General features: G+C 69.5%; 95 protein-coding genes. 39 read left to right on the top strand and 56 right to left on the bottom strand.

The genetic code is table 11. The annotated features are described in order from the left end of the window. Positions 1-351: 351 nt before the first annotated feature. The 5 genes from VGN45_RS12980 to VGN45_RS12960 are packed head-to-tail and all read left to right on the top strand — an operon-like array spanning position 352 to position 3,478. Entirely contained in the window at positions 352-1,056 is a 705-nt protein-coding gene (locus tag VGN45_RS12980) for a CoA transferase subunit A (RefSeq protein WP_327463150.1), read from the top strand. Positions 1,057-1,079: 23 nt separating this feature from the next. Next, positions 1,080-1,250, top strand: coding sequence for a hypothetical protein (locus VGN45_RS12975; RefSeq protein WP_327463148.1), 171 nt, complete (start codon positions 1,080-1,082; stop codon positions 1,248-1,250). A gap of 43 nt (positions 1,251-1,293) precedes the next feature. After that, entirely contained in the window at positions 1,294-1,923 is a 630-nt protein-coding gene (locus tag VGN45_RS12970; RefSeq protein WP_327463146.1) for an REP-associated tyrosine transposase, read from the top strand. Between the two features lie 2 nt (positions 1,924-1,925). After that, positions 1,926-2,585: a 3-oxoacid CoA-transferase subunit B gene (locus tag VGN45_RS12965; RefSeq protein WP_327463144.1), complete on the top strand. Its 660-nt coding sequence runs from the start codon at positions 1,926-1,928 to the stop codon at positions 2,583-2,585. A 44-nt stretch (positions 2,586-2,629) separates the two neighbouring features. After that, positions 2,630-3,478, top strand: coding sequence for a toxic anion resistance protein (locus VGN45_RS12960; RefSeq protein WP_327463142.1), 849 nt, complete (start codon positions 2,630-2,632; stop codon positions 3,476-3,478). On the opposite strand, the gene VGN45_RS12955 is transcribed toward VGN45_RS12960, so the two are convergent. Genes VGN45_RS12955 through flgK form a run of 6 tightly spaced genes read right to left on the bottom strand, consistent with a single transcriptional unit; the run spans position 3,475 to position 9,989 of the window. Beyond that, positions 3,475-4,077: an ABC-type transport auxiliary lipoprotein family protein gene (locus VGN45_RS12955; RefSeq protein ID WP_327463140.1), complete on the bottom strand. Its 603-nt coding sequence runs from the start codon at positions 4,075-4,077 to the stop codon at positions 3,475-3,477. The genes VGN45_RS12960 and VGN45_RS12955 overlap by 4 nt on opposite strands. Further along, positions 4,074-5,012, bottom strand: coding sequence for an MlaD family protein (locus VGN45_RS12950; RefSeq protein WP_327463138.1), 939 nt, complete (start codon positions 5,010-5,012; stop codon positions 4,074-4,076). The genes VGN45_RS12955 and VGN45_RS12950 overlap by 4 nt, the downstream gene beginning before the upstream one ends. A 9-nt stretch (positions 5,013-5,021) precedes the next feature. Beyond that, positions 5,022-5,792: an ABC transporter ATP-binding protein gene (locus VGN45_RS12945; protein WP_327463136.1), complete on the bottom strand. Its 771-nt coding sequence runs from the start codon at positions 5,790-5,792 to the stop codon at positions 5,022-5,024. Beyond that, positions 5,789-6,904 carry an ABC transporter permease gene (locus VGN45_RS12940; RefSeq protein ID WP_327463134.1) on the bottom strand — a complete coding sequence of 372 codons (1,116 nt, stop codon included), beginning with the start codon at positions 6,902-6,904 and terminating at the stop codon, positions 5,789-5,791. The genes VGN45_RS12945 and VGN45_RS12940 overlap by 4 nt, the downstream gene beginning before the upstream one ends. A 50-nt stretch (positions 6,905-6,954) precedes the next feature. Further along, positions 6,955-7,872, bottom strand: coding sequence for a flagellin (locus VGN45_RS12935; protein WP_327463132.1), 918 nt, complete (start codon positions 7,870-7,872; stop codon positions 6,955-6,957). After that, entirely contained in the window at positions 7,872-9,989 is a 2,118-nt protein-coding gene (gene flgK, locus VGN45_RS12930; protein WP_327463130.1) for a flagellar hook-associated protein FlgK, read from the bottom strand. Before flgK ends, VGN45_RS12935 begins: the two co-directional genes overlap by 1 nt. Before the next feature lie 361 nt (positions 9,990-10,350). On the opposite strand from flgK, the gene VGN45_RS12925 reads away from it, so the two are divergent. The 7 genes from VGN45_RS12925 to mnmA all read left to right on the top strand — a co-directional run bounded on the left by VGN45_RS12925 (position 10,351) and on the right by mnmA (position 16,202). Beyond that, complete coding sequence (locus VGN45_RS12925) at positions 10,351-11,625, top strand: flagellar hook-length control protein FliK (protein WP_327463128.1); 1,275 nt, start codon at positions 10,351-10,353, stop codon at positions 11,623-11,625. 4 nt (positions 11,626-11,629) lie between these two features. Next, positions 11,630-12,343, top strand: a complete 714-nt coding sequence (locus VGN45_RS12920; protein WP_327463126.1) for a flagellar hook assembly protein FlgD — start codon at positions 11,630-11,632, stop codon at positions 12,341-12,343. A gap of 12 nt (positions 12,344-12,355) precedes the next feature. After that, positions 12,356-13,810 carry a flagellar hook protein FlgE gene (flgE, locus tag VGN45_RS12915; RefSeq protein WP_327463124.1) on the top strand — a complete coding sequence of 485 codons (1,455 nt, stop codon included), beginning with the start codon at positions 12,356-12,358 and terminating at the stop codon, positions 13,808-13,810. 161 nt (positions 13,811-13,971) lie between these two features. Then, positions 13,972-14,256, top strand: coding sequence for a DUF1153 domain-containing protein (locus VGN45_RS12910; protein WP_327463122.1), 285 nt, complete (start codon positions 13,972-13,974; stop codon positions 14,254-14,256). A gap of 98 nt (positions 14,257-14,354) precedes the next feature. After that, positions 14,355-14,597, top strand: a complete 243-nt coding sequence (locus VGN45_RS12905; protein WP_327463120.1) for a type II toxin-antitoxin system ParD family antitoxin — start codon at positions 14,355-14,357, stop codon at positions 14,595-14,597. Positions 14,598-14,644: 47 nt separating this feature from the next. After that, positions 14,645-14,947, top strand: a complete 303-nt coding sequence (locus VGN45_RS12900; RefSeq protein WP_327463156.1) for a type II toxin-antitoxin system RelE/ParE family toxin — start codon at positions 14,645-14,647, stop codon at positions 14,945-14,947. A 40-nt stretch (positions 14,948-14,987) separates the two neighbouring features. Beyond that, positions 14,988-16,202, top strand: coding sequence for a tRNA 2-thiouridine(34) synthase MnmA (gene mnmA / locus VGN45_RS12895; RefSeq protein WP_327463118.1), 1,215 nt, complete (start codon positions 14,988-14,990; stop codon positions 16,200-16,202). A gap of 4 nt (positions 16,203-16,206) precedes the next feature. Here mnmA and VGN45_RS12890 read toward each other — a convergent pair whose 3' ends face one another. Continuing rightward, on the bottom strand, positions 16,207-17,037 hold the full coding sequence (locus tag VGN45_RS12890; RefSeq protein WP_327463116.1) for a thioesterase family protein: 831 nt from the start codon (positions 17,035-17,037) through the stop codon (positions 16,207-16,209). A 170-nt stretch (positions 17,038-17,207) separates the two neighbouring features. Here VGN45_RS12890 and VGN45_RS12885 point away from each other — a divergent pair, with 170 nt between their 5' ends. The 3 genes from VGN45_RS12885 to VGN45_RS12875 all read left to right on the top strand — a co-directional run bounded on the left by VGN45_RS12885 (position 17,208) and on the right by VGN45_RS12875 (position 20,403). Then, positions 17,208-17,699 carry a helix-turn-helix domain-containing protein gene (locus VGN45_RS12885; protein ID WP_327463114.1) on the top strand — a complete coding sequence of 164 codons (492 nt, stop codon included), beginning with the start codon at positions 17,208-17,210 and terminating at the stop codon, positions 17,697-17,699. Between the two features lie 54 nt (positions 17,700-17,753). Further along, positions 17,754-19,160 (top strand): tetratricopeptide repeat protein, encoded by a 1,407-nt coding sequence (locus VGN45_RS12880; RefSeq protein ID WP_327463112.1) that lies wholly within the window; start codon positions 17,754-17,756, stop codon positions 19,158-19,160. 61 nt (positions 19,161-19,221) lie between these two features. Continuing rightward, a complete protein-coding gene (locus VGN45_RS12875) occupies positions 19,222-20,403 on the top strand; it encodes an acetyl-CoA C-acyltransferase (RefSeq protein ID WP_327463110.1) in 1,182 nt (393 codons plus the stop codon). Positions 20,404-20,407: 4 nt separating this feature from the next. On the opposite strand, the gene VGN45_RS12870 is transcribed toward VGN45_RS12875, so the two are convergent. Together VGN45_RS12870 and VGN45_RS12865 are read right to left on the bottom strand one after the other, a co-directional pair. Then, on the bottom strand, positions 20,408-20,845 hold the full coding sequence (locus VGN45_RS12870) for a TIGR01244 family sulfur transferase (RefSeq protein WP_327463108.1): 438 nt from the start codon (positions 20,843-20,845) through the stop codon (positions 20,408-20,410). Beyond that, a complete protein-coding gene (locus tag VGN45_RS12865; RefSeq protein ID WP_327463107.1) occupies positions 20,835-22,154 on the bottom strand; it encodes an amidohydrolase family protein in 1,320 nt (439 codons plus the stop codon). The genes VGN45_RS12870 and VGN45_RS12865 overlap by 11 nt, the downstream gene beginning before the upstream one ends. A gap of 127 nt (positions 22,155-22,281) precedes the next feature. Here VGN45_RS12865 and VGN45_RS12860 point away from each other — a divergent pair, with 127 nt between their 5' ends. Then, positions 22,282-22,974 (top strand): murein L,D-transpeptidase catalytic domain family protein, encoded by a 693-nt coding sequence (locus VGN45_RS12860; RefSeq protein ID WP_327463105.1) that lies wholly within the window; start codon positions 22,282-22,284, stop codon positions 22,972-22,974. 10 nt (positions 22,975-22,984) lie between these two features. On the opposite strand, the gene VGN45_RS12855 is transcribed toward VGN45_RS12860, so the two are convergent. Both VGN45_RS12855 and aceA read right to left on the bottom strand, forming a co-directional pair. Continuing rightward, a complete protein-coding gene (locus VGN45_RS12855) occupies positions 22,985-23,194 on the bottom strand; it encodes a hypothetical protein (RefSeq protein ID WP_327463103.1) in 210 nt (69 codons plus the stop codon). 14 nt (positions 23,195-23,208) lie between these two features. After that, a complete protein-coding gene (aceA, locus tag VGN45_RS12850) occupies positions 23,209-24,483 on the bottom strand; it encodes an isocitrate lyase (protein ID WP_327463100.1) in 1,275 nt (424 codons plus the stop codon). A 202-nt stretch (positions 24,484-24,685) separates the two neighbouring features. On the opposite strand from aceA, the gene VGN45_RS12845 reads away from it, so the two are divergent. After that, positions 24,686-26,152, top strand: coding sequence for a helix-turn-helix domain-containing protein (locus tag VGN45_RS12845; RefSeq protein ID WP_327463154.1), 1,467 nt, complete (start codon positions 24,686-24,688; stop codon positions 26,150-26,152). Positions 26,153-26,186: 34 nt separating this feature from the next. Here VGN45_RS12845 and VGN45_RS12840 read toward each other — a convergent pair whose 3' ends face one another. From VGN45_RS12840 to VGN45_RS12830, 3 genes are all read right to left on the bottom strand, one after another. Continuing rightward, positions 26,187-26,666 (bottom strand): hypothetical protein, encoded by a 480-nt coding sequence (locus tag VGN45_RS12840; protein WP_327463098.1) that lies wholly within the window; start codon positions 26,664-26,666, stop codon positions 26,187-26,189. 64 nt (positions 26,667-26,730) lie between these two features. Continuing rightward, positions 26,731-27,147: a hypothetical protein gene (locus tag VGN45_RS12835; RefSeq protein WP_327463094.1), complete on the bottom strand. Its 417-nt coding sequence runs from the start codon at positions 27,145-27,147 to the stop codon at positions 26,731-26,733. 312 nt (positions 27,148-27,459) lie between these two features. Continuing rightward, positions 27,460-28,443, bottom strand: coding sequence for a WYL domain-containing protein (locus VGN45_RS12830; RefSeq protein ID WP_327463090.1), 984 nt, complete (start codon positions 28,441-28,443; stop codon positions 27,460-27,462). Positions 28,444-28,533: 90 nt separating this feature from the next. Between VGN45_RS12830 and VGN45_RS12825 the strand changes: the two genes are divergently transcribed. Both VGN45_RS12825 and VGN45_RS12820 read left to right on the top strand, forming a co-directional pair. Further along, complete coding sequence (locus VGN45_RS12825) at positions 28,534-28,755, top strand: hypothetical protein (RefSeq protein WP_327463088.1); 222 nt, start codon at positions 28,534-28,536, stop codon at positions 28,753-28,755. Positions 28,756-28,826: 71 nt separating this feature from the next. Next, entirely contained in the window at positions 28,827-30,317 is a 1,491-nt protein-coding gene (locus tag VGN45_RS12820; RefSeq protein WP_327463086.1) for a tetratricopeptide repeat-containing sulfotransferase family protein, read from the top strand. On the opposite strand, the gene VGN45_RS12815 is transcribed toward VGN45_RS12820, so the two are convergent. The 15 genes from VGN45_RS12815 to VGN45_RS12745 all read right to left on the bottom strand — a co-directional run bounded on the left by VGN45_RS12815 (position 30,314) and on the right by VGN45_RS12745 (position 39,351). Beyond that, positions 30,314-30,721 (bottom strand): DUF1801 domain-containing protein, encoded by a 408-nt coding sequence (locus VGN45_RS12815; RefSeq protein WP_327463084.1) that lies wholly within the window; start codon positions 30,719-30,721, stop codon positions 30,314-30,316. The two genes, VGN45_RS12820 and VGN45_RS12815, sit on opposite strands and share 4 nt — an antisense overlap. A gap of 20 nt (positions 30,722-30,741) precedes the next feature. Beyond that, positions 30,742-31,626 carry a hypothetical protein gene (locus tag VGN45_RS12810; RefSeq protein WP_327463082.1) on the bottom strand — a complete coding sequence of 295 codons (885 nt, stop codon included), beginning with the start codon at positions 31,624-31,626 and terminating at the stop codon, positions 30,742-30,744. Beyond that, the gene (locus VGN45_RS12805; RefSeq protein WP_327463080.1) at positions 31,623-32,450 is read right to left on the bottom strand and encodes an alpha/beta hydrolase; all 828 of its coding nucleotides are present in this window, start codon (positions 32,448-32,450) and stop codon (positions 31,623-31,625) included. The genes VGN45_RS12810 and VGN45_RS12805 overlap by 4 nt, the downstream gene beginning before the upstream one ends. A 58-nt stretch (positions 32,451-32,508) precedes the next feature. Beyond that, positions 32,509-33,924 (bottom strand): NAD(P)(+) transhydrogenase (Re/Si-specific) subunit beta, encoded by a 1,416-nt coding sequence (locus VGN45_RS12800; RefSeq protein ID WP_327463078.1) that lies wholly within the window; start codon positions 33,922-33,924, stop codon positions 32,509-32,511. An 18-nt stretch (positions 33,925-33,942) separates the two neighbouring features. After that, the gene (locus tag VGN45_RS12795) at positions 33,943-34,329 is read right to left on the bottom strand and encodes a hypothetical protein (protein ID WP_327463076.1); all 387 of its coding nucleotides are present in this window, start codon (positions 34,327-34,329) and stop codon (positions 33,943-33,945) included. Then, positions 34,326-34,673, bottom strand: a complete 348-nt coding sequence (locus VGN45_RS12790) for a DUF86 domain-containing protein (protein ID WP_327463074.1) — start codon at positions 34,671-34,673, stop codon at positions 34,326-34,328. Before VGN45_RS12790 ends, VGN45_RS12795 begins: the two co-directional genes overlap by 4 nt. Further along, positions 34,670-34,972 (bottom strand): nucleotidyltransferase family protein, encoded by a 303-nt coding sequence (locus tag VGN45_RS12785; protein WP_327463072.1) that lies wholly within the window; start codon positions 34,970-34,972, stop codon positions 34,670-34,672. Before VGN45_RS12785 ends, VGN45_RS12790 begins: the two co-directional genes overlap by 4 nt. Then, entirely contained in the window at positions 34,969-35,247 is a 279-nt protein-coding gene (locus VGN45_RS12780; RefSeq protein WP_327463070.1) for a hypothetical protein, read from the bottom strand. Before VGN45_RS12780 ends, VGN45_RS12785 begins: the two co-directional genes overlap by 4 nt. Beyond that, positions 35,244-35,567, bottom strand: a complete 324-nt coding sequence (locus tag VGN45_RS12775; protein ID WP_327463068.1) for an NAD(P) transhydrogenase subunit alpha — start codon at positions 35,565-35,567, stop codon at positions 35,244-35,246. Before VGN45_RS12775 ends, VGN45_RS12780 begins: the two co-directional genes overlap by 4 nt. 3 nt (positions 35,568-35,570) lie before the next feature. Next, on the bottom strand, positions 35,571-35,813 hold the full coding sequence (locus tag VGN45_RS12770; RefSeq protein WP_327463066.1) for a hypothetical protein: 243 nt from the start codon (positions 35,811-35,813) through the stop codon (positions 35,571-35,573). Then, positions 35,810-36,943 (bottom strand): Re/Si-specific NAD(P)(+) transhydrogenase subunit alpha, encoded by a 1,134-nt coding sequence (locus VGN45_RS12765; protein WP_327463064.1) that lies wholly within the window; start codon positions 36,941-36,943, stop codon positions 35,810-35,812. The genes VGN45_RS12770 and VGN45_RS12765 overlap by 4 nt, the downstream gene beginning before the upstream one ends. Before the next feature lie 194 nt (positions 36,944-37,137). Further along, entirely contained in the window at positions 37,138-37,527 is a 390-nt protein-coding gene (locus VGN45_RS12760; RefSeq protein WP_327463062.1) for an ankyrin repeat domain-containing protein, read from the bottom strand. Between the two features lie 17 nt (positions 37,528-37,544). Then, complete coding sequence (locus VGN45_RS12755; protein WP_327463060.1) at positions 37,545-37,790, bottom strand: aa3-type cytochrome c oxidase subunit IV; 246 nt, start codon at positions 37,788-37,790, stop codon at positions 37,545-37,547. 75 nt (positions 37,791-37,865) lie between these two features. Further along, positions 37,866-38,435, bottom strand: coding sequence for a TetR/AcrR family transcriptional regulator (locus tag VGN45_RS12750; protein ID WP_327463152.1), 570 nt, complete (start codon positions 38,433-38,435; stop codon positions 37,866-37,868). Positions 38,436-38,508: 73 nt separating this feature from the next. Then, positions 38,509-39,351: a metallophosphoesterase gene (locus VGN45_RS12745; RefSeq protein ID WP_327463058.1), complete on the bottom strand. Its 843-nt coding sequence runs from the start codon at positions 39,349-39,351 to the stop codon at positions 38,509-38,511. 53 nt (positions 39,352-39,404) lie between these two features. On the opposite strand from VGN45_RS12745, the gene VGN45_RS12740 reads away from it, so the two are divergent. Then, entirely contained in the window at positions 39,405-39,758 is a 354-nt protein-coding gene (locus tag VGN45_RS12740; RefSeq protein ID WP_327463056.1) for a hypothetical protein, read from the top strand. Here VGN45_RS12740 and VGN45_RS12735 read toward each other — a convergent pair. Beyond that, entirely contained in the window at positions 39,755-40,729 is a 975-nt protein-coding gene (locus tag VGN45_RS12735) for a mannose-1-phosphate guanylyltransferase (protein WP_327463054.1), read from the bottom strand. The two genes, VGN45_RS12740 and VGN45_RS12735, sit on opposite strands and share 4 nt — an antisense overlap. A 121-nt stretch (positions 40,730-40,850) precedes the next feature. On the opposite strand from VGN45_RS12735, the gene VGN45_RS12730 reads away from it, so the two are divergent. After that, positions 40,851-42,173 (top strand): UDP-glucose/GDP-mannose dehydrogenase family protein, encoded by a 1,323-nt coding sequence (locus VGN45_RS12730; protein ID WP_327463052.1) that lies wholly within the window; start codon positions 40,851-40,853, stop codon positions 42,171-42,173. 19 nt (positions 42,174-42,192) lie between these two features. On the opposite strand, the gene VGN45_RS12725 is transcribed toward VGN45_RS12730, so the two are convergent. The 15 genes from VGN45_RS12725 to VGN45_RS12655 form a co-directional block, all read right to left on the bottom strand. Beyond that, the gene (locus tag VGN45_RS12725) at positions 42,193-43,467 is read right to left on the bottom strand and encodes a cystathionine gamma-synthase family protein (protein WP_327463050.1); all 1,275 of its coding nucleotides are present in this window, start codon (positions 43,465-43,467) and stop codon (positions 42,193-42,195) included. Between the two features lie 51 nt (positions 43,468-43,518). Continuing rightward, complete coding sequence (locus VGN45_RS12720) at positions 43,519-44,751, bottom strand: glycosyltransferase family 4 protein (protein WP_327463048.1); 1,233 nt, start codon at positions 44,749-44,751, stop codon at positions 43,519-43,521. Beyond that, positions 44,751-45,884, bottom strand: a complete 1,134-nt coding sequence (gene wecB / locus VGN45_RS12715) for a non-hydrolyzing UDP-N-acetylglucosamine 2-epimerase (protein ID WP_327463046.1) — start codon at positions 45,882-45,884, stop codon at positions 44,751-44,753. The genes VGN45_RS12720 and wecB (VGN45_RS12715) overlap by 1 nt, the downstream gene beginning before the upstream one ends. Before the next feature lie 2 nt (positions 45,885-45,886). After that, positions 45,887-47,002 carry a UDP-2-acetamido-2,6-beta-L-arabino-hexul-4-ose reductase gene (wbjC, locus tag VGN45_RS12710; RefSeq protein WP_327463044.1) on the bottom strand — a complete coding sequence of 372 codons (1,116 nt, stop codon included), beginning with the start codon at positions 47,000-47,002 and terminating at the stop codon, positions 45,887-45,889. A 2-nt stretch (positions 47,003-47,004) separates the two neighbouring features. Then, positions 47,005-48,039, bottom strand: a complete 1,035-nt coding sequence (locus VGN45_RS12705) for a polysaccharide biosynthesis protein (protein ID WP_327463042.1) — start codon at positions 48,037-48,039, stop codon at positions 47,005-47,007. Between the two features lie 29 nt (positions 48,040-48,068). Continuing rightward, the gene (locus tag VGN45_RS12700; protein WP_327463039.1) at positions 48,069-48,842 is read right to left on the bottom strand and encodes an AglZ/HisF2 family acetamidino modification protein; all 774 of its coding nucleotides are present in this window, start codon (positions 48,840-48,842) and stop codon (positions 48,069-48,071) included. 1 nt (position 48,843) lies between these two features. Further along, positions 48,844-49,458 carry an imidazole glycerol phosphate synthase subunit HisH gene (gene hisH / locus VGN45_RS12695; protein ID WP_327463037.1) on the bottom strand — a complete coding sequence of 205 codons (615 nt, stop codon included), beginning with the start codon at positions 49,456-49,458 and terminating at the stop codon, positions 48,844-48,846. Beyond that, a complete protein-coding gene (locus VGN45_RS12690; protein ID WP_327463035.1) occupies positions 49,455-50,609 on the bottom strand; it encodes an N-acetyl sugar amidotransferase in 1,155 nt (384 codons plus the stop codon). Before VGN45_RS12690 ends, hisH begins: the two co-directional genes overlap by 4 nt. A gap of 69 nt (positions 50,610-50,678) precedes the next feature. Next, positions 50,679-52,019 carry a glycosyltransferase gene (locus tag VGN45_RS12685; protein WP_327463033.1) on the bottom strand — a complete coding sequence of 447 codons (1,341 nt, stop codon included), beginning with the start codon at positions 52,017-52,019 and terminating at the stop codon, positions 50,679-50,681. After that, positions 52,016-53,092 (bottom strand): non-hydrolyzing UDP-N-acetylglucosamine 2-epimerase, encoded by a 1,077-nt coding sequence (gene wecB / locus VGN45_RS12680; RefSeq protein WP_327463031.1) that lies wholly within the window; start codon positions 53,090-53,092, stop codon positions 52,016-52,018. The genes VGN45_RS12685 and wecB (VGN45_RS12680) overlap by 4 nt, the downstream gene beginning before the upstream one ends. Before the next feature lie 46 nt (positions 53,093-53,138). Continuing rightward, on the bottom strand, positions 53,139-54,446 hold the full coding sequence (locus VGN45_RS12675) for a hypothetical protein (RefSeq protein ID WP_327463029.1): 1,308 nt from the start codon (positions 54,444-54,446) through the stop codon (positions 53,139-53,141). Between the two features lie 11 nt (positions 54,447-54,457). Then, positions 54,458-55,864: a lipopolysaccharide biosynthesis protein gene (locus VGN45_RS12670; protein ID WP_327463027.1), complete on the bottom strand. Its 1,407-nt coding sequence runs from the start codon at positions 55,862-55,864 to the stop codon at positions 54,458-54,460. Continuing rightward, on the bottom strand, positions 55,861-56,553 hold the full coding sequence (locus VGN45_RS12665) for a formyltransferase family protein (protein ID WP_327463025.1): 693 nt from the start codon (positions 56,551-56,553) through the stop codon (positions 55,861-55,863). The genes VGN45_RS12670 and VGN45_RS12665 overlap by 4 nt, the downstream gene beginning before the upstream one ends. A 3-nt stretch (positions 56,554-56,556) precedes the next feature. Then, complete coding sequence (locus tag VGN45_RS12660; protein WP_327463023.1) at positions 56,557-57,615, bottom strand: Gfo/Idh/MocA family oxidoreductase; 1,059 nt, start codon at positions 57,613-57,615, stop codon at positions 56,557-56,559. A gap of 5 nt (positions 57,616-57,620) precedes the next feature. After that, positions 57,621-58,928: a nucleotide sugar dehydrogenase gene (locus VGN45_RS12655; protein WP_327463021.1), complete on the bottom strand. Its 1,308-nt coding sequence runs from the start codon at positions 58,926-58,928 to the stop codon at positions 57,621-57,623. 217 nt (positions 58,929-59,145) lie between these two features. On the opposite strand from VGN45_RS12655, the gene VGN45_RS12650 reads away from it, so the two are divergent. From VGN45_RS12650 to VGN45_RS12600, 11 genes are all read left to right on the top strand, one after another. After that, positions 59,146-59,721, top strand: a complete 576-nt coding sequence (locus VGN45_RS12650; RefSeq protein ID WP_327463019.1) for a sugar transferase — start codon at positions 59,146-59,148, stop codon at positions 59,719-59,721. Beyond that, positions 59,702-60,595: an NAD-dependent epimerase/dehydratase family protein gene (locus VGN45_RS12645; RefSeq protein WP_327463017.1), complete on the top strand. Its 894-nt coding sequence runs from the start codon at positions 59,702-59,704 to the stop codon at positions 60,593-60,595. Before VGN45_RS12650 ends, VGN45_RS12645 begins: the two co-directional genes overlap by 20 nt. Before the next feature lie 93 nt (positions 60,596-60,688). Further along, positions 60,689-62,596 carry a polysaccharide biosynthesis protein gene (locus VGN45_RS12640; protein ID WP_327463015.1) on the top strand — a complete coding sequence of 636 codons (1,908 nt, stop codon included), beginning with the start codon at positions 60,689-60,691 and terminating at the stop codon, positions 62,594-62,596. 122 nt (positions 62,597-62,718) lie between these two features. Continuing rightward, entirely contained in the window at positions 62,719-64,929 is a 2,211-nt protein-coding gene (locus VGN45_RS12635) for a GumC family protein (RefSeq protein WP_327463013.1), read from the top strand. Then, a complete protein-coding gene (locus tag VGN45_RS12630) occupies positions 64,929-66,167 on the top strand; it encodes a hypothetical protein (RefSeq protein ID WP_327463011.1) in 1,239 nt (412 codons plus the stop codon). The genes VGN45_RS12635 and VGN45_RS12630 overlap by 1 nt, the downstream gene beginning before the upstream one ends. A gap of 126 nt (positions 66,168-66,293) precedes the next feature. Next, the gene (locus VGN45_RS12625; protein WP_327463009.1) at positions 66,294-66,521 is read left to right on the top strand and encodes a hypothetical protein; all 228 of its coding nucleotides are present in this window, start codon (positions 66,294-66,296) and stop codon (positions 66,519-66,521) included. 43 nt (positions 66,522-66,564) lie between these two features. After that, positions 66,565-67,926 carry an O-antigen ligase family protein gene (locus tag VGN45_RS12620; RefSeq protein WP_327463007.1) on the top strand — a complete coding sequence of 454 codons (1,362 nt, stop codon included), beginning with the start codon at positions 66,565-66,567 and terminating at the stop codon, positions 67,924-67,926. After that, positions 67,923-68,945, top strand: coding sequence for an NAD-dependent epimerase/dehydratase family protein (locus VGN45_RS12615; RefSeq protein ID WP_327463006.1), 1,023 nt, complete (start codon positions 67,923-67,925; stop codon positions 68,943-68,945). The genes VGN45_RS12620 and VGN45_RS12615 overlap by 4 nt, the downstream gene beginning before the upstream one ends. 101 nt (positions 68,946-69,046) lie before the next feature. Continuing rightward, positions 69,047-69,742: a polysaccharide biosynthesis/export family protein gene (locus tag VGN45_RS12610; RefSeq protein ID WP_327463004.1), complete on the top strand. Its 696-nt coding sequence runs from the start codon at positions 69,047-69,049 to the stop codon at positions 69,740-69,742. Between the two features lie 4 nt (positions 69,743-69,746). Further along, positions 69,747-70,763, top strand: a complete 1,017-nt coding sequence (locus tag VGN45_RS12605) for a M48 family metallopeptidase (RefSeq protein WP_327463002.1) — start codon at positions 69,747-69,749, stop codon at positions 70,761-70,763. 168 nt (positions 70,764-70,931) lie between these two features. Continuing rightward, entirely contained in the window at positions 70,932-71,159 is a 228-nt protein-coding gene (locus tag VGN45_RS12600) for a hypothetical protein (RefSeq protein ID WP_327463000.1), read from the top strand. Positions 71,160-71,265: 106 nt separating this feature from the next. Here VGN45_RS12600 and VGN45_RS12595 read toward each other — a convergent pair whose 3' ends face one another. Genes VGN45_RS12595 through neuC form a run of 3 tightly spaced genes read right to left on the bottom strand, consistent with a single transcriptional unit; the run spans position 71,266 to position 74,547 of the window. After that, positions 71,266-72,321, bottom strand: a complete 1,056-nt coding sequence (locus VGN45_RS12595; RefSeq protein ID WP_327462998.1) for a nucleotidyltransferase family protein — start codon at positions 72,319-72,321, stop codon at positions 71,266-71,268. Then, a complete protein-coding gene (gene neuB / locus VGN45_RS12590; RefSeq protein ID WP_327462996.1) occupies positions 72,318-73,406 on the bottom strand; it encodes an N-acetylneuraminate synthase in 1,089 nt (362 codons plus the stop codon). Before neuB ends, VGN45_RS12595 begins: the two co-directional genes overlap by 4 nt. Beyond that, a complete protein-coding gene (neuC, locus tag VGN45_RS12585; RefSeq protein ID WP_327462994.1) occupies positions 73,399-74,547 on the bottom strand; it encodes a UDP-N-acetylglucosamine 2-epimerase in 1,149 nt (382 codons plus the stop codon). Before neuC ends, neuB begins: the two co-directional genes overlap by 8 nt. Positions 74,548-74,633: 86 nt before the next feature. Here neuC and VGN45_RS12580 point away from each other — a divergent pair, with 86 nt between their 5' ends. After that, positions 74,634-75,272, top strand: coding sequence for an acetyltransferase (locus VGN45_RS12580; protein WP_327462992.1), 639 nt, complete (start codon positions 74,634-74,636; stop codon positions 75,270-75,272). Positions 75,273-75,274: 2 nt separating this feature from the next. On the opposite strand, the gene VGN45_RS12575 is transcribed toward VGN45_RS12580, so the two are convergent. Next, positions 75,275-76,435, bottom strand: coding sequence for a LegC family aminotransferase (locus VGN45_RS12575; RefSeq protein WP_327462990.1), 1,161 nt, complete (start codon positions 76,433-76,435; stop codon positions 75,275-75,277). Continuing rightward, positions 76,432-77,442, bottom strand: a complete 1,011-nt coding sequence (locus VGN45_RS12570) for an NAD-dependent 4,6-dehydratase LegB (protein ID WP_327462988.1) — start codon at positions 77,440-77,442, stop codon at positions 76,432-76,434. The genes VGN45_RS12575 and VGN45_RS12570 overlap by 4 nt, the downstream gene beginning before the upstream one ends. A gap of 138 nt (positions 77,443-77,580) precedes the next feature. Here VGN45_RS12570 and VGN45_RS12565 point away from each other — a divergent pair, with 138 nt between their 5' ends. Beyond that, positions 77,581-78,735 carry an AGE family epimerase/isomerase gene (locus VGN45_RS12565; RefSeq protein WP_327462985.1) on the top strand — a complete coding sequence of 385 codons (1,155 nt, stop codon included), beginning with the start codon at positions 77,581-77,583 and terminating at the stop codon, positions 78,733-78,735. Here the strand turns inward: VGN45_RS12565 and VGN45_RS12560 are convergent. Both VGN45_RS12560 and VGN45_RS12555 read right to left on the bottom strand, forming a co-directional pair. Then, positions 78,732-79,313 carry a hypothetical protein gene (locus VGN45_RS12560; protein WP_327462983.1) on the bottom strand — a complete coding sequence of 194 codons (582 nt, stop codon included), beginning with the start codon at positions 79,311-79,313 and terminating at the stop codon, positions 78,732-78,734. The two genes, VGN45_RS12565 and VGN45_RS12560, sit on opposite strands and share 4 nt — an antisense overlap. 44 nt (positions 79,314-79,357) lie before the next feature. Then, on the bottom strand, positions 79,358-80,659 hold the full coding sequence (locus VGN45_RS12555; RefSeq protein WP_327462981.1) for a sugar MFS transporter: 1,302 nt from the start codon (positions 80,657-80,659) through the stop codon (positions 79,358-79,360). Positions 80,660-81,200: 541 nt separating this feature from the next. Here VGN45_RS12555 and VGN45_RS12550 point away from each other — a divergent pair. After that, positions 81,201-82,658 (top strand): hypothetical protein, encoded by a 1,458-nt coding sequence (locus VGN45_RS12550; RefSeq protein ID WP_327462980.1) that lies wholly within the window; start codon positions 81,201-81,203, stop codon positions 82,656-82,658. 82 nt (positions 82,659-82,740) lie between these two features. Further along, the gene (locus VGN45_RS12545; RefSeq protein WP_327462977.1) at positions 82,741-85,404 is read left to right on the top strand and encodes a TonB-dependent receptor domain-containing protein; all 2,664 of its coding nucleotides are present in this window, start codon (positions 82,741-82,743) and stop codon (positions 85,402-85,404) included. Positions 85,405-85,462: 58 nt separating this feature from the next. Here the strand turns inward: VGN45_RS12545 and VGN45_RS12540 are convergent, their stop codons facing one another. The 3 genes from VGN45_RS12540 to VGN45_RS12530 all read right to left on the bottom strand — a co-directional run bounded on the left by VGN45_RS12540 (position 85,463) and on the right by VGN45_RS12530 (position 90,127). Then, the gene (locus tag VGN45_RS12540; RefSeq protein WP_327462975.1) at positions 85,463-86,908 is read right to left on the bottom strand and encodes an aldehyde dehydrogenase family protein; all 1,446 of its coding nucleotides are present in this window, start codon (positions 86,906-86,908) and stop codon (positions 85,463-85,465) included. A 61-nt stretch (positions 86,909-86,969) separates the two neighbouring features. Next, on the bottom strand, positions 86,970-89,798 hold the full coding sequence (locus tag VGN45_RS12535) for a pitrilysin family protein (RefSeq protein ID WP_327462973.1): 2,829 nt from the start codon (positions 89,796-89,798) through the stop codon (positions 86,970-86,972). Between the two features lie 59 nt (positions 89,799-89,857). Then, positions 89,858-90,127: a hypothetical protein gene (locus VGN45_RS12530; RefSeq protein ID WP_327462971.1), complete on the bottom strand. Its 270-nt coding sequence runs from the start codon at positions 90,125-90,127 to the stop codon at positions 89,858-89,860. On the opposite strand from VGN45_RS12530, the gene VGN45_RS12525 reads away from it, so the two are divergent. From VGN45_RS12525 to VGN45_RS12515, 3 genes are all read left to right on the top strand, one after another. Further along, on the top strand, positions 90,126-91,361 hold the full coding sequence (locus VGN45_RS12525; RefSeq protein WP_327462969.1) for an ammonium transporter: 1,236 nt from the start codon (positions 90,126-90,128) through the stop codon (positions 91,359-91,361). The genes VGN45_RS12530 and VGN45_RS12525 overlap by 2 nt on opposite strands. Positions 91,362-91,440: 79 nt before the next feature. Continuing rightward, positions 91,441-93,171: a type I secretion system permease/ATPase gene (locus tag VGN45_RS12520; RefSeq protein ID WP_327462967.1), complete on the top strand. Its 1,731-nt coding sequence runs from the start codon at positions 91,441-91,443 to the stop codon at positions 93,169-93,171. After that, the gene (locus tag VGN45_RS12515) at positions 93,168-94,538 is read left to right on the top strand and encodes an HlyD family type I secretion periplasmic adaptor subunit (protein ID WP_327462965.1); all 1,371 of its coding nucleotides are present in this window, start codon (positions 93,168-93,170) and stop codon (positions 94,536-94,538) included. Before VGN45_RS12520 ends, VGN45_RS12515 begins: the two co-directional genes overlap by 4 nt. Before the next feature lie 73 nt (positions 94,539-94,611). Here VGN45_RS12515 and VGN45_RS12510 read toward each other — a convergent pair whose 3' ends face one another. Continuing rightward, a complete protein-coding gene (locus tag VGN45_RS12510) occupies positions 94,612-96,726 on the bottom strand; it encodes a malate synthase G (RefSeq protein ID WP_327462963.1) in 2,115 nt (704 codons plus the stop codon). Between the last annotated feature and the right edge of the window lie 330 nt (positions 96,727-97,056).

The following is a 97,056-nucleotide window of genomic DNA, read 5'->3' as shown; positions in this document are numbered from 1 at the left end:
AGCAGCGGCCCTATGCGGTGGTTCCGGCCACCTCGGACAGCTCCTGATCAGACGAACCGCGCGGAGCGTCGTCGCGAAGCCGAAACGGTAAACTCAATCCTCATCCGGGCTCCGCGCCCGGCGCTCCGCCCGCCCTTCCCACCTTGCGTCACCCGCCGCAGGGCGCCTCCGCTTGCGCTTCGGCGAGAAAGGAGCGCGGACCTCCAGGTCCGCGAAGCCCCCACCGCACGCCGCGGACGGCGACGTCCGCGCTCCCTGAAGGGCGCTTCCGCTTGCCCGAAACGCGCCCTCGCCCTAGAGACGAAGCAAGCGCGCCGATATTCACCAGGCGATGAAAACACGAGGAACCGCATGCGGAAGATCTTCCCCGACGCGAAGAGCGCGCTTGAGGGCCTGACCTTCGACGGCATGACCGTCATGTCGGGCGGCTTCGGCCTGTGCGGCATCCCCGAGAACCTGATCGCGGCGCTCCGCGACACCGGCGTCAAGGGCATCACCGTCATCTCCAACAACGCCGGCGTCGACGGCTTCGGCCTCGGCCAGCTTCTGGAGACCCGCCAGATCGCCAAGATGATCTCGTCCTATGTCGGCGAGAACAAGGAGTTCGAGCGCCAGTATCTGGCCGGCGAGCTGCAGCTGGAATTCAATCCCCAGGGCACCCTGGCCGAGCGCATCCGCGCCGGCGGGGCGGGCATCCCGGCCTTCTTCACCGCCACCGGCGTCGGCACCCTGGTCGCCGAGGGCAAGGAGGTCCGGAACTTCGACGGCCGCGACTACGTCATGGAGACCGGCCTGGTCGCCGACCTGTCGATCGTCAAGGCGTGGAAGGCCGACGAGCGCGGCAACCTGATCTTCCGCAAAACGGCCCGCAACTTCAACCCGATGATGGCCACCTCCGGCAAGGTCACCGTGGTCGAGGTCGAGGAGATCGTGCCCGTCGGCTCGCTGGACCCGGACCAGATCCACACGCCCGGCATCTACGTCGACCGCCTGATCCAGGGCACGTTCGAAAAACGCATCGAACAGCGTACGATCCGCACGCGCGAAAGCGCCTGACGACATCCACGGGGGACAAGGGCATGAGCGAATCTTCGGACAACCAGCACCTCAAGAGCATCAGCGACAAGCTGACCTGGGGCGTCATCTTCCTCTTCATCATCATGCTGAACACCTGCTCGCTCAGCGACGACATCGAGGACGCCATCCGCGACCGCCGCGGCGACGCGCCGGCTGCCCCGGCTGCCAACTAAATGGAGCGCGGACCCCCAGGTCCGCGATGTCGAACAGGAGCTCATGTCCAAACATCGAGGCTGGCACGATCGACACCATCTCCCGCATCTCGACGCTGCGGGCTTGCTGCAACACGTCGTGTTCAGGCTGCATGGCTCGTTGCCGGCTTCCGTTATGTCGGATTGTGCGAAGGGCCAGAGCCCCGATCTTCGTAGAACGGCGATAGAAGAGGCGTTGGACCAGGGAGCGGGTCCGACTTGGCTGTCCGACCCGACGTGTGCCCAAGCAGCGGCTGATGCGCTGAATTCCTTCGACGGGTCGCGCTACGAGCTTATCGCTTGGTGCGTCATGCCCAACCACGTGCACGTCCTAATGCGGCAGGCTGAGGGGTGGCCGCTGGCGGCTGTCGTCAAATCCTGGAAGTCGTTCTCTGCTCGAGTGATCAATCGCGCGCTTGATCGATCGGGGCCGCTCTGGGCTGCGGACTATTTCGATCGTTACGTCCGCAGCGACGAGCAGGCTGTGACCACGATCGCTTACATTGAAAACAACCCGGTCAAGGCCGGCCTTTGCGTGTCTCCCGCCGACTGGCCATGGAGCAGCGCATCTCTGGAGCGCGGACGTCCACGTCCGCGTACCTCCTATGCTGTAGACGCGGACCTGGAGGTCCGCGCTCCTTTTTCGGAGTACTGACGATGCCCCGCACCCGCGATCAACTCGCCGCCCGCGCCGCCCAGGAGCTGCAGGACGGCTTCTACGTGAACCTCGGCATCGGCATTCCGACGCTGGTGGCCAACCACATCCCGGCGGGCATGGAGGTCACCCTCCAGTCCGAGAACGGCATGCTCGGCATGGGGCCCTTCCCCTATGACGACGAGGTCGATCCCGACCTCATCAACGCCGGCAAGCAGACGATCACCGAGATCCCGGAGAGCGCCTATTTCAGCTCGGCCGACAGCTTCGCCATGATCCGCGGCGGCCACATCAACCTGTCGATCCTCGGCGCCATGGAAGTCGCCCAGAACGGCGACATCGCCAACTGGATGATCCCCGGCAAGCTGGTGAAGGGCATGGGCGGCGCCATGGATTTGGTCGCGGGCGTCAAGCGCGTGGTCGTGGTCATGGAACACGCCAACAAGCACGGCCAGTCCAAGGTGCTGAAGTCCTGCACCCTGCCCCTGACCGGCACGGGCGTGGTCAGCCGCGTCATCACCGACCTGGCTGTCTTCGACGTCAAGCCCGACGGATCGGGCCTGGTCCTGATCGAATTGGCCGACGGGGTGACGCTGGACGAGGTCGCCCAGAAGACCGAAGCCGCCTATGAAATTGCCCCTCAGTTGAAATCCGTCGCATAGTCTCACTGGACCGCCCATCGTCGGCGGGAACGGAGAGGCTGGGCATGGCGGACGGGGCGAACCTGCGGGCGGGCGGACTTCCGGCGCCTGATGCCGCGCGCGTCGAGGCCCTGCGCGCCGCGCTGGACCCCGCCTCGCCCGAGAACCTCGCGGAGGCCGAGCGCAAGGCCGTGGTCGACTTGCTGGACCGCGTCGTCTCCGACGTCCGCACCGGCGACCTGACCGAGGCGCGGGCCCGCCTGACCCATCTCGACGCGGCCCTGGCCCGGCTCGACGTCGGCGCGCTGGAGCCGCGCCGGGGCCTGACCGGCCTGTTCGACGGCCGCGGCAAGCGCCTGCGCGCCTTCCGCGAGACCTTCGCCGAAGTCGGGCGCGGCCTGGCCGACACGGCGTCGGACCTGTCCGAACGCGCCGGCGCCGTCTCGCGCCGCGACGCCGCGCTGGAAACCCTTTGGGCCGAACTCCGCCAGGCGCTGGAGGCGCTGAACGCCCATCTCGCCGCCGCCCTGGCCGCACTCGCGCCGGCCCCGACGGGCGACGAGGCCGATCCGCACGCCGCGCTGCGGGCCCGGACCCGCGACCTGACCGCCTGCCGCGACGCCGCCCTCGCCGCCCTGCCCCGCCTCCGCGCCGCCCAGAACGCCGACGCCCCCGCCCTGTCGGCGCTGGAGCGCTGCACCGTGGCGGTCGAGGCGTGGAAGACCGAATGGACCGACGCCCTGGGCCTCGCCGGCCGTCGCCCGAAGAAGGTGCGCCCCGACCCGGTGCGTCTCGACAAGGCGCGTCAGGCCCTGACCGACGCCTCGACCCACGCCGCCGCCCGCATCGACGCCTCGCTGAAGCGCCGCACGGCCGTCACGACCGAGCTTCAGGACCTGCGGCGCGCGCTCTAGGGTCGCGCCGTGCTCTCGATCCAGCCGGCGATCTGCCCGGCCAGGTCGCGCGATCCGGCGTCATAGGCCTCGACGATGGCCGACACGCGGTTGTCGGTCGCGGGCGTCTGCACCGTGAAGGTCCGCTCCGCCTCGATCTCCCGATCCGGCAGGCCGACCAGACGGGCCCGTACCGTCATCACCACCACCGGCGCCGCGCCCGGCGCGGCATAGCGCGTCTCGAAGGTCGAGGCGTCGACGTCCAGCGCCACGTCGCCCTGGGCCAGGTCCCGCGCGCCGATCAGACGGATGCGCCCGCCCCGGCTCGCCACCGCGCCCTGCAGCGCCGAGGCGAACAGGGCGTCCGCCGGCTCGACCCAGCGCGCGCCCTTCAGATAGGCCGCTTCCGTGCCGGTGATGGTCAGGATGCGGTCGCCTTCGGCCGACTCCGGAAAGGTCACGCGGCGCACGGCCACGTCGACCGCGCCGGCGGCCTCACCGCCGCGCGGCGGCTCCATCGCGGCGCCGAAGCGGTACATCTGCACCGGATCGGGCGACGACAGCAAAGCGCACGCGGACAGGCTGGCGGCCACGGCCGCGATCGACAGCGAACGGATCACGGCTGCACCTCCAGCTCCTTGGTGGGCGGTCGCCCGATGAAGTCGCGCGGGCTGGACCGGACCTCGTCGATCAGGTCCTCCAGCGACTCCGTCGCCGCCTCCAGACCCGCGATCGCCCGCTCCAGCTGCGGCAGGCCGTTGTCGGCGAAGTCGCCCAGCGGCTGCTCCAGGTTCGACACCGTCCGGTTCACGGACGCCGCCGCCTCCTGCGCCTCCTTGGTGGCGGCGTTCAGGTTCTCGATGGCCTGACGTCCGTCGGTCTCCACCAGACGGCGCGCCTCGGCGCCCAGCGCCGTGTACTCCGCCAACGCCTCATTGGCCTTGACCAGGGCCTGCTCCAGCTGCTCCAGCATGCCCTTGCGCGCCTCCAGCTCGGCGGTCAGCGCTTCGACGTTGCGCAGCGAGGTCGAGAAGCTTCGGATGTTGTCGTCGCTCAGCACGCGGTTGATGCGGTTCAGCGCGTCCACCGTCTGCGCCAGCACCGTGCCCGACCCGCTCAGCAGCTCCGCGATCGGGCTGGGCTGGCTCTGGATCACCGGCACGACGTTGTCCGGATACTGGGTCTTCAGCAGTGGCCGTCCGTCGGTGCCGGCGGTGATCTGGATGTAGTTCAGCCCGGTGATGCCCTGCGGCTCCAGCTGCGCGCGGCTGTCGACACGGATCGGCGTGGTCGCGTCCACGCGGATGCGGGCCACGACCTGGTTGCCCTTGCGCGGATCCAGCCTCAGGTCCGTCACTTCGCCCACGCGGATGCCGTTGAAGTGCACCTCGCCGCCCTCGGACAGGCCGCGGACAGGGCCGTAGAAAACGATGTCGTACTGGTCGAACTCGTTGTTGAACGACAGGCGGGCCAGCCAGATCGAGAACACCGCCAGCGCCGCCAGCAGGGCGACGGTGGCGATGCCGACGGCGGCGTAGTGGGCGTCACGTTCCATCGTCTAACCTCAGGCGGCCTTCGCGGCGCGACCGCGCGGACCCAGGAAGTATTCCTTGATCCACGGATGGTCGGAACGCTCAAGCTCGGAAACGGTCGCCTTGGCGACCACGCGTTTGTCGGCCAGCACCGCCACCTTGTCGGTGATCGCGTACAGGCTGTCGAGATCGTGGGTGATCATGAAGACCGTCAGACCCAGGTCGTCGGACAGCTGGCGGATCAGGTCGTCGAAGGCCGCGGCCCCGATCGGGTCCAGACCGGCGGTGGGCTCGTCCAGGAACAGCAGCTCCGGATCCAGCGCCAGCGCCCGCGCCAGCCCGACCCGCTTCTTCATCCCGCCCGACAGTTCCGCCGGCTTCAGATGGTGCGCCTCGGGCTTCAGGCCGACCATGGCGATCTTCATCTCGGCGATCTCGTCGATCATCGCCATCGGCAGGCGGGTGTGCTCGACCAGCGGCGCGGCCACGTTCTGCAGAACCGTCAGCGACGAGAACAGCGCCCCGCTCTGGAACAGCACGCCCGTGCGGCGCTCCACGTCGGCGGCCTCCTGCTTCGACAGAGTCGCCATGTCGTGGCCGAAGATGGAGACGGAGCCGCCCTCAGGCTCCTTCAGGCCGATGATCGTGTTCAGCAGCACGGTCTTGCCGGTGCCCGACCCGCCGACGACGCCGATCACCTCGCCCCGCTCGACCGTCAGGTCCAGATCGTCGTGGATGACGTTGTCGCCGAACTGGCTGCACAGCCCGCGCACCTCGATCAGGGTCTCTTTCGACGCCGTCACAGGTTCAGCTCCAGATAGATCAGGGCGAACACGGCATCCAGGAAGATGATGGCGAAGATCGCCTGCACCACCGCCGCGGTCACCCGCCGACCCAGGCTTTCGACGTCGCCCGCCACGGCCATGCCCTGCCGACACCCGATGGCCGCGACCACCAGAGCGAACACCGGCGCCTTGGACAGGCCGATCATGGCGTGCTGGAACATCATCGGGTCGTCTTGCATCCGTTGCAGGAAGAAGGCCGGGCCCAGGTTCAGCGAGCTCCAGGTCACCAGCAGACCCCCGAACAGTCCGGCGATCATCGCTGCGAAGGTCAGCAGGGGCAGCATGATCAGCAACGCCGCCAGCCTGGGGATGACCAGGGCCTGAAACGCGTTGACGCCCATGACCTGCATGGCGTCGATCTCCTGGTTCATCCGCATCGACCCCACCTCGGCGGCGAAGGCCGAGGCGGAGCGGCCGGCCAGCAGAACGGCGGTGATGACGGCGGCGAACTCGCGCAGCACCGACACGCCGATCAGTTGCACGGCAAAGACGCCGGCGCCGAACTGGGTCAGCAGGTCGACGCCCAGAAAGGCCACGACCGCGCCGATGAAGAAATTGGTGACCATCACGATCGGCAGGGCGTCCAGACCCGCCCGTTCCGCCTGACTGACCCAGGCGGCCCAGCGGATGCGGCCGGGATGCTTCAGCGCGGTCCCCGTCGCGGCGATCAGTCGGCCCAGGAACGCCAGCGACAGCGTCGCCTCCGCGGCCACGTCGTGCACGCCGTGGCCGATCCTGGAGAGAGTGCGGGTCAGGGCGGGCTGCCTGCGGGGCGGCGGCGCGCTCTGGCGCTCCAGCCGTTCGACCAGGGCGTAGATCCGGCCCGCTTCGGGCCGCGTCGTCCAATCCGACTTGCCCAGCCGGCTCGCCCCGCCCTGGACCAGGGCCAGGGCGCCGGCCGTGTCGAACCGTCCCAGTTCGGCCAGATCGACCTTCGACACCGGCCGTCCGTCCAGCGCCTGAGCCAGGCGCGTGCCGGTCCGGCCCAGGGTGGTGGTCGTCCAGTCGCCGGACAGCGTGAGCACCGCGCCCCCGTCCGCCTCCTCGACCTGGAAGTCCGCTCTCGCCATGACCCCTGCTTAACCGGAGCCGTGGCGGCTGACCACGCCCTAAACTCGCCTCATCGCAACAGGTTCAACAGCGAGACCTGGCGCAGCTGGTTGATCACCTGGGCGGAAGCCTGCATGGCCACCTGGGACAACTCCAGGTCGGTCAGCGCCTTCGCCAGATCGGCGTCGGTCCGCTCGGAAACCAGCGCCTCCAGCGCGTCCCTCTGATCCTGCTGCGCCTTCAGCACGTCGTCGACCCGGTTCTGGATCGAACCGTTGCGGGCGCCCCGGTCCGTGATCGCCTCGCGGGCGTCGTCCAGGCGCGACAGCCTCGCCGTCAGGAAATCGCGCGTCGCGTCGTCCAGGGCGCCGGTGACCGGGGTCGTCTCATGCCGACGCTGGATCTCGTGGAAGATGCGGAACAGATCCGCGCCCAGATCGTCGGCCAGGAAGCCGGTTTCCAGCGTCGTGCCCTCGTCGAGCCGCGACACCTGGACCAGTCCGTCGTTGACGAAGGCTTCGTCCGGATCGACCAGCGCCGACAGTTCCGCCAGGGTGCGGGGCGTCACCGGCGCCTCGGAGGAAGCGCCGCCCGCGAACAGATATCGTCCCTGATGCTTCGTGTTCAGGCCGTCCAGCGACACCTGAAACTGGCCCTGCAGTTCCAGCATCAGGCCGTCCAGCCGTCCGGAGGCCAAGGCGCCCGCGATGGCCTCCCGCGCGCCCGCCGCGCCGTCGGCGACGCGGCCCAGGGCCAGGTTCTGACTGGTCAGCCGCCCAGCGGCCGCCTTGCCGGCGTCGATGAATCCACCGATCCGACTCTGCGCCGACTTGAGTGCGGTCAGGGATTCCGAAGACCGGCCGAAGCCGACCAGATCGGTGGCGTTCTTCTGGGTCGAGACCCTCTGCTGGGCCTCTTGAGAGCGCAGCTGGGATCCCATCAGGTCCAGCAGCGCCGACTGGTAGTTGCCGAAGGTCGAGACCCGCATCACACGATCCCCAGAAGGACGTCGTAAAGATCCTTGGCCGCCTGGATCAGGCGCGCCGAGGCGTTGAAGGCCTGCTGATAAGTGGTCATCAGAACCAGCTCCTCGTCCAGGTTCACGCCCTCATGGGCCCGCTGGCGGCCGTGCGCTTCGGCGCGGAGAGCCTCGGCGCTTTCGGCCCGGCTCTTGGCCACGGCCGCGCGTCCGCCCACGTCGCCGGCCAGTTCGGAGGCATAGCGCGAAACCGACGAGGCCCCGCCGACGGATTCTCCCGCCGCGTCGAACACGGTCGAGGCCTGACCCGCATCGGCCAAGGTCAGTCCGCCCCGTCCGTCGCCGGAAGCGAAGGCCCGAGAGCCGGCGGCGGCGGCGAAATCCGCTTGGGCCAGGCCCAGCAGAGCCGGGTTCCGACGGACGTCGGCCCGAAGGCTGAAGCCGTCGGCGCGCGACGCCCGCACGCCGGCTCCGATCCCGAACAGCTCGGTCATCGACAGGCCGGACGCGGAATGGCTGGTCCGGTCTTCCAGAACCGAAAGGCGCGGGGCCGGGCTGACGGAACTGACGAAGTTCAGCGAGCCGTCGGCGCGCAGCTGGAACGTGCCGTGCCCGCCCAGGCCCGTCCCCGTGCTGTTGAGCGCGGCCAGCAGGTCGGTCATCGTGCCGCCGGCGGGCACGGCGACGGTGACGTCGCGCAGGCGGGCCCCCGTTTCGCCGGTCAGCCTCAGCGTCAGCGTCTGACCCGCGGTGAAGCCGTGCGGCGACGTCGCTCCGAGGCCGGTCGCGTAAAGCGCCGGACGGTCCGTGGTCACCAGATCGTTCAGGCCGAAGAAGTGAGACAGGCCCATGCCCATCTTGCGTGCCGGCAGGGCCGGATCGTCCACGACGGCGGCGCCGCGCCCGGTCGCGGCCGTGACGCTGAGACGCCCGTCGACGAAGGCGGCCGTCCCCGACGCGCCCAGGCGGGCGTTCAACTCTGTGAGAAAGCCCGAAAGAGGGACGGTCGTGCCGCCGACGTTCACCGAGCCCGCCCCGTCGAAATCCAGATCGACCCGCGTCTGGACGACTCCCGCCGCATCGGTGATCAGGACGGCGGTGCGCCCGCTGAAACCGGCCAGGGCGACGTCGAGCGCGGAGCCCACGTTTCGACCGGTCAGGCTCTGCGGCGCCGGCACGGAGGTGTTGGCGTTGTGCGCGCGGTTCAGTTCGTCCGCGGCGCGCGTCAGCAGTTCGGCCAGACGTTCGGCCGCCTGCGGCGCATCGAGGTCACGCAGCTCGACCAGGCCCTTGATCTCACCGGACGTCACGCCGTCCAGCAGCGGGCGCTTCTGGCCTCGGGGCTCCGTGACCCAGATCTCGTTGAAGCTGCTCTCGGCGTTGATCACCCCGGCCCGCGCGTAGTCGAGCGTCGCATAGCCGTCGCCGGCCAGCAGGGCGCCGCCGTTGGTCCGGATGGAGACGCCGCCCACGTTCCTTTGCGACACGCGGACGTCCAGGATGCCGGCCAGTTCGTCGATCAGCTTCGACTGCGCCGCCTCGGCCCCCGACGCGTCCTCGTCGACCACGGTGGCCTTGGCGATCTGGACGTTCAGGGACTCGATCTGCTGCAACAGGCCGTTGGCGCGATCGACCGCGCTCTTGATCCGCCCGTCGGCGTCCTCCCGCACCGACTGGATCTGGCGCGATATCCGCGAGCCTTCGTCGAACAGCGACTGAATGCCGAAGATGGCGGCCTGACGCGCCGGCGACGACGCGGGATCCTCCGCCGTGGTGGCGAAGGCGGCGAACATTTCGTCGACCTGGGCGAAGAAGCCGCCCGTGCCCCCGGGATCGCCGAACAGCCCCTGGATGCGGTCGAACAGCTCGTGGCGCACGCCTTGACGCTGGGCGTCCGCCGACGCCGACATGCTGGCGGCCTGAAGGAAGCGGTCGGTGGCCAGGCGCACCCGCGTGACCTCCACGCCCACGCCGACGCCCTGACTGACCAGCGAGCTCTGCTCGGCGACCTTGCGGACGTAGCCGGGCGTGTTGACGTTGGCGACGTTGTCCGAAACCACGCGCAGCTGCATCTGCGCGGCGGTCAGGCCGGACTGGCCGGCACTGAAAATCTGGTTCAGCGACATGGGCGCACGCTCCCGGCGCTCGGCAAACCCTGCACGCGGGGGCGCGCAATTTGCCGCCCCCGGCAAGATGCCAAGCACCTGACTTCATTGAACTCTTGATCGAACAGGTCGGTCATGGGTGATCAGGCGCGCAAGGACCGGACCAAAGCCCTGGAGGCGACCGAGCCGGGCAAAAACCGGTCTGGGCACGGCAAATCTGGCCCGCCGCCGGATCGTCGCAGTCGGCAGACCGATCATCATTTTTCTTCGCTTGGCCCGTATCTTATGCCGCCACCATCGCTCTGGCCCGGAGCTTGCGCCGGGCTTCCGGAACCCTTGGGCGCAGCAGGCGCCGTCCGCCTTCCCTCCATTCCGGTGCCCGATGCTCGCCCAGAGCCTGTTCGCCCTCGCCGTTCCCGCCGCGCCTCAGGCCGGCGACGCGCCCGCCGCCCCGGCGGACGGCGAATTCGGCCGTCTGGTGGACGTCGCCACGCGCCCGGCCGAGGCGCAGGTGGAGGCTCAGACCGCCGCGCGCCTCGACAAGCCGTCGGCGGCCCCGGTCGATTGGACGGGCCCGCAGATTCTGCCGGGCGCCGAGACGACGCCCAAGGCCAGGGGCGACGCTCCCCCGCGCCCCGAAGTCCTGCCCGGCGAGCCCCGCCCCAAACTGGACGCCGACGCGCCGCCCGTGCCCGAAGTCCTGCCCGGCCCGCCGACCGTCCCGGTGGAGCCCCGGATCAAGGGGTCGTCGCTCGAGGAAGACCCCTCCCCTGAGATCCTGCCGACGTCGGTCGGTCCCGACGACGCGCCGCGCCCGGAAATCCTGCCCGTCACGGTGGGGCCGGACTTCAAGGCGTTCGAGAAGGGCGGCGGAGCCCAAACCTCTTCCCCCGACGCCGCGCCCGCCCAGTCGCCGGCGCCCCTGCCGGCTCTGCCGCAGCCCGACACGGCCGGCCGCCCGGCCGCTGCGGGCGCGGACGTGGACGTGACTCCCTCCGCCTCTTCCGAGGCGACCGCGACAGGGACGAAGCCCACGTCCGAGTCCCCGCCCGCACCGACGCCGGCGGACGCGGCGTCGTCCGCGCCGAAGGCCCCGACGCTTCAGCCGCAGGAACCGGCCCGCTTCGAGCCTCCGGTCCAGACCGCGTCGTCGCTCGAGCCCGCCCCGACGCCGTCTTCGGAGCCCGCCGCCACGACGGTCCAGACCTCCATGGTCGGCCTGTCGCGCGTGGCGCATGAGACCCTCGCCGACCTCACCGCCCAGATCGTCAGGCGGCTGGAGGGCAAGGTCACCCGCTTCGAGATGGCCCTGACGCCCGAGGATCTGGGGCGCGTCGACGTAAGCCTGGAGATGGGCGAGGACGGATCCCTGACCGCCCGCCTGGCCTTCGACACCCCCGCCGCCGCCGCCGAGATGCGCGCCCAGGTCGACCAGCTGCGCCGCCAGCTGGAACAGGCCGGCTTCCAGCTGGCGCGCGACGCCCTGGACTTCTCGCACCGCGACGGCTCCTCGCCCCAGCAGGACCGGTTCGAGCGCCGCCAGAACCGGGCCTTCGCGGCCGCCCGCGACCTGGCCGACCGCGTCGAGGCCGCCCCGCTGATGAACCTGTCCCTCTCGCTCGGTTCGGCGCGCGATCGCGTCGACGTGAAGGTCTGAACCCATGGTCGACGCCGTCACCACAGCCTCGGACGCCACCAGCCGGATCGGCTCCAGCTCGGCCCTGCTCAGCCAGAATTTCGAGACCTTCCTGGCCCTGTTGACCGCCCAGTTGAAGAACCAGGATCCCCTCTCCCCCGTCGATTCCAACGAGTTCACCGGCCAGCTGACCCAGATGGCCGGGGTCGAGCAGCAGCTTCTGACCAACGACCTGCTGACCGCCATCCTGCAGGGTCAGGGCGGTTCCGATCTGACCGGGGCGACGACCTACATCGGCCGCGACGCGACGGCGGTCTGGTCCGCGGTCCGGGCCGAGAACGGTTCGGCGACCTGGAGCTATGAGCTGGCAGGGACCGCCTCGACCGCCAAGGTCCAGGTGCTGGACGCCTCCGGCCGCGTGGTGCACGAGGCCGACGCGCCCGAGCGTGCAGAAGGCGTCCACGACTTCACGTGGGACGGCGCCCAGGACGGCCAGGTCTACACCCTGAAGGTCATGGCCCAGGACGCCGCCGGCGGCGTCGTGCAGTCCCAGGTTCTGGTCACCGGCCGCGTGACGGGCGTCGAGATGTACGACGGCCAGCCCTACCTGACGATCGGCACGTCGATCCTGCCGCTGTCGGCCGTGATCGCCGTCGAAGAAGCCCGGGCGGCGCCCGCGGAACCCGAAGCCGAGGCTTCGATCCTGTCCGCCCTCAATCCCATGAAACTGTTTTCGTAACGGAGCCGCGCCATGTCCATCAACAGCGCCCTTCTCGCCGGCGTGTCCGGCCTGACCGCCAACTCGGCGGCCTTGGCCGCCATCTCCCAGAACATCGCGAACGTGAACACCGTCGGCTACAAGCGCACGGCCGGTGAGTTCCAGACCGTGATCAACAGCCAGTCGCAGGGCGCGGGATACTCCGCCGGCGGCGTCTTGGCCTCGGCGCGGCACTACACCAGCCAGAACGGCCAGCTTCAGCGGACGACCTCGTCCACCGACCTGGGCATCTCCGGCCAGGGCTTCTTCGTCGTGACGGAGAAGGCCGAGAATCTGGAGGTCACCGACAGCCGTCTGTTCACCCGCGCCGGCGCCTTCCGCGTCGACAACATGGGATATTTGAAGAACACGGCGGGCCTCTATCTGCAGGGCTGGCCGGTGGACGCCGAAGGCGCCATCACCACCGATCCGTCGGACCTGAGCCGGCTGCGCACCATCAACGTGGGATCCGTCGGCGGCACGGCGGAGGCGACGACCCGAATCCAGCTGAACGCCAACATCAAGTCCAGCCAGACCGTCTCCGCCGAAGCCGCCGCAGCCGCCGCGACGCCCCCCGGAGCGGACGCCTACGATCCGGCGACCAATTCCATGGCCATGTGGAATCCGGAGACCGGCGACGGGGTCAAACCGGACTTCGAGCTGACCATTCCGGTGTCGGACTCCAAGGGCGGCCAGCGCACCGTCGCCATCGCCTTCCTGAAGAGCACCACGCCCAACCAGTGGCATTCCGAAATCCGCGCGGTGCCGGCCGGCGACGTCGTGACCGGGGCGGGTCTGGCCAACGGCCAGATCAAGACCGGGCTCGTGGCCTTCACCCAGGACGGCCGCCTGGACGTCGACGCCATGGCCGCCCTGGGCGCCCAGGCGCTGTTCGCCGACCCGTCCGTGGCGACCCTGACTTTCGGCGCATCGGACTCCGCCGCGCCCGCCGCCGGAGCCGTCAACTGGGCCGCCGGACTGGGCATCGACGACCAGACCCTCAGCTTCGATCTGACCGCCGCCGCCGGCGGTCTGACCCAGTACGACAGCGCCTCCGTCGTCCAGGCCGTGCTGACCAACGGCACCGCCTTCGGCAACCTGTCCGAGGTCAAGATCGACGAGACGGGCTTCGTCACCGCCATCTTCGACAACGGCGTGACGCGCAAGATCGCCCAAATCGCGATCGCCACCTTCCCCAGCCCGGACAACCTTCTGCAGACCGCCGGCAACGCCTATCGCGTCAGCCAGGGCTCCGGCACCTACAATCTGAAAACCGCCGGCTCCGGGGGCGCAGGCAAGGTCGGCTCCTCCCAACTCGAAGCCTCCACAGTCGATCTGTCGGCCGAGTTCACCGGCCTGATCACCACCCAGCGGGCCTATTCCGCCTCGTCCAAGATCATCACCACGGCCGACGAAATGCTGGCCGAGCTGATCAGCATCAAGCGCTGAGGCCGACGCGGGAGGGGCTGAATGACCAGGGTTCGCTTTCTGAATCGAAGATGGCCGGCCGCCTCGGCGGGTAAGGCCTCCTTCACCACGCCGCTTAAACGGCCCTTAGCGGCAGGCGGGCATAGTCCGTCCCGTGATGGTTGGTGAAGAGGCATAAGCCCATGCTGCAAGAGCGTAGACTGAACGGCAAAGGAGAGCAGTACGTGGTCGGCCCGACGGGCACGCCGCTGACGCTGCGCGACCTGCCGCCGCCGAACACGGACCGATGGGTCATCCGGCGCAAGGCCGAGGTCGTGGCCGCCGTGCGCGGCGGGCTGCTGTCGATCGACGACGCCCTGAACCGCTACGGCATCACCGCCGAAGAGTTCTCCGCCTGGCAGGTCGCCATCGACAAATGGGGCATGCAGGGCCTCCGCACGACCCGGATTCAGCACTACCGCTCGTAACCCCTCCCCCCCTCCTTCGAGCGTGTCGAGGGCCGCTTCCGGCGACGGAGGCGGCCCTCGGTGTTTCTGCGCCTTGCCGGATGCGTTATCGTCCCTCTATGGACAGTCAGCCGTTTCCCCTGTCACCCGCCCTCGACGAATACGTCGATCAGAAGGTTCGATCCGGAGAGTTCCGCGACCGCGCCGAGGTCGTCGCCGAGGCGCTCGACAGGATGCGTGAGGAAGATGTGCGGATGGATCGACTCCGCCAGGCCATCAACTCCGGACTGGACCAGCTGGACGCTGGAGAGGGCATCCGCGTGGACGACGTCGAAGCTTGGCTGGACGGTTTGGGCCACTGAGCCCGTCGATGCGCGAGCTTGTCGTCGCGCCTTTGGCGCAGGCGTAGATCGACGACCTGCTGCGGGAAAGCGAGCGCCGTTTCGGCCCTGAGGCGGCTCGGCGATACCGCGCGCTGCTGGCGGCCGCCATCGCCTGGCTGCTCAGGGAACCGGAAACGCCGACGGCACGCCCGGCGCCGGTGATGCGACCCTCGCGCATGGTGCATCTTCGTTCCGCACGACGGCTCATGCCCGTTGGAGAGCGCGTCGCGGCGCCCCGGCATGTCGTCGTTTATCGGTTCGACGACGCGAAGCTCGAGATCGTGCAGATTCTCGACGATCGCATGGACATTCCCCGCCGCTTGCGGTGACGCCTCGAAATCGCGCCCGTTTGCGCCTATGTGCCGCGCCATGAGCCTGTCCGAGGACATTTGCCCGATCCCGGCCATCGCCCCCATGAGCGCCGACGGCGACATGGACGCGGCGATCGCGTCCGCGCGCGCGGCGGTGGGCCTGCCGGTCGGAACCCGTGTCGTGGCCGCCATGTCGGGCGGCGTGGACTCCACCGTCGTCGCCGCCCTGCTGCACAAGGCGGGCTACGACGTCGTCGGCGTGACGCTGCAGCTCTACGACCATGGCGCGGCGCTGAAGAAGAAGGGCGCCTGCTGCGCGGGCCAGGACATCCACGACGCCCGCCTGGCCGCCGAGACGCTCGGCATCCCGCACTACGTCCTGGATTACGAGTCGAGGTTCCGCGACGCCGTCATCGACCAGTTCGCCGACAGCTATCTGCGCGGCCAGACGCCGGTGCCCTGCATCCGCTGCAATCAGACGGTCAAGTTCCGCGACCTGCTGGACGTCGCCCGCGACCTGGGCGCCGAGGCCATGGCCACCGGCCACTACGTCCGACGTTCGGTCGGCGCCGACGGCCGCCCGCAGATGCGCAAGGCGGTCGACCATTCACGCGACCAATCCTACTTCCTGTTCGCCACCACGCCGGAGCAGCTGGACTATCTGCGCTTCCCTTTGGCCGATCTGGAGAAGCCCCAGGTGCGCGGCGTCGCCGCCGAGCTGGGCCTGCGCATCGCCGCCAAGCCGGACAGCCAGGACATCTGCTTCGTCCCCTCGGGCGACTATCGCTCGCTGATCGACAAGCTGCGTCCCGAAGGCCGTCAGGCCGGCGAGATCGTGCACATGGACGGCCGCGTTTTGGGCGAGCACGCCGGCATCACCGACTACACCATTGGCCAGCGCCGCGGCCTGAACGTCGCCGTGGGCGAGCCTCTGTTCGTCACCAAGCTGGATCCCGCGAAACGGCACGTCATCGTCGGCCCGCGCGAGGCCCTGCTGACCGCCGGCCTGACGCTGGAAGAAACCAACTGGCTGGGCGACGCCCCGACGATGCTGGACGCCGCCCGCGACGGCGCGCCCGTGCTGGCCCGCGTCCGCTCCACCCGCCCGCCCGCGCCCGCCTGGCTGACCCTGACGGACGGCGCGATCGGCGTGGCCTTCGAGCGGGGCGAGGAAGGCGTGGCGCCCGGTCAGGCCTGCGCCCTGTACGACCCTGCCGATTCCGACCGGCTGATCGGCGGCGGCTTCATCCGCGCGACGACGGCGGCGATCTGACGGCTCATGCCCGCGTCGGCAGGATCCGGCGCCGCTGCCGCACCAAGGCCAGCGGGGCCCCGTCCGGCGCCTGGGCCGTGCCGTCCTCCACCGCCCAGCCGCCGCCCACGTCGCGGCTGACGAAGTGGAACCAGGCCCAGCCCTCCGGCGACGTCTCGGGCGTCAGCTCCGCCAGCAGGTCGGCGCGCAGATCGACGCTGGCCGAGATCGCGGGCGGCGCCGGGAACGCCGTGAAATAGGTCGGGTACAGCCCGTCCAGCAGGAACAGAAGCCGCGCCTCGTCCAGCGGCAGGCCGTCGACGCACCGCATCCAGCAGCCCAGCTCGACCGTGCCGCCCGCGTTCAGGCCGAACAGTCCCGGGCCGGTCGGAAAGCGATGCTCGATGTGCCGCGTGAAGCCCGGCGCGAAGTCGGGCGCAAGCGGCGCCCGCTCGGCGTCCCGCGGCCGGCCCGGCACGGGCGGCATCGGACGCAGCTCCGGCCCCGCCACGTCGCGGCCGAAGGTGACCAACGCCTGGACTGCCTGCCGGTCGCCCTGCCCGGCCGCCACCGACGCATAGGCCAGGTTGCGCCCGCCCCTCAGCAGGGTCGGGGTGAAGTCGATCTCCTCGAACCGCGCGGCCGCCAGATACTGGATCGTCAGGCTGCGGATCGGCGTCGCGATGCCCAGCCCCTTGCGCGCCGTCTCCCCCGCCAGCGCCGCCATCAGACCGCCGAACGGCGCGCCCTTCAGCGGGTCCACCGTCTGCGGCGCATTGGAGAAGGAGGTGTCCAGCCGCGCGCGCCAGGCGTCGCCGGCCGGCGTCAGGGTCAGGGCTTCGGAGAGGGTCGTCATCGCCCACCTTGTCGCACGAAACGAAGCGGCGGAGGCGTCTCCGCCTCCGCCCAGTTTGGGGATCGGGACCGTCGCCGGGACGACATGTCCGTCTCTAAAAGAGACTTACTTTGTCCGTTCCGAAACGCAACCCTCTTGTCAAACCGCTGACGCAGGGTCACTTTCCACCCATGGGACGCACCGCCGACTATTCGCGCCAGAGCTGCTCGATCGCCGCCACCCTGGAGGTGATCGGCGACCCGTGGACCCTGTTGGTCGTGCGCGACGCCTTCAACGGCGTGACCCGCTTCGAGCAGTGGCAGGACCGGCTGGGCGTGGCCCGCAACGTCCTGGCCGCCCGGCTCAAGAGCCTGGTCCAGCACGGCGTGCTGGAGCCGCGCCTCTATTCCGAACGCCCGCCGCGCAACGAATACGTCCTGACCGCCAAGGGCAAGGATCTGTACGGCGTGCTGGTCACCCTGCACGGCTGGGGCGCCCGCCACGTCTATGGAGACGCCGATTCAGGCATCTCCATGATCCACAAGAGCTGCGGCGGCGACCTTCAGCCCCGCATCGCCTGCGGCTGCTGCGGCGAGATCGTGAAGCCGCGCGACATTCAGCTGACCCTGACCGCCGACCGCCCCACCGTCGGCGACGTCATGCCGGACGACAAAGCGGCCTGACCGTCAGGTCCGGAAGGCTGGCGCGATCCCGGCGGTCGGCGTAGCGCTGGCGTCATGCGGTTCGGCCTCATCCTCGCCCTCCTCCTGCTGACGGCGGTGCCCGCCGTGGCCCAGGATCCCGCGCGCATCCAGTCCGACGTCCGCGAGGGCCAGCGGCTGATGGCCGAGGGACGCCCGGCGGAGGCCGAGCCCCTGTTCGCCCGCGCCGCCGCCGACGCCCTGACCCTGTGGGGCGACACGTCGCCCGACGCCGGCAGCCTGTCGCTGCTTCACGCCAATGCGGTCGAGGACCAGGGGCGGCTGGTGGAGGCCGAGGGGCTGTATCGCGACGCGCTGGCGTCGCTCGAGCGCGCGACCGAAGCCGGTCACCCCTGGCGGGGATGGGCGCTGAACGACCTTGGCCTGAACCTGCACAAACAGGGACGCCATGCCGAGGCGTTGGAGCTGACCACCCGCGCCGTGGACCTTCGCTCCGTGACCGAGGGCCCCGACGCGCCGCCTACCCTGACCTCGCTGAACAACCTCGCCTCCATCCTGCGGGCTCTGGGCCGGTTTCAGGAGTCGGCCGACGTCCAACGCCGCATCCTGGCGGTGCGGGAGGCGACCTTGCCGCCGGACCACCCGGACCTGGGGCTGACGCTGAACAACCTCGGCGCCGTGCTTCTGGACCTGGACCGGCCGGTCGAGGCCGAGGCGACCCTGCGCCGCGCCGCCGCCGTGCGTGACGTGGCCTTGGGGCCCGACCATGCCCTGACCGCCCAGACCCGCGTCCTGCTGGCCGAGGCCCTGGCGCGGAACGGACGCCTCGACGCCGCGTGGGAGATGCAGGGCCAGGCGATCGCGGCACTGGAGCGCGCCGGCGACGCGACCGACCTGGCCGCGGCCCTGTCCGCGCACGCGGACCTGGCACTGACGCTGGGCCGCCCGGACGAGGCGCTGGTCGTCGCCGAACGCGCCTTGGCTCTGAGGAAGGCCGCCTTGCCGCCGGATCATCCCGACGTCGCGGGCTCCCTGACCGTCCTGGCCGACGTCCACCTCGCCGCCGGACGTCCGGATCGGGCCCTGCCGCTGCTGGAGGAGGCGCTGGCCCTGACCCGTCGCGCGCTCGGCCCCGACCACGTCAACGCCCTGCGCATACTGTCCCTGCTCGGCCTGACCCAGGGCGAACTCGGCCGCGGCGATCGGGCTCTGGCGCATCTGGCGGACGCGGCGGCGCTGGCGGATCGGACCCTGCCGCCGGGCCACCTGGGGCGACTTGCGACGACGGCCGACCACGGCGCGGCCCTCGCCGCCGCCCGACGCCCGCTGGACGCCCTGCCCCTGTTGCGTCGCGCGGGCGCGGGGCTGATCGACCGACGTCAGAGTTCGTCCGCCGCGGCGACCGAAGCCGAGACCGACGCCCTGCGTCACCTCTGGCGCCTGACCGTCACCGCCTCCTGGGACGCCGCTCATTCCGACTGAGCACTTGCAACACGGCGCCGGAGCCGCGATCTAGTCGGCCTGAGTTTCGAAAGGCCACGTCATGTCCGATCCCGTCGTCATCTGCTCCTTCGCCCGCACGCCCATGGGCGGCTTCCAGGGCGCCCTGTCCGGCGTGAAGGCCACCGACCTGGGCGCCGCGGCGGTCAAGGCGGCCGTGGAGCGGGCCGGGGTCCCCGCCGAGAAGGTGGACCAGATCTACATGGGCTGCGTCCTGCCCGCCGGCCTGGGTCAGGCCCCGGCGCGCCAGGCGGCCATCGGCGCCGGTCTGGGCCTGCATGTCGAGGCCACCACCGTCAACAAGATGTGCGGCTCTGGCCTGCAGGCCGCCATGATGGCCCACGACGCGCTTAAGGCCGGGACCGCCGACGTCATCGTCGCGGGCGGCATGGAGTCGATGACCGGCGCCCCCTACGTCATGACCAAGCACCGCGGCGGCGCCCGCATCGGCCACGACGTCATCGTCGATTCCATGATGATGGACGGGCTGGAAGACGCCTACACACCCGGCAAGCCGATGGGCGCCTTCGCCGAAGACGCCGTGCGCCTGTATCAGTTCACCCGCGAACAGCAGGACGAGTTCGCCGTCGAAAGCCTGCGTCGCGCCACCGCCGCCATCGCCGACGGCGCCTTCAAGGCCGAGATCACGCCGGTCGAGGTCAAGACCCGCGCCGGCGTCGAGACCATCGACACCGACGAGCAGCCCGGCAAGGCCCGCCCCGACAAGATCCCGACGCTGAAGCCCGCCTTCGCCAAGGACGGCACGATCACCGCCGCCAACGCGTCGTCCATCTCGGACGGCGCCGCCGCCCTGGTCATGACGCGCGAGAGCGTGGCCAAGGCGCTGAACCTGCCCGTCGTGGCCCGCGTGGTCAGCCACGCCGCGCACGCCCATGAGCCGGGCCTGTTCACCACCGCCCCGGTCCCGGCCATGAAGAAGGCGCTGGAGCGCGCCGGCTGGACCGCCGCCGACGTCGATCTGTGGGAGGTCAACGAGGCCTTCGCCGTCGTCGCCATGATCGCCCAGAAGGAACTGGGCATCGACCGCGACAAGCTGAACGTCAACGGCGGCGCCACCGCTCTGGGGCACCCCATCGGCGCCTCGGGCGCGCGCATCCTGTCCACCCTGCTGGCGGCGCTTCAGGCGCGCGGCGGCAAGAAGGGCATGGCGTCGCTGTGCATCGGCGGCGGCGAGGGCGTGGCCATGGCGGTCGAGCTGGTCTGACGGATCAGGCCGGATCCAGCCGCGGGCGCAGCATCGACAGGTCGTAACCCGCCCCGGCGGCGATCGCCAGGATCTCGTCCGCCGGCCGCCTGCCCGCCTGCGAAAGAGCCCAGAGCGCCGTCGAGCGCGTGCCGGAGCGGCAATAGGCCAGAACGGGTCCCGGCAGGTCGTCCAGGGCGGCGGCGAAGGCGGCGGCGTCCTGCGCCGACAGGCTGGGCATGGTCACGGGCAGGCGGCGGAACGCCAGACCCGCGTCGCGCGCCGCCGCCTCTATGACGTCGGTGGACGGTTGCCCCGGTTCTTCCCCGTCCGGTCGGTTGACGATCACGGCGCGGAAGCCGGCCGCCGCGACCTGGGGCATGGCCTCGGGCGGGATCTGGGGCGCGACGGACAGCCCCTCGGTCAGCTTGCGGCCGATCATGGCGGCTCCCTCAGCGATCATTGCGATAGGTGACGCCGCCCCGCATGACGAAGACGACCCGCTCCAGCACGGTGACGTCCTCCAGCGGGTCGCCGCGCACGGCGATCAGGTCGGCCGGCATGCCCGGCAGCAGGCGGCCCGCCTGGTCCTGGATGCCCAGATGCTCGGCGGCGTTGACGGTGGCGGTCTGGACCGCCTCCAGCGGGGTCAGACCGGCGCGGACCAGAAGGGCGAACTCCCCGGCGTTGTCGCCGTGCGCCGAGACGCCGCTGTCGGTGCCGAAGGCGATGCGGACGCGGCCCCGGTGGGCGCGACCGGCCATGTCCAGCATGCGCGGCCCGGCCTCCAGCGCCTTGGCGGTCTGGGCCGGGGTGAAGAAGTTGTCGGGCCCCGACGCGACGCGGGCCACGTAGTCCCCCGCCATCAGGGTGGGCACCAGCCAGGCCCCCCGCTCGCGCATCAGGCGGATGCCCTCGTCGTCCAGATAGGTGCCGTGCTCGATCGAGTCGCCGCCGGCGCGCAGGAAGGCGTTGATGCCGTCGGCGCCGTGGGCGTGGGCGGTCACCTTGCGGCCCATGCGATGCCCGGCCTCGACGATGGCGGCCAGTTCGGCGTCGGTGAACTGCTGGCCCAGGCCGGCGGCGGTGTTCGACAACACGCCGCCGGTCGAGGTGATCTTGATGACGTCGGCGCCGGCCCGGACCTGCGTCCGCACCGCGCGCATGCAGTCCTCCGGCCCCGAGCAGATCGACTCCGAAGACAGCACGTGCAGCACATCCTCACGATAGCCGTTGGCGTCGCCGTGGCCGCCATGGATCGACACCGACGAGCCTGAGGCGAGGATGCGCGGGCCGATCACGTCGCCGCGGGCGACGCCGTCGCGCAGGGCGAAGATGGCGTCGTTCGGCGCGCCCAGATCGGCCACGGTGGTGAAGCCGGCCATCAGCGTCTTGCGCGCGTTGCCGGCGCCCACGATGGCGCGGTCGGCGGAGTCCAGCGTCACGGCCTGAAGCCGGGCGTTGGGGTTCTGCTCGCTGGTCAGATGGACGTGGGAATCGATGAGGCCGGGGAGGACGAAGGCGTCCCGCAGGTCGATCACCGTGCCCTCTCCGACGAAGCCGTCGCGGACTTCGACGATTCGGTTCCCGCTGATCACCAAAGTTTTATCGCGCTGCACAACGCCGTTCGACGGGTCGGCGAGCAGGCGCCCCGCGTGGACGAACACGGTTCCCCCGTCCGGCGAAACCGGCGGCGCGGCGGGGGTTTGCTGGGCGAGGGCGGCGCCCGCCAGACAGAGCCAGGCCGCCGCGGCCGCGATGATCGATCTCATGAAACCCCTCCCGGTACGTGACTTGCACCCTAGAGCAAGTTCGCCTGCGGCCAAGGCTCAGGTTGAAACGGGCCGACGGGTTTGAAACACTGCGTCACAATCGGTGTAACCGCTACGAGGGCGTCGCATGCGGGTTTCGAGACGGGGATTGATCCTGGGCGGTTCGGCCCTGCTGGCGGGCTGTTCGTCGGCGGCGCAGGGCGCGCGGCCCGTGACGCCGGTGGCGACCCTGATCGAAACCCCGCCGCCGGCCCCCGTCATTCAGGTCGCCGCCGACCCGGTGGTCGCGCCGCCGCTGGACCCGCGCGGGCTGATCCGCAAGGAGCTGATGGGCCGGGCGATGGCCGCGCTGGACATCCACCACGCCAAGATCCCGAACCGCGACCGCATGTACGTGGTCGACTTCAAGCGCCACTCCGGCGAGGAGCGGCTGTACGAGGTCGACCTGCACGGCGGGTCGGTCAAGGTGCTGCGGACCAGCCACGGCCGGGGTTCTGACCCGGACCACAGCGGCTTCGCGCGCAGCTTCTCCAACGTGCCGGAGAGCTATTGCTCCTCGGTCGGGTCCTACGTCACGGCCGGGCCGTCGTGGGGGCCGTTGCAGGGGCCGAACGTCCTGCTGGACGGGCTGGAGTACTCCAACGACAAGGCCCGCGAGCGCGCGATCATCGTGCACGGCGCGGACTATGCCGACCCCGACTTCCTGGCCCGCGAGGGCAAGCTGGGCCGCAGCTACGGCTGCTTCTCGGTGGCCCACGCCGACCTGCCGGACCTGCGCGAGCGGATGGGTCAGGGGCGGCTGCTGTTCGCCTTCGCCTGACCCCCAGGCTTCACTCGTACCCGTGAGCCGCCTCGTTGATGACCTGGCTGGGCATCCTGGAGAAGTCGACCGAGACCGGCTGGGCCGCCTTGGCGCGGAAGGTGCGGATGACGTGGTTCAGGCGCTTTCGCACCTCGGCCTCGGCCTCCGTCCCGGGCTGAAGGGCCAGAGGGGCGAGGCAGAAGTCGATGATGGCGTCGGGGTTGCTGATCGGCTGCATGGTCGTCTCCGGGGTCAGTGGGCGAACTGGGCGGCTTCGGTGGAGTCCTTGAGCGCGGTCGTGGAGGACCGGCCGGACGAGATGACGGTGGCCACCTGGTCGAAGTAGCCGGTGCCGACCTCGCGTTGGTGGCGGGTGGCGGTGTAGCCCAGGGCCTCGTTGGCGAACTCGCGCTGCTGCAGCTCGGAATAGGCGGCCATGCCGCGCTCGCGGTAGCCGTCGGCCAGCTCGAACATGCCGTTGTTCAGGCTGTGGAAGCCGGCCAGGGTCACGAACTGGAACTTGTAGCCCATGGCCCCCAGCTCGCGCTGGAACCTGGCGATGGTCGCGTCGTCCAGCTTGGCCTTCCAGTTGAAGGAGGGCGAGCAGTTGTAGGCCATCAGCTTGCCGGGATGCTCCTTCTGGACCGCCTCGGCGAAGCGGCGGGCGTCGTCCAGGTCGGGATGGCTTGTCTCCCACCACAGGACGTCGGCGACCTTCGCATAGGCCAGGCCGCGGGCGATGCAGTGGTCCAGGCCCGTGCCGGCCTTGAGCCGGTAGAAGCCCTCCACCGTGCGGTCGTCGCGGTCGATGAAGGGCCAGTCGCGCTCGTCGACGTCGGAGGTGATCAGCTGGGCGCTCTCCGCGTCGGTGCGGGCCACGGTCAGGGTCGCGGTGCCCATGACGTCGGCGGCCAGACGGGCGGCGATCAGGTTGCGCTCGTGCTGGGCGGTCGGGATCAGCACCTTGCCGCCCAGGTGGCCGCACTTCTTCTCCGAGGCCAGCTGATCCTCGAAGTGGACGCCCGCGGCGCCGGCCTCGATGAAGGCCTTCATGATCTCGAAGCTGTTCAGCGGGCCGCCGAAGCCGGCCTCTGCGTCGGCGACGATGGGCACGAACCAGTCGCGCTTGGCCCCGCCCTCGGCATGCTCGATCTGGTCGGCGCGCTGCAGGGTGCGGTTGATGCGGCGGCACAGCTCGGGCGCGGCGTTGGCCGGATACAGCGACTGGTCGGGGTACATGGCGCCGGCGGTGTTGGCGTCGGCCGCGACCTGCCAGCCCGACAGATAGATGGCCTTCAGGCCGGCGCGGACCATCTGCATGGCCTGGTTGCCGGTCACGGCGCCGAGCGCGTTCACATAGGGCTCGGTGTGCAGCAGCTCCCACAGCCGGTTCGCGCCGCGCTGGGCCAGGGTCTGGGCGATGGGGACCGAGCCGCGCAGGCGCAGGACGTCGGCCGCCGTGTAGGGGCGTTCGATGCCGTCGAAGCGGCCCTTGGGCGCGGGGACGAGGTCGGCGAAGTCGGTCATGGCGGCGGGTCCGTGCGGGTCGGCGGGGGCGACGACCGCCCCGGCCCGACGGAGAGAACACGCGGCTGTCGTGATTGATACAGCCGTAGCGGAATCCTTAGTGTCGCTTAGTCGCATTATGACTAGCTGCCCTTGTCACTTTATGACACTCTAAGGAGCGCGGACCTCCAGGTCCGCGACGTCGGGGAGGTGTGCGGTGGCGATCCCAAAAGACGCGGACCTGGAGGTCCGCGCTCCTTATGGCGCTTCTCTGGCCGCCGATCGCAAGCTGTTCCTGGGGGCGCGGGTCCGGCGGCTGAGGCGCGAGCGCGGGCTGACGCAGACGGCCATGGCGGGCGACCTGGGCGTCTCGCCCAGCTATCTGAACCACATCGAGCGCAACCAGCGGCCGGTGACGGCGCAGCTGCTGCTGCGGCTGGCCGAAGCCTATGACGTCGATCTGAGGGCGCTGAGCCAGGCCGGACCGGCGGGGCCGACGGAGCTGGCCGAGATCCTGGCCGATCCCCTGTTCGAGGGGCTGGAAACGCCGCGGCACGAGCTGCTGACCCTGTCGGAAGAGGCCCCGGCGGCGGCGGAAGCGCTGGTTCGGCTGTACCGGGCGCACGCGGCCCAGCGGGACCGCGCGCGGGCGGCGCTGGTCGAGGGGGCGGAGGCGCCGGATGCACCCAATCCCTCGGACTGGGTGCGCGACTGGATCCAAGAGCGCGGCAACTACTTCCCCGAGCTGGACGGACTGGGAGAGACCCTGCACGCGGCGCTGGACCCCAACATGACCGGCGAGGGGTGCGAGGCGCTGGCGCGGGTGCGGCTGGCGCAGCGGCACAATCTGACGGTCCGGGTCATGCCCGCCGAGGTGATGGTGGAGTGGACGCGGCGGTTCGATCCGCACCGGCGGCGGCTGCTGCTGTCGGAGACGCTGGACGCCTCGTCCCGGGCCTTCGCCATCGCCTATCAGCTGGCGCTGGTGGAGCACGGGGCGGAGCTGGAGGCGATGACCGAGGCGGCGCGGCCGCCGGACGAGGCGACGCGGGCCCTGCTGAAGGTCAGCCTGACCAACACCCTGGCCGCGGCCATCCTGATGCCCTACGCCGCCTTTCAGCGGCTGGCGGAGGCGAGCGGATACGACATCGGGCGGCTGCAGAACCGGTTCTCGGTGTCGTACGAGCAGGTGGCGCACCGGCTGACGACGCTGAGCCGGCCCACGGCGCGGGGCGTGCCCTTCTTCCTGATCCGGGTCGACCAGGCGGGGAATGTGTCCAAGCGGTACGCGTCCGGCGCCTTTCCCTTCGCCCGGTTCGGCGGGGCGTGCCCGCGATGGCGGCTGCACAGCGCGTTTCGCACACCGGGAAAGACGGTGACGCAGATCATCGAGACGCCGGACGGCCAGCGCTGGTTCACCCTGGCGCGGACGGTGGATCGTCAGGGGCATGACGGACATGGGGAGCGGCACGACCTGGCGATCGGACTGGGGTGCGAGCTGAAGGAGGCGCGGCGGCTGGCCCTGGCGCGCGGGCTGGACCTCAACGACCCGCCGGTGACTCCGATCGGCCCGGCCTGCCGCCTGTGCCCCCGCCACCCCTGCGCCGAACGCGCCGCCCCGCCCATCGATCGGCCGCTGGCGGTGGACGACTGGGCCAAGTCGGTGAGCCCGTATCCGTTCAAGGCGTGATGATGGAGTCAGAAAAAAATTTCCATCATTTCCATCACGGCCCCTCGCACCGCTCGACGTCGCGCAGCTTGAGCGCGGCCTTGGCCTGGGCCTCGATCAGGCGGGCGGTGGCGGACAGGCCGTCGATCTGCTCGCGCGCGGCCTTCTGGGCGCGGGAGGCGGCGTGGGCCTCTCCCACCGCCAAGCCCGCGTGCAGACGGCGCCAGCGCATGGCTTCCAGCACGTGGCCGGCCTCCAAGGCCTGGGTCATGCGCCGCCAGGCGATATCGGCGGCGTCGGCCGGGTCCTGGACCGGAGCGTCCATGTCGAGCGGCGGCGGGGGCGGGGCCGCCCGGCGCTGATCGCGGCGCAGCCAACCCTCCTCTCGCGCGCGGCGCCAGAAGGTGGCGGTGGCCAGTTCCAGGTCCTCGCAGATGATCCGCGCAGAATAACCGGCCTCGAACATCTGGCGCGCGACGTCCCAGATGTCGTTGCCGGTGATGTAGGTGGGGAGATCGTCGTCATGGTGGGTCATGCCGACAGGATGAAGGGGCGGTGCGTCAGAAACGGACGTAGTCAGCGCTCGTGCAGTTCGGCCATCAGCTCGCCGCTCGACGCGATTTCGCTCCCGCCACCAACGACTTGGCGACACGACCAATGGTTCCGGCTCGTCGAGATCCAAGCTGAACAGTCGGCACCGTCCACTCCACGGCCGTGCGGTCCAGCGCACCGGCAGCCAGAATAGCTTCGATCAACTTTCGCTTTTTTTCCCCCGACAGGTTTTGCGGGACCAGCACCGAGGACGTCCCCACCGGCTGGCCTTTATAGTTTACCAAGCCGACGGAGCCTACGCCGGCGAGGTCGAATGCCGCCCCGTCGAAATCGTCAAAGTCATCGCCCCCGGCATGGAACGCCCATCCGGCCTTTTGACTGAAACGGGCGAGCGGAGCCTTCAGCACGGCCACCGACTCCATATTCCGCTCTTCGATCTGATTGACGGGCAACGGCTTCAGCATTGTGTGTTCCGGGTGATCACTATCGGAATAATCACATAATCCACGCCGTTCACATCGCGAACCGCTGTGCCCGGGGTTCGATCATACCACATAGCTGCGAATGGATGACCATTCGGTTCAGGTGGAACCGGAGACGTGAATTCGATTCCAACGACGCCATCAGGCAATGGCCCACGGTACGCCTTTGCAGCGGGCAGACCGCTCGGGCGAGCCCCTTTCCCCCACAGTTCGTTCGACCTGACTTGAGCCGAGCAATCTTCCGACGTCTGGGAGGATGAACCTCGGCGATGAAACAACTGTTCGCTCAAGAGATCATCTCTCCAATGCCGCCTGCGCCGCCGCCAGCTCTTCCGCCATCACCTGCTTCAGGCGCTCGGGAGCCAGGATCGTCACCGAGCCCGACCAGGTGAAGAGGTGCCAGGCGAGTTCGCGCATGCCCGACGCGGTGAAGCGGACGACGACGCCGCCGTCGGGCGTGTCCTCCAGCGTCTGGGTGGGGTGCCAGCGCCAGGCGCGGGCTTCCTCGGCCTTTTCGCCGGGGGCGACCTTGAGCACGACGTCCTCGACCGCGTCCTGGTAGATGCCGAAGCTGCGGGCGGCGAAGGCGCCGAGGTCGAAGTCGGCGGGGGGCGGGGCGGTCCCCTCCTCCGCGCGGACGGCGGCCATGCGGTCGAGACGGAAGGTCTGGATCTTGTGCGTCGTCAGGTCGGCGGCGACCAGGTAGTTGGCGCGGCCGAACATGAGGCCGCAGGGAGCGACGGTGCGGCGGCGCGCCTCCGCCCCCGGGCGGCTGTAGGTGAAGCCCAGGGGGCGCTGGGCCAGGATCGCCTGATGGATTTCGGCCAGCACCAGCTCATCGGATGAGGGGCGAGGGCCGGCCTGGACGGCCAGGGTCTGGGCGCGCATCAGCGCCTCCTGATCCGGAGCGATGCGGGTCAGGACCGAGGCGCGCATGGCGGCTTTGATCTTGCGCTCCAGACTTTCGAGGGCCGCGGCGCGGGCGGGCTCTCCGGTCGCGCGCAGGCCTTGCGCGGCGCGGGACAGCTCGACCAGCTCGGGCGTGGCCGGGGCCTGTTCGAAGCCGGACAGGCCGCCGCGGATGCGCCAGCGCTTGGTCGGCGGGTCGGACACCTCTTCGGCGAGGGGATAAAGGGACAGGACGGCGTCGCGCATGCGCTCGACGGTGCGGCGGTGGACGCCCATCTCCTGCGCCATCTCGTCCAGCGTCAGGCCCTCGGCCGAGGCCGCCATGCGCCGCGCCAGCTCGATGACCAGACCCGCCTTTTCATGCCGCATGGACGCCCTCGATCTCTACGACCGTTTCTGTCGTAACGCTGCACCATAAGGGTCACATCGACAAGTCGCCCCGTGCAGGAGACCCCGCAGATGACCGCTTTTCAGCCCCACGCCGCCGTCGCCGCGAACCGCTATCTGATCGTGCCCTGCGAGGGGCGGTCGAAAGATCTGGCCGTGATCTGGGACCGGCTGGAGGAACAGGTGGTGGACGTGATCGACCGCCGCGCCGCCGCGCGCTGGACCGAGGAGGACGCGCTGTGGGACGAGGGCCGCGCCGCGCTGGACGACGAGCCCCTGCGGATGGCGGCGTGATGCCGTCCCTCTCCCGGCGGGAGAGGGATTCCGACCTTGCCCCTCGCGCGCCCGCCCGCTAGCCGGGGCAGATGACGGACGCGATCCAGACCCTCGACGGCGCCCAGGCCGTGAACGCCGCGGTGGAGGCCTTCAAGGCCCGGGAGAGGGACGCCTGCGCGGCCCTGCTGGGGCGGGCGATCCAGGCGGACCCGCCGCTGGGGCCCAAGTGGATGTCGGTGTCGCGCATGGCCGACACGATCGGCGAGGTGAACATCGCCCTGGCCGCCGCGCGGCGCGCCGTCGCCGCGGCGCCCACGGCCGAACACCGGCAGGCCCATGCCAACATGCTGAGCCAGAACGGGCGGACTGAAGAGGCGCAGCGCGAGGCGCTGGCCCTGGTGCGCGACCGGCCGAACGACCCGTCGGCCCTGCACTTCCTGGCGACCATCCACGTGCAGTTCGGCGAGGAGGAGGAAGCGACGGCGATCCTGCGGCGCATCCTGACCCTGCCGACGGTGGCCATGGGGGCGGAGAACGCCTGGTCGGTGCTGGCGGGCATCAAGACCTTCACGCCGGACGACCCGGACGTTCCGGCGATGGAGGCCCTGCTGGAGCGGATCGGCCACGCGCCGGACCGGCGGATGAGCCGGGTCGTGCTGCTGTTCGCGCTGGGCAAGGCCTATGACGACGCGGGCGACGCGGAGCGCGCCTTCGACGCCTTCGCCGAGGCCGGGCGCCTGCAGATGCCGGACAGCACCTATCGCCCCGACGAGGCCGACCGGTTCGTCGACGAGGTGGTCTCAGGCTGGGACCCGGCCTTCATGGAGAGCCTGCCCAGGTCGGACTGCGACAGCGACCGGCCGATCTTCGTGCTGGGCCTGCCGCGGTCGGGGACCACGCTGGTGGAGCAGATCTTGGTCAGCCATTCGCAGGTGCACGACGGGGCCGAGGTGCAGATGTTCCGGCACGCGGCGATGAAGCTGCGCACACACGACCCGCGCGCGGTGCGCGAGGCCTTCGACGGGCCGGGCGGCGCCGCCGTGCCGGGGCGCATCGGCCGGTCGTATCTGCACCTTCTGGACGAGCGGTTCGGCAAGGAGGGGCGGGTCGTCGACAAGACGCTGAACCACACGCGCATCCTGGGCCTGATCCACCAGTGCCTGCCGAACGCGAAGTTCATCTGGCTGAGGCGGCATCCCGCGGGGATCGCCTGGTCGTGCTTCCGCACGCGGTTCGCCAAGGGCGTGGACTGGGCCCGGTCGCTGGAGCACATCGGCCGGCACTTCCGGGGCGAGGACCGGCTGTGGGCGCACTGGTCGAAGGTGCTGCCGGAGGGCACGCTGCTGACCGTGCCGTATGAGGAGCTGGTGGCCGATCCGGACGTCTGGATGCGCCGCATCCTGGATCACGTCGGCCTGCCCTGGGAGGACCAGGTGCGGGACTTCCACAAGACCGACCGCGCCGTGACCACCGCCAGCTTCGCCCAGGTGAGGAAGCCGCTGTATTCCAAGTCGGCGACGGCGTGGAAACGCTATGAGGACCGGCTGAAGCCGTTCTTCGACGCGTATGAGGGGCGCTAGGCGGGATATCTGGCCCGCATGGTCTTGACCGACAGGTCGATCAGTTCGCCCAGCACGGCCATGTCCACGTCCGCGAACTTCTTGATGTAGAGGCACGAGACGCCCAGGCGGTGCGGACCCAGGCGGGCCAGCAGACCGGCCTTCTCCGGAAAGTCGGGCATCAGATAGACCACCATCTCGGCCTTGCGCGGCGAGAAGCCGGCGATGGGCCAGTCGCCGGTCGGGCCCTTGTAGCTGCCGAAGCCGACGATGGAGGGGCCCCACATGACGGCGGGTTCGCCCGACAGCGTCTCGTGCAGTTCCAACGCGGTCTCTGCGTCGGCGCGACGGCCGGCGTGAGCGACGCCGGCGATGAAGTCGCGCGGGGGGACGTCGGTGGGGCGCGTCTTGGGTTCTGTGGGCATGGTCGCCTCCTGTCGGAGGCTCAGTCTAACGCCGTTCCGGGCGGGGCCGCCACGCCCGCGTCTGGGTCGATGGGGCGCGGGGCCGGCGGGCCGGGCCTTAGGGGCACGCGGAAACAGCCGCCGTCCGCGACGGACCGACCGGGCGCGCACACGATGGCGTCTCGCGGCGGCGGCGGCGGGCCGAACAGGGACCGGACAAAGGCCCGATCCGCCTCCGGGAAGCGGGCGGCGACGCGATCGACGCATTCGCTGGATCGGCCTTCGATCCGGCGGGGCAGCGGCGCGAACCGGCGCATGGCCGTCAGCCAGTCGGCCTGGGACAGGTCGCCCATGCCCCCGCCGCGCACGCCGCCCAGACGGATGCGGCGGCCGTCCTTCAGCGCGAGGTGGAAGGTCGGGCGGTCGATCAGATCGCCGGCGCGGAGACTGCGGGGGCGACGGACCATGCGACAGTCGACGGCGAGGGCGGCGAGCCGGTCGTCAGGAAGCGTTTCCAGGGGGGCGAGCACCCCCTCGCGCACCACGACGCGATCCGGGAGCAGCGCCAGGCCGGGCCGCGACGCGAGGTAGCTGGAGGCCAGCGAGACGGCGGCGACCACCGCCAGGGCGGGGAAGCCCAGCCACCACCGGCGACGATCGCCCTTGCGTTGCTGATCCGCGACGAAGCCGGCGACCAGGGCCCACAGGGCGCAGGCGCCGAAGGTCCAGAAGATCAGGTTCGACGGCAACGCCCACCAGACCCGCGGCGCCTCAGGCAGCTCCAGCCGGAACCAGGCGGCGTCGCCCCACCACTGCAGGGCGCCGTGGGCGAAGCCGAGAATGGCGACGATCATGCCGCCGGCCTGCAGCAGGCGGGACCGGCGGGCGCGACGGGCGGCGGGAGGCGCCGTCCGTCGACGCATCATCGCCATGACTCATCAACCGCCGACGAGGCAGGACTGCCCTCGAATGCCGTTGAGCCGACGACGGGGACGCCCAAGAACCGAAAAATGTGGTCATAGCCGCCGTCGCGCGTGAGCGTGTTGTGGTCGGAGCCGATCATGCGGACGAACCGTTTCGGGGGACGGGCCAGATCGTAGAGCGCGCGGCCCTGCGCGAAGGGGACCGCCGTATCGCGGTCGCCGTGCAGGACGAGCAGGGGCATACGGATCCGGTCGATGCGGTCCCGCGAGAGGAACCGGTCCTGCATCAGCAGGTGGACGGGCGCCCACGGATAGGCCCGGGCCGCGACGTCAGACGCGGATGTGAATGGAGCCTCCAGCACCAGCGCCCGCGCCGGGCGTTCGCTCGCGAGGCGGGTCGCAACGCCGGTGCCCAGAGAGAAGCCGTGGATGACGAGGTCGGAAGGCGGCACGCGGGCGGTGATCCAAGCGTAGGCCGCGCGGGCGTCCTGATGCAGGCCCGCCTCGGTCGGCCGACCGGTCGAACCGTCGTAGCCGCGATAGGCGACGGCGAGGACACCGACGCCGGCGTCCGACAGACGGGTCCATCGGCCCCGCTGCATGGCCAGCCCGGCCGCGTTGCCGTTGAAAAACAGTATGGTCGGGCGCCCGTCCTGGGCCGGCAGCCACCAGCCGACGAGGGTCTCGCCGTCGGTGGTCCGGAAGCGGACGATCTGGATCGGAGGGCCGTCGCGATCCGGCCCGGCCCCCGCCGCGACCGGGTGGTAGAGCAGGCTGCGCTGGTTGACGTAGAGCAGGCCGATCACGGTCAAGTAGGCGACCGCCACGGCACCGGCGACGCCGAAAAGTGAACGCCAGCGACGATGGGATGGGGAAGCCACGACCCTAAAGCCCCTTCACGATCCCCTCGACCATCTTCTTGGCGTCGGCGAAGAGCATCATGGTGTTGTCGCGGAAGAAGAGTTCGTTCTCGACGCCGGCATAGCCCGCCGCCATGCCGCGTTTGACGAACAGGACGGTGCCGGCCTTTTCGACGTCGAGGATGGGCATGCCGTAGATGGCGCTGGTGGGGTCGGTCTTGGCGGCGGGGTTGGTGACGTCGTTGGCGCCGATGACGAAGGCGACGTCGCACGAGGCGAACTCGGCGTTGATGTCCTCCAGCTCGAAGACCTCGTCATAAGGGACGTTGGCCTCGGCCAGGAGCACGTTCATGTGGCCGGGCATGCGGCCGGCGACGGGGTGGATGGCGTATTTCACCTCGACCCCCTCCTCCTTCAGCTTGTCGGCCATTTCGCGGAGCGCATGCTGGGCCTGGGCCACGGCCATGCCGTAGCCGGGGACGATGATGACCTTGCTGGCGTTCTTCATGATGAAGGCGGCGTCGTCGGCCGAGCCCTGCTTGACCGGTCGGGTCTCGACGTGGCCGCCGCCGGCCGCCGCCGCGTCGCCGCCGAAGCCGCCCAGGATGACGCTGAAGAAGCTGCGGTTCATGCCCTTGCACATGATGTAGGACAGGATCGCGCCGGACGACCCGACCAGGGCCCCGGTGATGATCAGGGCGATGTTCTCCAGCGTGAAGCCCAGCGCCGCCGCCGCCCAGCCGGAGTAGGAGTTCAGCATCGACACAACGACGGGCATGTCGGCGCCGCCGATGGGGATGATCAGCGTCGCGCCGAGGATCAGGGCGATCAGGAACACGCCCCAGAAGGCCCAGGTGGCGGCCCCTTGCGTGCCGATCAGGACGCCGATCAGGAAGACCATGGCCAGCGCCAGGCCGACGTTGATCAGGTGGCGCGCGGGCAGGAGGATCGGCGCGCCGCTCATGTTGCCGTTCAGCTTGGCGAAGGCGATGACCGAGCCGGTGAAGGTGACGGCGCCGATGGCGACGCCTAGGCTGAGCTCGATCAGAGACAGGGTCTTGATGCCGCCGTCGGCCGTGGCGATGCCGAAGGCGTCCGGCGCATAGACGGCGCCGACGGCGACCAGACAGGCGGCCATGCCGACGAGGCTGTGGAAGGCCGCCACCAGCTGGGGCATCTGGGTCATCTGCACCCGCGCGGCGATCAGGGCCCCCGCCCCGCCGCCGACGATCACCCCGCCGGCGATCAGGCCCAGCGTCAGCGGATCCAGCGCGCCCGCGGCCCAGGTGGTGACGAGGGCGACCGAGGCGGCGATGGCCATGCCGACCATGCCGAGGGTGTTGCCGCGTCGGCTGGTCTCCGGACTGGAGAGGCCGCGCAGGCTGAGGATGAACAGGACGCCGGAGGCCAGATAGGCCAGGGCCGCGACGGAGGCGTTCATGGCGTTGGTTTCATCCCCTCAGAAGACGTCGATTGCGGCGGGCCGCGACGGATCGTTCGTGCCGTCGGAATGGTGGACCCCATCCTTGATCAGGGCCAGCCCGACGGGCCCCGAGCCGCCGGTCTTGGTCAGGGTGCAGCGACCATTGTCGCCCGGCAAGCGGCCCTGATCCGCACCGGACCCCTGCCGCGTCAGGGCGTTGGCCCAGTGTTCGCGGTCGTAACTGCTCATCTCCATGACGACCGGCCGGAACCGGCAGTCCAGACGCCAGGAGGCGCCCTGCGGCGCCGCCACGGCCCACTGGAGCCCGCCATGATGCTCACGACCGACGTTCTGTTGGGCGGCCGCGACGGTGGGGATGGGCAGGACTACAGATAAGGCCAAGGCCGCGACGGAGGCGTTCATTCGGCGTCGCCCTCCAGAAGACGTTCAATGGCAACGATCAGCGGCGGAAGATCTCGGCGGACGACGACCACGACCTGATCGAGATCGACGTTCGCGTAGCCATGGATGAGGGTGTTGCGCATGCCGACGATGGACTTCCACGGCACCTGCGGCAGGGCGGCGCGACCTGCCTCGGATACTTTAGCGGCCGCCTCACCGACGATCTCCACGGCGTGGCGCACGGCGAGTTGGGTTTTGATGTCGCATTGGAGCGTGGCGGCATCCGCATCGCCCAGAATGTCGATGGCATGGTTGCCGTAGACGACCATGTGCGCCAGCCGGTCGCGGTCGAGTTCCGAGATCACAGCGGCACCAGATCGCGCTCGACGGCGGCCCGAAAGCGGGGCGGCAGGGGGTCCAGCTCAACCAGGCTTATGTCGCGTCCCAAGGCTTCGTTGAGCTCGCTCCAGACCCAGCCCATGTCGAACAGACTGACCTCGGGCACGATGGCCTTGATCACGATGTCCACGTCGCTCTCGGGCCCCGCCTCCCCCCGCGCGACGGAGCCGAAGACGCCGACGATGTCGAACTTGTGGGCGCGGACGATCTCGCGCTTGCGGCGCAGGACGTCCAGCACCTCCTCCAGCACCGGCGCGTCCATCATCGCCCCATCCGCGTGCGGTTCAGCCGCCACAGGGCGGCGGCGATGAACAGGGGGCCGAGGAAGACCATGGCCCAGTCGAAGGCGGTCATCGGCTCGGACTTGACCAGCAGCCATGTCAGCACGGCCGAGAAGACCAGCACCACGCCGCAGTCGTACAGCCGCATCTTGGTGATGGCGCAGTCGCACCGCCACGCCATCCAGACCCACAGGCCCAGACCCGCCACGGCGGACAGCCAGGCGGCGCCGACGGCGAGGCGGACGGGGTCCAGCGTCATGCCTTCGGCCGTTCCTTCTTGCGGTACATGGCCAGCATGCGGCGGGTGACCATGAAGCCGCCGAAGATGTTGACGCTGGCCAGGGTCACGGCGGCGACGCCGGCGCCCTTGGCGATCCAGGCGTTGGGGCCCGTCGCGTCGCCGCTCATGGCCGCCGCGGCGATCAGGCCGCCGACGACGATGACGCTGGAGATGGCGTTGGTCACGGCCATCAGCGGCGTGTGCAGCGCCGGCGTCACCGACCAGACGACGTAGTAGCCGACGAAGATCGCCAGCACGAAGATGGCCAGGCGGAAGACGGTGGGATCGACGTGTTCCATGACTTAGGCGTCTTCGCGTCTCAGGTGACGCTCAATCCGCGACAGCAGGCAGACGATGGCTCCCAGACCAACCGTCGTAATGATCGTCGGTACGAACTGAGCCAACGACAGCAGCAGTTGCACGCCAAAGCCGGACTGGTCGATGCCGCCGATAAGTGCGGCCCACTGGATTAGATAAAGCAGCGGGACGACGACCATCAGCAGGAGGCCCACTTTCCACCCCAGCATCGCGATGTCGCGGATCATCCTTGTACTCCTTCATGCACCACCACCCCGCCATGCGTGACAACGGCGGCTTTCAGGATTTCGTCTTCCAGATCGACGGTCAGGGCGCCGTCCTTGACCAGCAGACCGAGGAAGGCGGTCAGGTTGCGGGCGTACAGGGCGCTGGCGTCCGAGGCGATGCGGCCCGGCAGGTTGGCCCAGCCGACGATCTGGACGCCGTTGGGGGTGGTGACGGTCTCGCCCAGCTTCGCGCCCTCGACGTTGCCGCCGTTCTCGACCGCCAGATCGACGATGACCGAGCCGGGCTTCATCGAGGCGACGTGGGCGGCGGTGACCAGACGCGGCGCGGGGCGGCCTGGGATCAGGGCGGTGGTGATGACCACGTCCTGTTTGACGATGTGGCTGGCGGTCAGTTCGGCCTGTTTCGCCTGATATTCCGCCGACATGGGCTTGGCGTAGCCGGCGGCGGTCTCGGCGGCCTTGAACTCCTCGTCCTCGACGGCGACGAACTTGGCGCCGAGCGACTCGACCTGCTCCTTGGCGGCGGGGCGGACGTCGGTGGCGGTGACGACGGCGCCCAGACGGCGCGCGGTGGCGATGGCCTGCAAGCCCGCCACGCCCGCGCCCATGACGAAGACCTTGGCGGCGGCGACGGTGCCGGCGGCGGTCATCATCATGGGGAAGCCGCGACCATAGCTGTGCGCCGCCTCGATCACGGCGCGGTAGCCGGCCAGGTTCGCCTGGGACGACAGGGCGTCCATGACCTGGGCGCGGGTGATGCGCGGCACGAACTCCATGGCGAAGGCGGTCGCGCCGGCCTTGGCGAGGGCGGCGACGGTGTCCTTTTCCCGGTAGGCGTCCAGCAGGGCGACGACGATCGCGCCGGGCTTGAGCGCGCTGATCTCCTGGGCCGTCGGGCCGCGCACCTTCAGCAGGACGTCGGCGCCGTTCAAGGCGGCGTGGGTGTCGGCGGCGACGGTCGCGCCGGCGGCGGCGAACTCGGCGTCGGGGATGGAGGAGCCCTGCCCCGCCCCGGCCTCGACCGTGACGGCGCAGCCCAACGCGGTCAGCTTCTTCACGGCGTCGGGGGTGACGGCGCAGCGGGTCTCGCCGTCGCGGCGTTCGCGGGTCACGGCAAGGGCGACGGCCAAGCGAATCCTCCCCGAATGGTCTTCGGAGACGGACGTTAGAGCATGATCGTTATTGACGGAACCGCTTCGCGGTTCCGACAGAAACGTGAATCATGCTCTCACTTCGAACCGAGAGCCTGATTCACCGCCTCGGCGGGATCGCGAAGCGATTCCACCTCAACGGATCAGGCTCTTGGCCGGATTGCGGAGAGCCGTCAAAGCAGCCGGGCGTCCAGAACGGCGGCGACCTCGGCGCGCCGGTCCTCGGGCACATAGTCGATCAGGCGCAGGTTCCGCGCGTCGCGCGCCTCGGGGTCGGCGCCCCGGGCGAGGAGCAGCCGCATGGGGGCCGCGTCGCCCGTGCGCAGGAAGTGACCCTTGGCGAACATCAGCGGCGTGGTGCCCTTGGCGTTGGCCCCATCCGGACTCGCCCCGGCGTCCAGCAACACGCGCATGGCCTCGATCCGGCCCTCGTAGGCGGCGACGATCAGGGGCGTCCAGCCGTTCGGACAGGGCGTCTCCCGCGCGACGGGATCGGCGGCGAGGGCGCGGACACGGTCGAGGTCGTCGTCCCGGACGGCGGACTGAAGGGCGGGCTGGGTCACGTCCGCCCCGCGCAGGTTCAGTGGGCCGGCTTGTCGCGCAGGGCGAAGACGCCGATGGCGACGAGGGCGCCGGCCGCGATCAGGCCGCCGAAGAGGTTGCCGTTCGGCATGAACCAGATCGTCAGGAGCAGAAGGACCGCGGCGATCGCCAGCGAGCCCCACTTGGTCAGGCCCATGACCAGGTGGAAGGTCGAGACCTGCTCGGAGATCTCCTGCGAACCGCGCTGGTAAGAGGTGTCGCCGGAAGCGTGCGGGTCGGCCATGTCGTCGTGTCCTGGGGCGGAATCCATCGTGTGGGCGCCCTTATAGCGAGCCGCGCCCAAGGCTCAAGCGTGGGCTCAAGTCGGCGCGCCGTCCACCAGCGCCTGAAGGGTCCGGCCCAGCCGGTCGCGCAGCTCACGACAGTGGTCGTCGGACAGGGCCCCCGCCGAGGTGATCTCGCGGCTGATCGACATGCCCATGATGAAGCCGGCCAGAAGGCGCGCGCGCACCGGGGCGTCGTCGCCGCCCAGCCATGCCGTCAGGGGCGCGATGAAGTCGCGCATGCAGCTGGTCTGGATCACGTCCATGGCCTTGGCCGAACCGAGCGAGCGCAGGATGATCAGCAGACCGTGAAGCTTTTCCGCATCCTGGCCCCGATCGACCAGCTGTTCGGCGATGCGGGCGCCGAAGGTGGCGCGGTCGCCCTCCCACAGGTCGTCGCCGTCGAAACAGGCGTCCAGCGCGGCCTCGAACAGCTGTTCCTTGGAACCGAAGTAGCGGACCACCAGGGCGGCGTCGATGCCGACGTCGCCGGCCACGTCGCGCATGCCGACGTCGTCGTAGCCGTCGCGGGTGAAGCGACGCACGGCCGCCTCCAGCAAGGCGGCGCGGGTGGCGAGCGAGTTGCGCATTCGGGGGCCGCACACGAAGGTCAAGGCCGGGGTCTCCGTCCGCCCGTCTTCACCATGACCCAGACGCCCCCGCCCAACAAGCGGACGGTCATGCCGTGGCCTTCGCCGGGACGGTCCATTCGCGGATGACGACGTCGCCTTCGGGGGCGCGGACGGCCTGGATGAAGCGCTCCTCCGACCCGTCGAGGCGCAGGGCGGTCAGGACGCCGGTCGCATAGGCGCCGGTGTCGACGCCGATCCGCCGGTGATCGACGTGCGGATCCTCCGTGGGCGTGTGCCCGTGGACCACGACCCGGTCGAAGGGCCGGTCGTCGTTCAGGAAGCGACCGCGGATCCACATCAGGTCGCGCGCGGACTGCTCGTCCAGCGGCACGCCAGGAAGGGCGCCCGCGTGGCAGAAGAAATAGCCGCCCAGGGCGACGCTGGGCACGAGCGCCTCAAGGAAACGCCGCTGGCGCGGCGTGACCTTGTGACGGAAGTCCTCGGCCAGGTTGGCCCAGCCCTCCTTGCGGTGGCGGATGGCCGGCGGGGACAGGCCCCACGACCGCAGGGCCGCGTCGCCGCCGTACTCGCACCAGGTCGGCCCAGCCATGGGGTCGTCCAGGAACTCCAGCAGCTTGTCCTCGTGATTGCCGCGGATGAAGTGCGCCTGGACGCCCGGCGTCTCGGCCACCTCGACCAGGCGGTCGATCACGCCGCGCGAGTCCGAACCGCGGTCCACATAGTCGCCCAGCATGACCAGAACACGAGGCCGGTCGTCGTCCGAAGCGTCGGCGGCGAGGGCCCGCAGCAGTCCGTCCAGCAGGTCGAGACAGCCGTGCACGTCGCCGATCGCCCAGACGACCTGTCCCTCAGGCCCCGCGCGCCGGATGCGGGCGGGTTCAGGAGACGGCGGGGGCACGGACGATTTGCGGAACAGACTGCCGAACATTTCGGCCCCTCGTCGCACATTCACGACGGGGGATTCAATGCTAGTCGCAGGGGATGCGCCTCATCGTCCGCCTCGCCGCCCTTTCCGTGATCCTGGGTCTGCTGGTCCTGATGCTGACGCCGCAGGTGCATCCGCCGGGACCGGCGGCTTGGGCCGACAAGGTCTGGCACGTGCTGGGATTTCTGGCGATCACCCTGTCGTTGCAGATCGCACCGGTGTGGCGCGACCGGCTTGGGGCGGCGCTGCTGGCGGTGCTGATCGGCGCCGGGGTGGAGGTCGTGCAGGACTGGGTGGGCCGCGACCGCAGCCTGATGGACCTGATGGCGGACGCCGTGGGCGCCGCGATCGGCTGGTGGGCGTCTCCGCGACTGGCGCCCCTGATGACCTGGCTGCACCGTCGCCCCTAGTCCGTCGCCGCCCGCCGAACCTTCTGCGCGGCGTCGCGGGCGCAGACGAGGACGGCGCCGTCCTGAACGACCACCACCACGTCCGACAGGCCGACGACCGCGACCTGCACGCCCTCCGGCGCCTGGACCCAGACCCGCTCCGCGTCGACGAGACGTGCGGGGCCGGACGGGACGCGGTCCGCCACGGCGTCCCAGGCGCCGAGGTCCGACCAGCCGAAGTCGACCGGCAGCACCCAGGCGCGGTCGGTCTTCTCCAGCACGGCATAGTCCATGGAGATGCGCGGCGCCTCGGCATAGGCGGACCCGGTGAGCCCAGGATCGGCGACCGAGGCCGCGACGGCGCGCGTCACCTCCGGCGCGTGGAGCTCGGCCTCGGCCCAAAGCACGTCGGCCCGGCCCACCAGGATGCCGGCGTTCCACAAGCAGCCCTCGGCGGTCAGGCGCTCGGCGGCCGGCAGGTCGGGCTTTTCGACGAAGGCCGCGACCGGAGCGGGGCCGGGCCGGGCGGGACGGATGTGGCCGTAGGCGGACGACGGCGCGGCCGGGATCACGCCCAGCAGGACCAGCCGCCCGTCCTGAGCCAGGTCGGCGGCGCGGCGCAGGGCGTCGCGGAAGGCGGCGTCGTCGGACACGTAGTGGTCGCAGGGGACCAGGGCGACGACCGTGCGCGGATCGCGCGCCGCAGCGACGCGGGCCCCGGCCAGCAGCGCCGGGGCCGTGTCGCGTGCGGCGGTCTCAAGAACCAGATCGACGGCGTCGGGACCTGCGTCGATCTGGGCGCGGACGGGCGCTTCATGCTCGGCCGAGGCGACGACCACGGCCCGGTCGCCGAGTCCCCGGCAGCGTTCCAGAGTGGCGGCCAGCAGGCTGCGTCCCGCCATCGACATCAGCCCCTTGGGGCGGTCGGGCGTGGAGGCGGGCCACAGGCGCGTCCCGCCGCCGCCGCACAGGACGATGGGGACGATGGTCACGCCGCGCGCTCCGTGCGCCGTCCGCTGCTTATCCACATGCGAGGTCTCTCCGTCCGCTGGAGGCTGGCCTTGCGCGTTCCGGCCCGCTAACGAGACGCCCGAACCTGAAGGGGGCGAGCGCATGCGCGTGGCGATGATCGGGACGGGATACGTCGGCCTGGTTTCCGGGGCCTGTTTCGCCGATTTCGGCCATGTGGTCACCTGCATCGACAAGGACGCATCCAAGATCGAGCGGCTGCATGCCGGCGAGATGCCGATCTATGAGCCGGGGCTGGAAGGCCTGGTCGAGGCGAACGTGCGCGACGGTCGCCTGTTCTTCACCACCGACGGCGCCGAGGCGATCCGCCAGGCCGACGCGGTGTTCATCGCCGTGGGCACGCCCTCGCGCCGCGGCGACGGCCATGCCGACCTGTCCTACGTCCATGCCGCCGCGGAGGAGATCGCGGGCCTGATCGAGGGCTTCACCGTCGTGGTGACCAAGTCGACAGTGCCGGTCGGCACCGGCGACGAGGTCGAGGCGATCATCCGGCGGGTCAACCCGCAAGCGGACGTCGTGGTGGTGTCGAACCCGGAGTTCCTGCGTGAAGGCGCGGCCATCGGCGACTTCAAGCGGCCCGACCGCGTGGTCATCGGCATCGACGACCTTGAGAGCGATCGGGGCGCGCGGGCCCGGGCGGTGATGGCCGAGCTGTACCGGCCGCTGAACCTGAACGAGAGCCCTTTGCTGTTCGTCGCACGACGTACTTCGGAGCTGATCAAGTATGCGGCCAACGCCTTCCTGGCGATGAAGATCACCTTCATCAACGAGATGGCGGACCTGTGCGAGAAGGTCGGGGCGGACGTGCAGCAGGTGGCGCGGGGCATCGGTCTGGACAACCGGATCGGGTCGAAATTCCTGCACGCGGGGCCCGGCTATGGCGGCAGCTGCTTTCCCAAGGACACCCTGGCCCTGGTGCACACGGCCAAGGAGGCCGGCGCGCCCGTGCGCCTGGTGGAGACCACGGTCGCGGTCAACGACGCGCGCAAGAAGTCGATGGTCGAGCGGGTGCGCGCGGCCGTCGGCGGCGACCTGACGGGCAAGACCATCGGGCTGTTGGGGCTGACCTTCAAGCCGAACACCGACGACATGCGGGATTCGCCCGCGCTGGATCTGGCGCCAGCCCTGACCGCGGCGGGCGCGACGGTTCAGGCCTTCGACCCCGAGGGCATGAAGGAAGCCGGCAAGCTGTTGCGCGACCTGACCTTCGTCGACGGCCCCTACGAAGCGCTGGCGGGCGCCGACGCGGCGGTCATCGTGACGGAGTGGGACCAATTCCGTGCGCTGGACCTGGACCGCGTCAAGCGGACCATGGCGCGGCCGGTGATGGTCGACCTGAGGAACGTCTATCGACCGGACGAAATGCGGGCGCGAGGTTTCGACTACTCTTCGATCGGGCGGCGCTGATCCCGGGAGGCCCACGCTTTCAGAGATGGGTGAGGGCCTGGGACAGATCGGCGAACAGATCGTCGACGTTCTCGATGCCGACGGACAGACGGACCAGATCATCGCCGATCCCGCACCTGGCCTTCGCCTCCGGCGAATAGTCCGAGTGAGTCGTGCTGGACGGGTGCGACGCAAGGCTTTCCGTACCACCCAGGCTGACCGCAAGCTTGAACAGGCGCAGAGCGTTCAGAAAGCGGAAGGCCTCGGCCTCGCCCCCCGCCAGACGGATCGAGAAGGTCGATCCCGGCCCGGCGCACTGACGGCGGAAGATGTCCTGCTGATCGGGTGCGCTCTCCGCGCCTCCCGCGTCGAGGACGGCGGCGATCCCTTTGAGGCCCCTGAGGCGGCGCACCAGTTCCACGGCGTTGGCCTGCGACCGCTCCATGCGGATGTGCAGGGTCTCCAGGCTGCGCGTCAGCAGCCATGCCGTGTGCGGATCGGTGATCGTGCCGCAGATCGTCCGCATCTCGGCGACCCGCGCCATGAGGTCGGCGCGCCCGAGACAGGCGCCGGCGATCAGGTCCGAGTGGCCGCCTACGTATTTGGTCAGGGAATAGACCACGAGGTCGGCGCCGTGCTGCAACGGCTTCTGCCAGAGCGGCCCGAGGAAGGTGTTGTCGACGACCAGGGGCGGCGGCTCGGCGACGCCCAGCGCCCGGATCGCGGCGGCGGCGGCCTGCAGATCGATGAGCTGGTTGGTGGGGTTGGCCGGCGTCTCGACGTAGACGGCGGCGAGGCGCCCTCCGGCACGCGAGGCCTCCGAGCTGGCGGTCGCGATGGCGGCGGCCAGGGCGGCTCCGCCGTCGCAGTCGGCCACGCTCACGGTGCGCACGCCCATGCGCGGGAGGATGCGGTCGAAGAGGTATTCGGTCCCGCCATAGGCCGGAGCGGTGTAGACGACCACGTCGCCGGGTCGGCTGAGAGCGAGGACGGTCGTCGAGATGGCGGCCATGCCGCTGGAGAAGACCAGGGCGCGCTCGGCCCGTTCCCACACGGCCAGACGGTCCTCCAGGATCTCCAGGTTCGGATTGTTGATGCGGGAGTAGATCAGGCCGAGAGCCTCCTCCGGTCCCCGCTCCCTCAGGCCGTAGGCGACCTCGAAGAAGCGCTTGCCGTCCTCGGCCGAGCGGAAGACGAAGGTCGAGGTCTGGAAGATGGGCGGCTTGATCGACCCCTCCGACAGCGAGGGATCGTAGCCGTGCCCCATCATCAGGGTTTCCGGGGCGAGTTGGACGGAATCTTTGATCGGGGACATGCCCCGCTATGGCACGCCGCCGAACGGCTTTCCAAGAAAACAGGCGCCGGATCAGGCGGGCCGTGCGATCGTCTCTTCGGCCCAGATCACGAACTGGTCGAACAGGGCGTCCCGGTCGAACTCGCGAAGGGCGAACGCCCGACCGCGGTCGCCCATGGCGCGCCGCTCCTGCGGCGACATGCCGACGAGGCGACGGACGGCCGCGCCCAGAGCGGCGCCGTCGCCGGCGGGGGCGGTCAGACCGCCGCCCGATTCGGAGATGACGCGCGCGCCCTCGCCGTCGATCATGCCCAGCACCGGGCGCCCCGTGACCATGTAGCTCTGGACTTTTCCGGGCACGGTCAGGGCGAAGATCGGCTCGGGCCGCAGGCTGACCAGAAGTGCGTCGGCGCCGGCGAAGAAGGCCGGCATGCGGTCGACCGGATGACGGCCGAGCAAGTGAACCCGATCGGCCAGATCCCGCCGCGCGATCTCGGCGCGCAACAAGTCCATGGCCCGCCCCTCGCCCACGATCAGCCAGCGGACGGCGTCCAGGTCACGCACCGCCTCGGCGGCGTCGAGGACGGCGGGCATGTCCTGCGCCTCGCCGACGTTGCCGGCGAACATGACGTTGAAGGTCCCGGCGAACGGCCGCGTCTCCGGGGCCGTCTCGACGTCTTCGAGACCCGCCTGAAAAACCGGCTCGACCCAGTTGGGGAAGTAGCGGATGCGCTCGGCGTCGCCGCCGTCGCGGACGACGCTGGGCCAGAAGGCGCGCGACTGGACCAGAATTCGGTCGCAGCGACGGTAGATGAACCGCACGATCCGGCCGACGGCGCCCAGCACGCGCGAAGACCTGACCGCGCCGACCGCCGACAGGCTCTCGGGCCAGAGGTCGAGGATCCACATCAGCACGGGCGCCCGCTTCGTCCGGCGGAACAGCAGGGCCGGCAGCGCCGAGGTGACGGGCGAGCCCTGGAAGACGAAGATGGCGTCGAACCGGCGGCCGCGCAGCTTCCACGCCCCCAGCAGCGTGCCCGTCAGGGCGAAGCTCAGATAGTTCAGCATCAGCCGAACGGCGCCGCGTCCCCGAGGGATCAGAGGGACGCGCAGCACCTCCACGTCGCCGAAGCGCGCGAAAGCGTCCGGGTCGGCCCGGAACGCCGGAAACACCTCTCCGTCGGGATAGTTGGGCAGGCCGGTCAGAACGGTGACCTCATGGCCCCGCTCGCGCATGCCGACGACGAAGTCGTTGACGCGGAAGTCCTCGGGCCAGAAGTACTGGCTGACGACCAGAAGGCGCATCAGTCGAAGCGGCGCCAGACGACGCGCTGAACGTAGTCGGTGTACGAATGGATGATGCGGACGACCTTGTCCGATACGTTCGGCATCGAATAGTCGGCCACTGGGCGGAAGGCGCGGTCGCCGCCGCGCGGCTGGTCGGCGATCAGGGCCAGTCCCTGCATCACGCGGTCGGGGTTCAGGCCGACCATCATCACCGACGCTTCCTCCATGCCCTCGGGCCGCTCGTGCGCCTCGCGGATGTTCAGGGCCGGGAAGTTCAGGATCGAGCTTTCCTCGGTGATGGTGCCGCTGTCCGACAGGACGGCGCGGGCCGACTTCTGCAGGCGAACGTAGTCGTGGAAGCCCAGGGGTTTGAGCAGGCGCACTTGGCCGTGGAAGGTGGCGCCGGCGGCGTCGATGCGCTTCTGCGTGCGCGGGTGGGTCGAGACGATGACGGGTCGGTCCCAGGTTTCGGCGACGCGGTTCAGAATCTCGACCAGGCGCGGGAAGGCGCGGTCGTCCTCGATGTTCTCTTCGCGGTGGGCGCTGACGACGAAGTAGTCGTGCTCCTTCAACTCCAGCCGATCCAGCACGTCCGAGCCGTCGATGCGGTCGCCATAATGGGTCAGCACTTCGAACATCGGGCTGCCGGTCTTGATGACCCGGTCGGGCGGCAGGTTCTCGGCCAGCAGGTATTCGCGGGCGATGTCGGAATAGGTCAGGTTCACGTCGGCGACGTGGTCCACGATGCGGCGGTTGGTCTCTTCCGGCACGCGCTGGTCGAAGCAGCGGTTGCCGGCCTCCATGTGGAAGATCGGCACGCGGCGGCGCTTGGCCGGGATCACCGACAGGCAGGAGTTGGTGTCACCCAGAACCAGAAGGGCGTCCGGCCGCTCGGCTTCCAGCACGCCGTCCATGGCGCCGATGATGGCGCCGATGGTCTGCGCCGCGCCGCCCTGGGCCGCGTTCAGGAAATGGTCGGGCTTGCGCAGGCCCAGGTCGTCGAAGAAGACCTGGTTCAGTTCGTAGTCGTAGTTCTGGCCGGTATGGACCAGGATGTGGTCCGTCGTCTCGTCCAGCCGCGCCAGGACGCGCGACAGGCGGATGATCTCGGGCCGGGTGCCGACCACGGTCATGACCTTGAGCTTCTTCATCGTCAGACCTTCATCGCGACGGTGTCGGGGCGGGCGCGGTCGAAGATCTCGTTGGCCCACAGCATGACGACCATCTCCTGATCGCCGACGTTGGTGATGTCGTGGGTCCAGCCGGGGATGGTCTCGACGATCCGTCCCTGCCCGCCCTCGGTTTCGAGGTGAAAGGTCTCGCCCGTGACGATGTGCCTGAAGCCGAAGCGGGCGCGGCCGGTCAAGACGAGGAATTTCTCGGTCTTGGTGTGGTGGTAGTGCTGGCCGCGCGTGACGCCCGGCCCGGCGGTGAAATAGCTGAACTGGCCGCAGTCGGGCGTCTTCAGCATCTCCACGAAAACGCCGCGGGGATCGCCGTGCCGGGGCACGTCGTAGGCGAACTGCTCGGGCTTCAGATAGCTGAGATAGGTCGAATAGAGGGCCCGGACCAGGCCCGTCCCCACGCGGTCCGTGACAAGGGTGGAGCGGCTTTCGGGGAAAGCGCGGATGGCGTCGGCGACGGCGCCGACCGTCGTGTCGTACTCAGGACCGGCATGCGCGAAGCCGGGACGGTCGCCATGGGCGCCCGTCGGATCCTCCAGCACCCGCAGGAAGGCGTCGCAGACGTCGTCGACGTAGACCAGCTTCAGAGGGGCCGCCGGGTCGTTGACCGTGATCGGCAGCCCGTTCGCCACGTTGTGGCAGAAGGTGGCGACCGCGGAGTTGTAGTTGGGCCGCGCCCACTTGCCGAAGACGTTCGTCAGGCGGAAGACGTGGACGGGCGCGCCGGTGGCCTCGCCGTGCGCCAGCACCGCCTGTTCGGCCGCCAGCTTGGACCGGCCGTAGGCGTTGTCGCGCTCCGCCTGGGTGGAGGAGGTGATGATCAGGGGCGCGCGGTTTCCGGCCTGGGCCAGGATCTGGCACACCTCACCCGTCAGCCCGGCATTGCCGGTCTCGAACTCGTCTTCCGTCTGAGGACGGTTCACGCCGGCGAGATGAAAGACGACGCCTGCGGCCGCGACGGCCGCTCGCATCGCCGCGGGGTCGTCGCCCAAGTCGAACCCCTGAGCCTCCACGCCGCGCTCCGCCAGGCGGATCATCAGGTTCTGGCCGATGAAGCCCCTGGCCCCCGTGACCACGACCGTCATCGTCAGTCCTCCAGAACGGCGGGCTCGCCCGCCACGATCCGCCGCATGAAATTCAGCTTGAGAAGGAGGGTCTTCATGCCCTCGACGTCCAGGCGTTCGGTGTTGTGGCTGTTGTACTCCTCCCCGCCCGCCGCGCCGGGATCGCCCTCGTCGACGAACTTGTCGTAGTTCAGGTCGCGGGCGTCGGGCGGGACGCGGAAATAGTCGCCCATGTCCTCGGCCTGGGTCCGCTCCTCGCGCCCGAGCAAGGATTCGAACAGCTTTTCGCCGTGGCGGGTGCCGATGGTCTTCACCGGGTGGTTTGGGCGGCCCATCAGCTCCAGAATCGCTTTGATCAGAACTTCGATGGTCGCGGCGGGCGACTTCTGCACGAACATGTCGCCGTTCTTGCCGTGGGCGAAGGCGAACAGGACCAGCTCGACCGCGTCGTCCAGCGTCATCATGAACCGCGTCATCTGCGGATCGGTGACGGTGATGGGCTTGCCGGCCAAGATCTGGCCGACGAACAGGGGGATGACCGAACCCCGGCTGGCCATGACGTTCCCGTAGCGCGTGCCGCAGGCGACCGTCCCCGTGCCCTCGAAGGTGCGCGAGGTGGCGACCATGACCTTCTCCATCATGGCCTTGGAAATGCCCATGGCGTTGATGGGATAAACGGCCTTGTCCGTAGACAGACAGATGACGCGCGACACCTGGGCCGCGCGCGCGGCGTTCAGCACGTTCTCGGTGCCCACCACGTTCGTCTGCACCGCCTGCATCGGATAGAATTCGCAGGACGGCACCTGTTTCAGGGCCGCGGCGTGGAAGACGTAGTCGACGCCGTGCATGGCGGCCTGAACGCTGGTGCGGTCGCGCACGTCGCCCAGGTGGAACTTCAGCTTCGGATGCGCATAGGCCTTGCGCATGTCGTCCTGCTTCTTCTCGTCGCGCGAGAAGATGCGGATCTCGGCCATGTCCGACTGCAGGAAGCGGCGGAGCACGGCGTTGCCGAACGACCCCGTGCCGCCCGTGATCAGAAGCGTCTTGTCCTTGAACATGGCCCCTCTTTCCCCTCCCCGACCCGTCCTCATCGGGCGGCGGCGAACAGGGGCTCCTTCTCGGCGGGTTTCGGATAGTTGATCAGCACGGCCCTGTACTGACCCTTGAAGACGAACAGGCTGCCGGCGGCGGCGCCCACCACCCCGCAGGCGGCGAACAGGTCGGACAGATGCTCCAGCTTGCCGGCGCCGCCCAGCATGGTCATCGGAATCCTGACCCGCTCGCGCAGCTTCCGGGCCAGATCGAGGTCGTAGCCCATCATCCGGCCGTCCTGATCGACCGAGTTCATCACGATCTCGCCGGCGCCCAGGTCGGCGACCTGGCCCGCGAACTCGACGGCGTCCAGCTTCGCGGAGCGCTTGGCGTTGTGCGTGACCACGTCCCAGCCGCGCCCCAGCATCTTCTTCTTCGCGTCGATGACGACGACCACGGACTGACGGCCGATCTCACCGGCGATTTCGGAGACCAGTTCGGGGCGCTCCACCGCGGCGGCGCTGATCGACACCTTCTCGACGCCCAGGCCGATGATGCGTTTGGCCTGATCGACCGTCCGGACGCCGCCGCCGTAGCAGAGGGGCATGCGGCATTCGAGGGCCATGTGTTCGATGGCCTTGTAGTCCGGCTCGACCCCGTTCACCGACGCGTCCATGTCGACGACGCAGAGTTCGTCGGCTTCCTTTTCGTTGAAGATCTTCACTGTGTTGATGGGGTCGCCGACGTACTTCGGATCCTTGAATCCGACGGTCTTCACGAGGCCTCCCTGGTGAACGAGCAGGAAAGGTATGATCCGGGGGCGGAGCATCTCAGACTTCCGCGAAATTCTTCAGCAGGTTGGAGCCGAAGTGATGGCTCTTTTCCGGATGGAACTGGACGCCGTGCACATGGCCGCGGCGCACGGCGCAGGCGAACTGAAGCCCGTAGGAGGTGTGGGCCACGGCGTCGGCGGGGTCAGCCGGCTCGAAATAGAAGGAATGCAGGAAATAGAAGCGGGCGTCGGTTTCCAGGCCCTTGAACAGGGTTTCGCCGGCGATCGGCTGGACGTCGTTCCATCCCATGTGCGGCATCGGCAGGTCGGCGTTGGCGGGCGCATGCGAGAAGTGCCGCACCCGGCCCGGAATCCAGCCCAGGCCCGAACGCAGACCTTCGTCCGACCCCTCGGCCAGCATCTGCATGCCGACGCAGACGCCCACGACCGGGATCTTCTTGTCGACGACCAGATCTTCCAGGGTGTCGCGCATGCCGGACGCGTCGAGCAGGTCCATGGCGGCGTCGAAGGCGCCCACGCCCGGCAGGACGATCCGCTCGGCGGAAGCCAGTTCGTCGGCGGTCCGGGCCGTGCGCACGGGCATGTCCATGCGCTTGTAGGTGTTGGCGAAGGCGCCGACGTTGCCCAGACCGTAGTCGACGATGGTGATCACCGGATGATCGCCCGCTGCATGCCGAGGGTCCGCATGCCCCAGGTGCCGACGTCGATGAAGGTCATCGCGTTCTTGTAGTCGCGGTAGGTCTTGCGGGGCATGTCGCGATAGCCCTCCAGCTCCTCGACCGTGATGCCCAGCTTGTTGGCGATGTACTCGAAGTCCTGCTTCATCTCCTCGACCGGATAGGCCGGCTGGGCGATCTTCTTGAGGGCGTCCTCGCGCGACAGCTGGCCGGTCAGGATCAGGCTGGAGAAGTGCGCCCGGCGCTTGTCGAAGCCGAACCGCGTGGGCAGCCAGTATCCCTCATAAAAGCGCGTGAAGCGGCTTTCGTGGTGCTTGTGGGCGTACTTCTGCCAGCCGAAGCGCTGGACCAGCTCCTCCATCGCCTCGTCCTTGATGTAGGGCACGTGGTTCAGGGGCTTCACCACCTGAACCCCCTTCACGTAGCGATAGTAGAGTTTGAAGGTGAAGATGTCCGACTGAGGGAAGGACTTCAGCGGGATCGTGCCGTGCTTGGCGTGGATGTCCTTCAGGTTCCGCAGGTCCGAGGCGTGGTAGTGCCACTCCAGCGGCTCGCGCACGCACTCGGTGGAATAGTTGGCGCCGGTCAGGATGTATTTTGAGCCCGTACGGGCCGCGTAGTTGTAGAGGCCGGCGAAGAAGGCGTGGTCCTGCGGCGTGTCCAGGTGCGGAACGCCGGACTTGAAATAGGCCAGCTGCAGGTCGCGCATCTCGGGCCAGTTGACGACCTCCGTGAAAAGGTCCAGCCCCAGGCCGTCGACCAGCTTCTCGATGTTGTTGACCGCCTGCTGCGAGTTCCAGCCCGCGTCGACGTGGTAGAGCAGAGGGCGCAGACCGAACTTTTCCTTGGCCAGATAGACGACGTAGGAGCTGTCGACGCCGCCGGACAGACCGATCAGGCAGTCGTGGTCCTTGCCCTTGCCGTCGGCCTTGATCTTGTCGATCTGGGCCATGATTTCGCGCTCGCCGCGCGCATCGGTGTGCCAGTTCGGCAGGATGGTCGAGTGGTAATTGTTGCAGTAGTCGCACCAGCCGCGCTCGTCGAACACGATCCCCGAGTCGGAGGTGTCCATGATGCAGTTGCTGCAGATCTGATACGGCCGATCGTTACGGGGCGCGGTCGACATGGTGTGCGGGCATCCAGATTGAGGCGACAGCCTGATAGCGGCGCTAACAGCTTCATCCAAGCGATGTTTTCACGACGGGCGGGGCGGCTTCGGCCCTGAGACGATCCTGTCCAGCAGGTCGACGTAGGCGCGTGACTGGGCTTCGCGGGACAGGGTCTGCACGAACGGCGTGGGCTCGACCGCGGCCGCGCCCCGGAATTCGGCGGAGTTCAGATGACGGTAGTGGGCGTCGGGATCGGTCGAGACGAAATGAGCCGGCGACGATCGCACGATGAAGGAGCCGGCGGTGGTGTCGGGAGCGATGTCGGCCAGGACAGGCCGCCCGGACGCCACGTATTCGAAGAGCTTTGTCGTCAGTATGCCCGAGGCGCTGGATTCCCGGCCCGGCAAGGGAGGAACCTGATTTTCGCAGAACAGGACATGATCGGCGGTGACGATCAGATTCAAGGCCTGGGCGTAGGGCACGAAGGGGTGGAAACTGAAGATGGGTTTCAGGTCCGGGTGGCGGGCGTCGAGATGCTCCACCATGCCCTGCCATTCGCCGTAGTATTCGAAGCGGAACCGCGTCGCGAGATCGACGCCCTCGTCATGCAGACGCTGCAGGGCCGCGAGCAGGGCGTTGGGGATACGTCCCGGCGTGATGATGCCGAGATAACGGATGACGAGCGGTCGGCTCTCGACGGGCTCGCGGGAAGCCGCGGCAGCCTTGGCCTGGTCCAGGCGCTCGGGGTCATAGCCGTTCATCACGGTGTGAACGGTCGGATAGAGCGTCCGGTAATAGTCGCTCATGGGCTCTGAGATCGCCACGACCGCGTCGGCTCGCTTCAACAGCCAGCGATCGAGGATCAGCTCCAGAGCCTTGGCGATCGGTCCGCCGCGCATTTCATGGCAATTGCTCAGCGGGTCGCGGTAGTCGAGCACCGCCGGCAGGCCGAAACGCCCGCGACAGATGACGGCGGCCAACAACGGCGGCCATGGGGGCGTGGTGCCGACGACCACGTCCGCCGACCGCAACGCCGTCTTCACCCGCTCGTCCAACCAAGGGCTGGCGAAGGCCAGGCCGAAAGGGAGGCGGGGATCGGGCACCTGGCCCAGGAGATCCTGCACGAAGGTCTTGATGCGGCCGGCGAGTCCGGGGGAAGTCGATCGGGCGTCCACGTCGACCTCAACAGGTCGTTCCGACGGACGCACGCGCCCCAGCGCATCGATCTCGATCAGGTCGACGCCGTCCGGGACGGATTCGGTGAAGACGCCGTCGGCCGAGGACTTGCGGGTGGCCACGACGGTGACGCGCCGCCCCCACCGCGCCGCATATTTCGACAGGGCCTCCATGCGCTTGGCGCCGGAGCTGTTGATCGGCGGATAGTAGTGGACCAGCAGCACGATGGACGCCGCGGCGGGAGAAGTCACGGTCGGGCCTCCGCCAAGGCGCGGGCGACCAGGTCGGAGGCATGGCCGTCGCCGTAGACGTCGGCAGGCACCTGACCCTGGGCAGGGTTGGCGATGGCGGCGGCGATCCGGTCGGCGTCGGCCCCCGCGAGGATGTTGTGACCGTGTTCGACCAGTTCCGGCCACTCCGTCTCGTCGCGCAGGACGATGCCCGGCACGCCGTGGAAGAAGGCTTCCTTCTGCACCCCGCCGCTGTCGGTGGCGATGGCCCGGGCCTGGCGTTGCAGGACCAGCATGTCGAAGTATCCCACCGGATCGATCACCCGCAGATTGGACGGCACGTCCATGCCGCTTTCGGCGATCCGCATTCGTGTGCGGGGGTGCAGCGGAAGAAGGACCGGAACGCCGGCCTGGCCGAAGCCGCGCAGGATGGCTTCGAGCCGAGCCGGAACGTCGACGTTCTCCTTGCGGTGCAGGGTGGCCAGCACATAGCCCTTCGCCGCCAGACCCAGCCCGGCCAGAACGTCGGACCGCTCCAGCGCGATGCCGCTGAAGATCCGCACGGCGTCGTACATCACGTCGCCGGTGAAGCGGACGCGGTCGGCCGGCGTGCCTTCCCGTTCCAGATGCGTCATCGCCAGCTGGGACGGCGCCAGAAGAAGCGAGGATATCCGGTCGGTCAGGATGCGGTTGATCTCTTCCGGCATGGCCATGTTGAACGACCGCAGGCCCGCCTCGACGTGCACGACGGGCACGAGTTCCTTGGCGGCGGCCAACGCGCCGGCCAGGGTGCTGTCGGTGTCGCCGTAGACCATCACCCAGTCGGGCTTCGTTTCGCGGATCAGGGACTCGATGCCCTCCATGGCGCGGCCGGTGTTCTGGGCGTGGGTGCCGCCGCCGACCGCGAGATTGTGCGCCGGGGCCGGAAGTCCGAGCTCTTCGAAGAACACGTCGGACATGTTGCGGTCGTAGTGCTGGCCGGTGTGGACCAGGATCTCCTCGAAGCCGCCGTGGCGCGCGAGCGCGGCGGAGACCACCGCCGCCTTGATGAACTGGGGGCGGGCGCCGATGACTGTGATGACGCGGATGGACACTCGACCTGCTCCAGTCTGTTGGGATCGGCGATGGCGGGAGGGGACGTCAGCGAAGGGATCGTCGACCGGGCACGTTGGCCGCCGCATCGGCGCCGCGGGCGCGCAGGGCGCCGGCGATCACCAGGAACAAGGCGACGGCCAGAACGCCGTTGTCGATCAGAGAGACCGGCGTGTCGATGAGATAGAGCGACATGTACAGGAACATGAAGCCGTAACTGAGCGACCGCAGGATCGAGCGAGGCCCTCGCAGATAGGCGCGATAGGCCATGGCGTAGAACAGCCCCAGCGCACCGAACAGGAACACCACGCCGAGAACGTGGGCGTTGTAGTAGGCGGAGCCGATGGACGACACCGGCGCCGTGCCCCGCGTCGTCCCGTACATGATGGCGTAGACGTCGTGGGCGATCATGCTGCCGTCGAACCCGGGGAGAACGCCCAAAAGCGCGCGGCCCCAGTCCGTGAACCAGACGGGATCCAGCGTGGCGATGTAGTCGAAGCCGATCAGTCCGCTTTCCTGCTGGATCGTGGTGAAGCGCATGACGGTGTCGCGCAGCAGAACCCAGGCGCCCGCGTCGGCGCGGCCGTAATAGACCGCCGTCATGGCCACGAAGGCGGCGGCGATCGGCGCGCCATAAAGCGCCACCCGGCCCATGTCGACGCCCCGGCGTCCCGTCGAATGCAGCACATAGGCGGTGAACAGGGCGGCGGACGTGTAGAATAGATAGCCGCGCTGACCCGTCCCGGCGAGGGCCAGGAACACGGCCGGAATGGCGAAGGCGGCATAGGCATAGAGCAAGGGGCGGTTCCGGGCGCGCCAGATCCAGATGCCGATGGCCGTGGCGGTCATCGGCAACAGGACGTTCTTGAACTGGTTGACGTAGCCGGGTGCGAAATACTCGTCCCCGGAATAGGCGTTCACGCGAGCGGTCGAGTAATCCTCAACTCCTCCACCGATCAGAAGTTGAAGGATTATGTTGTAGCCGACAGACTGATAATAAATGACCGTGATCAGAAGGCAAAATGCGAACATCATGCCGGTGAACAGCTTGATGTCCTGATGTTCTTCGATCTCCGGCTTCGCCCCGAACTCGGCCACATCATGCACGACGCCGAAATTATGAAGATAGAAAATCGCGGCCACGGAGAAGACGATGTGTGCGACGAAGAACAGGAACGAATAGAAGAGGTGGCCGCCATAATCGACGTCGATGAGGGAGAAGGTTCCCAGCGCCATCGCGCCCTGGGCGATGATGAACCAGAAGAACGGCGCGCCGTTGCGAAACGGGCGCAACATCCACAGCGTGCCGCCCGCGAGGAACAGGTAGGACAACGACAGGATCATCTTGGTCAGCATTGCGGGGTGACCTACGCGGTGAACCACGACAAGGCAATCGCCGCCGGCAGCGCCAGGAGGGCGCCTGCGACGGCCAGGACGGCCGCTTCGATCCCGACACGGAGCAACTTCGCCCGGTCGGCCCCCACGACGTGCAGAACGACCGCGAGATAGACGGCATAGAAGACCAGGCCGGACACGGCATAGGCCTCGACCGTCCAATTCCGTGCGGCGGCGGCGGTCGCGATCACCGCCCCGACGCGGATCGCCAGGCCCGCCGCCTGAAGCGCCAGCGCCGTCCGCTGCCGGCCGGCGACGTGCAGCGCCGTCGACACCGGCGAGGCCAGGAACTGGAAGAAGAACCACGGCGCCATCCAAGCGACCAGCACGCCGGACCGAGTCCAATCCTGACCGAACACCAGGCCGAAGGCGGCGGGAGACACCCCGGCCAAAAAGGCGATCGGCGCCGCCGAAAGGCGCGCCAGTCGTTGGAGCATGTCCCCGGTGAAGGCGCCCAACCGCCCCTCGCGGTGCGCTTCGGGCGCATCTGACAGATAGACCTGGCCGACGGCCTGACCGACGAGGGCCATCGGGGCCTGAAGCAGGAAGACGGCGAGCGTCAGATAGCCGGCCTCCGGTCCCGCGGCGAGCGCGGCGATCAACAGCACGGGCAGGTGGATGGAGGCCGCATTGGCCAGCGCCTCCCCCACGGAATAGCGGGGAAACCGGTGGTGAATCGCTGCGGCGCGGGCCATTCCGGCCAGACTGATCCGCCGAAGGAGGCCCCGCTCGCGCCATAGCAGGCCGGCGCCCAGGGTTGCGGCGCCGGCGCCGTAGTTGAGCATCTGGCCCACCAGCAACCCCAGCGGAGCGACGCCCGCGGCGCCGAGGCCCAGCTGGCCGGCGGCGGCCGACGCCGACTGCATGACGCGGCTGCGCGCGATGGGCCCGAAAGCCTTGCGCCTCACAAACCACATCTGGAGCGCAAGATAGAGCCCGCCGATCAGGAGCGCGGGCGACAGAAGCCACATGTGCGGGATCAGTCCGGGCTGGCCCAGCAGGGCCAGAACCGAGGTCGGCAGCAGAAAGATCGCCAGTCCCGCCGCCAGACTGATCGCCACCACCGCCGCGACGCTGAGGCCGAGAAGATTCGCCGCCTCCTCGTCGTCTTCGGGCAAGGGAATGGCCATTTCGAAGCGCAGGCACGAAGCGACGACGAGGATTCCGATCAGGCTGGAGAACGCCGCCGCCGCCGCGAAATCCGCCGGTGAATACAGGCGCGTGGCGATCGGCATGGCGGCGGCCGTGATGCCGTGGGCCAGGGCGGTGCCGCCGACCAGGACGCCGATGGAACGCACCACGCCCGCCTGGGTCACCCGGTCCAGCAGTCGGCGGAGCCGGCCGGATCGATCCGACGCCTCCGGCCCCGGAGTGGTCACGACGGGGCTCCGCCCCACGCGAAGCGGGCCTTGTAGGCCTCGAATGCGGTCTCAAGTTCCGCCTGCTTCTCCGCCGGCATGCGCATCCGAGCGGGACGGACCTCGTCGCCCAGGACCGGTCGGGGCGCCGCCAGCAGGGCCTCGAAATCGACCATCATGGCGATCTCGCTCTCGTAATGGCGGCGGGCGAACTGCTGCAGGGTGTCGGTGAGGAAGACGGGGGTCCGGCGGATGGCCAGAACCTCTCCGGCGTCCGCCTCCTCGTCGATCCAGTGCAGGGTGTTGGCGATCGGCATGCCGTCGAGGATGGCCCACTTGAACGCATCCAGCCCGCGGACGAGGGGGATGAGGCCGGGATGCGAGTTCAGCACGCGACCGCGGGTGGCCGCCACGAATCCGGCCGGCAACAGGCCGGCGCCCAGGATCAGGAACAGGTCCGCCGCGTCGGCGGGAATGTCGTCCGGTGAGGCGCAGGCGGTCCAGGGCGCGCCGAGCGCCGCCGCCACGTCGCGCGAGTGCGCGCCCTCCTCCATGTCGGGGCGATGGGCGAACAGGATGTTGCGGGCGGGCCGGGGCGTGAAGGGCAGCGCGTGGAACGACAGCTCCGCCGTTCCCTTCAGCGCCAGCCCCAGGGCGACCTGCTCGGTCTTGAGATGCCGCGCGTCATAGGTGATGAGCCCAAGCCGCATGCGTCAGAGCACCAGCGGCAGGCCGACGCGGGCGCCGTCCCGGGCCGAACGGTAGATGGCGATCAGCGTCTCCAGAGACCGCAAGCCGGAACGACCGTCCGTCTCCGGCTCCGCCTCGCCCTTCAGAGTGGCGATGACGTTCTCGTAGTAGAGCGGGTGACCGAAGCCATAGACCGACGTCGTGGCGTAGCTGGCCTCCGCCACCTTCGCGTCATCCTCGTGCGGCTCGGCGAATTCCCAGGTCTGGACTTCGTTCACGGCCACCCCGCCGATGCGGACGGTTCCCTTCTCGCCCAGGATGGTGATGCTGCCTTCCAGGTTCCGAGGATAGGTCAGCATGGTGACGTTCAGCGAGCCCAGCGCGCCCGAGCGCCAGCGCAGGGCGACCGCGGCGGTGTCCTCGGCCTGTATCCGCCGCTCCAGCGTGGCGGTGTAAGCCTGGACGCTGTCCAACGGCCCCACCAGCCAGTCCAGCAGATCGACGTAGTGGCTGGCCTGGTTCATGAGGGCCCCGCCGTCCCATTCCCAGGTGCCCCGCCACTTGGCGGCGTCGTAGTAATCCTGCGGTCGGGTCCAGAAGACGTTCAGCGTGACCATGTGGATGCGCCCGAACCGGCGTTGCTCCATCGCCCGCTTCAGCAGCTGGAGCGTGGCGTTTCGACGGTTCTGCTTGACCACGAACAGCCGCACGCCGGCCTCGTCGCAGGCGCGCACCATCTCAAGGCCGTCGGCGTAGCGCGTGGCCATCGGCTTTTCCGACACGACGTGGATGCCCGCCCGGGCCACCTGGATGGCCTGCGACGGATGCAACCCGCTGGGCGTGGTCAGGATCACCGCGTCCGCCGTGGTCGTCGCCAACATGTCGGTCAGCGAGGTGTGCGCGGCGGCGCCGGTCGCTTCGGCGGCGACGCGCGCGGCTTCAGGATCGATGTCGCAGACGTCGACCAGTTCGCAGGAGTCGGCGTGTTTGGTCAGGGCGTCGAGGTGGCTCTTGGAGATCCGTCCGCAGCCGACCAGGGCGAAGCGGACCTTGCGGTCCTTGACGTTGGGGCGTGGGGTCATCGGGTTCAGGCCTTCACCACGGCGTCGCCGGCGGCGAACTTGCCGCGGGAGTCCACGATCAAGGCCGAGTGCGCCCGGATCAAGTCATAGTCGAAACGGGCATGGTCGGTCGCCAGCAGGACGCAGTCGTAGGAGGCCAGGCTTTCCGGAGTCAGGTCCACGCTGCTGAGATCGAAGCTGTGTTCGCGCATCTTCGGGAAGACGGGAACGTGCGGGTCGCTGTAGTCGACATGGGCGCCGAGATCGCGCAGCTTTTCCATCAGGATGACCGACGGGCTTTCGCGCATGTCGTCGACGTTTTTCTTGTACGCGATGCCCAGAACCAGGATCCGGCTGCCGCGCACCGGCTTCAGACGCTCGTTCAGAGCGTTGGTCAGCTTGGCCACGACGTAGTCCGGCATGGCCGAGTTCACCTCCCCCGCCAGTTCGATGAAGCGGGTGTGCAGGCCATATTCGCGGGCCTTCCAGGTCAGGTAGAACGGATCGATCGGGATGCAGTGTCCACCCAGTCCCGGGCCGGGCCAGTAGGGCACGAAGCCGAACGGCTTGGTGGCGGCGGCGCCGATCACCTCGTGGATGTCGATGCCCATGCGGTCGGCGACGATCTTCATCTCGTTGACCAGACCGATGTTGACCGCCCGGTGGATGTTCTCGAGCAGCTTGGTCAGTTCGGCCGCCCGCGTGGAGCTGACCGGGACGACGCGGTCGATGACCTGGCCGTAGAGCGCAAGGCCGACCTCCAGACAGGCGGGCGTGACGCCGCCGCAGACCTTGGGAATGGTGTTGGTGGTGAAGTTCGGATTGCCCGGATCCTCGCGCTCCGGCGAATAGACCAGGAAGGTCGTCTCTCCGACCTTCAGGCCGACGGCCTCCAGGCGCGGCATCAGCTCCTCGTCGGTGGTGCCGGGATAGGTCGTGCTTTCGAGGGACATGACCTGGCCTTCGCGCATGTGCGGCGTCAGGCTGTCGACCGTGTCCAGAACGAAGCTGAGGTCCGGCTCGCGGTACTTGTTCAGCGGGGTCGGCACGCAAAGGATCAGAGCGTCCGCCTCAGGCGTTCGCGAGAAGTCGACCGTGGCCTCGAACCCCGTCGAGCGCATCGCCGCGACGTCGGCCGCGGCGATGTGCTCGATGTAGCTTTCACCCCGGTTCAGGGCGTCGACCTTGTCGGGCGCGATGTCCAGCCCCAGCACCCGATAGCCCATCTGCGAGAACCGGATGGCGAGCGGCAGTCCGACGTAGCCGAGTCCGACGATGCCGATCACGGCGGTGCGGTCGTTCAGGCGTCGAACGAGGGTTTCGCGAAGTGACATGGCGTCGAGCCCTTGAATTCATGGGGCGTCGCGTCCGCGGCCGACGGCGGCCGGACCTCCCCCGGGGGGCGCCTTTACGCAATTTCCGGGCTGTCACAAACCCCCAAAGCATTGCCGATTCATGACGCTTTGATCTCAGTCGAAGCTCTTGGACGATCGCCCGGCCTCCGGTAGGGAGGCCCGCGCCGCGCCGGGTGGCCGGGATGAGGGGGCCAGAATGAAATTTCAGTCCGCGTTGTTGCGCCTGATCGACGTCTGCGCGGGGCTGTTCGGCGGACTGGTGGCACTGCCCGTGGTGCTGATCCTGGGCCTGGCGGTGCGGGCGGGCTCGCCGGGGCCCGCGCTGTTCAAACAGGCGCGGCTGGGCCGGAACGAGCGGGTCTTCACCCTCTACAAGCTGCGGACCATGGCGGTGGGCACCCCCAATTCGGCCAGCCACGAGGTCTCGACCAGCTACGTGACCCCGCTTGGCGTGAAGCTGCGCCGATTCAAGCTGGACGAACTGCCCCAGCTCTGGAACGTGTTGATCGGCGACATGAGCCTGGTCGGCCCGCGACCAGGGCTGCCGCATCACGTGGAGCTGACGGAGGCCCGCCGGCGCGAGGGCGTGTTCGACGTCCGCCCGGGCATCACCGGACCCGCCCAGATCCGCGACATCGACATGTCGACGCCCGACCTGCTGGCGCAGACCGATCGGGAGTATGCAGCGAGCCCCAATCTGGTCGCCTATGTGCGCTGCGTTCTGCTGACGGTGGTCGGAAGGGGCCAGGGCGATGCGCTCGGCGGGCGCTGACTCTCTTGTCCTGATCGGGGGCGACGGATTCGTCGGGCCGGCGGTCGAGGCGGAAGCCGAGCGGCGTGGACTGAAGCTCCGATCGACCGGCGTCGACGACCCGCACGTCGAGGCCGGGGACCGGGTTCTGTTCCTGCACGGGCTCGCCGGTTCGCTCTTCTCCGAGGCGAACCTGCGCGCGGCCAACGTCGAGGCGGTGGCCCGCTGCGCCTCCGCGGCGCGCCGGGCGGGCGCGGAACGGTTCGTCCTTCTCGGTTCCATTTCCGTGCACGGGCGGTCGTCGCCCGACCCCATCGATCCCGACTCCGGACTGCGACCCAAGGGGCCCTATGCGCGATCACGCGCAGACGGAGAGACGGCTCTTGCGAAGGCTCTGACGGGCGGCGGCACCGGCTGGGCCGTGGTGCGGGCGCCCATGGTGTACGGCGAACCGGGCGCCGGTTTCGGACCTCTCAGCGCCGCCGTCGCGCGCGGCCTGCCCTTGCCGCTCGCCGGAGCCGTCGCGCCGCGCAGTTTCTGCGGCGTGGAAAACCTGGCGTCCGCCCTGGTCACGGCCGCCCTGTGCGACCGGTCGGGGACGCTGATCCCCGCCGATGCCGACGACCTGGACGCCCGGACCCTGTGCCGGCTCATCGGCGAAACCCTCGGGCGGCCGGCGCGGCTGCTGCCCGCGCCCGGGCCGCTGATGCGCCCGCTGCTGACCGTCCTCGGTCGCGGCGAACTGTACGACAGTCTGTTCGAACCGATGACGGTCGATCGCGCGCACTGGCGCGACTGGAATTGGGAACCGGCGACGTCCCCACGTGAAGCGATCGACGCCGCCCTGCCCCGGAAGGACGGCCCGAACGATGCCGCAAGACCGTCACAAGACTGAGCGCTGCATGTGCGAAGGGCGCTCGCGTCGGGGCTGAGACTTCTTGCCTGTGGTCCCCGCGCCACGTAGGACGGCCGGAGCTGGGAACCCAAGATGCTGTTGAGAACGGGAAAACTGGGAGTCCGGGCCCTGATGCGCGTCGCGGCGTTGACGCTGGCGTTCAGCCTGGCCTCCTTCGACGACATCGCGCCGATCGCTTTGCTGAGGTCGGTCGAGGCCATCTGGCCCTACCTGGGCGTGTTCGCCCTCACCGGCCTCGGCTACGACCTGGTGACCCGCAGCTGGAGGAAATCGTGGCGTTTCACCTCGCTGACCGACATGCTGGTGATGATCAGGGCGTCGACGGTGATCGCGCTGGTTCTGCTGCTGGCCGTCTTCGTGCTCGACCGCGGTCAGGCGCTTCCTCGATCGGCGCTGTTCCTGACATGGGTTCTGGACATCGGTCTGTTCGGAGCTTTCCTGATGGTCCGGCGCGCCGCGCACGAGAACACTCTGTCCGCGGTCCTCGCCCCCTTCACGGGCAGATCGGGGGCGACGGCCGTTCCTGTGCTGCTGGTCGGCGGCCTGGACTCCGCTGACTCCTTCCTGCGCGAACTGGCCAGGGATCCCGCGTCGCGATATCGGGCGACCGGTCTGCTGACCGCGTCCGAAGCCGACGTTCGTCATGAGGTTCGTGGCGTCAGGGTGCTGGGCGCACTGGGCGACGCCGACCGCATTCTGACGGAGTTCGCGGGCGACGGCGGCGAACGCGCCGTCGTCTTCCTGGACGACACCGTGGTTCCCGCCGACCTTGAGGGAGACCTGCTGGCCCGGCTGCGCGGCGCGGGCGTGACGCTGCTGCGAATGAACCGGCTGTCGTCGCTCGACACGCCGCTGGGCGGCCTCTCGCTGCGCGAGATCGACTTCAACGAATTGCTGGCGCGGCCGCCCGTGCACCTTGATCACGATCGTGTCCGGCGGCTGATCACAGGCAAGCGCGTGCTGGTCACCGGCGCCGGCGGCAGCATCGGGTCAGAGATCGCCCGACAGGTCGCATCCCTGTCGTGCGCGCATCTGGCGCTGGTGGACCATTCGGAGTTCTCGTTGTTCTCCATCGAGCAGGAGATCGGCGCCACCTACAGCACCCTGTCGCGCTCGGCGCGCCTCTGCGACGTCCGCGACGCGGCCCGCATCCGAGCCTTCATGGCGGAAGAGCGGCCCGAGATCGTGTTCCACGCCGCCGCCCTGAAGCATGTCCCGCTGATGGAGGCGCATCCGGCCGACAGCGTGCTGACCAACGTCATCGGCAGCGCCAACGTGGCCGACGCGGCCGTGGCGGCCGGCGTGCGGAATTTCGTCTTCATCTCCACGGACAAGGCCGTCGATCCGCCGAACGTCATGGGCGCGACCAAGCGCCTGGCGGAACGGACCGTCTGCCAGCGTCGGCGCGCCGACGGCCCGAGGTTCAACGTCGTGAGGTTCGGCAACGTCCTGGGCTCCGCCGGATCGGTCGTTCCGACCTTCCTGGACCAGATCGCGCGTGGGGGGCCGGTGACGCTGACCCATCCGGACATCGAACGCTTCTTCATGACCATTCCGGAGGCCGTGCAGCTGGTGCTCCACGCCACCGCCAAATCGGCGTTCGATCAGGTCGAGGGCGTGCTGGTCCTCGACATGGGCAAACCGGTCAAGATCATCGATCTGGCGCACCGCCTCATAGAGCTGAACGGCAAGATACCCGGCGTCGACGTCGAGATCCGTGTCACGGGTCTGCGTCCCGGCGAGAAGATGACCGAGGCCCTGTTCGACGTCACCGAGACGGCCCGGCAATGCGATCCCGGGGTGCTGGAGGTCGTGGACGACAACGCCGGCGTCGGTCTGTCGGAAGCCGAAATCCGGCGTCTGGAAACCGTCGCGCGCAACGGCGACGACGACGGCGCGCGGGATCTGCTGTTCAAGCTGCTCGACAAGCTGCGGACCCCCCGGACGGACAACGTCCGCACCCTGAGGGGCGCCTCTTGACGCCCCATGCGGCGCGCCCATCGAGATTTCGCCCCTGACGGGTCGCAGAGACGCGAACTATCGGCTATTCGCCGGAACGAATTGCAGGCGTCGGCCGACGCCTGGGCATCAGTGGACGACCTATGACTGACGAGATCTTGACCGGGAAACGGGACCTCGCCCTGCAGGGTGAGGCCGGTCAGCGCTTCGCCCCGGCCGCGTCGTTCGACGTCGCCGAGTACTGGCGCATGGCGGTCAAGCACCGCTGGGTGATCCTGGGCGCCTTCGTGGCCTGCATCTTGGCGAGCGTGGCGGTCACCCTGCTGATGACGCCGATCTACAGCGCCAAGGCGACGCTGCAGATCGATCGGGAGAGCGCCCGCGTGCTGAACGTCGATGACGTGCAGCCGCGAGAGTCGCAGGCCTTCGGCGAGGAGTTCTTCCAGACGCAATACGGCTTGCTGCGCAGCCGCTCGCTGGCCGAGCGTGTGGTCGACAGCCTGGGCTTGGCCGCGTCCGACGCCTTCATGGAGCAGATGGGCGCCACGCCGCCGGCGCGCGGAGACCGTACGGCCGCGGAATACAGCCGCGTCCGCCGCGAGATGGTGATCGGACTGGTTTTGGCGAACTTCTCGGTCGCGCCCGTCCGGGGATCACGGCTGGTGGAGATCAATTTCGACAGCCCCGTCCCCGCCCTGTCCGCGCGAGTGGCCAACGCCTATGCCGAGAACTTCATCCAGGCGAACCTCGACCGCCGGTTCGAATCCTCGTCATTCGCACGGGAATTCCTGGAAGAGCAGATCGCGCAGACCAAGGCGAAGCTGGAGGAAACGGAGCGCGCGCTGGTCGACTATGCCAGCGCTCAGGGCATCGTGAATCTGTCCGAACCGGGGCCCGACGGCGTCGGCCAGACGCAGTCGCTGGCCGGAACCAATCTGTCTGCGCTGAACGCTTCGCTGGCCAACGCCAGGGCGGCCCGGATCGCGGCTGAGCAGCGGTGGCGCCAGGCGCGCTCGGCGCCGCTGCTGAGCCAGCCGGAGGTGTTGCAGAACCCGGCCATCCAGCGCCTGACGGAGCAGCGCGCCCAGTTGGACGCTCAATATCAGCAGCAGGCCCGCATCTATCGCGAGGACTGGCCCGGCCAGATTCAGCTGCGCGGCCAGATCGAGGAACTGGATGCGCAGATCGCCGAGATCGGCCGCGGGATCCTGGCCTCGATCCAGGGACAGTATGTGGTCGCCGCCAACAACGAGCGCGCGCTTCAGGCGCAGGTCGACGCACTCAAGGGCGAGGTGCTGGACCTGCGCGACCGCAGCGTCGACTACAACATTCTCCAACGCGAACTGGACACGAGCCGCGCCAGCTACGACGCCCTTCTGGAGCGTTACAAGGAGGTGAGCATCACCGGCACCGTGGCGTCCAACAACATCTCGATCGTCGATCAGGCTCAGGTGCCCACGGCCCCGTCCAAGCCCAATCTCATGGTCAACCTGATGCTGGCGGCCCTGCTGGGTCTTGGCCTGGGCGCGCTCGCCGCCTTCGTCCTGGAGGCCCTGGACGAGACCCTGGCGACTCCGGACGACGCGGAGACCAAGCTGGCCGTGCCGGTGTTGGGCGTCGTCCCCTTGCTGGCGCGCGACCAGACTCCGCTGGAGGCGCTGGCCGACATCCGGTCGGCCTTCTCCGAGGCCTATTACTCGCTGCGGACGGCCCTTCAGTTCTCGACGCCCATGGGGGTGCCCCCCACCCTGCTGGTGACCAGCGCGCGACCGGCGGAAGGCAAGTCCACGACGGCCTATGCGACGGCGCTGACGCTGGCGCGGATCGGCAAGCGAGTGCTTCTGATCGACGGGGATCTGCGCAACCCGTCGATGCACCGCATCGTGGGCGTGGAGAACGCCGTGGGCATGAGCAACCTGCTGTCGGGCGCCGCGGTTCTTGGCGACGCGGTCCAATCGACGCGGGAGCCGAACCTGGGGATCGTCACCTCGGGCCCCCTGCCGCCCAACCCCGCCGAGCTGTGGGGCGGCGACAGGCTTCGGACCCTTCTGGGTCAGATGCAGGAGTCGTTCGATCACGTCGTGATCGACGGGCCGCCGGTTTTGGGCTTCGCCGACGCGCCCCTGCTGGCCTCGGCCTGTTCCGGCAGCGTCTTCGTGCTCGAGTCCCGCGGCACGCGCCGGGCCCAGGCGCGCGGCGCGCTGCGTCGCTTGACGATGGGCGGCGGAAGGCTCCTGGGCCTCGTCATGACCAAGTTCAACGTCAAGTCGACCCAGTACGGCGGCTATGACTACGCGTACGACTACTCGTACGGCGACGGTCCCGCGCGGCGGTCGAAGGGCGGGGCCGGCTGATGCAGCCTCGGGCGGTCGGCCGGACCGGCGGCGGGCTGCGGGCGTGGGCGCCTCATGTGCTGACGGTCCTGCTGATCTGGCTGGGCTGGCAGATGGTCGTCGGCCTGCTGGTCCAGAGGTCGCCGGTGGAGACCGCGATCCGGGTGGCGCCGTCATCCGGACAGGTGCTGAGCCGGGCGGCGGAGGCCGAGATGGTGGCGGGGCGCGTGGACGCGGCCCGCGACCTGGCGGGCATGGCGTTGCGCGCCGCCCCCTTCGACGTCCGGGCCCTCCGCGTGCTGGGCCTGGCGGTCGCGCGCACCGATCCCGACGCGGCCGACGAGCTGTTGACCTTGGCCGGCAACTGGAGTCTGCGGGACGACCCCTCTCACGCCTGGCTGATCCGGCGCCGACTTGAGCAGGGCGACTATGCCGGCGCCTTCGGACACGCCGACGCCCTGGCGCGCCGTCGTGAAGACGTCCATCCCCGCATTTTCCAACTGTTCACCGTCGCGGTCGCCGAGGATCCCCGCGCCGCGCCGCATCTGATCGCTCGGCTGGCGCCTTGGCCGAATTGGCGGCCGGCCTATCTGGAATCGCTGCGGACGGGACCGCAGGCCGCTCAGGTGCAGGCGACCCTCGCGCTGGGCCTGCAGCGGACGGACGGGCCGCTCAACGACGGCGAACTTCAGACCGTCTACGGCGAATGGCTGCGCCAGGGCCGCCTGCCCGGGCTGCGCGAACTCCGCCGCCGCCTGCGCCGCCCTCCCCCGGCGACGCTGCACGACGGCGGCTTCGAAGGGCGGGCCGGACCCACGCCGTTCAACTGGATCCTGGAGGCCGGCCCCGGCGTCCATGCGGAGATCTCGGCCGGTCCGGAATCCCAGGGCAAGGCCCTGTTCCTGGAGACGGACGGATTCTCGACGCGCACCGTGGTGAGCCAAGTTCTGCTGCTGGATCCCGGACCTTACCGGCTGGACGGGCGCTTCCGATTCGAGGCGGGGGGACGCGATCCGCGGTTTTCCTGGTCGATTCGCTGCCTGGAGACGAACGCGGTCATCGCGGCCTGGTCGCCCACCGCGGCGCAGGATCAGTCGGACTGGGCCGACGGACGAGCGGAATTCACCGTCCCCGCCGCGAACTGCTCCACCCAGTGGTTGGAGCTGAAGACCCGCAGGGGCGCGCGTCGCAGCGCCGTCGTAGCCTGGTTCGACACCTTCGCGCTTGTTCCGGTCACGGCAAAAACTACAGGAAACTGAGGCAGTTGCCGATGACGCAGTCGGCCCGTGCAGGCCGATTGTTCTTGCAATGCGGGAAAGAGAGGGTATGAGGCGGGCGAGCGTCGCGCATTCAGGCGGCGCCGGTTCAAACCTGAGGGGATACTCATGCGCAAGACCGTCGCCGCCGTCACTGTCGGCCTTCTGCTCGTCGCCGGCCAAGCCGCCGCCGCCGGCTCCAACACCGCCGTCGCCCGCGTGGGTGACCGCGTCGGCGCCTCGGCCGACGCCTCCAACGAGTTCGCCGGCATCCCGCTGGCCGTCCTGCTGATCGGCGGCGCCGTGCTGGCCACCGCCATCGTCGTCGCCACCGACGACGACTCGGACAGCAACTGACGCATTCCGGCGCCTGGAGGCACAGGGCTTCTTGCGCGCTTGGTTGAGACAGAATGGCCAGTGGGACAGGGTCGCGATCGCGGCTTTCGTCCTGCTGGCCATTTGCTTTTTGATCGGCGGAGCCAGCCAGAAGAACGCGCTGCGACTGACGCTGATCGAGCTGGCCGCCCTGCCCGTGCTGGGTCTCGCCCTGCTTCGCGCCTGGGACCGCACGGTCTGGACCACGAACGGGTTCGCGATCGGCATTCTCGCGGCCGCGGCGGCGATCCCTCTGATCCAACTGATTCCCCTGCCGCCCGGAATCTGGGGCGCCCTGCCCGGGCGTGAAGGCGGCGTTCTGGCGCTGGAGATCGCCGGCCTGTCGCCAGGATGGGCCCCGACGTCGGTGGCCCCCGACATGACCTGGCGGTCATTCCTCGCGTTGATTCCCGCGGCGGCCCTGTTCCTGGCCGTCCTGACGACGGGCCCGTCGACGCACCGCGGATATGTGCACCTGATCTTCGTGGCGCTGGCGACCAGTTTCCTGCTGGGTCTGGCCCAAGCCATGACCGGCGACCCCTTTCATCCCTGGCCGACCACCGACCGCGGATCGGTCAGCGGTCTTTTCGCCAACAGGAACCATCTTGCGACCCTGTGCCTGATCGCCCTGCCGCTGGCCGCCGCCATGGTCGGCACGGGCGCCCGTCGAGGGTCCGAGGGGCGAACGGCCTTCTGGATCGGCCTGGCCGTCGTCGCGGTGGCCGTCGTGACGGTGGCGGCGACTCGATCGCGCGCCGGCGTCGGCCTGCTGGGCCCCGCATTGGCGTTCTCGGCCATGATCATCTGGACGGCCGCCGGCAAGGCCCGCCTGGGACCCGCGGCCCTTGGCCTGGCGGGAGTCGCCGGGGCCGCCCTTTTGCTGGTCGCCACTCTGGGGCTGGGGCCGATCCTGGACCGGTTCGATTCCTCCGCCCCGCCGGAAGCGCGGTTCGAGCGCTGGCCCACCGTGGCCGAGGCCGCCCAGGCCTATCTGCCCACAGGGGCCGGCTTCGGATCGTTCGAACGGGTCTATCGCTCGGTCGAGACGCTGGAGGAACTGGACGCCACCTCCTTCAACCGGGCGCACAACGAATACCTCGAGACCTGGCTCGAGGGGGGATGGCTGAGCGTCGGCGTGCTGATCGCCTTCCTGATCTGGTTCGGACGGCGCGCCTGGGCGGCGTGGCGCGCGCCGGCAGGGTCGACGGCGGACATGGCGCGCGCGGCGTCCGTGGGCATACTGATGATTCTGATGCACAGCGCCGTCGAATTTCCGCTGAGAACCGTGACCGTGACGGCGGTCCTCGCCGTGCTGGCCGCGATGCTGGAATTGAGCGGCGGAGATCCGCCGGAGACCACGCGACGTCGGTCGAGAAGGCCGGCATGAGCGACGACCGACCTGTCCTGGTCACCGGCTCGGCCGGCTTCATCGGCTTCCACACGGCCCGCCGGCTGCTTTCGCAAGGCCGGCGCGTCATCGGGCTGGACGACCTGAATCCCTATTACGACCCCAGACTGAAGGAGGCCCGGCGTGCGCTTCTGATGGAGCACGGGGGCTACGTCGATCACGTCATGGACCTGGCCGACCGCGAGGCCGTGGCGGGGCTATTCGAGCGCCATCGCCCGGTTCGGGTCGTCCACGTCGGAGCGCAGGCCGGCATCCGCTACAGCGTCGAAAGCCCCGAGACCTACGTGGACTCCAACGTGGTGGGCTTCCTAAGCGTCCTTCAGGGCTGCCGGGCCGTGGGGGTGGAGCATCTGGTCTATGCCTCGACCAGTTCCGTGTTCGGCGCGAACGGAGCCCTGCCCTATTCGGTCGAACAACCCGTCTCGCACCCGTTGAACCTCTATTCGGCGACCAAGCTGGCGAACGAGGCCATGGCGCACGCCTTCGCCTATGTGCACGGCCTGCCGTGCACGGGGTTGCGGTTCTTCACGGTCTACGGGCCCTGGGGCCGGCCCGACATGGCCCTGTTCAAGTTCACCCGGGCCATCCTGGAGGGGACGCCGATCGACCTGTACGGCGACGGGGCGATGGAGCGGGACTTCACCTACGTCGACGACGTCGTCGACGGCGTCCTGGCCGCTCTGAATCTGCCTCCCGCGCCCGATCCCGACTGGGATCCGGCCAATCCGGATCCCGCGACCAGCGGCGTGGCGCCCTGGCGCATCCTGAATCTGGGGGCCGGCCGGCGCGAGCCCCTGGCGCGATATCTGGAAGTTCTGGAGCGCAAGCTGGGACGCAAGGCCGCGATCAACGCCCTGCCCGTGCAGCCCGGCGAGATGGTTCGAACCGAGGCGGACGTCGCCCGCACGCGGGCTCTGCTGGGCTATGATCCGAAAACCTCGATCGACGACGGGGTCGGACGCTTCGTCGATTGGTATAGACAATTCTATGGTGTCTGAGGCCACGCTGGACGGCCGTCGGCGGCCCTGTTAGGGCCAGACGCGGCATCGTCGGCATGCATAAGGCGGCTGATGCCCGCAACGTGGAAGGTAACCTGGACATGCGCGCTTTTTTGATCGCCTGCGCCGCTTTTCTGGTCGCCGCGTGCGGCGGCGGCGCGACGCGGGACGCCAGCCTGGTCACGGCCGCCGCGCCGATAGATCCCGTGATGCTGATGCAGTCGGCGCGGGGCGAGGCCAGCGGCGACTATCGCATCGGCGCGACCGATCTTCTGACCGTGTCCGTCTTCCAGGTGCCGGACCTGTCTTTCGACGAGATCCGCGTCGACGCCTCGGGCAATCTTCAGCTGCCCATGATCGGATCGGTCCAGGCCGCGGGCCTGACGCCGAACGAGCTGTCGAACGACATCGCCCGCCGTCTGGGCGAGCGCTACCTGCGCAATCCGCAGGTCACCGTCACGGTCAAGGAGGCCGCAAGCCAGAAGGTCACCATCGACGGCGCCGTGACCCAGCCGGGCGTCTATGAGATGCGCGGCCGCACCACTCTGATGCAGGCCGTGGCCATGGCCAAGGGCCCCACCCGCGACGCAAACGTGCGCAGCGTGGCGGTTTTCCGGGAGGTCGGGGGCCAGCGCATGGTCGCCGTGTTCGATCTGGCCGACATCCGCAACGGTCAGGCCGAGGATCCCGTCATCCTGGGCGACGACGTCGTCGTGGTGGACATCAGCCGCACGAACGCCCTGGTGCGGGATGCGGTCCAGGCTCTGCCTGCGCTGGCCATCTTCCAGGTGTTCTGACGCCTTGGCGCGTCGACACGCCCTGACCGTCTGCCTCGCAGCGGCGCTGGTCGCCGGGTGCGGCGGCGGCGGGGATGGGCTGAACGTCCCCCACGCCGCCTCTGCCGAAGCCCAGGGCCCCGCCGCCCGTTATGCCGCGCTCCAAGCCCTGGACGCGCGCGTGGCGACGGTTTTCCACCGACTGGTCACCGCCAACGTCGACCTGTGCGGGGCGCCGGGCCGCAGTTCGGGATGGAGCCTGCACGCCGCAAACCAGTACGGAGCCGAGATGCGGCCGGTCGTGGCCGCGACGGGCGATCTGAAGGGTGACTTGCCGGCCGTTCTGGCCGTCGTCCCCGGCGGTCCCGCGGCGCGCGCCGGACTGGAAGTCGGCGACGTGATCCTGTCCGTGGACGGAACGGCGCTTTCCATCGGCGCGATCGACGCCGCCGAGAGCTGGGACGGCGTGGCGCGCAACCTGGCCGCGATGGACGCCGCCCTGGCCGACGACGGTCCCGCGATGCTGGAAATCAGTCGCGGCGGCGCCGTACGGACCGTGCGGCTGACCGCCGATCCCGCCTGTCCCCATTCGGTCCAGCTCGACGTGTCGGACGAGTTGAACGCCCGGGCGAACGGGACCGGCGTCTTCATTTCCACGGCGCTGGCCGGCTTCGCCGCCAACGACGACGAGCTGGCGCTGATCCTTGCGCACGAGCTGGCCCACAACATCCTGAAGCATCGGGAGCGGTTCGATCGCGAGGCGCCGGCCCGCCGGGTCTTCGGCAATCTGGCCGTCGCGCCGTCCAGTCTGGCGGCCGCCGAGCGCGACGCGGACCGCTGGGGCTTGTATCTGATGGCGCGCGCAGGCTTCGACGTGGACGTCGCGGCCCCGTTCTGGAGACGGTTCGGCGCGGCCAATTGGCGCGTGCGTTGGGCCCAGTGGGGACATCCCTCAGCCGAAGTCCGCGCGCGTCAGCTGGAGGCGGTTTCGGCCGAAATCGCCGACGCCCGTGCGCGTACCGGGCGCATCGATCCGCGCTGACGCAACCTTCCGTTCACGGTGAAACCGCGTCCACCGGGCCACAGGTTCGCGCGACGGGCTGGCGACGTGCGGCTTTTTCGCTTGCAATCGGCAACGGGGTTGGCCTAGAAGCATTTCGGGAAAGCGCGGGGAAAACCGCGTCAACCTCATAACATGAAGGGGATTCTGATGCGTAAGACGATCGCCGCCGTTTCGGTCGGTCTGCTGCTGGTCGCCGGCCAAGCCGCCGCCGCCGGTTCCAACACCGCCGTCGCCCGCGTGGGTGACCGCGTCGGCGCCTCGGCCGATGCCTCCAACGAGTTCGCCGGCATCCCGCTGGCCGTCCTGCTGATCGGCGGCGCCGTGCTGGCCACCGCCATCGTCGTCGCCACCGACGACGACTCGGACAGCAACTAACTCGGGTCGCCGCGCGGCTTCGGCCGCGACGTGGCGAGAGTTTGAGCCGGCGGATTTTGGTCCGCCGGCTTTTGCTCGTCTGGAGTTCGGGCGCGTCCGGTGACGGTCAACCGCCCTCGAACACGGCGCCGTAGTCCTCGTTGGCCCGGGCGAAGTCCGCCATTCTTCCGACATCGACCCAATAGCCCTCCGCGCGGTGAGCCCGCACCGATCGCCCCTCATCGATCAGGGATTGAAGGAGCTGAGGCATGTCGAAAGATCCCTCGGACGGAACCAACTCCCGCGCGGACGGAGACAGAACATAGACCCCGGCGTTGATGCGGTAGACCTGACTGGGCTTCTCCTCGATGCCCAGAACCCGACCCTGGTCGGCGTTGATCACGCCGAACGGCACCTGCATCTCATAGTCGCGCACCACCACCGTGGCGGCCGCCCCGGCCACGGCGTGATCGTCGGCCACCCGGCCGTAGTCCATCTTGGTCAGGACGTCGCCGTTGGTGACCAGCACGTCGCCCGTCACGTCCGTGGGCAGGAGGCTCAGCGCGCCGCAGGTGCCGCGCGGGCCGTCCTCGCGCAGGTAACGGATGTGCAGACCTCGCTCTGACCCGTCGCCGAAATGCGCCTCGATCTGCTCGCCGCGATAGTTGATCGACAGGAAGATGCGACGGAAACCCTGGGCGGCGAAAGCGTCGACGACCGTGTCCAGCATGGGCCGAGGCCCGACCTTCAGCATCGGTTTGGGCGTGTTTGCGGTCAGTTCGGCCAGACGGGTTCCGCGGCCCCCGGCCATGATGACAACCGCCTCGGTGCGCTCCGGCATCTCGAGGAAGTCGGAGACGGTCGAGAGGCCCACCACGCGTCCCTGATCGTCGATCAACGGCAGTTGACGCAGCTTGCGTGAACGCAGAAGGCCCAGGCGCGAGGCCGGGTCCATCTCGGCCGAAGCCGTCGCGGGCGCGACGTTGGCGAAGGCGCCGCACGGGCCGTCCAGATTCTCGCCCCGGATCAGGGCTCGACGGATGTCGCCGTCCGACAGGGTGCCGACCAAGCGCCGATCGGGGTCGACCACAAGGGCGATGCCGGCGCCCGTGGCGTCGATGTTGCGCAAGGCGTCGCGCAGGGTGGCGTCCGGCGCGATCAGGGCGCGTTCCCAGTGCTTCATGACGCTTCCTCCGCATCCAGGGCGTCGTCGATCCCATAGGCCCGGCGCGCGGCGGCGCCCTTCACGTCCCACCACCGCATGGGCGACAGTCCGTCGGCGGGGCGCTTGGCCGTGACCGCGGCGTCCGACCAGATCTCGCCGGCCGCCATGGGCCGGGCCGCGACCAGAGACCGACGCGCGATCGGGCGATTGGGCAGTTCGGCCGCCGACGGCGTCTTGATGCCGTCGCCCATCGCCGTCTCGACCTCGCGGATCGCCCTGACCAGAGCCGCCAGTTCGTCCGGCTCCAGAGAAGCCGCATGGTCGGGTCCGGGCCGACTGCGGCTCAGCGTGAAGTGCTTCTCGATCACGCGCGCACCCAATGCCGCGGCGGCGGTGGCCACGGCGATCCCCAGCGTGTGGTCCGAATAGCCGACGGGCACGCCGAACTCGGCCGCCATACTGGTCATGGCCCGTAGGTTCGCCGCCGAGGCGGGCGCCGGATACTGGGTCGTGCACTGAAGAACCGTGACGCGTTCGGCCACCGCCGAACTGCCCTCGGCCGAAGCGAAGGCGGCCTCGCAGTCGGTCAGGCCCGACGGCTCGCCCGGGCGGGTGAGGGCGAAGGCGATCACCCCCAGCGCCCGGCGCACCTCTTCGAGGTCGGCCATGCCGGTGGACACGAACAGAGGCCGTCCGGTGCGCGCCGCGGCCAGCAGCATGGGCCCCCAGGTCAGATCCCCGGACGGAATTTTCAGAGCCGGAACGCCCAGACGGTCCAATAGGGCCAGGCCCTCCATGTCGAAGGCGGTGGACATGAAGGCGACGCCGCGGGCCCGGCAGCGGTCGGCGATGAGATGATGCGCCTCCTCCGACAGCTCGAGCCGGCGCAGCATGTCGGCCTGGCCGCCGTCATGACCGGTGTTGGCGACCTGGTAGGCGGCCTTGCCGGCGCGGCGAGTGACCAGGGCCTCGGCGCGGAAGGTCTGGAACTTGACCGCATCCGCCCCGGCCTCGGCGGCGACGTCGACCATCGTCAGGGCGTCGTCGACGGAGCCGTCGTGGTTCACGCCCGCTTCGGCGACGATGAAGATGCGGTCAGCCATGCCCGGCCTCCAGATCGACGAACGGCTTGCGCAGGAGAGCGTCTCGCGGCCGCGCGGATTTCAGGATCGAAATGATGCGGGGCACGGACCGCCCGTCGCCATAGGGATTGGACGCCCCGTCCGGACGGAACGTGAAGGCGCGATCGAGTGCGGCGAGGATGGCGTCGGCTGAGGCGGCCGCATGAAAGACGCTGGGACCCGCGAGCCTCCCGCCCTGTCGGTCTCCGACGTCGATCGTGGGCACGCCCAGGGTCGGAACCTCGGCCAGACCGGAGGAAGAGTTGCCGATCACCGCCGCACAGCGGGCCGCGAGCGGGGCATAGGCCCGGCCCAGAGCCTCGCGGAAATGTGCGCGGGGCCGGAGGGCGGACCAGGCGCGCAGGCGGGCGTCGAAGTCCGGACCGCCCGGGTCGGCGTTCGGGGCGGTGATCCAGAGGGTCCAGCTGTCGTCGAGCCGACCCAGCGCCCCCAACAACGCCTCCAGTTCCGCTCGGCCGCGATCGGGCTGAAGGGTGACGGGATGGAAGGTGAGGAGCAGGTTCCGCTCGCCCAGCGGGGCGTCCAAGCGGCGCTCAAGCTCCGCGTCCGGCATACGGGCCGACTCCACCAGATCGTCCAACGCCGGATTGCCGACGACGTGCACGCGGTCGAACGCCTCGCCCATCTGGCGCAGGCGACGCGCGGCGGGCTCATGGAAGGCCAGGTGCAGATGAGACAGCTTGCTGACGGCGTGACGGAAGGCGTCGTCCATGGCCCCTTCGGTGACGTCGCCGCCGGACAGGTGGACGATCGGCACGCCGACGAGGCTCGCCCCCTGCGCCGCGGCCAGAGTCTCGAACCGGTCGCCGAGCAAGATCAGCATGTCCGGCGGATCGCTGGTCAGGACAGCCGCCACCCCGTCGAGAACGCGGGCGGCGCGGCTGGCGGGCGTCCCCTCGCCCCAGGACAAGCGTGCCGCGATGGGCTGGCCCGTTGCCTCTACGGCCCGCACGGTCATTCCCTGATCCACGTCCAGATGGCCGCCCGTGACGATCAGGCCAAGGTCGAAGTCCAGATCGGCGTGCAGAGCGCGCGCCAGCGGCGCCAGGATGTTCCAGTCGGCGCGGCCGGTGGTCAGCAGGCGGAGACGGCGCGCGGTCACCCCAATCCCTCCTCGACGCGTCGGGCGTCGTGGGCCAGCGTAGCCGAGGCGGCCGATTCGCCCCACGGCCGCCGGGAGAGCCGGACATGCGCATCGCCATTGTTGGAACCGGCGGACTGGGCCGAGAAGTGGCGGCGCTGGCCGTCGAGCAGGTCCGCGACCAGCTCGGCGACGTGAGCGACGCCGTCGTCTTCGTGCCGAAGAATCCTGCGGACGACGCACCCGTGGCGGGCTTCCCCACGCGCGCCCTGGCCGACATCGAGGACGATCAGGCCCTGGTGGTCGCCGTCGGCGATCCCGAGGTGCGGCGGCGCATCGTGGAGGAAGAGGCGGCGGGCCGCCGCTTCGGCAGCGTCATGGCCGACACCGCTCGCCGTCGAGGCCGCAGCGAGATCGGCGAGGGCGCCGTTCTGTGCGACGGGGTGGTGATCACCGACGACGTCCGCATCGGTCGGCATTTCCTGGCCAATCCGCATGCCTGCGTCATGCACGACTGCACGATCGGCGACTTCGTCACCCTGGCGCCGGGAGCGACCGTGAACGGAAACGTCGAGATCGGCGACGGCGCCTATGTGGGCGCGGGCGCGGTGATCAAACAGGGCGCGCCGGGGCGGCCGCGTCGCATCGGGGCCGGCGCGGTGATCGGCATGGGGGCAGTGGTGACGCGCGACGTCGCCCCCGGCGAGACCGTCGTCGGCAATCCGGCGCGTCCTCTGAAGCGCTGAGGTCAATCGGCCAGCGCCGCGCTGGAAGGCAGGTTGATCACCGAAGCTTCTAGCCTTTCCGCGACGGGCAGCGGCGCGCGGGGGCAGCCGGCGTACATCGGCAAGCGGTGCATCAAGGTCCAGATAGGCCGAGCCTGAATGCCTGCGGCGTTGAGCGCGGCAAGAAGGTCGTCGCGGACAGCGCGGTCGGGGCGGTCGAGGATCAGGCCGTTCAGCCAGTTGTTGGGTCGCGTCCCGGTCGGCGACGAGAGCGGCCGCACGCCTTCGACCGCCGCAAGGGCTTCGGCGTAGCGATCGGCCAACGTCCGCTTGCGGGCCAGCATGTCGCCCAGCCGTTCCAGCTGAGCGACGCCGAGCGCGGCGTTGAGGTTCGGCAGGCGGTAGTTCCACCCGACCTCGTCATGGTCATAGACCCAGCCGGAACCACGTCGCGCCGTGGTGGTGAGATGTTTCGCGCGGGCGGCACGTTCAGGATCGCAGGTCAGGATGGCCCCGCCGCCGCCCGTGGTGACGATCTTGTTGCCGTTGAAGCTGAGCGTGCCGACCAGCCCCTCGCCGCCGACGTGGACGCCGTCGCGGAACGACCCCAGCGCCTCGGCCGCGTCTTCGACGACCGTCAGGTTCCAGCGCCGGGCGACGGCCAGGAGACCCGTCATGTCGGCCGGGAAGCCGAACACATGGGTCACGGCCAAGGCGCGGATCACGGCGTCGGTCGCGCGGTTGACGCAGACGCCGTCGCGCAGCTCCGCGACCTCGGTCAAATGGGCTTCGAGCGACGCTGGGTCGACCGCAAGGGTGACGGGATCCGCATCGACGAAGTGCGGCGTCGCGCCGGCATGGCTGACCGCGTTGGCGGTGGCGACGAAGGTCAGGGCGGGACACAGCACTTCGTCGCCCGGACGGACGTCCGCCAGCAGATACGCCATGTGGAGGGCCGAGGTGCCGTTGCTGACGACCACGGCGTGGGGGATGCCGGTGACGTCCTCCAGCATACGCTCGAACCTGTCCACGTAGGCGCCCACCGACGAGACCCAACCGGAGGTGACGCAGTCGCGGACATAGGTCTCCTCGTTCCCGCGGAACTCAGGCGCATGCAGCGGCAGGTCGCCGGGCCCGGCGACGTCTCGGACGACGGCGATCAGCCGGTCGACCAGATCGGTCACAGGACGTACTCCCCGGGCCGATAGGCCGCGAGGTTGGCCGGGTCACGGAACCAGGCGACAGTCTTCTCCAGCCCACGTGCGAAGCCGTCTCGTCCGGCGTGTGCCGGGCGCCAGCCGGTCAGGGCGCGCATCTTCGAGGAATCGCTGAACAGGCGTTCCACCTCCGAGAGGGCGGGGCGCAGGCGGGCGTCGTCGGCCTCGATCCCCACGTTCCGTCCCATCACCTCGGCGATCAGGGCGGCGAGGTCGCCGATGGAGATTTCGAACTCGGAGCCGACGTTGACCACCTGCCCGATCGCCGCATCGCAGGCGGCAAGGGCCGGGAAGGCGGCGGCGGTGTCGTGCACGAAGGTGAAGTCGCGCGTGGGGTGCAGGGCGCCCAGCCGCACGCGGTCGGCGCCGGCGGCGATCTGGGTGATGACCGTCGGGATCACGGCGCGGGCGGACTGGCGCGGGCCATAGACGTTGAAGGGCCGGATCACCGTCACCGGCGTGCCGAAGGCGGCGTGGAAGCTGAGCGCGATCTGGTCCGCGCCGATCTTGGTCGCCGAATAGGGCGACTGGCCTTGAAGCGGATGATCCTCGGTCATCGGCACGAAGCGGGCGGTGCCGTAGACCTCGCTGGTGGAGGTGACGAGCACGCGCTCGGTTCCCAGTTCGCGCGCCGCCTGCACCACGTTCAGCGTGCCGCGCACGTTGGCGTCCACATAGGCGTCGGGCGAGGAATAGCTGTAGGGAATGGCGATCAGGGCTGCCAGGTGCAGCACGACCTCGCAGTCGCGCATGGCGTCGCGCGTGCCGTGCGGATCACGGACGTCGCCGGCGACGAATTCCACACCGTCCAGCGCACCCGGCGCCGACCGGTCCAGCCAGCCGCGCGTGCCGAAGCTGTTGTATTGCGTCATCGCCCGCACGCGATGGCCGTCGGCCACCAGCCGCTCGACCAGATGCGAGCCGATGAAGCCGTCTGCGCCGGTGACGAGGATGCGCTTGTCGTTGAGGTCCATGGGCGTTCCGCGGGCCTGACTGTCGACCCCGGCCCAATGGTGACCCGACATGGTAAACGACCCGCGAAGACGGCCGCGTTGCGCGGCCTGATGCGCGCTGCTTCAATGGTCGTCCGGTTTGCGTCCCGAGAGGCCCGCTTGAGCTCCGAACACTCGCTTCCGTCGGAGCGCCTTCACGACTGGCTGCTGCGTTTCGCCTATCCGCTTTGGGCCGGCGTCGGGATCGACGTCGACGGCGGATTCTTCGAGCGGATCGATGCGGAGACGAGGCCCGTTCGAGGTCCGCGTCGGGCGCGGGTTCTGGGCCGTCAGATCTACAGTTTCGCCCGGGCGCCGCTGCTGGGTTGGAAGGGCGACGCAAGGGCGCTGGTTCGGCATGGTCTCGCGACCCTTCCCCGGTTCCTTCGTGACGACGGCCTGGCGCATGCGCGCATCGACGACATGGGACGTCCGATCGACGAGCCCATCGACCTGTATGACCAGGCCTTCGTCCTGTTCGGTCTGGCTCACGCCCTGCCCTTCGCCGACGATCCGGCGGAGATCGCGGCGACGGCGCGTCGGATGCGCGAAGGACTTCTGGCCCACGCCCACCCGAACGGCGGGTTCGAGGAGGCCGTCCCGCGGACCCTGCCGCTGAAAGCCAATCCACACATGCACCTGTTCGAGGCCGGGCTGGCCTGGGGCGAGGTCGAGGGCCGGCCGGACGGCGCGGCCTGGGACGCTTTCGCGGACGGGCTGGCGGAGCTGGCGCTGCGTCGGTTCGTCGATCCGGACACGGGCGCGGTGCACGAGTTCTACGACGGCGACTGGAAAAGATTGGCGGGCGAACGCGAGATCATCGAGCCGGGCCACCAGTTCGAATGGGGCTGGCTGCTGGTGCGATGGGGCGCCGCGCGTGGACGGCTGGACGCGGTGCGGGTCGGCGAGCGCCTGATCGCGCTGGGTGAAGCGCACGGGCTTGATGCCGCCACGGGCGTGACCGTCGGCGAACTGGACGGCGCGCTTCGCCCTCGCCCCTTCCATGCTCGGCTGTGGGCCCAGGGCGAGCGGGTCAAGGCGTGGGCGCAGGCCGCTATGCGGGCGACGGACCCCTCGCGTCGCGCCATGGCGCTGGACCGGATGGAAGGGGCGGCGGAGGCTCTGGAACTGTTCCTGAAAGGCCCGCCGCCGGGGGCCTGGCGCGACCGGATGGGGCCGGACCGGGCGATCATCGAAGAGGCCGCCCCGGCCAGCAGCCTGTACCACATCGTCGGCGCGGTGGAGGAAGCGGCGCGCGCCCGAGGACGGCTCTAGGCTGCGGGAACAGGCGGCGGCGTGGGCGCCGGCAGCAGCCCAGGGACGCTGCCCGGCGGGTTCATGCCCACCATGTCCTTGAGGAACCCGTTCGGACTGAGCGTTTCGTGCGACGGCGTGCGTAGGCCCAGGCGCTGGGCCACGTCGGCGACGAAGGCGATGCAGTTGCGCTTGTTGAGATTGTAGCGCGAGCCCTCGGGCGTGCCCCACCAGTCGATGCGGCCCGTGATCTGGTGGAACGCCTCGTCCGAGATCTCGACGCTGAGATAGGGGACGCCCTCGGCCAGATAGGCGGGCTCGGGCTCCTTCAGGATGCCGGGGCCGGAAAACAGCAGCAGCTGCGGGCCGGGACTGCGGGCGGTGAAGCCGACGGCGCGATCGACGGTCTCGCCCGTGTCCAGCGTGCCGTGCAGGCGCAGATAGGCGTGCGGGAAATAAAGCCAGCCGCCACGGACCTGGGCTCCTTCGTGGCCGTAGAAGGTCACGGTGACGGCGGCCGCGACGGGGCCGGCGATCAGCCACAAGGCGAGGCCGGCGAAGAGGACGGCGAAGCCCCGTCGGGTCAGGTCTATGCGCATGGCCCCACCCTGCCCCGATCGCCGGAAGCGGGGAAGCCCCCGGCTCAGTGGCCGGCCGGGGTTCCCGCGCCGGCCAGTCCGTGAGTTCGGGCCCGCGAGGCGGCGAAGGCGAAGATCACCAGCAGCAGGTATCCGACCAGGGGCACGAAGAAGACCGGGTTCAACGTCGCGGAATTGTCTGCGATCTGGCCCGCGATCAGCGGCAGAATCGCCCCGCCGATGATGCCGAAGACCAGCAGGCCCGACGTGGCGGGCACCGGAGCGGTCGATCGCTCCAGCGTCAGGGTGAAGATGGTCGGGAACATGATCGAGTTGAAGAAGCCGATGGCGATGGCGGCATAGGCGGCCGTGACGCCGCTGGTCTGGGTCACAACCAGGCACAGCGCGGCGGCGACCGCGGTGTTCACGACCAGGATGGTCGCGGCGGGAATCCTGGTCAGCATCAGCAGGCCGCCGACCAGACGCCCGACCATGGCCCCGCCCCAATAATAGGCCACCATGCTTCCGGCCGCGGCCAGGGGAATGTTCAGGATTTCCGGGCTGTGCAGGAAGTTGGTCAGAAGGTCGCCGATCGTGACCTCCGATCCGACGTAGACGAAGATGGCCAGGGCGCCGAACACCGCCCAGGGCGACTTCAGGGCGACCAGCGGCGACATCCGGTCCTCGGAGGTCGGCACAGGGGCGGCCGCGGTGATCGTCTTGCGCGCCGAGAAGATGAAGCCGGCCACGACCGCGAAGAACAGACCCACGGCCAGGAAGGCAAAATCGATGCTGCGCAGGCTCTCGGCACGGCTGGCCGCATCGGCGATGACGGCGTCGGCGGCGAAGACGCCCCCGGTCAACAGGATCGGCGCGGCGATCAACGGCCCCAGGGTGGTGCCCAGCGAGTTGAAGAACTGCGAGAAGTTCAGCCGCGCGTGCGAGCTCTTGGCCGAGCCCAACGCCGCGACCAGTGGGTTGGCGCCGACCTGCAGCAAGGTGACGCCCGAAGCGATCACGAAAAGCGCGATCAGCACGCCGGGATAGAAGTCCGCCAAGGTGGCGATGGGCACGATCAGACAGCCGGCGACCATGGTCACCAGGGCCACGATGATGGCCCGACTGTAGCCCAGACGGCCCAGGATGGCCGCCGCCGGGATCGAGGCGATGCCATAGGCGATGAACCAGGCGAAGGTCGTCAGGGTCGCCTCGGTGTAGCTGAGCTCGAACACGCGCCGAACGGCCGCGATCAGCGGGCCGATCAGGGAGGTCACGAAACCCCAGGCGAAGAAGAGCGTCGTCACATAGGCGAAGGCCAGGCCCGTGCCCTTGGTCACGGGCGGCGTCTGGCTGGGCGTGTCTGTCATGTCGGCGTTTCCCCCTTGCAGGTCCGGCGCCCCCGCGCGCGATCCGCTTCCCGCCCTTGGTTCCACGACGGCGCGGCGGGGTCCAGCGCGTTTCGGCCGTCGGTAACGAAATGTGGCCGCACGCGCCCGAGGCCTGTCCGGCGGTGGGCGTGACGCGGCGGCCACAGGGCGCGACGACGCGACTTCATGGCCGGAGCCCTGCGTTCGAGAATTCGCCTTCCTAAACGGCGGACAGCGGCCGCGCGGAGCGAGGAGAGCACAGAAAACCTTGATTTCGCGAACGCTTCCGGCGGAGGCCGCGCCGCGCGCACATCGCCGGATCGTGACGATTAATCCGAGTACGATATAATCTCCACATCTTATTCATAAAGTATTTGACCCAGACCTTATGACCAATCATCAGCACTCGGATCAGTCTTCGCAGAAGATCACATAAGCGTCACGCCAACATCGCAATGCGTGACTAAGCGACCCTCCCGGGGTTGCTGGGCCGAACCGGTGCGCGGGTGACCCGTCCATTCATTCCGAGGGGTTACCCAAGATGCGTTTCACCAAGATCCTGATGGCCGGCGCGGCCACCCTGGCCCTGGCCGCCTGCGGCTCCGCGGAAGTCGCGTCCCCGGGCGAAGGCGACTTCGGCGGCGGCACCGGCGGCGGCACGGGCGGCGGCGGCGGCACGGGCGGCGGCACGACCCCGGCCACCTGCCCGACCGGCACCACCAACGTCGGCACCATCACCGCCGCGGGCGGCGCTGTGCTGCGCAACTGCCAGCTGCCGAACCTGATCGTCGGCGGCCTGTCGCTGGATAACCTGACGGGCGTCATCTACTCGGTCTCGGGCCGCGTCGACGTCGGCTCCGACCGCGGCGCCAACCCGGCCGCGCCGATCGCCGGCTCCCAACAGGGCATCCTGACCGTCGCGCCGGGCGTGCGCGTCTTCGGCTCGGGCGGCCTGGACTACATCGTGGTCAATCGCGGCTCGCAGATCTTCGCCGAGGGCACCGCGACCAACCCGGTGATCTTCACCAGCCGCCAGTCGATCGAAGGCACCACAAACGCCGATTCGATCGGTCAGTGGGGCGGCCTGGTTCTGCTGGGCCGCGCGCCGATCGCGGCCTGCCCGGCCGGCGTCACCGCGCCGAACGTCGCCTGTGAGGCCCAAGTCGAGGGCACGAACGCCTTCTACGGCGGCAACACCGCGGCCGACAACACCGGCCGCCTGCGCTACTTCCGCCTGATGCACTCCGGCTTCCAGATCCTGCCGGGCAATGAGTTGAACGGCATCACCGTGGCGGGCGTCGGCAACGGCACGGTCATGGAATACATCCAGGTCCACAACTCGTCGGACGACGGCATCGAGCCCTTCGGCGGCACCGTGAACTTCAAGTACGTGGTTCTGACCGGCAACGACGACGACAGCTTCGACACCGACACCGGCTATCGCGGCAACGCCCAGTTCATGATCATCCGTCAGGCCGCCGCGCGCGGCGACCGCGGCTTCGAGTTCTCGGCCGCCGGCAGCTCCAGCGCCACGCTGTTCACCCGTCCGACCATCTCGAACCTGACCCTGATCGGCCGGACGGACAACGGCGGCGGCGACGCCATCGTGCTGAACACGGGCAATGCCCTGCGCCTCTACAACTCGGTGGTGACCAAGGCCGGCACGGGCACCTGCTTCGACATCGACGACGCGGCGACCGTGACAAACGCGCCGACGTTCAACTCGGTGTTCCTGACCTGCGGCACGCTGTATCGCGTCGACACCAACCAGGACGCGGCCACCGCGGGCATCTTCACCACGGGCGCCAACAACGCTTCGGGCACGTCGACGCTGAACGGCGTGGTCAACGGCGCGAACGAGACGGCCCGTCCTGCCACCGCCGTCGCCGGCCTCGACCCGTTCTTCGTCAACACCACCTACATCGGCGCCGTCCGCGACGCCGCCGACACCTGGTACAACGGCTGGACCTGCGGCATCGCCACCGGCTCCACCTGCTGATGATGCGCCCTGGGGGGCGACCGCGACCGCGGCCGTCCCCCACGTCGTTCCGTGTCGAAACCATAGGACCAAGGCGCCGATCATGAAGACGCTTACCAAGACTCTCAGCGGGCTCCTGCTCGCCGGCACCGCCCTGACGGCGCCTGGCCTGGCGCTCGCCCAAACCCCGCCTCAGGATCCGGTACCGGCGGAAGCCCAGGACCCCGAATCCCAGGAGCCCGAAGAAACCCAGGTCGACGAGATCGTCGTTCTGGGCCGCTTCATTCCCGAGCCGCTGCGCGAAACCTCCGAGGTCGCGGCCTTCCTGACCGAGGAAGACCTGGAGCGCACCGGCGACGACAACGCCGCCCAGGCCCTGACCCGCGTGACCGGCCTGTCGATCGTCGAGGGCCGCTTCGTCTATGTGCGCGGCCTCGGCGAGCGCTATTCCTCGGCCCTGCTGAACGGCTCGCCCCTGCCCTCGCCCGAGCCGCTGCAGCGGGTCGTGCCGCTGGACCTGTTCCCGGCCTCGGTGCTGGAAGGCGTGACCGTCCAGAAGACCTATTCGGCCAACTATCCGGGCGAGTTCGGCGGCGGGGTCATCGACCTGCGCACCGTCGGCGCCCCGCGCGAACCGTTCCTGAACTTCCAGGTTTCGGTCGGCGGCAATCTGGAGACGACCGGTCAAGAGGGCTTGATCTATTACGGATCGCGCACCGACTTCACCGGCTTCGACGACGGCACGCGCGACGTGCCGGGCCTGCTGGGCGACGCCATCGCCACCGGCAACCGCGTCGCTGCGGGCCCGAACTTCACCCAGGCCCAGCTTCAGGCGATCGGCCGCGACTTCGTCAACGCCCCGCTGAACCTGCTGCAGACGCAGGACTACATCCAGCCGAACTTCGGCGTCGAACTGTCGGGCGGCCGGTCGTGGCTGGTCGGCGGCGGCGACTTGGGCGCGGTGTTCGTGGCCAGCTACGACAACGACTGGCGCACGCGCCAGGGCATCCAGCAGGAAGGTCGCCTGGACGTGAACCAACTGGTCGTCCAGACCGATTACGACGTGCGCTCGACCGAGAACGACGTCGGTCTGAACTTCCTCGGCGGCCTGAGCTGGCAAAACGAGTTCCACGAACTGAAGTGGACGAACCTCTACGTCCGCCGGACGACCAAGGAGGCACGCTCGCGGGAAGGCGTCGACTTCGCCGCCCCCGGCACGGGCGAAGTGCGCGACGACTACACCGAGTGGTTCGAGCGCACCCTGTTCTCGACCCAGCTGGCCGGCGAGCACGACCTGATGGACGGCGCTCTGGAGCTGTCGTGGCGCGGGGCCTACGCCCAGACCACCCGCGATTCTCCCTACGAGAAGGTCATCCGCTACGGCCTGGGCGCCGACGGCGTCTACCGTCACGACGGTGAGCAGTATCGCAACTCCACCAGCTTCTCGGAGCTGGAGGACGAGATCCTGAGCGCCGGCGCGGACTTCGCCTGGACCACCGCCCTGTCCGACGCCCGGGATCTGACCGTGCGCGGCGGCGTGGCCTGGATGGACAACACCCGCGACGCCGAACGCCGCGATTTCCGCTTCTACGCAGCCGGCGGCTCCATTCCGCTGGACGTTCAGGACAGCCGCGTCGACTATCTGTTCTCGGACTTCAACATCGGCCCGCTGCTGTGGGAGCTTCAGGAAATCACCCCCTCGGGCGGCGCCGCCGCCTATGAGGCGGGACTCGAGACCCGCGCGGCCTATCTGCAGGTCGAGGCCGAGGTGGTGCCTCTGGTCAGCGTCTCGGGCGGCGTCCGCTACGAGGACGCCGAGCAGTTCGTCAGCCCGCGCGACCTGTTCGGCGGCGCCCTGGTGTTCCAGCCGACCGCTCTGGAGAACAGCTACTGGCTGCCGTCGGCGACCCTGACCTGGAACTTCGCGGAGGACAGCCAACTGCGCCTCGGCGCGTCCAAGACCATCGGCCGGCCACAGTTCCGCGAACTGGCTCCGCAGCAGTACCTGGATCCCGACAACGACCGTCTGTTCTTCGGCAACCCCTATCTGGTGGATACCGAAATCCTGAACCTGGACGCCCGCATCGAATACTACTTCGCGCGCGGCCAGTATCTGACGGGCGGATTCTTCTACAAGGATCTGGAGAACCCGATCGAGTCGTCGATCAACGATCTCGGCTCGGTGACCCAGCAGACCTACCTCAACGCTCCGCAGGCCATCCTGTACGGCGCCGAGTTCGACGTGAAGAAATACTTCGAGTTCCCGGACTCGGAGTGGAGCTTCATCGCCGACAAGCGCTGGCTGGTTCAGGCCAACTACACCTACACCGAATCCGAGGTGCAGGTGGACGCGGGCGACGTGGTGTTCCCGCTGTCGGCCCAAGGCGTCGCCCGGCCGGCGTCGGACTACATCATCGACGGCAGCCGCCTGCAGGGTCAGTCCGAACACCTGGCCAACGTGCAGTTCGGTTGGGAAGACGACGTGGCCCGGTCGCAGGCGACCCTGCTGGTCACCTATGTGTCGGAGCGCTCCTCGGCCCGCGGCCGTCCGGGCGAGCCGGACCTGATCCAGGAGCCCGGCGTGATCCTGGACTTCGTCTACCGCAAGGACTTCGAGTACGCGGGCCGCGACATGGGCCTGGCGATCGAGCTGCGGAACCTGCTGGACGAGGACTATCTGGAATACCAGGAGCTCGGCAACCGGATCACGGCCAACGGCTATGACCTGGGCCAGAGCGGCTCGATCAGTCTGACCACCCGCTTCTGATCCCGATCAGAACGACCTGAGACGCGGCCGGTCCCTCGGGACCGGCCGTTTTCTTTGGTCAGGCGAAGACGTAGGCGGTCTGGGTCCAGGTGTAGAAGTCGGCGGCGGCGTAGCCCTGCTCGCGCGGGCCGAAGCTGGACTTCTTCGTGCCGCCGAAGGGCACGTGATAGTCGACCCCGGCGGTGGGCAGGTTGACCATGGTCATGCCGGCGCGGATGCGGCGCTGGAAATCCGTCGCAAGCTTCAACGACGTGGTCACGATGCCCGACGACAGGCCGAACTCGCCCGCGTCGGCGACGGCGAAGGCTTCCTCATAGTCCTTCACGCGCACGACCGAAACGACGGGCCCAAAGACCTCGTTCGTGTTGATCCCCATGTCCGGGACGGTGTCGACGATCAGGGTCGGCGGCACGTGCCAGCCGCGGGGCGAGAGGCTGAGGCGCTCGCCGCCGGCGACGATGCGGCCGCCCTCGTCGCGGGCGGTCTCGATCCAGCGGTGGACGGTCTCCATCTGGTCGTCGGTGGCGGCGGGGCCGACCTGGGTCTGGGGGTCCAAGGCGTGGCCGACGCGAAGGGCCGTGGCCTTTTCCGCCAGCGCCGCGACGAAGCGGTCGTGAATGCCGTCCTGCACGATCAGGCGCGAGGAGGCGGTGCAGCGCTGGCCGGTGGAGAAGAAGCCCCCGTCCAGCGCCACGGTCACGGCGCGATCGAGGTCGGCGTCGTCCAGCACCACCAGCGGGTTCTTGCCGCCCATCTCCAGCTGGCAGCGGGCCTGGCGCGCGGCGCAGCCCGCGGCGACCCCCGCGCCGACGCTCTGAGAGCCGGTGAAGCTGACTCCGTCGACGTCCGGATGGTCGACCAGCGCCTGTCCCACCCGGCCGCGACCGATGACCAGGTTGAAGACGCCGTCGGGGAGACCGGCCTCGTGCAGGATGGCGGCCAGAGCCTCGGCCGTCGCGGGCGTGGGACCGGCGGGCTTCATCACCACGGTGTTGCCGAAGGCCAGCGCCGGCGCCGCCTTCCATGCAGGGATGGCGATGGGGAAGTTCCAGGGCGTGATCAGGCCGAACACGCCCACGGCCCGACGCCGCGTGCGCACGGAGACCCCCGGACGCACGGAGTCCAGCGCCTGACCGTGCAGGCGCACCGCTTCGCCGGCGAAGTATCTCAGGATGCGCGCGGCCCGCCCAGTCTCGCCGATCCCCTCGGCCAGGGTCTTGCCCTCCTCGCGCGACAGCAGGCGGCCGACGGTCTCGCGACGGTCCCACAGGATCTGGCCGGCGCGATCCAGCACGTCCGCCCGCGCCTCGGGCGACGCCTCGCTCCAGGCCGGGAAGGCGGCGCGGGCGGCGGCTACGGCGGCGTCGACCTCGGCCTGGCCGGCGTCCGGGAGACGGGCGACGACCTGGTCGAGATCGGAGGGATTTCGCCGTTCCGACGGGCGGTCGACCGCGACCCGCTTGCCCCCGATCCAGTGATGGAGGTCCAGCGGGGCGTCGGTCATGGCGAGGGTCCGTAAGGGCGGGCGACCCGGCCGGCGCGAACCGACCGGGTCTGGATGCGCCTTACTGGACCGGACGGCCGTAGACGTCCACCACGCGGACCTCGCCGATGTTGAGCGCGCGCAGGCGCGGCTCCAGCACAGCGCGGTCGCCGACGACCACCCACACCGTCGGCCCATCGCCCACGATGGTCCGGGCGGCCTCGGTCACCGTCGCGGGCGTGGTGGCGGCGATGCCGGCGGTGGTGCGGTCGAAGTAGTCCTCCGGCAGGCCGTACACCACCATTTGGGTGAGATCGCCCGAGACGGCGGCGTTGGTTTCCCACTGACCGGCGGCGCCCAGGATCAGGTTCGACTTGTGCGCGGCCAGTTCCTCGTCGGTGATCGGACGCCCGGTCAGGACCTCGGTCAGCTCGCGGTCGATTTCCAGAACGCTCTCGGCCGTCTTGTCGGACTGCACCCCGGTCGAGACCAGGAACAGACGCTCGCCGCGGGTTCCGCGGACGCCGGAACCGGCCCCATAGGACCAGCCCTTGTCCTCGCGCAGGTTCATGTTGATGCGGCTGGTGAAGGCGCCGCCGAGGGCGGTGTTCATGGTCGTGATCGCCGGTTCGGTGGCCGGATCCAGAGCCGGCACCAAGCGGCCCGCGGTGATGGTGGACTGGGGACCGGCGCGGTCGACCAGATAGATCACCGGGCCCGTCGATGCGGCGGCCGGGGCGGCGGTCTGGCGCTGCGGCACAGGCGCGGCCGGCGCGGTCCAACCGCGGAACCGCGCTTCCAACAGCGGCGTCAGTTCGGCGCGGGTGACGTCGCCGACCACGACCAGGGTCGCGTTGTCCGGACGGAACCAGGCCGTGTGATAGGCCTCGGCGTCGGCCGGCGTCAGGGCCGCGACCGTCTGTTCCGTGCCGGCGCTGGGCCGACCGTAAGGGTTTTCGAACCCGTACAGCGAGCCGGCCAGGACGCGGTTGGCCACCGCGCCGGGGTTGCGGTCGGCCTGCTGGATGCCGGCCACCTGCTGCACGCGCGCCCGGTCGAAGTCTTCCTGACGGAAGGCCGGGTTCAGGATGACGTCGGCGTAGAGGTCGAGCGACTCCTCCAGTCGCGAGTCGATGGCGGTCATGGAAATGCTGGTGGCATCGACGCCCGAGCTGCCGCCCAGGGTGGCGCCCAGCAACTGCAGCCGGTCGCTGATTTCCAGGGCGTCGAGGTCGTCCGTGCCGCTGGTCATGACCTGGGGCGTCAGGACGGCCAGGCCGGCCTTCTCCGCGCCCTCGCCGGCCGTGCCCGAGTCGACGATCAGATTCATCGAAACGGTCGGCACCCCGGTGCGCGTGGCCAGAACGACGTCCAGGCCGTTCGACAGTTCGAACCGCTCGAACGCGGGGAAGTTGGCGGTCGGCGTCGCGCCCGGGGTCGGCATCGCCGAACGATCCGCGCCCGTCGCGGCGGCGGCGTAGTTCGGGAAGGGACGCACTTCCAGGGTGTAGGACCCGTCGGTCAGCCACTCGCGGCCGGCGGCGACCAGATCCTGCGGACGGGTGGCCAGCAGGCGCGCATAGCTTTCGCGCCAGTGGTCGGGATTGCCGTGGAACACCTCGCCCTGGGCCAGACGATCGGACTTGCCGCCGAAGCCGCCGATGCGCTCCAACCCGCGCACAAGGCCGGCGCCGGTCGAGGTGCGGGCCCGCTCCAGTTCATTGGCCGTCGGGCCGTCGCGCAGCAGGCGGCCCAGTTCCTCGTCGACCACGGCCTCCAGCTCGGCCAGGTCCTGGCCGGGCTTGCCGGTGATGGTGATGATGAACTGGCTGCCGACCTCGCCCTCGTTGACGAAGGCGCCGACGCCGGTCGCGGTCTGGTCGTCGAACACCATCCGTTTGAACAGGCGCGAGTTGCGGCCCGACGTCAGGACCTGGGCGATCAGGCCCAGGTGCTCGGTTTCCGGGTCGCCCGCCGGCGGCACGTTCCAGACCTTGTACAGGCGCGGCTGACCGACGCGGTCGTACATGACCTCGCGCTGCTCGCCGCTCATGCGCGAGATCATGCGCTCCGGCTGGGTGACGGGCGGGCCGGGAGGGATGTCGCCGAAGTAGTAGGTGACCTTCTGCAGGGCCTCTTCCGGCGAGATGTCGCCCGCCAGCACGATCACGGCGTTGGCCGGGCCGTAGTAGTCGCGGAACCACTGCTGCACGGTCGGCAGGTCGGCGGCGTTCAGGTCGTCCATCGAGCCGATGACGGTGTGACCGTACGGATGGTCGTCCGGATAGGTGGCGTCGGTGATCTCGTTGAAGACGCGGCCATAGGGCTGGTTCTCGCCCTGACGCTTCTCGTTCTGGACGACGCCGCGCTGCTCATCCAGGCGCTCCTGCGAGACGGCGCCCAGCAGGTGGCCCATGCGGTCGCTTTCCAGCCACAGGAGCGAGTCCAGCGCCGAGGTCGGCACGTTCTGGAAATAGTTGGTGCGGTCGCGGTTGGTGGTGCCGTTCTGGTCGGTGGCGCCCAGCAGTTCGGTGGCCTTGAAGAAGTCCGAGTTGAAGTTCTCCGACCCGTTGAACATCAGGTGTTCGAACAGGTGGGCGAAGCCCGAGCGGCCGGTCGGCTCGTTCTTGGACCCGACGTGGTACCAGATGTTGACCGCCACGATCGGGGCCTTGCGGTCCTCGTGCACGATCAGCGTCAGACCGTTGGGGAGCACGTACCGGGTGTAGGGGATCTGCACGTCCGGCAGGGGCGGCAGCTCCTGCAACGCCGGCTCGGCCTCTTCGACCGTGGCGACCGGCACGATGGAAGTGGAGTTCGGATCGACCTCCTGGGCCACGGCGGCTCCGGACAGAAGGGCGGTGGCGCAGACGCCGCCGATCAGCAGGCGGCGAAGGGTGGGCAGGCTCATGATGATCCCCCTGGACAAAGGCACGGCGTGAAGGGCGCAGGACGCGCGCGGTTCCGCATTCATGCCGCCGCGTCGCGCCCGCGCAAGGCCTCGAACATTGCGATTTCGTAACCAAGACGATTGCGGAGGTGCGACCGCGAATGGCCGAGGTGCGCTCTTGCCGAGGAGCGACCGAACGACCGGCCAAGCTGCAACGGTGCGGACGATTGTGCGCCGCACACGAAATGATTTGCCTGTTGCGCCGCGATAGGCTCCATTCCGGTTCCGCGGCCCGCATCGACGGCGCGGCCGACCTTTCCGCCCTCGCCTTCGGAGACGTCGCCGCCCATGACCCCCGCCGCCCTGCTGCCGCATCAGGCCGTGCTCGAGATCGACCCCGCCGCGACGGGCTGGATCCTGACCTCCACCGCCTTGGTGCTGATGATGACCCTGCCGGGGCTGGCGCTGTTCTACGGCGGCATGGTGCGGCGCAAGAACGTGATCGGCGCCGTCGCTCACTCCACTGCGGCCTTCATGGTCGTGACGGTGCTTTGGTTCTTTATCGGCTATTCGCTGTCGTTCGGCAGCGGCAACGCCCTGATCGGCGGGCTGGACGTGGCCCTGCTCAACGGGGTCCGGATCGACACCGCCCACTCGCTGGCTCCGGCCCTGCCGGAGTTCCTTTGGGTGGCCTATCAGCTGACCTTCGCCATCATCACGCCGGCCCTGATCGCCGGGGCCTTCGCCGAGCGCATGAAGTTCTCGGCCTCGCTGCTGTTCTTCGCCCTATGGCATCTGATCGTCTATGCGCCGATCGCGCACCAGGTCTGGGGCGGCGGCTGGATGGGCGCGGCGGGCGTGCTGGACTTCGCCGGCGGGGCGGTGGTGCACGTCAACGCGGGCGTGGCAGGCCTGGTCTGCGCCCTGGTGCTGGGGCCGCGGCACGGCTTCGGGCGGGACAATCTGGCGCCCCACAATCTGGCCTTCACGGCGATCGGCGCCGGACTGCTGCTGGTCGGCTGGATGGGGTTCAACGCCGGCTCGGCCTGGGCGGCGGACGGGATCGCGGCGGTGGCGGCGCTGAACACCATCCTGGCGGCCGCAGCGGCGGCGCTGGGCTGGCTGGTCGTGGAGTGGATCGATCACAAGCGCCCCACCCTGCTGGGCATGCTGTCGGGACTGGTCGGCGGCTTGGTGGGGATCACGCCGGCCGCCGGCTTCGTCGATCCAAAGGGGGCCATGGTGATCGGCGTGCTCTCCGGGGCCGCCTGCTGGTTCGGGGCGGTGAAGCTGAAAAACTGGCTCAAGTACGACGACAGCCTGGATGCGTTCGGCGTGCACGGCATGGGGGGCATCGTCGGCGCCCTGCTGACCGGCGTCTTCGCCACGGCGTCGATCAACGGCCTGGCGGACGGCGCCACGATCGCCAAACAGGCGTTGGGACTGGCGGCCGTGATCGCCTGGAGCGCGGTGGGCACGGGGCTGATCCTGCTCATCTGCCGCTTCACCACCGGACTGCGGGTGGACAAGGAGCAGGAGATCGAGGGCCTCGACTCCGCCCTGCACGGCGAAAGCCTGCACTGATCTGCCGCTGTTCCGCCGACTTCGGCGGGTCTATGGTGGAGCGTAAGGCCCGGACGTCGGGCGGCTGACGGATGCGTGCGTGTTCAAGCTGTTGCCGGACCGACCGGGCGTCGAGCCCCTGGCCGAGGCGCTGAAGGCCTGTCGGACCCACCTGATCTGGGCGGCGGCGTTCAGCGCCCTGGTCAACCTGCTGTACCTGACGCCCACCATCTACATGCTGCAGGTCTACGACCGCGTGGTGCCGACGGGCGGGATCACGACGCTGCTGCTGGTCACGGCGGTGGCGGTGTTCGCACTGGCGACGCTGGCGACGCTGGACTGGCTGAGGACGCGCATTCTGGTGCGCGCCGGCTTGCGGCTGGATCGGCAGCTGGCCGACCGCATCCTGGCGCGGATGATCGACCTGCCGGGCAAGGCGGGCGGCAATCAGGCCCTGCGAGAGTTCGACGCCGTGCGCACCGCCGTGTCGGGTCAGGGCGTGCTGGCGCTGTTCGACGCGCCGTGGACGCCGATCTATCTGGCGGCATGCTTCCTGCTGCATCCGCTCATCGGCGTGCTGACGCTGGTCGGGGCGATCGTGCTGATCGTTCTGGCGGTGATGAACGAGCGCGACGCGCGGCCGCGGCTTAAGCACGCCCACGACGCCCAGGTCGAAGCCTATTCCGCCCAGCAGGCCGTGGCGGAGCAGGCGGAGGTAGTGCGGGCGCTCGGCATGCGCCGCGCCGGCATCGCGCGGCAGGTTCGTCAGCGTCAGGCCGCCGCCGATCGCCAGGCCGACGCCCAGTTCACCGGCGGGCGCTACACCGGGGCGATCAAGTTCCTGCGCCTGCTGCTGCAGTCGCTGTCGCTGGGCGCTGCGGCGTGGCTGGCGGTCGAGGGGCAGCTGTCGCCGGGGGCCATCATCGCCGCCTCGGTGCTGTTGACCCGCGCCGTCGCGCCGATCGAGCTGCTGGTCGGGGCTTGGCCCTCGCTGGTGGCCGCGCGGACGGGGTGGAACACGCTGACCGACCTGTTCGAGGGCACGGCCGACGTCGACCGCCCGGTGACCGCTTTGCCCGCCCCGGCCGGTCGGCTGGCGCTGGAGAACGTCGCGGTGCGCCTGCCCGGCACGGAGCAGCCGCAGGTGCGCGGCGTCTCGCTGAAGCTGGAGCCGGGCCAGACGCTGGGCGTGGTCGGACCGTCGGGGTCGGGCAAGACGTCGCTGGCGCGCGCCATGGCGGGGGCGTTGAAGCCCACGGTCGGCACGGTGCGCCTGGACGGGGCCGAGTTCGACGCCCGCGAGGGCGACGAGCTGGCGCGCTACATCGGCTATCTGCCGCAGGTGCCCAGCCTGTTCGCCGGCACGATCAAGGACAACGTCAGCCGCTTCGCCGCGGCTGTGGGGGCCCCGCCCGCCGAGGTCGACCGGCTGGCGGTGGCGGCGGCGCAGGCGGCGGGGGCGCATGAGATGATCCTGCGCCTGCCCGAAGGCTACGACACCGTCCTGGGCCCCTACGGCGCCGGGCTGTCGGCGGGTCAGGCGCAGCGCGTCGCGCTGGCGCGGGCGCTGTACGGCGATCCGGTCCTGCTGGTGCTGGACGAGCCCAACTCCAACCTGGATCAGGAGGGCGAGGCGGCGCTGATGGCGGCGGTCAAGGACGCCGCGGCGCGCGGCGCGGCCGTCGTGATCGTGGCGCACCGGGCGGGCGTGCTGGCGCGCGTCGACCGCCTGCTGATGCTGAACGGAGGCCTGGTGGTGGCCGAGGGGCCGCGCGAGGAGGTGCTGGCCCGCATGCGCGGCCCGACGACGCAAGAGACCGCGGGCCGATGAGCGACCTGTCCTTTCCCCCGCTGAAGCCCGGCCCCACCACGCCCCCGGCCCCGACCGCCGACGCCCCCCTGCCGGACGCGCCGCGCCTGGAGATGCGTATCGGGCTGGCGGTGATCGTGGCCTTCTTCGTGCTGTTCCTGGGCTGGGCGGCCTTCTTCCCGCTGGACGCCGGCGCCTATGCCACCGGCCAGGTGGCGGTGTCGGGCAACCGGCAGGCCGTGCAGCACCGCGACGGCGGCGTGGTCAGCGCCCTGCGCGTGGCCGAGGGCGACACGGTCAAGGCCGGGCAAATTCTGATGGAAGTCGCCGGCGGCGAACTGCAGGCCACGGAGCGCGGTCTGGCGGGACAGGTGCTGGCGCTCCTGGCCCAGCGGTCGCGGCTGATCGCCGAGCGCGACGGTCTGGGCTCGGTGCCGACGCCGCCGGAGTTCGCGACCCTGCCGCCCGAGGACGTGCCCCTGGCCGAGGAGGCGCTGAGCCTGCAACGCCGCCAGTTCGGCGCGCGCAGCAGCGGTCGCTCGACCGAGCGCGGGGTTCTGGCGCAGAGGGTCAGCCAGTTGGAGCAGCAGCAGGCGGGCTTTCAGCGCCAGCTGACCGCCAATGCCGAGCAGCGCCGCCTGATCGAGGACGAACTGGCCGACGTGCGCCGACTGGCGGAGCAGGGCTATGCCCCGCTCAGCCGCGTGCGGGCGCTGGAGCGGCAGGCGGCCCAGCTGGACGGCGAGGACGGCAGTCTGCGCGCCCAGATCGCGCGGGTCGGCGAACAGATCGGCGAGACGCGATTGCAGATGACTTCGGTCGGCACGACGATGAACGAGGACGTCGCCGACCAGCTGAAGACCGTCGAGGTGCAGTTGAACGAGCTTCAGCCGCGCCTTGTCTCGGTCCGCGCCCAGATCGCGCGGAACCAGGTGCGCGCCCCGGTCGGGGGGCAGGTCGTGGGCCTGACCATCTTCACGCCCGGCGGGGTGATCCAGGCCGGTCAGACGCTGATGGAGATCGTGCCGGAGGACGCCAGCCCGGTGGTCGTGGCCGAGGTCGATCCGACCTTCATCGACAATCTGGAAGTCGGCCAGTCGACGCAGGTCATGTTCCCCGGCTTGCGCGAGGGCAATCCGCCGAGACTGGTCGGACGGGTGACCCGCATCTCGGCGGACGTGCTGACCGACGAACAGAGCGGGCGGCGCTGGTTCCGCACCGAGATCGTGGTGCCCGAGGCCGAGGTGGCCAAGCTGGGCCGGGCCGCCAGCGCCGTGCGGCCCGGCGCCCCGGTCGAGGTCGTGGTCCTGACCCGCAAGCGGACGGCGCTGCAGTATCTGTTCGAACCGCTGATGCGCGGCCTGTGGCGTTCGGGCAGCGAGCAGTAGGGTGAGGGACTAGGGATGAACGGTTCCGCTGATAGCCCGCCTTGTGATCCGCCCCCTCCCTGTTCCCTAATCCCTAGTCCCCGGTCCCTCCCTTCGCCTCCCGTCTGAACCGGTGCAGCAACGGCTCGGTGTAGCCGTTCGGCTGGACGGCGCCTTGGAACACCAGGGCGCGGGCGGCCTGGAAGGCCAGACTGGCGTCAGGGTCCGGGGCCATGGGGCGGTAGAGCGGGTCGGCCGTGTTCTGGGCGTCGACCTTGGCCGCCATCTTGAGCAAGGCCGCCTCCACCTGATCGCGCGTGCACACCCCGTGCGTCAGCCAGTTGGCCAGATGCTGGGACGAGATGCGCAGGGTGGCGCGGTCCTCCATCAGGCCGACGTCGTGGATGTCGGGCACCTTGGAGCAGCCCACGCCCTGATCGATCCAGCGCACGACGTAGCCCAGCAGGCCCTGGCAGTTGTTCTCGATCTCCTCGATGACCTCGGCCTGCGCCCAGTTGCGGCCGATCGCGAGCGGCGGGGTCAGCAGGTCGTCGAGCGACGGCACGGGGCGGGCCGCGATCTGGTCGCGCAGGGCGAAGACGTCGGTCCGGTGGTAGTGCAGGGCGTGCAGGGTCGCCGCGGTGGGCGAAGGCACCCAGGCGGTGTTGGCGCCGGTCTTCGGGTGCGCCGCCTTCTGATCCAGCATTTCGGCCATACGGTCCGGTGCGGCCCACATGCCCTTGCCGATCTGGGCCCGACCCCCGAGCCCGCAGGCCAGGCCGATCGCCACGTTGCGCGCCTCATAGGCGGCGATCCAGGCCGAGGTCTTGATGTCTGCTTTGCGCACCACCGGGCCGCCGCGCATGCAGGTGTGGATCTCGTCGCCCGTGCGGTCGAGGAAGCCGGTGTTGATGAAGACGATGCGGTCCTTCACCGCGTGGATGCAGGCCGCGAGATTGGCCGAGGTGCGACGCTCCTCGTCCATGACGCCGACCTTGATCACATGGCGGGCGAGGGCCAGCAGATCCTCGACCCGGTCGAACAGATCGTCGGTGAAGGCGCACTCGTCCGGCCCGTGCATCTTGGGCTTCACGACGTAGATCGAGCCGGCTCGGCTGTTTCGGAACCGGCCGAGACCGCGCAGGTCGTGTAGGGCGCACAGGGCGGTGACGATCGCGTCCAGCGCCCCCTCCGGCGCCTCGGACCCATCCGGAAGCAGAATTGCCGGCGTCGTCATCAGGTGCCCGACGTTGCGCACGAACAGCAGGCTGCGGCCGGGCAGGGTCAGGATCGAGCCGTCGGGGCGGGTGACGGCGCGGTCTGCCGCCAGCTCGCGCGTCAGGGCCTTGCCGCCCTTGTCGAAGGTCTCGACCAGATCGCCGCGCATCAGGCCCAGCCAGTTGCGATAGGCGGCCGTCTTGTCGGCCGCGTCGACGGCGGCGACGGAGTCCTCCAGATCGACGATGGTCGACAGGGCCGCTTCCAGCACCACGTCGGCGATCCCGGCCGGATCCGTCGCGCCGATGGGGTGCGAAGCGTCGAAGATCACCTCGACGTGCAGGCCATGGTGGCGGAACATCCGGCCCCGGTCCGTCTGGCCCACATACTGAGACGGGTCGGCGAGAGCGATCCCGTTCAGGTGCGGGTCGCGCAGCTCGGCCCAGGATCCGCTTTCCAGCGGCACGGCCTCGTCCAGAAACGCCTTGGCGCGGGCCACGACGCGGGCGCCGCGCGCCGCGTCGTAGGGCCCGGACGGCGGCAGATCGCCCAGCGCGTCCGTGCCGTAGAGCGCGTCGTACAGACTGCCCCACCGCGCATTGGCGGCGTTCAGCACGAAGCGGGCGTTCAGCGACGGCACGACCAGCTGCGGCCCGGCCAGGGTGGCCACTTCGGGATCGACGTCGGTCGTGGCCACGGTGAAGGGCGCCGGCTCGGGGACCAGATAGCCGATCTGCGTCAGGAACCGCCGCGTCTCCGCCGGATCGTGCGGCGCGCCCTTTCGCGCCTCATGCCAGGCGTCGATGCGCGCCTGCAGGTCGTCGCGCATCCCCAGCAGTTCGCTCCCGCGCGCCGTGGCCCACCCGAGGATGTCGGCCACGCCGCGCCAGAAGGCGTCGGGATCGAGTCCCAGCCCGACCATCGCCTCCTGCTCGACGAAGGCGGCCAGTTCGGCGTCGACCTGAAGTCCGGCGCGGTCGGGGGTCGGCATGAAGGCTCCATGGCTGGCTCGGCTGAAACATTCCGTGATGACGTGGGGGAAGTCGAGGGGTTCTGCGCCGCGGAGGCGCGCGGACGTCGCCGTCCGCGGCGTGCGGTGGGGGGCTTCGCGGACCTGGAGGTCCGCGCTCCTTTCTCGCCGACGCGCAAGCGGAGGTGCCCTCGGCCGAATGGCGGAAGGTGGGGCGGGCGGGCGGAGCGCCGGGCGCGGAGCCCGGATGAGGATTGAGTTTACCGTTTCGGCTTCGCGACGACGCTCCGCGCGGCTCGTCTGATCAGGAGCTGTCCGAGGTGGCCGGAACCACCGCATAGGGCCGCTGCT

This window comes from Brevundimonas sp., from assembly GCF_035999125.1.
In the GTDB taxonomy this organism is placed as follows: domain Bacteria; phylum Pseudomonadota; class Alphaproteobacteria; order Caulobacterales; family Caulobacteraceae; genus Brevundimonas.
The sequence above is the reverse complement of the archived record's forward strand: the minus strand, read 5'-3'. Positions and strand labels throughout refer to the sequence as shown.

Coding starts and splice junctions, on each gene's coding strand:
- VGN45_RS12980 (WP_327463150.1), top strand. CDS start 352: ATGCGGAAGATCTTCCCCGACGCGAAGAGCGCGCTTGAGGGCCTGACC.
- VGN45_RS12975 (WP_327463148.1), top strand. CDS start 1,080: ATGAGCGAATCTTCGGACAACCAGCACCTCAAGAGCATCAGCGACAAG.
- VGN45_RS12970 (WP_327463146.1), top strand. CDS start 1,294: ATGTCCAAACATCGAGGCTGGCACGATCGACACCATCTCCCGCATCTC.
- VGN45_RS12965 (WP_327463144.1), top strand. CDS start 1,926: ATGCCCCGCACCCGCGATCAACTCGCCGCCCGCGCCGCCCAGGAGCTG.
- VGN45_RS12960 (WP_327463142.1), top strand. CDS start 2,630: ATGGCGGACGGGGCGAACCTGCGGGCGGGCGGACTTCCGGCGCCTGAT.
- VGN45_RS12950 (WP_327463138.1), bottom strand. CDS start 5,012: ATGGAACGTGACGCCCACTACGCCGCCGTCGGCATCGCCACCGTCGCC.
- VGN45_RS12940 (WP_327463134.1), bottom strand. CDS start 6,904: ATGGCGAGAGCGGACTTCCAGGTCGAGGAGGCGGACGGGGGCGCGGTG.
- VGN45_RS12935 (WP_327463132.1), bottom strand. CDS start 7,872: ATGCGGGTCTCGACCTTCGGCAACTACCAGTCGGCGCTGCTGGACCTG.
- flgK (WP_327463130.1), bottom strand. CDS start 9,989: ATGTCGCTGAACCAGATTTTCAGTGCCGGCCAGTCCGGCCTGACCGCC.
- VGN45_RS12925 (WP_327463128.1), top strand. CDS start 10,351: ATGCTCGCCCAGAGCCTGTTCGCCCTCGCCGTTCCCGCCGCGCCTCAG.
- VGN45_RS12920 (WP_327463126.1), top strand. CDS start 11,630: ATGGTCGACGCCGTCACCACAGCCTCGGACGCCACCAGCCGGATCGGC.
- flgE (WP_327463124.1), top strand. CDS start 12,356: ATGTCCATCAACAGCGCCCTTCTCGCCGGCGTGTCCGGCCTGACCGCC.
- VGN45_RS12910 (WP_327463122.1), top strand. CDS start 13,972: ATGCTGCAAGAGCGTAGACTGAACGGCAAAGGAGAGCAGTACGTGGTC.
- VGN45_RS12905 (WP_327463120.1), top strand. CDS start 14,355: ATGGACAGTCAGCCGTTTCCCCTGTCACCCGCCCTCGACGAATACGTC.
- mnmA (WP_327463118.1), top strand. CDS start 14,988: ATGAGCCTGTCCGAGGACATTTGCCCGATCCCGGCCATCGCCCCCATG.
- VGN45_RS12890 (WP_327463116.1), bottom strand. CDS start 17,037: ATGACGACCCTCTCCGAAGCCCTGACCCTGACGCCGGCCGGCGACGCC.
- VGN45_RS12885 (WP_327463114.1), top strand. CDS start 17,208: ATGGGACGCACCGCCGACTATTCGCGCCAGAGCTGCTCGATCGCCGCC.
- VGN45_RS12880 (WP_327463112.1), top strand. CDS start 17,754: ATGCGGTTCGGCCTCATCCTCGCCCTCCTCCTGCTGACGGCGGTGCCC.
- VGN45_RS12875 (WP_327463110.1), top strand. CDS start 19,222: ATGTCCGATCCCGTCGTCATCTGCTCCTTCGCCCGCACGCCCATGGGC.
- VGN45_RS12870 (WP_327463108.1), bottom strand. CDS start 20,845: ATGATCGCTGAGGGAGCCGCCATGATCGGCCGCAAGCTGACCGAGGGG.
- VGN45_RS12865 (WP_327463107.1), bottom strand. CDS start 22,154: ATGAGATCGATCATCGCGGCCGCGGCGGCCTGGCTCTGTCTGGCGGGC.
- VGN45_RS12860 (WP_327463105.1), top strand. CDS start 22,282: ATGCGGGTTTCGAGACGGGGATTGATCCTGGGCGGTTCGGCCCTGCTG.
- VGN45_RS12855 (WP_327463103.1), bottom strand. CDS start 23,194: ATGCAGCCGATCAGCAACCCCGACGCCATCATCGACTTCTGCCTCGCC.
- aceA (WP_327463100.1), bottom strand. CDS start 24,483: ATGACCGACTTCGCCGACCTCGTCCCCGCGCCCAAGGGCCGCTTCGAC.
- VGN45_RS12840 (WP_327463098.1), bottom strand. CDS start 26,666: ATGACCCACCATGACGACGATCTCCCCACCTACATCACCGGCAACGAC.
- VGN45_RS12835 (WP_327463094.1), bottom strand. CDS start 27,147: ATGCTGAAGCCGTTGCCCGTCAATCAGATCGAAGAGCGGAATATGGAG.
- VGN45_RS12830 (WP_327463090.1), bottom strand. CDS start 28,443: ATGCGGCATGAAAAGGCGGGTCTGGTCATCGAGCTGGCGCGGCGCATG.
- VGN45_RS12825 (WP_327463088.1), top strand. CDS start 28,534: ATGACCGCTTTTCAGCCCCACGCCGCCGTCGCCGCGAACCGCTATCTG.
- VGN45_RS12820 (WP_327463086.1), top strand. CDS start 28,827: ATGACGGACGCGATCCAGACCCTCGACGGCGCCCAGGCCGTGAACGCC.
- VGN45_RS12815 (WP_327463084.1), bottom strand. CDS start 30,721: ATGCCCACAGAACCCAAGACGCGCCCCACCGACGTCCCCCCGCGCGAC.
- VGN45_RS12810 (WP_327463082.1), bottom strand. CDS start 31,626: ATGATGCGTCGACGGACGGCGCCTCCCGCCGCCCGTCGCGCCCGCCGG.
- VGN45_RS12800 (WP_327463078.1), bottom strand. CDS start 33,924: ATGAACGCCTCCGTCGCGGCCCTGGCCTATCTGGCCTCCGGCGTCCTG.
- VGN45_RS12795 (WP_327463076.1), bottom strand. CDS start 34,329: ATGAACGCCTCCGTCGCGGCCTTGGCCTTATCTGTAGTCCTGCCCATC.
- VGN45_RS12785 (WP_327463072.1), bottom strand. CDS start 34,972: ATGATGGACGCGCCGGTGCTGGAGGAGGTGCTGGACGTCCTGCGCCGC.
- VGN45_RS12780 (WP_327463070.1), bottom strand. CDS start 35,247: ATGACGCTGGACCCCGTCCGCCTCGCCGTCGGCGCCGCCTGGCTGTCC.
- VGN45_RS12775 (WP_327463068.1), bottom strand. CDS start 35,567: ATGGAACACGTCGATCCCACCGTCTTCCGCCTGGCCATCTTCGTGCTG.
- VGN45_RS12770 (WP_327463066.1), bottom strand. CDS start 35,813: ATGATCCGCGACATCGCGATGCTGGGGTGGAAAGTGGGCCTCCTGCTG.
- VGN45_RS12755 (WP_327463060.1), bottom strand. CDS start 37,790: ATGGCCGACCCGCACGCTTCCGGCGACACCTCTTACCAGCGCGGTTCG.
- VGN45_RS12745 (WP_327463058.1), bottom strand. CDS start 39,351: ATGTTCGGCAGTCTGTTCCGCAAATCGTCCGTGCCCCCGCCGTCTCCT.
- VGN45_RS12740 (WP_327463056.1), top strand. CDS start 39,405: ATGCGCCTCATCGTCCGCCTCGCCGCCCTTTCCGTGATCCTGGGTCTG.
- VGN45_RS12730 (WP_327463052.1), top strand. CDS start 40,851: ATGCGCGTGGCGATGATCGGGACGGGATACGTCGGCCTGGTTTCCGGG.
- VGN45_RS12725 (WP_327463050.1), bottom strand. CDS start 43,467: ATGTCCCCGATCAAAGATTCCGTCCAACTCGCCCCGGAAACCCTGATG.
- VGN45_RS12720 (WP_327463048.1), bottom strand. CDS start 44,751: ATGCGCCTTCTGGTCGTCAGCCAGTACTTCTGGCCCGAGGACTTCCGC.
- wecB (WP_327463046.1), bottom strand. CDS start 45,884: ATGAAGAAGCTCAAGGTCATGACCGTGGTCGGCACCCGGCCCGAGATC.
- wbjC (WP_327463044.1), bottom strand. CDS start 47,002: ATGACGGTCGTGGTCACGGGGGCCAGGGGCTTCATCGGCCAGAACCTG.
- VGN45_RS12705 (WP_327463042.1), bottom strand. CDS start 48,039: ATGTTCAAGGACAAGACGCTTCTGATCACGGGCGGCACGGGGTCGTTC.
- VGN45_RS12700 (WP_327463039.1), bottom strand. CDS start 48,842: ATGCTCCGCCCCCGGATCATACCTTTCCTGCTCGTTCACCAGGGAGGC.
- VGN45_RS12690 (WP_327463035.1), bottom strand. CDS start 50,609: ATGTCGACCGCGCCCCGTAACGATCGGCCGTATCAGATCTGCAGCAAC.
- VGN45_RS12675 (WP_327463029.1), bottom strand. CDS start 54,446: ATGCTGACCAAGATGATCCTGTCGTTGTCCTACCTGTTCCTCGCGGGC.
- VGN45_RS12665 (WP_327463025.1), bottom strand. CDS start 56,553: ATGCGGCTTGGGCTCATCACCTATGACGCGCGGCATCTCAAGACCGAG.
- VGN45_RS12660 (WP_327463023.1), bottom strand. CDS start 57,615: ATGACCCCACGCCCCAACGTCAAGGACCGCAAGGTCCGCTTCGCCCTG.
- VGN45_RS12655 (WP_327463021.1), bottom strand. CDS start 58,928: ATGTCACTTCGCGAAACCCTCGTTCGACGCCTGAACGACCGCACCGCC.
- VGN45_RS12650 (WP_327463019.1), top strand. CDS start 59,146: ATGAAATTTCAGTCCGCGTTGTTGCGCCTGATCGACGTCTGCGCGGGG.
- VGN45_RS12645 (WP_327463017.1), top strand. CDS start 59,702: ATGCGCTCGGCGGGCGCTGACTCTCTTGTCCTGATCGGGGGCGACGGA.
- VGN45_RS12640 (WP_327463015.1), top strand. CDS start 60,689: ATGCTGTTGAGAACGGGAAAACTGGGAGTCCGGGCCCTGATGCGCGTC.
- VGN45_RS12635 (WP_327463013.1), top strand. CDS start 62,719: ATGACTGACGAGATCTTGACCGGGAAACGGGACCTCGCCCTGCAGGGT.
- VGN45_RS12630 (WP_327463011.1), top strand. CDS start 64,929: ATGCAGCCTCGGGCGGTCGGCCGGACCGGCGGCGGGCTGCGGGCGTGG.
- VGN45_RS12625 (WP_327463009.1), top strand. CDS start 66,294: ATGCGCAAGACCGTCGCCGCCGTCACTGTCGGCCTTCTGCTCGTCGCC.
- VGN45_RS12615 (WP_327463006.1), top strand. CDS start 67,923: ATGAGCGACGACCGACCTGTCCTGGTCACCGGCTCGGCCGGCTTCATC.
- VGN45_RS12610 (WP_327463004.1), top strand. CDS start 69,047: ATGCGCGCTTTTTTGATCGCCTGCGCCGCTTTTCTGGTCGCCGCGTGC.
- VGN45_RS12600 (WP_327463000.1), top strand. CDS start 70,932: ATGCGTAAGACGATCGCCGCCGTTTCGGTCGGTCTGCTGCTGGTCGCC.
- VGN45_RS12595 (WP_327462998.1), bottom strand. CDS start 72,321: ATGAAGCACTGGGAACGCGCCCTGATCGCGCCGGACGCCACCCTGCGC.
- neuB (WP_327462996.1), bottom strand. CDS start 73,406: ATGGCTGACCGCATCTTCATCGTCGCCGAAGCGGGCGTGAACCACGAC.
- VGN45_RS12580 (WP_327462992.1), top strand. CDS start 74,634: ATGCGCATCGCCATTGTTGGAACCGGCGGACTGGGCCGAGAAGTGGCG.
- VGN45_RS12570 (WP_327462988.1), bottom strand. CDS start 77,442: ATGGACCTCAACGACAAGCGCATCCTCGTCACCGGCGCAGACGGCTTC.
- VGN45_RS12560 (WP_327462983.1), bottom strand. CDS start 79,313: ATGCGCATAGACCTGACCCGACGGGGCTTCGCCGTCCTCTTCGCCGGC.
- VGN45_RS12555 (WP_327462981.1), bottom strand. CDS start 80,659: ATGACAGACACGCCCAGCCAGACGCCGCCCGTGACCAAGGGCACGGGC.
- VGN45_RS12550 (WP_327462980.1), top strand. CDS start 81,201: ATGCGTTTCACCAAGATCCTGATGGCCGGCGCGGCCACCCTGGCCCTG.
- VGN45_RS12545 (WP_327462977.1), top strand. CDS start 82,741: ATGAAGACGCTTACCAAGACTCTCAGCGGGCTCCTGCTCGCCGGCACC.
- VGN45_RS12540 (WP_327462975.1), bottom strand. CDS start 86,908: ATGACCGACGCCCCGCTGGACCTCCATCACTGGATCGGGGGCAAGCGG.
- VGN45_RS12535 (WP_327462973.1), bottom strand. CDS start 89,798: ATGAGCCTGCCCACCCTTCGCCGCCTGCTGATCGGCGGCGTCTGCGCC.
- VGN45_RS12525 (WP_327462969.1), top strand. CDS start 90,126: ATGACCCCCGCCGCCCTGCTGCCGCATCAGGCCGTGCTCGAGATCGAC.
- VGN45_RS12530 (WP_327462971.1), bottom strand. CDS start 90,127: ATGGGCGGCGACGTCTCCGAAGGCGAGGGCGGAAAGGTCGGCCGCGCC.
- VGN45_RS12515 (WP_327462965.1), top strand. CDS start 93,168: ATGAGCGACCTGTCCTTTCCCCCGCTGAAGCCCGGCCCCACCACGCCC.
- VGN45_RS12510 (WP_327462963.1), bottom strand. CDS start 96,726: ATGCCGACCCCCGACCGCGCCGGACTTCAGGTCGACGCCGAACTGGCC.